The 111,096-nt window shown below is 49.8% G+C and carries 106 protein-coding genes and 3 pseudogenes; 97 read left to right on the top strand and 12 right to left on the bottom strand.

From position 1 onward, the window contains the following. Positions 1-22: 22 nt before the first annotated feature. The 4 genes from B5F87_RS10330 to B5F87_RS20685 are packed head-to-tail and all read right to left on the bottom strand — an operon-like array spanning position 23 to position 2,164. A complete protein-coding gene (locus B5F87_RS10330; RefSeq protein WP_242964391.1) occupies positions 23-604 on the bottom strand; it encodes a PLD nuclease N-terminal domain-containing protein in 582 nt (193 codons plus the stop codon). A 27-nt stretch (positions 605-631) separates the two neighbouring features. Then, a complete protein-coding gene (locus tag B5F87_RS10325; protein ID WP_002587440.1) occupies positions 632-1,612 on the bottom strand; it encodes an alpha/beta hydrolase in 981 nt (326 codons plus the stop codon). Between the two features lie 29 nt (positions 1,613-1,641). Then, positions 1,642-1,806, bottom strand: coding sequence for a hypothetical protein (locus tag B5F87_RS21185; RefSeq protein WP_002587441.1), 165 nt, complete (start codon positions 1,804-1,806; stop codon positions 1,642-1,644). A 1-nt stretch (position 1,807) separates the two neighbouring features. Continuing rightward, a complete protein-coding gene (locus tag B5F87_RS20685; RefSeq protein WP_002587442.1) occupies positions 1,808-2,164 on the bottom strand; it encodes a helix-turn-helix transcriptional regulator in 357 nt (118 codons plus the stop codon). A gap of 229 nt (positions 2,165-2,393) precedes the next feature. Between B5F87_RS20685 and B5F87_RS10310 the strand changes: the two genes are divergently transcribed. The 19 genes and pseudogenes from B5F87_RS10310 to B5F87_RS10220 all read left to right on the top strand — a co-directional run bounded on the left by B5F87_RS10310 (position 2,394) and on the right by B5F87_RS10220 (position 16,546). Next, positions 2,394-3,011, top strand: a complete 618-nt coding sequence (locus tag B5F87_RS10310; protein ID WP_087280691.1) for a TetR/AcrR family transcriptional regulator — start codon at positions 2,394-2,396, stop codon at positions 3,009-3,011. Further along, positions 3,008-3,895: an ABC transporter ATP-binding protein gene (locus B5F87_RS10305; RefSeq protein ID WP_002587444.1), complete on the top strand. Its 888-nt coding sequence runs from the start codon at positions 3,008-3,010 to the stop codon at positions 3,893-3,895. The genes B5F87_RS10310 and B5F87_RS10305 overlap by 4 nt, the downstream gene beginning before the upstream one ends. Before the next feature lie 13 nt (positions 3,896-3,908). Further along, positions 3,909-4,262 (top strand): ABC transporter permease, encoded by a 354-nt coding sequence (locus B5F87_RS21425; RefSeq protein ID WP_242964388.1) that lies wholly within the window; start codon positions 3,909-3,911, stop codon positions 4,260-4,262. Positions 4,263-4,298: 36 nt separating this feature from the next. After that, positions 4,299-4,703 carry a hypothetical protein gene (locus tag B5F87_RS21420; RefSeq protein WP_242964385.1) on the top strand — a complete coding sequence of 135 codons (405 nt, stop codon included), beginning with the start codon at positions 4,299-4,301 and terminating at the stop codon, positions 4,701-4,703. Between the two features lie 12 nt (positions 4,704-4,715). Continuing rightward, on the top strand, positions 4,716-5,501 hold the full coding sequence (locus tag B5F87_RS10295; protein ID WP_002587446.1) for an ABC transporter permease subunit: 786 nt from the start codon (positions 4,716-4,718) through the stop codon (positions 5,499-5,501). Positions 5,502-5,546: 45 nt separating this feature from the next. Next, the gene (locus B5F87_RS10290; RefSeq protein WP_073993866.1) at positions 5,547-5,720 is read left to right on the top strand and encodes a cysteine-rich KTR domain-containing protein; all 174 of its coding nucleotides are present in this window, start codon (positions 5,547-5,549) and stop codon (positions 5,718-5,720) included. Between the two features lie 81 nt (positions 5,721-5,801). Beyond that, positions 5,802-7,166: a radical SAM protein gene (locus tag B5F87_RS10285; protein ID WP_002587447.1), complete on the top strand. Its 1,365-nt coding sequence runs from the start codon at positions 5,802-5,804 to the stop codon at positions 7,164-7,166. Continuing rightward, complete coding sequence (locus B5F87_RS10280) at positions 7,166-8,038, top strand: DegV family protein (RefSeq protein ID WP_002587448.1); 873 nt, start codon at positions 7,166-7,168, stop codon at positions 8,036-8,038. Before B5F87_RS10285 ends, B5F87_RS10280 begins: the two co-directional genes overlap by 1 nt. Positions 8,039-8,165: 127 nt before the next feature. Further along, positions 8,166-8,852: a response regulator transcription factor gene (locus tag B5F87_RS10275; RefSeq protein WP_016147206.1), complete on the top strand. Its 687-nt coding sequence runs from the start codon at positions 8,166-8,168 to the stop codon at positions 8,850-8,852. Between the two features lie 464 nt (positions 8,853-9,316). Continuing rightward, positions 9,317-9,730 (top strand): sigma factor-like helix-turn-helix DNA-binding protein, encoded by a 414-nt coding sequence (locus tag B5F87_RS10265; RefSeq protein WP_016147205.1) that lies wholly within the window; start codon positions 9,317-9,319, stop codon positions 9,728-9,730. A gap of 573 nt (positions 9,731-10,303) precedes the next feature. Next, positions 10,304-10,534 carry a hypothetical protein gene (locus tag B5F87_RS10260; protein ID WP_016147204.1) on the top strand — a complete coding sequence of 77 codons (231 nt, stop codon included), beginning with the start codon at positions 10,304-10,306 and terminating at the stop codon, positions 10,532-10,534. 83 nt (positions 10,535-10,617) lie between these two features. Next, positions 10,618-11,832, top strand: a complete 1,215-nt coding sequence (locus B5F87_RS10255) for a site-specific integrase (RefSeq protein ID WP_016147203.1) — start codon at positions 10,618-10,620, stop codon at positions 11,830-11,832. 156 nt (positions 11,833-11,988) lie between these two features. Then, positions 11,989-13,200 (top strand): site-specific integrase, encoded by a 1,212-nt coding sequence (locus B5F87_RS10250; RefSeq protein WP_016147202.1) that lies wholly within the window; start codon positions 11,989-11,991, stop codon positions 13,198-13,200. A 598-nt stretch (positions 13,201-13,798) separates the two neighbouring features. Next, positions 13,799-14,176, top strand: a pseudogene (locus tag B5F87_RS10245) (AAA family ATPase); the annotation flags it as partial. Beyond that, positions 14,175-14,696, top strand: a pseudogene (locus B5F87_RS10240) (helicase); the annotation flags it as partial. The pseudogenes B5F87_RS10245 and B5F87_RS10240, both read left to right, overlap by 2 nt. Position 14,697: 1 nt before the next feature. Further along, positions 14,698-15,450: a DUF3848 domain-containing protein gene (locus B5F87_RS10235; protein ID WP_087280688.1), complete on the top strand. Its 753-nt coding sequence runs from the start codon at positions 14,698-14,700 to the stop codon at positions 15,448-15,450. Further along, positions 15,447-15,791, top strand: coding sequence for a plasmid mobilization relaxosome protein MobC (gene mobC, locus B5F87_RS10230; protein WP_087280685.1), 345 nt, complete (start codon positions 15,447-15,449; stop codon positions 15,789-15,791). Before B5F87_RS10235 ends, mobC begins: the two co-directional genes overlap by 4 nt. A gap of 141 nt (positions 15,792-15,932) precedes the next feature. Continuing rightward, a complete protein-coding gene (locus B5F87_RS10225) occupies positions 15,933-16,238 on the top strand; it encodes a hypothetical protein (protein WP_087280682.1) in 306 nt (101 codons plus the stop codon). Further along, positions 16,235-16,546 (top strand): CD1845 family protein, encoded by a 312-nt coding sequence (locus B5F87_RS10220; protein WP_087280679.1) that lies wholly within the window; start codon positions 16,235-16,237, stop codon positions 16,544-16,546. The genes B5F87_RS10225 and B5F87_RS10220 overlap by 4 nt, the downstream gene beginning before the upstream one ends. 165 nt (positions 16,547-16,711) lie before the next feature. Here the strand turns inward: B5F87_RS10220 and B5F87_RS10215 are convergent, their stop codons facing one another. After that, entirely contained in the window at positions 16,712-18,169 is a 1,458-nt protein-coding gene (locus tag B5F87_RS10215) for an RNA-binding domain-containing protein (RefSeq protein ID WP_087280676.1), read from the bottom strand. Between the two features lie 225 nt (positions 18,170-18,394). Between B5F87_RS10215 and B5F87_RS10210 the strand changes: the two genes are divergently transcribed. Further along, positions 18,395-19,807, top strand: coding sequence for a relaxase/mobilization nuclease domain-containing protein (locus tag B5F87_RS10210; RefSeq protein ID WP_087280672.1), 1,413 nt, complete (start codon positions 18,395-18,397; stop codon positions 19,805-19,807). Positions 19,808-20,057: 250 nt separating this feature from the next. Continuing rightward, entirely contained in the window at positions 20,058-20,354 is a 297-nt protein-coding gene (locus tag B5F87_RS10205; RefSeq protein ID WP_002576327.1) for a hypothetical protein, read from the top strand. A gap of 80 nt (positions 20,355-20,434) precedes the next feature. Here B5F87_RS10205 and B5F87_RS10200 read toward each other — a convergent pair whose 3' ends face one another. Beyond that, a complete protein-coding gene (locus B5F87_RS10200; RefSeq protein ID WP_002576326.1) occupies positions 20,435-20,788 on the bottom strand; it encodes a helix-turn-helix domain-containing protein in 354 nt (117 codons plus the stop codon). 165 nt (positions 20,789-20,953) lie between these two features. Between B5F87_RS10200 and B5F87_RS21720 the strand changes: the two genes are divergently transcribed. The 15 genes from B5F87_RS21720 (at position 20,954) to B5F87_RS10115 (ending at position 35,759) form a co-directional block, all read left to right on the top strand. Next, positions 20,954-21,151, top strand: a complete 198-nt coding sequence (locus B5F87_RS21720; RefSeq protein WP_009246557.1) for a helix-turn-helix domain-containing protein — start codon at positions 20,954-20,956, stop codon at positions 21,149-21,151. Then, positions 21,141-21,755 (top strand): bacitracin resistance transcriptional activator BcrR, encoded by a 615-nt coding sequence (gene bcrR, locus B5F87_RS10190; RefSeq protein ID WP_002576325.1) that lies wholly within the window; start codon positions 21,141-21,143, stop codon positions 21,753-21,755. Before B5F87_RS21720 ends, bcrR begins: the two co-directional genes overlap by 11 nt. A gap of 180 nt (positions 21,756-21,935) precedes the next feature. Then, complete coding sequence (gene bcrA / locus B5F87_RS10185) at positions 21,936-22,853, top strand: bacitracin ABC transporter ATP-binding protein BcrA (protein WP_002576324.1); 918 nt, start codon at positions 21,936-21,938, stop codon at positions 22,851-22,853. Continuing rightward, the gene (locus B5F87_RS10180) at positions 22,846-23,595 is read left to right on the top strand and encodes an ABC transporter permease (protein WP_002576323.1); all 750 of its coding nucleotides are present in this window, start codon (positions 22,846-22,848) and stop codon (positions 23,593-23,595) included. The genes bcrA and B5F87_RS10180 overlap by 8 nt, the downstream gene beginning before the upstream one ends. Next, the gene (gene bcrD, locus B5F87_RS10175) at positions 23,595-24,422 is read left to right on the top strand and encodes a bacitracin resistance undecaprenyl-diphosphatase BcrD (RefSeq protein ID WP_002576322.1); all 828 of its coding nucleotides are present in this window, start codon (positions 23,595-23,597) and stop codon (positions 24,420-24,422) included. Before B5F87_RS10180 ends, bcrD begins: the two co-directional genes overlap by 1 nt. Positions 24,423-24,589: 167 nt before the next feature. Next, a complete protein-coding gene (locus B5F87_RS10170; protein WP_002576321.1) occupies positions 24,590-25,060 on the top strand; it encodes an RNA polymerase subunit sigma-73 in 471 nt (156 codons plus the stop codon). Positions 25,061-25,536: 476 nt separating this feature from the next. Further along, entirely contained in the window at positions 25,537-25,767 is a 231-nt protein-coding gene (locus tag B5F87_RS10160) for a hypothetical protein (protein ID WP_002576320.1), read from the top strand. Between the two features lie 84 nt (positions 25,768-25,851). Beyond that, positions 25,852-27,063 carry a site-specific integrase gene (locus tag B5F87_RS10155; protein WP_002576319.1) on the top strand — a complete coding sequence of 404 codons (1,212 nt, stop codon included), beginning with the start codon at positions 25,852-25,854 and terminating at the stop codon, positions 27,061-27,063. Between the two features lie 145 nt (positions 27,064-27,208). Further along, the gene (locus B5F87_RS10150) at positions 27,209-28,420 is read left to right on the top strand and encodes a site-specific integrase (RefSeq protein ID WP_002576318.1); all 1,212 of its coding nucleotides are present in this window, start codon (positions 27,209-27,211) and stop codon (positions 28,418-28,420) included. Positions 28,421-28,904: 484 nt separating this feature from the next. Next, positions 28,905-29,378, top strand: coding sequence for a hypothetical protein (locus B5F87_RS10145; RefSeq protein WP_087280669.1), 474 nt, complete (start codon positions 28,905-28,907; stop codon positions 29,376-29,378). A 92-nt stretch (positions 29,379-29,470) separates the two neighbouring features. Then, positions 29,471-30,526: an inorganic phosphate transporter gene (locus B5F87_RS10140; protein ID WP_087280666.1), complete on the top strand. Its 1,056-nt coding sequence runs from the start codon at positions 29,471-29,473 to the stop codon at positions 30,524-30,526. A 114-nt stretch (positions 30,527-30,640) separates the two neighbouring features. Further along, positions 30,641-31,264 (top strand): DUF47 family protein, encoded by a 624-nt coding sequence (locus B5F87_RS10135; protein ID WP_087280664.1) that lies wholly within the window; start codon positions 30,641-30,643, stop codon positions 31,262-31,264. A 249-nt stretch (positions 31,265-31,513) separates the two neighbouring features. After that, entirely contained in the window at positions 31,514-31,906 is a 393-nt protein-coding gene (locus B5F87_RS10130) for a PRD domain-containing protein (protein WP_087280661.1), read from the top strand. 423 nt (positions 31,907-32,329) lie between these two features. After that, positions 32,330-34,270, top strand: coding sequence for a beta-glucoside-specific PTS transporter subunit IIABC (locus B5F87_RS10120; protein ID WP_087280655.1), 1,941 nt, complete (start codon positions 32,330-32,332; stop codon positions 34,268-34,270). A 40-nt stretch (positions 34,271-34,310) separates the two neighbouring features. Then, positions 34,311-35,759, top strand: coding sequence for a glycoside hydrolase family 1 protein (locus tag B5F87_RS10115; RefSeq protein ID WP_087280652.1), 1,449 nt, complete (start codon positions 34,311-34,313; stop codon positions 35,757-35,759). A 146-nt stretch (positions 35,760-35,905) separates the two neighbouring features. Here the strand turns inward: B5F87_RS10115 and B5F87_RS20980 are convergent, their stop codons facing one another. Further along, positions 35,906-36,079, bottom strand: a complete 174-nt coding sequence (locus B5F87_RS20980) for a hypothetical protein (RefSeq protein ID WP_158097019.1) — start codon at positions 36,077-36,079, stop codon at positions 35,906-35,908. 587 nt (positions 36,080-36,666) lie between these two features. On the opposite strand from B5F87_RS20980, the gene B5F87_RS10105 reads away from it, so the two are divergent. From B5F87_RS10105 to B5F87_RS10060, 10 genes are all read left to right on the top strand, one after another. Continuing rightward, entirely contained in the window at positions 36,667-37,518 is an 852-nt protein-coding gene (locus tag B5F87_RS10105; RefSeq protein ID WP_087280646.1) for a Cof-type HAD-IIB family hydrolase, read from the top strand. Positions 37,519-37,688: 170 nt separating this feature from the next. Further along, positions 37,689-37,940 (top strand): hypothetical protein, encoded by a 252-nt coding sequence (locus B5F87_RS10100; RefSeq protein WP_087280643.1) that lies wholly within the window; start codon positions 37,689-37,691, stop codon positions 37,938-37,940. A 10-nt stretch (positions 37,941-37,950) separates the two neighbouring features. Next, a complete protein-coding gene (locus B5F87_RS10095; protein WP_087280640.1) occupies positions 37,951-38,337 on the top strand; it encodes an SdpI family protein in 387 nt (128 codons plus the stop codon). Between the two features lie 3 nt (positions 38,338-38,340). Further along, entirely contained in the window at positions 38,341-38,640 is a 300-nt protein-coding gene (locus B5F87_RS10090; RefSeq protein WP_087280637.1) for a hypothetical protein, read from the top strand. Beyond that, entirely contained in the window at positions 38,637-39,122 is a 486-nt protein-coding gene (locus tag B5F87_RS10085; protein WP_087280634.1) for a dCMP deaminase family protein, read from the top strand. Before B5F87_RS10090 ends, B5F87_RS10085 begins: the two co-directional genes overlap by 4 nt. 97 nt (positions 39,123-39,219) lie before the next feature. Beyond that, on the top strand, positions 39,220-39,756 hold the full coding sequence (locus tag B5F87_RS10080) for a GrpB family protein (protein WP_087280632.1): 537 nt from the start codon (positions 39,220-39,222) through the stop codon (positions 39,754-39,756). Continuing rightward, complete coding sequence (locus tag B5F87_RS10075; protein ID WP_087280629.1) at positions 39,744-40,355, top strand: CatA-like O-acetyltransferase, family 2; 612 nt, start codon at positions 39,744-39,746, stop codon at positions 40,353-40,355. The genes B5F87_RS10080 and B5F87_RS10075 overlap by 13 nt, the downstream gene beginning before the upstream one ends. A gap of 85 nt (positions 40,356-40,440) precedes the next feature. Next, positions 40,441-40,950: a hypothetical protein gene (locus B5F87_RS10070; protein WP_087280625.1), complete on the top strand. Its 510-nt coding sequence runs from the start codon at positions 40,441-40,443 to the stop codon at positions 40,948-40,950. A gap of 106 nt (positions 40,951-41,056) precedes the next feature. Then, entirely contained in the window at positions 41,057-41,608 is a 552-nt protein-coding gene (locus B5F87_RS10065; protein WP_204246068.1) for a GNAT family N-acetyltransferase, read from the top strand. A gap of 158 nt (positions 41,609-41,766) precedes the next feature. Continuing rightward, positions 41,767-42,180, top strand: a complete 414-nt coding sequence (locus B5F87_RS10060; RefSeq protein WP_087280622.1) for a hypothetical protein — start codon at positions 41,767-41,769, stop codon at positions 42,178-42,180. A 164-nt stretch (positions 42,181-42,344) separates the two neighbouring features. On the opposite strand, the gene asnA is transcribed toward B5F87_RS10060, so the two are convergent. The 3 genes from asnA to B5F87_RS10045 all read right to left on the bottom strand — a co-directional run bounded on the left by asnA (position 42,345) and on the right by B5F87_RS10045 (position 45,637). Continuing rightward, positions 42,345-43,355 carry an aspartate--ammonia ligase gene (asnA, locus tag B5F87_RS10055; RefSeq protein ID WP_087280619.1) on the bottom strand — a complete coding sequence of 337 codons (1,011 nt, stop codon included), beginning with the start codon at positions 43,353-43,355 and terminating at the stop codon, positions 42,345-42,347. 19 nt (positions 43,356-43,374) lie between these two features. Further along, positions 43,375-44,766 (bottom strand): asparagine--tRNA ligase, encoded by a 1,392-nt coding sequence (gene asnS / locus B5F87_RS10050; protein ID WP_087280615.1) that lies wholly within the window; start codon positions 44,764-44,766, stop codon positions 43,375-43,377. 256 nt (positions 44,767-45,022) lie between these two features. Next, positions 45,023-45,637, bottom strand: coding sequence for a flavin reductase (locus B5F87_RS10045; RefSeq protein WP_087280612.1), 615 nt, complete (start codon positions 45,635-45,637; stop codon positions 45,023-45,025). A gap of 483 nt (positions 45,638-46,120) precedes the next feature. On the opposite strand from B5F87_RS10045, the gene B5F87_RS10040 reads away from it, so the two are divergent. From B5F87_RS10040 to B5F87_RS09940, 23 genes and pseudogenes are all read left to right on the top strand, one after another. Then, positions 46,121-46,876: a nitrogenase iron protein NifH gene (locus B5F87_RS10040; RefSeq protein ID WP_087280610.1), complete on the top strand. Its 756-nt coding sequence runs from the start codon at positions 46,121-46,123 to the stop codon at positions 46,874-46,876. Positions 46,877-46,948: 72 nt separating this feature from the next. Then, positions 46,949-47,104 (top strand): hypothetical protein, encoded by a 156-nt coding sequence (locus B5F87_RS20975; RefSeq protein WP_158097018.1) that lies wholly within the window; start codon positions 46,949-46,951, stop codon positions 47,102-47,104. Between the two features lie 24 nt (positions 47,105-47,128). Beyond that, positions 47,129-48,541 (top strand): nitrogenase component 1, encoded by a 1,413-nt coding sequence (locus B5F87_RS10035; RefSeq protein ID WP_343215756.1) that lies wholly within the window; start codon positions 47,129-47,131, stop codon positions 48,539-48,541. Positions 48,542-48,797: 256 nt separating this feature from the next. Then, on the top strand, positions 48,798-49,919 hold the full coding sequence (locus B5F87_RS10030) for a nitrogenase component 1 (RefSeq protein WP_087280607.1): 1,122 nt from the start codon (positions 48,798-48,800) through the stop codon (positions 49,917-49,919). A gap of 5 nt (positions 49,920-49,924) precedes the next feature. Further along, the gene (gene hypF, locus B5F87_RS10025; RefSeq protein ID WP_087280604.1) at positions 49,925-52,393 is read left to right on the top strand and encodes a carbamoyltransferase HypF; all 2,469 of its coding nucleotides are present in this window, start codon (positions 49,925-49,927) and stop codon (positions 52,391-52,393) included. A gap of 48 nt (positions 52,394-52,441) precedes the next feature. Next, positions 52,442-52,651 (top strand): HypC/HybG/HupF family hydrogenase formation chaperone, encoded by a 210-nt coding sequence (locus B5F87_RS10020; protein ID WP_087280601.1) that lies wholly within the window; start codon positions 52,442-52,444, stop codon positions 52,649-52,651. After that, positions 52,648-53,694: a hydrogenase formation protein HypD gene (gene hypD / locus B5F87_RS10015; protein WP_087280599.1), complete on the top strand. Its 1,047-nt coding sequence runs from the start codon at positions 52,648-52,650 to the stop codon at positions 53,692-53,694. Before B5F87_RS10020 ends, hypD begins: the two co-directional genes overlap by 4 nt. 416 nt (positions 53,695-54,110) lie before the next feature. Next, a complete protein-coding gene (gene hypE / locus B5F87_RS10010; protein ID WP_087280596.1) occupies positions 54,111-55,115 on the top strand; it encodes a hydrogenase expression/formation protein HypE in 1,005 nt (334 codons plus the stop codon). Between the two features lie 131 nt (positions 55,116-55,246). Beyond that, positions 55,247-55,498, top strand: a complete 252-nt coding sequence (locus B5F87_RS10005; RefSeq protein ID WP_087280593.1) for a TM1266 family iron-only hydrogenase system putative regulator — start codon at positions 55,247-55,249, stop codon at positions 55,496-55,498. A gap of 57 nt (positions 55,499-55,555) precedes the next feature. Further along, entirely contained in the window at positions 55,556-56,317 is a 762-nt protein-coding gene (locus B5F87_RS10000; protein ID WP_087280590.1) for a nitrogenase iron protein NifH, read from the top strand. 15 nt (positions 56,318-56,332) lie between these two features. Beyond that, entirely contained in the window at positions 56,333-57,685 is a 1,353-nt protein-coding gene (locus B5F87_RS09995) for a nitrogenase component 1 (protein ID WP_242964382.1), read from the top strand. Beyond that, positions 57,682-58,656 (top strand): annotated as a pseudogene (locus tag B5F87_RS09990) (nitrogenase component 1); the annotation flags it as partial. The gene B5F87_RS09995 and the pseudogene B5F87_RS09990, both read left to right, overlap by 4 nt. Positions 58,657-58,902: 246 nt before the next feature. Then, on the top strand, positions 58,903-59,688 hold the full coding sequence (locus B5F87_RS09985) for a tRNA threonylcarbamoyladenosine dehydratase (RefSeq protein ID WP_087280701.1): 786 nt from the start codon (positions 58,903-58,905) through the stop codon (positions 59,686-59,688). Between the two features lie 37 nt (positions 59,689-59,725). Beyond that, positions 59,726-60,763, top strand: a complete 1,038-nt coding sequence (gene hydE / locus B5F87_RS09980) for a [FeFe] hydrogenase H-cluster radical SAM maturase HydE (RefSeq protein ID WP_087280587.1) — start codon at positions 59,726-59,728, stop codon at positions 60,761-60,763. Positions 60,764-60,809: 46 nt separating this feature from the next. After that, positions 60,810-60,983, top strand: a complete 174-nt coding sequence (locus tag B5F87_RS20970; protein WP_158097017.1) for a hypothetical protein — start codon at positions 60,810-60,812, stop codon at positions 60,981-60,983. After that, on the top strand, positions 60,980-62,776 hold the full coding sequence (locus B5F87_RS09975) for an ATP-binding protein (RefSeq protein ID WP_087280584.1): 1,797 nt from the start codon (positions 60,980-60,982) through the stop codon (positions 62,774-62,776). The genes B5F87_RS20970 and B5F87_RS09975 overlap by 4 nt, the downstream gene beginning before the upstream one ends. Further along, a complete protein-coding gene (locus tag B5F87_RS09970; RefSeq protein WP_087280580.1) occupies positions 62,773-69,522 on the top strand; it encodes a leucine-rich repeat protein in 6,750 nt (2,249 codons plus the stop codon). Before B5F87_RS09975 ends, B5F87_RS09970 begins: the two co-directional genes overlap by 4 nt. After that, positions 69,516-70,451, top strand: coding sequence for a MoxR family ATPase (locus B5F87_RS09965; RefSeq protein WP_087280578.1), 936 nt, complete (start codon positions 69,516-69,518; stop codon positions 70,449-70,451). Before B5F87_RS09970 ends, B5F87_RS09965 begins: the two co-directional genes overlap by 7 nt. A 12-nt stretch (positions 70,452-70,463) precedes the next feature. Next, complete coding sequence (locus B5F87_RS09960) at positions 70,464-71,621, top strand: DUF58 domain-containing protein (protein ID WP_087280575.1); 1,158 nt, start codon at positions 70,464-70,466, stop codon at positions 71,619-71,621. A gap of 17 nt (positions 71,622-71,638) precedes the next feature. Continuing rightward, a complete protein-coding gene (locus B5F87_RS09955; protein ID WP_158097016.1) occupies positions 71,639-73,990 on the top strand; it encodes a transglutaminase-like domain-containing protein in 2,352 nt (783 codons plus the stop codon). 68 nt (positions 73,991-74,058) lie between these two features. Beyond that, positions 74,059-74,649, top strand: a complete 591-nt coding sequence (locus tag B5F87_RS09950) for a cytidylate kinase-like family protein (RefSeq protein ID WP_087280570.1) — start codon at positions 74,059-74,061, stop codon at positions 74,647-74,649. Positions 74,650-74,717: 68 nt separating this feature from the next. Further along, positions 74,718-75,743, top strand: a complete 1,026-nt coding sequence (galE, locus tag B5F87_RS09945) for a UDP-glucose 4-epimerase GalE (protein WP_087280567.1) — start codon at positions 74,718-74,720, stop codon at positions 75,741-75,743. After that, positions 75,743-77,539, top strand: coding sequence for an aminopeptidase P family protein (locus B5F87_RS09940; protein ID WP_204246067.1), 1,797 nt, complete (start codon positions 75,743-75,745; stop codon positions 77,537-77,539). The genes galE and B5F87_RS09940 overlap by 1 nt, the downstream gene beginning before the upstream one ends. Positions 77,540-77,661: 122 nt before the next feature. Here B5F87_RS09940 and B5F87_RS09935 read toward each other — a convergent pair whose 3' ends face one another. Then, on the bottom strand, positions 77,662-78,384 hold the full coding sequence (locus B5F87_RS09935; RefSeq protein ID WP_087280564.1) for an SDR family NAD(P)-dependent oxidoreductase: 723 nt from the start codon (positions 78,382-78,384) through the stop codon (positions 77,662-77,664). Positions 78,385-78,534: 150 nt separating this feature from the next. Here B5F87_RS09935 and B5F87_RS09930 point away from each other — a divergent pair, with 150 nt between their 5' ends. From B5F87_RS09930 to B5F87_RS09915, 4 genes are all read left to right on the top strand, one after another. Then, entirely contained in the window at positions 78,535-80,043 is a 1,509-nt protein-coding gene (locus B5F87_RS09930) for an LCP family protein (protein ID WP_204246066.1), read from the top strand. A 76-nt stretch (positions 80,044-80,119) separates the two neighbouring features. Continuing rightward, entirely contained in the window at positions 80,120-80,908 is a 789-nt protein-coding gene (locus tag B5F87_RS09925) for a WecB/TagA/CpsF family glycosyltransferase (protein WP_087280558.1), read from the top strand. 176 nt (positions 80,909-81,084) lie between these two features. Further along, positions 81,085-82,173: a helix-turn-helix domain-containing protein gene (locus tag B5F87_RS09920; protein ID WP_087280556.1), complete on the top strand. Its 1,089-nt coding sequence runs from the start codon at positions 81,085-81,087 to the stop codon at positions 82,171-82,173. After that, positions 82,173-83,618: a S41 family peptidase gene (locus tag B5F87_RS09915; RefSeq protein WP_087280554.1), complete on the top strand. Its 1,446-nt coding sequence runs from the start codon at positions 82,173-82,175 to the stop codon at positions 83,616-83,618. Before B5F87_RS09920 ends, B5F87_RS09915 begins: the two co-directional genes overlap by 1 nt. 117 nt (positions 83,619-83,735) lie before the next feature. On the opposite strand, the gene B5F87_RS09910 is transcribed toward B5F87_RS09915, so the two are convergent. Further along, the gene (locus tag B5F87_RS09910) at positions 83,736-84,320 is read right to left on the bottom strand and encodes a DUF5721 family protein (RefSeq protein ID WP_158097015.1); all 585 of its coding nucleotides are present in this window, start codon (positions 84,318-84,320) and stop codon (positions 83,736-83,738) included. A gap of 57 nt (positions 84,321-84,377) precedes the next feature. On the opposite strand from B5F87_RS09910, the gene B5F87_RS09905 reads away from it, so the two are divergent. The 24 genes from B5F87_RS09905 (at position 84,378) to B5F87_RS09790 (ending at position 110,843) form a co-directional block, all read left to right on the top strand. Next, on the top strand, positions 84,378-85,652 hold the full coding sequence (locus B5F87_RS09905) for a M18 family aminopeptidase (RefSeq protein ID WP_158097014.1): 1,275 nt from the start codon (positions 84,378-84,380) through the stop codon (positions 85,650-85,652). 199 nt (positions 85,653-85,851) lie between these two features. Continuing rightward, positions 85,852-87,321, top strand: a complete 1,470-nt coding sequence (gene spoIVA, locus B5F87_RS09900) for a stage IV sporulation protein A (RefSeq protein WP_087280546.1) — start codon at positions 85,852-85,854, stop codon at positions 87,319-87,321. Positions 87,322-87,546: 225 nt separating this feature from the next. Then, positions 87,547-88,026, top strand: coding sequence for a ribonuclease HI (rnhA, locus tag B5F87_RS09895; protein ID WP_087280543.1), 480 nt, complete (start codon positions 87,547-87,549; stop codon positions 88,024-88,026). A gap of 229 nt (positions 88,027-88,255) precedes the next feature. After that, positions 88,256-89,059, top strand: a complete 804-nt coding sequence (locus B5F87_RS09890) for a GTP pyrophosphokinase family protein (RefSeq protein ID WP_087280541.1) — start codon at positions 88,256-88,258, stop codon at positions 89,057-89,059. A gap of 13 nt (positions 89,060-89,072) precedes the next feature. Continuing rightward, on the top strand, positions 89,073-90,608 hold the full coding sequence (locus B5F87_RS09885; RefSeq protein ID WP_087280538.1) for an RsmB/NOP family class I SAM-dependent RNA methyltransferase: 1,536 nt from the start codon (positions 89,073-89,075) through the stop codon (positions 90,606-90,608). 60 nt (positions 90,609-90,668) lie between these two features. Beyond that, positions 90,669-91,463, top strand: a complete 795-nt coding sequence (locus B5F87_RS09880) for a pseudouridine synthase (RefSeq protein ID WP_087280535.1) — start codon at positions 90,669-90,671, stop codon at positions 91,461-91,463. A gap of 1 nt (position 91,464) precedes the next feature. Further along, entirely contained in the window at positions 91,465-93,462 is a 1,998-nt protein-coding gene (locus B5F87_RS09875; RefSeq protein WP_087280530.1) for a YgiQ family radical SAM protein, read from the top strand. After that, the gene (locus B5F87_RS09870; protein ID WP_087280527.1) at positions 93,459-94,223 is read left to right on the top strand and encodes an SDR family NAD(P)-dependent oxidoreductase; all 765 of its coding nucleotides are present in this window, start codon (positions 93,459-93,461) and stop codon (positions 94,221-94,223) included. Before B5F87_RS09875 ends, B5F87_RS09870 begins: the two co-directional genes overlap by 4 nt. Further along, complete coding sequence (locus tag B5F87_RS09865) at positions 94,220-95,269, top strand: RluA family pseudouridine synthase (protein WP_087280524.1); 1,050 nt, start codon at positions 94,220-94,222, stop codon at positions 95,267-95,269. Before B5F87_RS09870 ends, B5F87_RS09865 begins: the two co-directional genes overlap by 4 nt. 103 nt (positions 95,270-95,372) lie before the next feature. Continuing rightward, positions 95,373-95,909 (top strand): Holliday junction resolvase RecU, encoded by a 537-nt coding sequence (locus B5F87_RS09860; protein WP_087280696.1) that lies wholly within the window; start codon positions 95,373-95,375, stop codon positions 95,907-95,909. A gap of 65 nt (positions 95,910-95,974) precedes the next feature. After that, positions 95,975-96,862: a YicC/YloC family endoribonuclease gene (locus B5F87_RS09855; protein WP_343215755.1), complete on the top strand. Its 888-nt coding sequence runs from the start codon at positions 95,975-95,977 to the stop codon at positions 96,860-96,862. Positions 96,863-96,873: 11 nt separating this feature from the next. Further along, complete coding sequence (locus B5F87_RS09850; protein ID WP_087280519.1) at positions 96,874-97,149, top strand: DUF370 domain-containing protein; 276 nt, start codon at positions 96,874-96,876, stop codon at positions 97,147-97,149. Beyond that, positions 97,139-97,771 carry a guanylate kinase gene (gene gmk, locus B5F87_RS09845; RefSeq protein ID WP_343215754.1) on the top strand — a complete coding sequence of 211 codons (633 nt, stop codon included), beginning with the start codon at positions 97,139-97,141 and terminating at the stop codon, positions 97,769-97,771. Before B5F87_RS09850 ends, gmk begins: the two co-directional genes overlap by 11 nt. Positions 97,772-97,792: 21 nt before the next feature. Then, on the top strand, positions 97,793-98,200 hold the full coding sequence (gene rpoZ / locus B5F87_RS09840; RefSeq protein WP_087280513.1) for a DNA-directed RNA polymerase subunit omega: 408 nt from the start codon (positions 97,793-97,795) through the stop codon (positions 98,198-98,200). Beyond that, positions 98,166-100,283 (top strand): UDP-N-acetylmuramoyl-L-alanyl-D-glutamate--2,6-diaminopimelate ligase, encoded by a 2,118-nt coding sequence (locus tag B5F87_RS09835; RefSeq protein WP_158097013.1) that lies wholly within the window; start codon positions 98,166-98,168, stop codon positions 100,281-100,283. The genes rpoZ and B5F87_RS09835 overlap by 35 nt, the downstream gene beginning before the upstream one ends. Then, positions 100,270-102,540 (top strand): primosomal protein N', encoded by a 2,271-nt coding sequence (priA, locus tag B5F87_RS09830; protein ID WP_242964380.1) that lies wholly within the window; start codon positions 100,270-100,272, stop codon positions 102,538-102,540. The genes B5F87_RS09835 and priA overlap by 14 nt, the downstream gene beginning before the upstream one ends. A gap of 82 nt (positions 102,541-102,622) precedes the next feature. Beyond that, positions 102,623-103,108 carry a peptide deformylase gene (def, locus tag B5F87_RS09825; RefSeq protein ID WP_087280508.1) on the top strand — a complete coding sequence of 162 codons (486 nt, stop codon included), beginning with the start codon at positions 102,623-102,625 and terminating at the stop codon, positions 103,106-103,108. Beyond that, the gene (fmt, locus tag B5F87_RS09820; RefSeq protein ID WP_087280505.1) at positions 103,105-104,049 is read left to right on the top strand and encodes a methionyl-tRNA formyltransferase; all 945 of its coding nucleotides are present in this window, start codon (positions 103,105-103,107) and stop codon (positions 104,047-104,049) included. Before def ends, fmt begins: the two co-directional genes overlap by 4 nt. Then, a complete protein-coding gene (rsmB, locus tag B5F87_RS09815) occupies positions 104,033-105,382 on the top strand; it encodes a 16S rRNA (cytosine(967)-C(5))-methyltransferase RsmB (RefSeq protein WP_087280502.1) in 1,350 nt (449 codons plus the stop codon). The genes fmt and rsmB overlap by 17 nt, the downstream gene beginning before the upstream one ends. 14 nt (positions 105,383-105,396) lie before the next feature. After that, on the top strand, positions 105,397-106,446 hold the full coding sequence (gene rlmN, locus B5F87_RS09810) for a 23S rRNA (adenine(2503)-C(2))-methyltransferase RlmN (RefSeq protein WP_087280500.1): 1,050 nt from the start codon (positions 105,397-105,399) through the stop codon (positions 106,444-106,446). Beyond that, complete coding sequence (locus B5F87_RS09805; protein WP_087280498.1) at positions 106,443-107,174, top strand: Stp1/IreP family PP2C-type Ser/Thr phosphatase; 732 nt, start codon at positions 106,443-106,445, stop codon at positions 107,172-107,174. The genes rlmN and B5F87_RS09805 overlap by 4 nt, the downstream gene beginning before the upstream one ends. Before the next feature lie 5 nt (positions 107,175-107,179). Continuing rightward, positions 107,180-109,276 (top strand): Stk1 family PASTA domain-containing Ser/Thr kinase, encoded by a 2,097-nt coding sequence (gene pknB, locus B5F87_RS09800; protein WP_087280495.1) that lies wholly within the window; start codon positions 107,180-107,182, stop codon positions 109,274-109,276. 21 nt (positions 109,277-109,297) lie between these two features. Next, positions 109,298-110,176, top strand: a complete 879-nt coding sequence (gene rsgA / locus B5F87_RS09795; protein ID WP_087280491.1) for a ribosome small subunit-dependent GTPase A — start codon at positions 109,298-109,300, stop codon at positions 110,174-110,176. Positions 110,177-110,180: 4 nt separating this feature from the next. Beyond that, positions 110,181-110,843 carry a thiamine diphosphokinase gene (locus B5F87_RS09790; RefSeq protein WP_158097012.1) on the top strand — a complete coding sequence of 221 codons (663 nt, stop codon included), beginning with the start codon at positions 110,181-110,183 and terminating at the stop codon, positions 110,841-110,843. The last annotated feature ends 253 nt before the right edge of the window (positions 110,844-111,096 follow it).

The following is a 111,096-nucleotide window of genomic DNA, read 5'->3' as shown; positions in this document are numbered from 1 at the left end:
CAGATCAGTATGAAAAAGAATACTATGCAGCATTAGATGAAAGAGCTGAAGCTTTAGCAGGGTAACTCAACATTAAAAGGGCATATTTAATTTGTACTTTTTCTTGACATAGGACCAAAAGTGTTTCCAGCTTTCGTTCACCCGGTGTAAGGTAATGTGTTTCTGTATCTGCATATATTGGAAACCCCGTGTATTCCTGCAAGTAATGAATTTGAGGGTAATATTCAGGCAGTTGTTTTGTTGCGCTTTCATAGCAAATGCCGGGGAGTGCATAGAGTGGTTTTGCCTTTTGTTGTGTATGGAGGACACTTTTTGCAAAGCGCCATTTCGAGGATTGTGCATTAGACAAAAGATACATCAGTCCACCAAACAACGGGAAGGTTAGGATCAGGATCGCCCATGCAGTTTTGTAGGCGCCTTTGTCTTTCTGGGAAACGATATAAAGCACCGCAATGATACTGACGATTGTCAGTAGGCGACTGAAATTTCGGGAAAGCTGACTTCCCCCAAGTACAAGGCATATAAGAAAATATACCTGTAAAAGTAGCAGGAGTATCGTCAACATCCTTCTACGGAATAAGACACGGAGCCAACGCTGGCGCATAATGATTCCCCCCCTTCAAACTCAAATCTACGGATTCTTTTTCCGCTGTTCGCAAAATTCCCAAAACTCTTTTGCAATGCGCTCGTAGGTGCTTTTTCCTACGAGATAGCTCATACAGTGGTCAGCGCCCGGAACAATCAGCAGACGCTTTTCTGATGTACAGGCTTTATAGTTTTCGTATGTCATTTCAACTGGAACAAAGTGGTCATCTGTTCCGTGGACAAAAAGAACAGGAATTTGGCAGTGCTTCAACGCTTCTGTAGTTGAGGCAGCATCAGCATCCATTTGGATGCGCTTTTTGCACATCCTATCGGCACCTGTTTTATGCAGAGCATAAGGAATATGCAGATTGCTTTCGGAGACATGTTTCCAAATTGCATGGAGCGAAGTAAATGCACTGTCCGCTGCGATTCCAAATACATTATCCGGCAGTTCCAGTTCGGACGCCATTAGCACAGAGGTTGCACCCATGGATACCCCGGCAAGATAGATGGGAATGCTTTTTCCTGTTTTCTCGTTTATCCAATTTGTCCATGCCAGGCAATCGTAGCGTTCCAGCAAACCTAAACTCATATGGTCGCCGCCGCTATTATTTTGTCCCCGCTGCTCTGCGTAGAGTACAGAACAATGATTATTGCGCCAGAAATCTGCGATTAGACCAAAATCATGTGACCAGGAGGAACGCCACCCGTGCATGGCAACTATAGTTCTTTTCGGTTCTTCGCAGGGACACCAATGCCCAATCAATGAAATTCCGTCGTGAGCAGTGATTTCCACCACGTCACAGCCGCTTTTTTCGAGCTGACCAGCTGCCTTTTTTACAATTTCAGTGGTTTCTATCATTTCAGGTGAACCGGACACACGCATTTTTCCGTTGCTTCTGTCCTGCGGCGCAACCCGATCCATGGCGAGCTGCATCATCTTTTTGGTTAGAAGATGATGCCAAAGCACACAAATCGCACTACCGGCAGCACCTATTATCAATCCTTTTTTCAATGAATCCTTCATAGCACGTCCTTTCATAACGTGGGTATAACTTACTCTTTGTCATTGGCAGTTTTCTTACTTAATTTTCTGCGATATGCGTAATATAACAGAATCGACATTGAGGCTTTTTCATAACCAAACTTGCCGAAGCACTGGAACGCCGCATTGAGAATGGTCAATCTCTTTTCTTCGGTCAGGGCCAAAAATTTGTTCAATTCATTTCCTTCTTCTTACACAATAACCGTTTCGGTTATTCAGAGTATAGCACCAATAACCGAATCGGTCAAGTGTTAATGCAGCAAGTGTATTGATGCGCTTTTTGCAAGCGTCATCTGCGCTCATGTCTGGATAAAAGAACTGATCCACCGATATATCGAACATTGTCACCATCTGATAAAAAGTGTTCAAGCTCGGATGCTGACCGTCGTTTTCGTTATATATGATGGTGCGGGGATCACGGTCAATGATAAGGGCCAGTTGATCCTGTGTCATCCCGCTGGTTTCTCTTTTGCGCTTTATCTCGCACCCTATATCGTGGAAATCAAATTTGCGCTCATCGCGTTCAAATTTCATAGACATCACCCAATGTAATTTTATATTTCAGGTAGTAGTATTTGAACGAATTACATTTTCGTGCAACTGCTGACTTGAACACACCGGTACTTTCGAGACTAATCTTCGTTGGTCTAACAGTATAAAAAGAAAACTTTTGAATCATACTCCAAAATACTTGACCGTTTCGGTTATTGGTGCTATACTCTAAATAACCGAAACGGTTATTGTGTAAAAAGGAGGAAATGAATTGGACAAATTTTTGGCCCTGACCGAAGAAAAGAGATTGACCATTCTCAATGCGGCGCTCCAGTGCTTCGGCAAGTTTGGTTATGAAAAAGCCTCAATCAATGATATTGCGGTAGCCGCACACATTTCCAAAGCGTCTGTGTTTCAGTATTTCGGCAGTAAAAAGCAGCTCTACATTTACCTGCTGGAATACTGCAAGAAAATCATAGAGGGACTATTTGATAAGGAAGCCCTCGATTCCGAAACAGATTTGTTCGACAGGATTCTGGCATCCAGCCGCATGAAAATGGAGGGGCTCCAAAATCAGCCTTTTATCTTGCAGTTTATTACCAGTGCCTGGGAGGAAAATTCTCCCGAGGTGACGGATACGCTGGCGATCCTGACGGAGGGGACCGGCAGATTCCGAAACGATCTTGTTCTGCGGGAAGAGGATGCTTTGAAATTCAAAGACCCAGAGGATGCCCAGCCGGTCTTTCAGATGCTGCTTCTGATGGCCGAGGGCTATGCGGCCGGGTACCGGGGGGCGGCGGCTTTCGATTTTCAGGCTGTCATGGAGGATTTTGAGAAGAACATCGCAATTCTGCGGAAAAATTTTTATAAGGAGGAGTATTTGAAATGAGTGAACAAGCGATTGTCTTGAATGAATTGACCAAGCACTATGGGAAGCATCGAGGAATCAATAACCTCAGTTTCTCTGTCAACCAGGGAGAGTTTTTCGGCTTTATCGGCCCCAACGGTGCGGGTAAGTCCACCACGATCCGCACCCTAATGGGGCTGATCCGTCCCACCGGAGGCAGCGCATCTATCTTCGATTTGGACTGTCACTCCAAGGCCAGCGTCATCGCCAGGGATGTGGGCTATCTGCCCAGCGAGAACAGCTATTACGAAAACATGAAAGTCCGTGAACTTTTGCAGTACACCGCCGATCTGTACGGCATGGACTGCAAGACAAAGATGAAGGAGCTTGCCGACAGGCTCAATCTGGATTTGTCCCGCAAGATTGCAGACCTTTCTCTGGGCAACAAGAAAAAGGTGGGTATCGTGTCTGCCATTATGACTTCGCCCAAACTGATTATTATGGACGAGCCCACCAGCGGATTAGACCCACTGATCCAGCAGGCTTTCTATGATATTCTGAAGGAGGAAAACAGCCGGGGCGCTACCGTGTTTTTTTCCTCCCATGTGCTGAGTGAGGTGCAGAAACTGTGTGACCGGGTGGCCATTCTGAAAGAGGGACAGCTTATTGGCATACAGTCCATCAAAGAACTGCGTGAGAGCGGCTATAAGAAAGTCTCTCTGAGCGCAAAGGAGGCTATCCCTCGCGATTTCTTTGATTTGTCCGGCATTGCGAACTATGCGGAGACTGCGGATAAGACCTCTGTTTCCTTTATGTATAACGGAAATATCACGGCGATTATTGACAAGCTTCACCTGCTGCATTTGGACGATGTGCTTTTGGAAGAGCCCTCTTTGGAGGAAATCTTCATGCACTACTATGCGTAAGGAGGTGTCGGGCATGGTCATTTTGAAATATGAACTGAAAAGGCACCGCAAATATATTTTGGGTTGGGCCATCGCCTTGGCTCTGTGTGTTTTTGTGATGACGCCTACCTATTACAGCTTTATGGATGTTTCCACCGGAGACCTCTATGAAACGCTGGGTACGAGTGATTTTTACAAAGGCGTTGGTGTGTCCATGGAATATCTGACCTCACCGTTGGGCATTTATGCGTTTCTTACCAGCTTTTTTATGATTGCGTCCGGTATTTTCGGGATGCACTTCGGTATCGCCATTCACACCAAGGAGTGCTCGGAGCGAACCTCTGAATATCTGTTTACAAAACCCCATACCCGAAAAACGATTTACTAGGCAAAGGCGTTCACGGTTTTTTTCGGCGTAGTGGTCGTGAGCATGGTATATCTTCTCGCCTCTTTTTTGGCGCTGGCCCTGTTCCGCTCCGGCATTGACTGGGGAGAGTTCTTTCTGATTGCTCTTTCCCTCATGCTGGTCACGCTGTTCCTTGCAGCTATGGGGCTTTTGGTTGGAATTCTATTTTCACGCAATCGAAGCCCACTTTTGACTGCCGGGTTAATTGTCTTTGTCGAGTACTGCGTCACCAGCTTCTCCAACATTGTCAGCAACCGTGCCATTAGTTTTCTGTCCCCGTACTCGTTCTTTAGTGCGGCTGAGATTTCCAAATCTGGCTTTTATGAGTTGGATTACTTGGGATGGTGTGTACTGCTGTTTGCCCTGTTTTTGGTGCTGTCTTATCGTGTCTTTTTGAAAAAAGACATCCAGTTCCGCTCATGAGGGGGTGCAAAGATGAAAACATTGGTGAAAAACGAATTCCGCCAAACCAGAAAGACCCTGCTGATCTGGCTGGGGATCATGTTACTGCTGTGCGGATTCTGCTATTTTGAACTTTTATCCTTGAAGGACAGTCTGGATGAGATGGCCCGGACAGTCGGCCAATTTCCTCGCTTGATCATGATCATGTTCGGTGTGAAAGGGGATCTCACGACTGCCCTTGGTTGGTACGCGTGTATCTATTTTTGGGAGGGGCTGTTGGCCTTTGCCTATGCAATCTCTCTGGGCCTGTCCTGTGTGGCGAGGGAAAAGAAATTTGGAACATCCGAATACCTGTTCACAAAGCCTGTGGAGCGGAAAACCATTGTTCTGGCGAAGGTGATCGTTTCAGCAGTGAACCTGCTGGTGTTCGCCCTGTTCAGCGGCGTGTGCAATTATTTCACGATCGTTCTTCCTTTGGGCGGTCTGGATCAGCCGGGAGCGGTGCTTTCCACAACGATGGGAATGTTCTTTACCCAGCTTCTCTTTTTTGCCTTGGGTCTGCTGTTTGCCAGCCTTTTCAAATCTTATAAGGCCGCGGTACGCGCCGGTACGGTTTTCGTATTGGCCGCCTATGTGTTGGCCTTTACTGCCGAGTACACAGGGAATCGTTTCTTGGATTATCTGACCCCTCTGCGGTACTATGATGTGTATGAAGTAGCACTAAATGGCGTCTATCTTTCCTACATCGTCTTAACAGTACTCATTGTGGGCGCGTGTGTAATGGTTTCTACAAGGCGGTGGAAACTGCGTGAGTTGTAAATGTAATTGTCCATAGATATTCTATTATCTGATGAAAAACAAAGAATGAAAAAAAACGAATGGCTATTATGCCCCAACTGCAACAAGAAAACGAGAATTAAAATCTGTGATAATACAGTACTTGAAAATTTTCCGCTATACTGTCCGAAGTGCAAACGGGAAATAATAATCAGCGTAAAACAATTCAATACCACAGTTATCACAGAGCCAGACGCATAGACGCAGAGCCGATAACCCGTTAGCCTTGTGCTGCGGATTATCGGCTCTTTTTGCTTTTAAGATAGAAAAGGAGACAAAACCATGAGTAATTCTATTAAAGACAGCGCACAGGCTTTCGCCGTCAATCAAGTGCTGAAATATGTTGACAGCAATCCGCAGGAAGCATTCCCCAAGTTGTTAGATTGGGCGGATAAGTTCGATAAGGATAACCTCTATCTCACACAGCGCCAGCAAATCCGTAAGGTGATGGAGCAGCCTGACAGCAACTGGATGCGCCTGATCAACAGCCTTTGGACGGACATTGATTCTGAAGTCCGCAAAGTGTTCTTCCGCAATTTTATTGTCAATGCATCTCTCTTAGGCAGCCGCAAGCAGGTGGCTAATCGTGAAAAGTACGGCTGCAATATCCCCTGGGCAATCCTGATGGACCCCACTTCCGCCTGCAACCTTCATTGCACCGGCTGTTGGGCGGCAGAATACGGTAATAAGCTGAATCTGAGCTATGAGGAACTGGATGACATCATCAATCAGGCCAATGAACTGGGAACCTATATGTTCCTCTACACCGGCGGTGAACCTATGGTACGCAAGAACGATCTGCTCCGCCTGTGTGAAGCGCATCCTGACTGCGTATTCTCTGCCTTTACCAACGGTACCCTTATCGATGAGAAGTTTGCCGATGAGATGCTGCGGGTGAAGAACTTCTACCCGGCCATCAGCATTGAAGGCTTCGAGGAAGCTACTGATTTCCGCCGTGGCAAGGGTACTTATCAGGCTACTATGCGGGCGATGAAGATTCTGAAAGAAAAGAAGCTGCCTTTCGGCGTATCTGGGTGCTATACCAGCAAGAACATCGACTCCATCAGCTCGGATGAGTTCTTCGATCATCTGGTGGAGTGCGGTGCGAAGTTCGCATGGTTCTTCCACTATATGCCTGTGGGCAACGATTCCGCTGTGGAGCTGCTCCCGTCTCCTGACCAGCGTGAAAAGATGTATAACCGCATCTGCGAATACCGTAGCACAAAGCCTATTTTCACAATTGACTTTCAGAATGATGCGAAATTTGTAAACGGCTGTATTGCTGGTGGCCGCAACTATCTGCATATCAATGCCAATGGTGACATTGAGCCTTGCGCTTTTATCCATTACTCTGACTCCAACATCCGTGAAAAGACCCTGCTGGAAGCATATCAGTCTCCGCTGTTTATGGCCTATCACGACGGTCAGCCCTTTAATGATAATATGTTCCAGCCGTGTCCTATGCTGGAAAATCCTGAATGTCTGCGTAGCATGGTAAAGAAATCCGGTGCCCATTCTACCGAGTATCAGTCCCCGGAAAGTGTTGACCATCTGTGTGATAAGACTACACTTTATGCAGAAACCTGGAAGCCGAAGGCCGATGAGCTGTGGGCTGCTTGTCAGGGCTGTAGTGGGTGTAAGAAGTGATGGACGGCTATCAAATTTTCACAGATGCCACCTCAGATCTCGCACCGGAGTTAACCGCAGGTCTGCCATCTGTTGAAATGATTCCTATGAATGTTGAGATCGGCGGAACAGAATACTCATATGGTTCCCCGGAAGGAATCACAGCCAAGGAGTTCTACCGCTTGCAAAGAGCTGGGAATTTTGCAACGACCTCACAAATCAACCCAACGATTTATTTTAAGCATTTTGAACCCTGTCTGCGACAGGGAACCGATATTCTGTATCTCTGTTTTTCCTCTGGTCTGTCAGGTACATATCAGTCTGCGTTTTTAGCGGTTGAAGAACTACAGCAGGAATATCCGGAAAGAAGAATCATCTGCATTGATACGCTTGCTGCCGCAGTGGGTGAAGGGTTTTTAGTCAGAGAAGCTGCGAAAAAGCAGAGGGAAGGACTGTCTATTGATGAATTGGCTTCTTGGGTCATGGAACACCGATTAGAGGTATGTCATTGGTTTACGGTTGATACCTTTACCCATTTGAAACATGGCGGGCGGGTTTCAGGTGCCGCAGCCGCAATGGGAACGGCTTTGCAGATCAAACCGTTGCTTCATGTGGACAGCGAAGGAAAGCTGCAAGCAGTGGAAAAACCTCGTGGAAGAAAAAAGGCTGTTACCACTCAGATTGCCCGAATGGAACAGGGCTGGAAACCTGAACTTGGTAAATCGATTCTGATAGGTCATGCCGATGACCCTGAAGCAGCAGATATGCTGAAAGAAAGGTTGTTGGAACAATTCCCGGATTCTGAGATTTGTATTGCTTATATTGGCCCTATCATCGGAGCACACACCGGTCCCGGCGCACTGGCATTGATTTACTGGGGAAATAATCGATGACGGAGGATTTGTAGATACGCAAAAAAGCATTCTCCATCATAGAAAAATATAGTTTTGTTTAGAGCTGCCGGGTAACTTATGCTCGGCAGCTTTGAACTGTCTGCTAGAAGTAGTAGGAGGTGAACATATGGTTCCGCATGTATTGGGCGTAGGATACGCCTATAATGAATATGAGGTTACTGCTGGCCGATGGAAAGAATTTGAAATTGAATTTGACTATGCTGATAATATTAAACAAGCGGCCGCAATGCTGTCTTTTAAAGAATATATATGCGTAGCTATTTGCTCTGATGTGATTCCACAAGACGATTTGGATATCTTGAGACAAAAACGTGCGGTACCAATTATTGTTGTGCCACCTTCATATTCGGAGGAACAGCGGTATGCATGTGTCCATTTTGGTGCTGCTCAATATTTACATACCTATAATCATCCTATGGTAGAAATGTTTTCAGAGAAAAATAGTATGAGAAATTGTTTGAAAATACCAAAAGATAAAAGAAGACCGCTAACAATCATCACTGTGAAAGACTTGTCTTTCTGCTTAGAGTACAGGTCTGTAGAGATAGCTGGGGTATGCATTGATTTGACCGAAAAAGAGTTTGATATTCTTGCGCTGCTAATTATGAATCAACGGCAAGTCTATACTTATGAAATGATAATGGATTCTGTTTGGCATGATGATTTTTCGTTTTATTCACGCAATGCGATTTCAAGCCATATAAGTAATTTACGGAAAAAGTTAAAAAGTTCGGAAACTGCATCAGAACATATTAAAAGCATTCGAGGAATAGGCTACAAATTCGAAGTATAGGTATTTCTTGTGCAAATCTTGTATAAATCTAAAGTAAATCTTGCTTTCTGTTCTATACCATAGCTCTCAATAATGGCGAGCAGCTGTTAATTGAGTAATGGTTCAATGAAAACGCGGCTTGCTGAATAGCTGCCGCTTTATACTGCGTAGACAGAAAGGTTATTTACAGCGGCATATAGGAGGATGCCGCTTTGTTTGTTTTAACCTTTTACAGTTCTCATAATCTTCACTTGCTAAAAAAAGTGTAGCTTCCCCTCCGGGGCAGTTCGGCAACCTGTCGGTATTATCGTTCTGCGCAAACCGGAATAATAATGATCTTTTTTGTTGCGCCAGTTTCCTGGAATGGGAGACTGGCGCTTTTGCTTGTCGTTTTTTGCCGAATGTCCCCAAACGGCCTCGATGCCGTTCCCCGCCTCCATTCGATTCACCCGCTAATCACCCGTGAATCGAAATGGAGGTACATAATGAAGAAAGTCAATCTTCGGGATCTGTATCCCGATGTTTATAAAACCGATGCCTTTTTGGAAGTAACCGATGAAGTACAAGCGGTGTTTCAGTCTGACGAGCGAGCTGAAGCAGCCTATGAGCGAAAAATGTATCGCTATAAGGCGCAGTACTCCCTGGACTGTGAGAATGGAATTGAAAATGCGGTCCTGCGAAAGCTGGAGACGCCGGAGATGCTTCTGGAGGAAAAGCAGCTGCGCGAGCAGATTTACTCCGCCGTGATGGCTTTGCCGGAGAAACAGGCAAAAAGAATTTATGCTCGGTACTATCTGGGGATGAGCGTAAATGAGATTGCCGGAGCCGAAGGTGTAGATCCGAGCCGTGTCCGTGACAGCATCCGGCGTGGGCTGAAACAGTTGGCAAAAATTTTTTGATAAAGTTTCATTTGAAGCGCCTGTTTTTTGCCCCTTTTGTCAGTGTTAATAGAAGGACAAGTTTTCCCCTTCGATGGTACTTTGACAATTGAATAGACGGCATTTCTGGTACATAACCCATGTACGAGCGAATCAGGCGCGCCGCCAAGATGGACAGCCAAGGAGGTGATAAACAAGGCTGTTCCCAGCGATCAACGCCAGCCTGAGACCCGGAGGTGGCACTTCGAGCGCGAGGACTCCATGGGGGCTTAAAGATACTTGTTCACACCCGCCCACGGACTTGAGGCGGAACCCTGCGGCGCACGAGTAAAACGACGCTGCGGAGTTATGACATCCGCGCCAGCGGAGACCGGGAATGTCCCCATCGTCAGGGATGCGTGGCAAATGTGGCGAAAGCGAACTTCAAATTCAAGAGAGCTGCGTCCGGTTACCGTAAGCAACAACAGGTCATCATCCAGATGCAGTTTTCTTTTCAAAGTTAGATACCATGCACTGGCAGTTTCGGCTGCCAGTGCATTCATGTGATTTTGAAAGCACGATGACAACCTTGACGGAATGGAGGGAATATGATTTATGGAAAAACTGATTACACGAAAAGAAGCTGCCAGAATCCTGGGAATCAGCATTGCGACCTTGGATGCGGCCCGTAACAACGGCTTGATTTCTTATGTTCAGTATGTGCAGAACGGTTGTGTATATTTTACTGATATGGGCCTTCAGGAGTATATCGCAAAATGCACCCACCGGGCAAAACCGATGGAAAAGAATGCGACTTACCGCAAGACCCGGAACGCCGGAGCATGAGCCAATCCGTATCCTTGCTGGAACTGAAGATCTCTGATAAAACAAAGATACAGCGCTGGAGATTATTTTAGGAGGTGACGGAATTGGCAAAAAGGAAAATGATAATTCCTGAATATGGAACGGTTATAAAAAAAGGTGTCCTGTATTACAGAACAAGAATCAAAGATGCAGATGGAAAACTCGTTGCCCTTTATGCAAGAACGCCCGAAGAACTTTATAATAAGGAAACGATTGCGTTGGAGCAGATTGAGAACGCCACATTTCATCGAAAAACACCCACGGTTGCAGAGTATTGTGAGAAATGGCTGTTGATGCAGTCTGTTCATGTTCGTACCACGACTTTGACGGACTATACCTCAAAGGTACGGCGTCATATCATTGCGGAATTAGGTGATAAGCGGATGGGAGAGGTCAGCCTGGATGATATTCAGCTTGCACTTGTCTCTGTTTCAAAAAAATCTGCATCGGTATATAAGTCGGTCGTGATCCTGTATAAATCTATTTTCCGTGCAGCAAAGGAAAGCCGGATTATAGATAATAACCCGACGATCTATCTAACGACAAAGGGTGGCGGCGTTCCGCAGAAAGATAAAGCGGCGCTGACAGACGAGCAGGTCGAGCGCTTATTGGATGCGGTGGAAGGACTGCCAACCTATGTGTTTGTGATGCTTGGATTGTACGCAGGCTTGCGGCGGGAAGAAATCCTCGCCCTGAAATGGGATTCGGTCTATCTTGATGGAAACTTTCCTTATTTAACAGTGCGGAGAGCATGGCATACAGAAAACAACAGGCCGGTGATTCTGGAAGAATTAAAAACGAAGGCTGCCGAGCGAAATATTCCACTGCCGACCTGTTTGGCTGAGTGCCTGAAAGAGACAAAGGAAAATTCGACTTCGGAGTATGTGGTGCCGAACCGGGACGGCGATCCGCTGTCCTATACGCAGTTTAAGCGGCTGTGGCAGTATGTTGTCACCAGAACAGTCAAGGAACGGTCCTACTACCGATATGAGGATGGAAAGCGGGTAAAGCATACGGTCACACCTGTTCTTGGAGAAAAGGCGGCGCATAACGGTAATGTTGTTTACAGCCTGGACTTTGAAGTAACACCGCATCAGTTGCGACACACCTACATCACGAATCTGATTCATTCGTCGGTAGACCCCAAAACGGTGCAATACCTGGCAGGCCATGAAAGCAGCAAAATTACCATGGACATTTACGCAAAGGTCAAATACAACAGGCCGGATGAGCTGGTCAGAACGATGGGTAACGCATTTTCGCAATGGGATTCAGTGTGAGCATAAAATAACAAACGCGAAAACGAAGCAGGAGCGAGGCAAGGATGTCTCGCTCTTTGCTTTACATAGGCCGTATCTTTGATTAAGTCTGTACTTTCTGATAAAAAGAGAGTGTAGATACGGAAACTGCACGTTATCAGGAAAGGAAGGTCAAAGATGGCGAAAATGAAAACAGAGGTTCCGCAGTACGGAACCATTATGCAAAAAGGAATCCAGTATTACAGAACCCGGATCATGGACGCAGATGGCAAGCAGGTGAGTTTGTATGCTGCTACTTGCGAAGAATTATATGAGAAGCAATTAGAAGCGCGGCGACAGGTGGAGGAGATCATCTTTCGTCGGCAGCATCCGACAGTGGCCGAGTATTGTCAGAAGTGGCTGCTGATGCAGTCGGCAAAGGTATCTGCTTCTACATTGAGAGGATATACTGCTGACATGAAGAACTATATCATTAAGCCTTTGGGTGAGATGTATATGGAAGAAGTGACCGCAGATGATATTCGGCTGGCGCTTGTACCGCTGTCAAAAAAATCGGAGGGGTTATACAGCACAGTAAATATGCTTCTCAAGTGTATTTTCTACTCGGCAGAGCGCAGCCAGATACTTGAGCATAACCCCTGTGTAGGAATATCGGGAAAGGGCGGAAAGCCAGCGAAAAAGAGGGAGGCATTGACAGATCAGCAGGTAGAAGTGCTTCTGGATACGGTCAGGGAGCTTCCTCCCTACTTGTTCATTATGCTTGGGTTATATTCCGGTCTGCGCCGGGAAGAAATCCTTGCGCTGCAATGGGACTGTGTATTCCTGGACGAGTCTACTCCCTATATCTCGGTAAGGCGAGCATGGCGCACGGAACATAACAGACCCGTGATTTCCACTGTTCTAAAGACCAAGGCGGCTAAAAGGGATATTCCGATTCCCAAGTGCTTGGTGGACTGCCTGCGTGAAGCCAAAACAGCATCAAAGTCGGACTATGTGATTTCGGATAGCGAAGGACAGCCGTTAGCTGCATCGCAATTTCAAAGGGTATGGCAGTATGTAGTTGTTCGGTCTACCAAGCCGCGCAACTACTATAAGTATGTGAATGGGCAGAGCATCAAGTACACGGTTACACCAACGCTGGGCATGACACAGAGGAATCAACCCAAAATCAAATATACGCTGGATTTTGATGTGACCCCACACCAGCTCCGGCACACATACATCACGAACCTGCTTTATGCCGGAGTTGATCCCAAGACGGTTCAGTATCTTGCAGGACATGAAAACAGCAAAACAACTATGGACATCTATGCTAAGGTCAAGTATAATAAGCCAGAGGAGTTGTTCAGTGTAGTAAACGGTGCTTTTCATCAGAACGCTGCTGATTGAAAAACAGCCATTTTCCGTGGTTACCACATAGGATAACTGAACAGCGAAAAGTCCGGAAAAGCCCGAAATACCAAGGAAAAACGGCTCAAAAACGAGCGCAGTACGGTCTCAAGGCAGCCCGTCGCGCTCCGCAGTTCAGCAAGCGCTGATTTCAGTTCAAAACAGCTCAAAAAACCCCGAAACCATGCGGTTTTCGGGGTTTTTCCTTTTCAGATTGTTTGCCCTGTTTTGGCATAGTCTGACCTGTTTTAACCCGATTTTTATGGGTTAAATAAAGGACAACCACCCCTAAAATGAGGGCTAATGGGTTAAATAATAGGACAACTTTTTTGGCCTTTCCCTCTCCCCCAAGGTCGTTTTTTCCTTTTAAGCCCTCTGCATTTTTATGCAAAATCGGTTTGGCAGAGTTTGACCAAATATGAACAAATGAATATGATTTTATTGCGAAAGCGTTCAGTGTACCTGCTGGGCGCTTTTTGCATTTCCAGGGACTAATGTTCCGGGATCAGAAAAAGCCGTCACTCTTTTTATCGAAAGAAGTGGCGGCTTTTTCTATTTCCAGAACCGAACGCAATCAACAGAAACGAGGTGAAACATAATGAACACGCAAATCATCGCCGTCGCCAACCAGAAGGGCGGCGTCGGCAAAACGACCACCTGCGCCAACTTAGGGATAGGGCTGGCCCAGGCCGGAAAGAAAGTGCTGCTGGTGGATGCTGACCCCCAGGCCAGCCTGACCATCAGCCTGGGCAACCCGCAGCCGGACAAGCTGCCCTTCACCCTCTCGGACGCGATGGGCCGCATCCTGATGGACGAGCCGCTCCGCCCCAGTGAGGGCATCCTACACCACCCGGAGGGCGTGGACCTGATGCCCGCCGACATCCAGCTCTCCGGCATGGAGGTCAGCTTGGTGAACGCCATGAGCCGGGAGACCATCCTGCGGCAGTATCTGGACACGCTCAAAGGACAGTACTCTGACCGACAAGGAGAACGCCGGTGCTGCCCTGCTGGACGCTTGCAAGGAGGTCAAAGGGTCCGACCCGGTGCTGGTGGGCAGCTATCGAGGGTTTGCCATGTCAGTGGAATTTAACTTTTTTTCAAAGGAGTATACGCTCCTGCTGAAAGGCCAGATGACCCACCGGGCGGCCCTGGGCACCGACCCGCGCGGCAACCTGACCCGCATCGACAATGCCCTGGCGCAGATGCCCCAGCGGCTGAAGGCGGTGAAGGACCAGCTGGACAATCTCTACCAGCAGCAGGCCGCCGCCAAAGCCGAAGTGGGCAAGCCCTTTCCCCAGGAACAGGAGCTGCGGGACAAGTCCGCCCGGCTGGCCGAGCTGGATGTATTGCTGAACATGGACGGCCGGGGCCGACCTGCGCCGGAAGCGGTGCTTGCCAAGAGCAACCGCCCCTCGGTGCTGGAAGGGCTGAAACGCCCGGTACCGCCGCGCAGCCCGGACAAGAAACCCAAACACCACGGACAGGAGGTGCGATAACATGAATACCGACAAAAACACGGCCCTCTATGAGAAGATGACCGCCGAACAAGACAAGTTCCGGGACTGGCTGAAAAACCAGCCCCCGGAGGAAATTCTAAAGCATACCTACGAGTACACGGTCCGAGAGGACATTTTGATGGCAATGGAGGAACTGGATCTGCCCCAAAGCCGAGCCGCCGCACTGCTGGCGTCCCCGTCCCCGCTGGCGGATGTCTACAAGGAGTTTGCCGACCGGGAGACTTCCTACATGGATATGGTGCGGGACAGCATCGAGCAGCGGGCCGAGGCGGCGCTGGATGCTCAGCGGGAACGGCCGCTCTACCGGCACGACGCCGCCTATGCCCGCGAACAGGGTGATGCGCGGCAGGACTATCTGCGGTTCCAGCCGCTGACGCCGGAGGAAATCCACGCCGAGGCCGCCCGGCTCTTGCAGGAGCTTCGTGCGCCGGATACCCCCAACAGCCCCCACGGCACCCACTACATGGCCCGCGTGTCGCCGGACTTTCTGGCCCGCGCAGGCACCCAGGCCCACGACCAGCTGATGGCACTGTTGCCGTTCCGCAGCCTGGTAATCACCGGGATGGTGGACCGGCCCGGCACCTATGTCACGATCCTGGCCAAAGAGGACCGCAGCAAGGAGCTGCGCCAGCGCCGCCCCTCGGTCCGCCGCCAGCTGAAACAGGAGCCTCGCCCCGCTGAAAAGCCGGAGAAAAAATCCCCTGCGCATAAGAAAAAGGAGCCGGAGCGGTGAGCGGCCCCAAGCGCAAACGGGAGGTGCAGCTGAACTTCCGGGTCTCGCCGGAAGAACTGGCGCTGATTGAGCAGAAGATGGCCCAGCTAGGGACAAAGAACAGGGAAGCCTATCTGCGCAAGATGGCCCTGGACGGGTATGTGGTGCGCCTGGAACTGCCGGAGCTGAAAGAGCTGGTCTCCCTGATGCGCTATTCCAGCAACAACCTCAATCAGCTGACCCGCCGCGTGCATGAGACCGGGCGTATTTATGACACCGACTTGGAGGATATATCCCGGCGGCAGGAGGCTTTGTGGGATGGGGTGCATCAGGTATTGACCCAACTGGCAAAGCTGGCGTGACAGGGGCATACGCCCCTGCTGAGAGGGAGGTCCGGCGCGTGCAGGCTTGCTGCGCTGGGCCTCCCTCTTTTTTCTTTGCCCGTATCGTTGCAGTTTTGTATGACATCGAGGATAATGGAGACAGAAACGAGGTGATGGCTGATGCTGACGTTTGAAAATGTTTTGACGGTGTTCCGGGATTACCTGCGGCAAGACCTGGAGGAAGAAGTCCTCCCATGTAGGCGCGGCTATGTACGATTGACCTGGAACAAGGATTCCCGCTACTGCGTGGACGGCATCCTCTGCCGGACCCCGGAGGAACTGTTTGATCTGCTGCTCACGGATTACCAGGACTTTGAATTGCTCCGCCGGACGAAAGGCCGACGGGAAGTTACAGAGGCCGATGAAAAAGCCGTGGAAGAACTGTGCCAGTCATACCTGGACTGGCGGAAGGAGGCGCTGAAATGAGAGCTATATGGTTTATCTTGAAACTGGGGTTGAAAATCCTTGCTGCGCCGGTGGTGCTGGCGCTGGCCCTGTTCACCTGGGTGTGCTTCGGGCTGCTGTATGTATCCAGCTTTATTTTTGGCCTGGCCTCCACGGTGGTGGCGCTGCTGGGGATCGCGGTGCTGGTGACCTACTCGCCGCAGAATGGCATCATCCTGCTGGTGATCGCCTTCCTGGTCAGCCCGGTGGGCCTGCCGATGGCCGCCGCCTGGTTACTTGGCAAGGTGCAGGATCTGCGGTACATGATCCAGGATGCAGTATATGGCTAAATAGAAAACACAGAATTGCCGGGAGTGAGTGCCCGGCAATTTTCGACTTTACTTTTATGCTAATTTCATAGATAAGATTAGCACGAAAGTAAAGTTTACTTCCGTCAAAAGCGCAAAAAAATCAGGGTGTCGGAGTGTGTGATTTCTCCGGCACCCTGATTGAGTTTAATTGCCCGGTGTAGCTTTTTTTATGGCCACATACTTTTGATGTTGGCTTCGAGGCTTATCCGGGATGGTCATTTGCAACTGCCCCTGATCCAGTAGTGGCCGCAAGTAGCGTTTTGTAAATCCTTTTGTATTTTTATATCCACAATGTTCTGCAATTTCCGCTTTGGAGCGTGGTGCTGCGCAAAAGGCTAAAATCTGATTCGCAAGCGTCACTTGGGTCTCCACTTGGGTCCTCACTTGGGTCTCCACTTGGGTCCCGTCCTTCGGCCCAACCTTTTCCACCGCAACCGGGGCCAGCGGAACCACCGTGCGGAACACATCGCCCTCGATAAATTCCGGCGTCCCGCCGGAGTAGAGCTTCGTGTATTTGTAAGTATTTCGCATCCCGGACCCTAGCTCGTCCGCCAGTCCGATCTCTCGGAACACTTTGGAGATGGGCGGATTCTTGGCATACGGCTCAAAGGAGGATAGATGCAGGGCACCATGCCCGTGAGAACGGTTGGCATTTTCGGTATAGAGCCGGTCGCGCTCGATCACAAACTTTGCCACATAGCCGCTGGAGTAATCCCGGTGAGCCAGGCTGTTGGAACAGATTTCGCGCAGGATACGGTCTCTGGCGCTGACGCTCTGGACGCCCTCCTGCACAAAAGGGTCGCTGAGGTGCTTTTGGCCGAAAGCAATCAGCCGGTCATAGGTTTCCAGCAGATTGGTGATGATAACGTCCCGGTCATCGTAACGGTCCACGTTTTCTACCCGGAAGATGGCGTCCGTCTTGTGCTGCGGCAGCACGGACAGGATCGTGGAGTCCTTGCCAAACAGGAGAATCGCCGCCAGGGTGATGCCTTCTATCTGCCGTTCGGGGTCTTTCAAAATCAGCCCGGCGCTGCGCAGCAGTTCTTCATCCGATAGGGACTTCCACGGATGGTTGGCCGTGCGGCTGGCGGTCATGGCTCTGGCGCGCTCAATCAGGTCGGGACGCAGGTCCTCCATTTGGAAACGCGTCACTTTGTTGACAAAATAGCTGCCGCTTTTCCGGGCGTACAACTGGTACACCAGGTCAGAATTGTCGGTTATATCAATATCCGCTTCGTGGTTGCGGTCAAAAATGCGTCCGTGGTGGCGGCAGACCTGGCTGCCGGACGGCACCTGAATGACCAGCAAGGTACGACCATTCACCGCACAGGTTTCCGGCTGCAAGTAAAGAGGCGGATTGATTTTCTGCCCGTTGTTGATGGAAGTCACAAAGTCCTTTTTCATGCGGTCCACTGCGTCCGGGGCGACGCCCAAAATTTCCCCACTGTCTTTGACGCCCAGGAGGATGGTGCCACCGTCCCGGTTGGAAAACGAGCAGACGGTATCGTAAACATCCTTTGTGATCTCGGTAGTGGATTTCTTAAACTCCACCTGGATGTTTTCGCCGCCTTGAATCAGTTTCAGAAGTTCGGTTTCTGTCATAGGAGCAACAGCCCCCTTTCGATGTGGATTTATACGTTCTTATTATACGGGATTTTTCACGCATTATCAAACCCATTCTGCGTGGGTATATAATTCTGAAATGGTTCTCTGTGATTCTAGAAAATGCAGACAGTGTCAGGCGAATTAAGCTGCGATTCGGCACCGCCTTTGATCAGTCAAATCAATTCGACAGATAGTGTCTGTCAAAAAGGAGGGAAAATCATTATGGCCACAACCCGCATTATGCCCCTGCACGCCGGCAAGGGCCGCACGGTCGGCAAGGCGATCAGCGACATCATCGACTATGTAAAAAATCCCGATAAGACCGACCACGGCAGGCTCATTACCAGCTACCAATGCGACAGCCGCGTGGCCGACGCCCAGTTCCTTCTTGATAAGCAGACCTACGCTGCCCGCACCGGCCGTGTGCGCGGCAAGGATGACGTGATCGCCTACCACCTGCGGCAGTCCTTTGTGCCGGGCGAGATCACGCCGGAAGAAGCCAACCGGCTGGGCGTGGAGCTGGCCCGGCGTTTTACCAAAGGCAAGCACGCTTTCATCGTCTGTACCCACATCGACAAGGCTCACGTCCACAACCATATTATATGGAACTCCACCACGCTGGAGTGTGACCGCAAGTTCCGCAACTTTTGGGGCAGCACCCGCGCCGTCCACCGTCTGAGCGATACCATCTGCGTTGAGAACGGTTACTCCATTGTGGAGGCTCCCAAGCGGCGCGGCCAGAGCTACAACAAGTGGCTGGGTGACGCGGCGAAGCCCTCCCACAAGGAGCAGCTGCGTCAGGCCATTGACCGGGCACTGGCGCAGAAACCGGCCAGCCTGGAGGAGCTGCTGCGCCTGTTGGAACAGGACGGCTTCACCGTTCACCGGCGCGGAAAAAACATCTCCATCGGCGCGGAGGGCTGGGGCAACAATGTCCGCTTTGACCGGCTGGGGGACGGCTACACGCTGGACGATCTGTTGGCGGTCCTCTCCGGCCAGAAAGAACATATGCCCCGCAAGCAAGCCGTCCCGCAGGCCGCTCCGCCGAAGGTCAATCTGCTGGTGGACATCCAGGCAAAACTCCAGGCCGGAAAAGGTGCCGGGTACGCCCGCTGGGCCAAGGTGTTCAACCTCAAGCAGATGGCACAGACCCTCAACTACCTGTCCGAACATGGGCTGCTGGATTATGCCGATTTGGAAACCAAAACAGCAGAGGCGACGGCCCGCTATAATGCGCTGTCCGATCAGATCAAGGCCGCTGAGAAGCGCATGGCCGAGATTGCCGTGCTGCGCACCCACATCGTCAACTACGCCAAGACCCGCGAGACCTATGTGGCCTACCGCAAGGCCGGGTATTCAAAGAAATTCCGGCAGGAGCATGAGGAGGAAATCTTGCTGCACCAGGCCGCCAAGGAAGCCTTCAACGAGCTGAATGTGAAGAAGCTGCCCACCATCAAGGAGCTTCAGACCGAGTACGCCCAGCTACTGGCGGACAAGAAAAAGGCTTACGGTGAGTACCGGCAGGCCCGCGCCACCATGCGGGAGCTGCTGACGGTCAAGAATAACGTGGATCGGGTCCTGGCGATGGAGCAGACCGAGCCGCAACAGAAAGAAAAAGACCACGGCCAGCGGTGAGCTGGTCGCAGTCAAAAGCGTTCACAAGAACGCGCAGCCACAGATTGAAAATCTGTGTTCCAAGGGGGCTTGGGGGACTTCCCTCAACAAGCGCGTGGGGCTATCTGGATAGCCACAGGCATCGCTTGCCACTTTTGTTCGCAAACAATATCCGTATCCTTTACACGATGATTTACTTTTATTATCATAGTCGTAATAAGTATATAAACTACTTACATATAAGCACCTAAAATATGAAAGGGCTGATAAAATGATGACCTTTGAAAAGGTTTTAGAAGTATTCAACGATTACCTAAATAAAGATAGTGTTTTGGAGGTGGTGAACACTAAGCGAGGATACACCGTTATGATTTGGGATGAAAAAGATGAGCAATGGTTTGGTGTGGAACATTGCAAAGCCCCCGAGCTTTTACGGGATGCCTTACTTGATGGCTATCGTGATTTTTTAGAGCAACAACTTACTCATAACCGCAGGAGTTTAACCGAAACAGAAATCTTAGATATTCAAAACCGATGTGAACAGCTTTATGATTTGTGTGGAGAATAAAAAAATAACCTAAAAAGTGCGATAGCCTGTGTAGGTGTCGCACTTTTTTCAGTTGGCTTGGCTTACGAAAACAGCGTTAATTATTCCGCAGTTTCTCTTGCCTTTTTCAAGCCTTGAGCCGTAGCTTCCATCACGATAAGCTCCTTTTCTTCCATATCATTCAACAGTACATCAACTTGTTTGCGGCGATTGTTGTCGCCATCTTCATTGCATGGAAAAAAGAACTGGTCTACAGAGATGTCAAGCAAGGTAGTAATGAGATAAAATTTGTTAAGCCTTGGGTGCTGCCCCCTGTTCTCTATATACATAATAGAGCGTGGCGTAAGGTCTACCAGTTGGGCAAGATATTCCTGTGTCCACCCTTTTGCTTCCCGAGCTTTTTTTATCGCTATACCTAACGGCTTAAAATCAAGTTTTCTTTCATCTTGGTACATTTTAATATCATCCTATATCATTGTACATTTCGGGTGATGATATTTGAACGAAGTATGATTTTATGTTTAGTAGTGTATAATTTCGTATTAGTGGAGAGAAACTTGCTATTATTCGTCATTCCGTATATAATAATTATATACTCTTTGCGAAAGGAAGTTGATATTATGAATTACATTTCTGTGAAAGCCGCTTCTGAAAAATGGGGCATATCGGAAAGACGGATACAAAAATTATGTGAGGAAAATCGCATTGACGGAACTGAAAAATTTGGTCGTGCATGGATGATACCAAAAGATGCAGAAAAACCCGTTGATGGACGTATGAAAACAAGGAACAAACAGGAGGAGAATCATGGAATTTAATGAAAAGCTACAACAGCTTAGGACTGGAAAGAACTTAACGCAGGAACAACTTGCGGAGCAATTATATGTATCAAGAACAGCCATTTCAAAATGGGAAAGCGGCAAGGGTTACCCTAACATTGAGTCGCTCAAGTGTATTTCTAAATTCTTTTCTGTGACCATAGATGAACTGCTATCGGGCGAAGAACTGATTACACTTGCCGAAACTGAAAATCGTTCCAACTTGAAAAAAATTTACAGTTTCATTTATGGAATATTAGATATGATGGCGGTTACTTTTATACTTTTGCCGTTGTATGGTAACCTTGTTGACGGATATATTTATTCTGTCAATCTACTTTCATTTACAGACACTACCCCAATATATCTTGCAATCTATTGGATTGTTTTTATTGTTTTGATTGCACTTGGGATAGCGAAACTGATGTGTGTTTGTTTTGAAAAGGAATCATGGAGCAACATAATCACAAAATGCTCTCTCGTGCTGAGTACGCTTTTTATCTGCTTCTTCGCTGCGGCAAGACAACCCTATGTAACCGCCCTTATGTTTCTGCTATTTGTTGCTAAAATATTTGTCTGGATAAAGCAAACCCAAACAAAGTAAAATGCCATAAACCCTTTAAAATAGGCTCTGACACGATAAGTGTCGGAGCTTTTTTCGTGCTGACATCTATTGTGTCGGCATTGTGACGGTAGATTTCTTGGCTTCTATGCAATACTCGTGGATAATAAGATTGTGGTCAGCGAAAACAAGAACAGCAACCCACGGAAAGGAGAATCAAATATGGATTATATCATTGAAACAGAAAATCTTACGAAGCGATACGGAACAGCCACCGTTGTCGATAAGGTAAATCTTCATGTGCCAAAGGGCAAAATTTATGGTTTGCTCGGCAGAAACGGAGCAGGCAAAACCACAGCAATGAAAATGATGTTGCAGCTTGCTTTCCCAACGGAGGGAACGGTACGCTTGTTTGGCACAAACTATAAGGAAAATATCCATACCCTTTATAGCAAAGTAGGCTCTATTATCGAAACACCGGGATTTTACAGTAATTTAACAGGGTATGAGAATTTGCAAATTCTCGCTAAACTGCGAGGGGGAGTATCTAAAAGTGGAGTAGAAAAAGCTCTTGAAGTTGTGGGGCTGCATAAGGAGAAAAGAAAAGTCTTTTCCGATTATTCCCTCGGAATGAAGCAACGGCTTGGTATTGCCGCCGCCATTATGCACGAGCCGGAGCTTTTAATACTTGACGAACCGATTAACGGACTTGACCCCATTGGAATAGTTGAAATACGCTCATTTTTATCTGAACTTAGTCACAATCATGGCATTACCATTTTTATCTCAAGCCATGTTTTAAGCGAGATTGAACAGATAGCAGATATTATCGGCGTTATGCACGAGGGGCATTTAGTAGAGGAAGTGAATATATCCGAGCTTCACAAAAGGAATCGAAAATACATTCAATTTGATTTATCTGACAGTGAGATAGCCGGAAAGATTTTAGAAAACCACTACCACATGACGGATTTTACAGTGCAGGACGGTACGGTGAGAATTTATGACTTTAGCCAAAGTGTTGGAGAAATCAATCGAGAATTTGCACGAAATGGACTGCTCGTGACAAGGATAAATGATAGTGAGGAAAACTTAGAGGACTACTTTTCTAAACTGATTGGAGGTGGCGGTATTGCTTAATCTTATTTCTTGTGAATTATTAAAACTAAAGCGTTCAAAAATGGTGCTAATTAGTGTGGCAGGGGTATTATCTACCCCACTTTTGATGTTAATAGAAGCCTTGCAAACACATTTTGATAAGCCGGAGATTATCTTTACCTTGTCTGACATATACAGCGACAGTGTACTGTATATCATGCTGCTGGTAAACATTATGATATATGTGGCAATTGCAGCTTACTTGTTTAGCAGAGAGTACACAGAAAGCACCCTCAAAACCATATTGCCCATACCCATTTCAAGGACAAAACTATTAATTGGAAAATTTTGCACCCTGCTTCTTTGGATTGTTATGCTAACCCTTGTAACATGGGCAGGTATATTTATCGTTTGTGGGCTATATGACGCTGTCTTTACATTGGAGGGATATAGCTTACTAGTGGCAATAGTATGGCTCCCCAAGTTTTTGTTTGGCAGTATCCTGATGTTTTTAACAGTTTCTCCTTTTGTGTTTGTTGCTATGAAAACAAAAGGATTTGTCGCCCCGATGATTGGCTCTGCCGTGATTGTCATGGGAAGTGCCGCACTTTCAAATCAAGAATGGGGAGCGTTGTATCCGTGGACAGCCACCTATTTCTTGGTGCAGGGTAAACTTCAGAGTACCGGCTATCCTACACTGCTGTCTGTATCTATTATTATTCTTGTATCAGCAGTTGGTTTTCTTATGACCTTTCATCATTTTAAAAAGGAGGATTTGAAATAATGGTACTTGATTTTATAGAAATTTTAAAAGTTATTTTTCTTGGAATTGTTGAGGGTATTACTGAGTGGCTACCTATCAGCAGCACAGGACATATGATTCTTGTGGACGAATTTATCACACTTAATATGAGCGAAGCATTTAAAGAAATGTTTTTTGTTGTTATTCAACTTGGAGCTATACTCGCAGTGGTTGTAATGTTTTGGAACAAGATGTTTCCCTTTCAATTTAAGAACAAAGCACAGTCAATTGTTAAAAAGGATACTTTCTCGTTGTGGTTCAAGGTTGCGGTAGCTTGTGTACCGTCAGCTATTATGGGGATTCTATTTGATGATTATTTGGATGCTTACCTCCAAACCCCCATTGTGATTTCAATCATGTTAATCTTTTATGGTTTGTTATTCATTCTCATAGAAAATTGGAATAAAAAGCGTACTCCTACTACTATGGCACTTTCTGACATCAGCTATAAAACAGCAATCTTGATAGGGGCATTTCAAGTGTTATCACTTATACCCGGCACATCACGGTCGGGAGCAACGATTATAGGTGCTTTACTCATAGGAGTTTCACGAGTGGCAGCAGCAGAGTTTACTTTTTTCCTCGCAGTACCTACTATGCTTGGAGCAAGTGCTTTTAAGCTGTTAAAATTCGGGTTTGAATTTACAAGTGCAGAACTGCTCGCTCTTGTTCTCGGTATGGCTGTGGCATTTGCGGTATCTGTCTTAGTAATTAAATTCCTAATGAACTTTATCAAAAAACATGATTTTAAGGTGTTTGGTTGGTATCGAATTGTGCTTGGTATACTTGTTGTACTTATAAAATCTTAATAATGCGTTTTCTTTGTGCGCGAATAAAAATGCCAGTTGGTCCTTAAGATCAGCTGGCATTTTTGTTTCTGGGGATGGAAAACAACCCAGAGATTCTCGTTGTCGATCTCCTCCTGATTTTAGTTTGCATGGTGAATTTTGCAAATTGAATCTACAGGAGGTTAATAATGGGATTTAATTATGGATATGAGAAAAAGAAGTTTGATAGTAGATGGAAGCGTTTAGAAGTTGAGTATTGTGATGCAGGGATGAGCGAAGAACAGATTGCTGCCATGAAAGAATATGACTGGGCATGGTTTTGCAGTCAAAGGGTTTTTCAAAACCATACGCAACCAATACCTTGTGAACAATATGATGAAGTATGTGGTCAATCACAGCTGTTCCGAAAGTTTGCATCGTTATCTTATCAATGGGATGTTGATAAGATTGATCAAACGCGATATGGATGGTTGGCTTCGGTGGAAAACGAACAACTACTGTTGAGATTGAAGAAGCTGTCGAAGAAAGATTTGGAGCTATTGACATTACTTTTTGTGGATGGTTATCGTCAAATTGATGTAGCACGTCTTTGGCATTGTTCCAGAAGTGCTGTTGCACAAAGATTTAAAAAAATAAAAAAATTTTTGAATAACACTTAACAAATGAAGCGTATCAGTGCCTACCCATTGAGGGAAGAACATTCTCCCAATGTGGAGCTTGACAATTTCATAGACGGCATTTCCGGTACATAACCTATGTACGAGCGAATCAGGCACGCCGCGAAGATGGACAGCCCCAGGAGGTGATGAATAGGACTGTTCCGAGCGATCCACGTCAGCCTGATACCCGAAAGTGGCATTTCAGGGCGCGATGACTGCATAGGGGTTAAAGATACTTCCTCACGGCCTCCTAAAGACTTGGGGGGAACTCTGCGGCGCACGAGTAAAACGACGCTGTGGAGTTATGACAGCCGCGCCAGCGGAGACCGGAATGTCCCCATCGCCAGGGGTGCGTGGCAAATGTGGCGAGTAAATTTTTCAAAGTCAGATACCATGCGCTGGCAGCTTCGGTTGCCAGCGCATTCATGTGATTTTGAAAGCAACAACCACATCTTTGACAGAAAGGGGGACCACCTATGGAAAAATTGATTTCGCGGAAAGAGGCTGCCAAATTACTGGGGATTAGCATTGCCACTTTGGATGCAGCTCGAAACAGTGGGCTAATTTCCTATGTTCAGTATGTGCAAAATGGTTGCGTGTACTTTACAGATGCTGGCCTTCAGGAGTATATCGCAAAATGCACCCATCGTGCAAAGCCAGTGGAAAAAAGCGCTACATACCGCAAGCTGCGAAGTGTCCGAGCTTGAGCTGTTCCGTATCCTTGCTGGAACCTAATATGTCTGATAAAACAAAGGTACAGCGCTGGACATTATTCTTAGGAGGTGACGGAATTGGCAAAAAGAAAAAGGGCAATTCCTCAATATGGTACGGTCGTGCTTAACGGCATTGAATATTATAGAACCAGAGTCGAAGATTCGGATGGAAACAGAGTGGCGCTTTATGCAAAGACGCCCGAAAAGCTTTATGACAAGGAACTGGAGGCGTTAGAGCAGATTGACAGTACTACGTTTCGTCGAAGATCGCCTACGGTTGCTGAGTACTGTGAGAAGTGGCTGCTGATGCAGTCCGTCCATGTTCGGGCCACCACCTTGACAGATTATACCTCTAAGGTGCGGCGGCACATTATTGGAGGGCTGGGAGACAAGAGAATGGCTGATGTATCCCTGGATGACATCCAACTTGCCCTCGTACCTGTTTCCAAGAAGTCGGCTTCGGTTTATAAGTCTGTGGTGATTCTCTGCAAGTCCATTTTCCGGGCGGCCAAGGAGAGCCATGTGATTGACGAGGACCCGACCATATACCTGGATGCAAAGGGAGGAGTTCCCCAGGAAGAAAGACAGGCATTGACGGATGAACAGGTTGAGCGGCTTTTGGACACGATCCGGGATTTGCCGCCCTATGTATTTGTGATGATCGGTTTATATGCCGGTCTGCGCCGGGAAGAAATCCTGGCGCTGCAATGGGATTCTGTGTATCTGGATGCAGAGGCTCCGTACTTAACGGTACGGCGGGCATGGCACACAGAACATAACAGGCCGGTCATTCTTACCGAGCTAAAGACCAAAGCGGCACAAAGAAACATTCCTCTCCCGGTCTGTCTGGTTGAATGTCTGAAAGATGCAAAGAAAAAATCCACTTCGGATTATGTGATTGCCAATCGGGACGGTGATCCGCTATCCTATACACAGTTTAAGCGGCTGTGGCAGTATATTGTGACGCGGACTGCAAAGCCGAGAATGGCCAGAAAACTTGTGGACGGAAAGTATGTAAAATATATGCTTTACCCGAAACTTGGAGAAAAAGCCAGGAATAACGGCCATGTGGTATATAGCCTGGATTTTGAAGTGACACCGCATCAGCTGCGGCACACCTACATCACCAATCTGATTCATTCTTCGGTGGACCCCAAAACGGTACAATATTTGGCGGGCCATGAAAGCAGCAAAATCACGATGGACATTTACGCAAAGGTCAAATACAACAGGCCGGATGATCTTGTCAAAGCAATGGGCTGTGCCTTTGACTTATGGGACGCTGTGTAAGTTCCGAACAATTCAGAAAATGAAGTAAGAGCGAGACAAGGATGTCTCGCTCTTAGTTTTTCCTTGGCCGTATCTTTGATTCAATTTGAAATCTCTGATAAAAAGGAGGTGTAGATACATCACCACGCGAGAAAGGAAATTAATTATGGCAAAGAAGAAAAAAAACATACCTCAATATGGAACCGTCACACGAAAGGGTGTCCTGTATTACAGAACCCGGATTCTGGACGCAGACGGCAAGCAGGTGAGCTTGTATGGGACTACCTGCGAGGAACTGTACGATAAAGAGCAGGAGGCGAGACGCCAGGTAGCGGAGATCATCTTCCACCGGGAGCATCCTACTGTGGCCGAGTATTGTGAGAAGTGGCTGTTGATGCAATCCGCAAAAGTGTCGCCGGCTACACTGAAGGGCTACGCCTCCAATATGAAGAACTACATTATCAAGCCTTTGGGAGATATGTATATGGAGGAAGTAACAGCGGATGATATTCGTCTGGCGCTGATCCCATTGTCCAATAAGTCCGAGAGCCTGCACAATACGGTGAATATGCTCCTCAAGTGCATTTTTTACTCGGCAGAGCGGAGCCAGTTGCTGGAATACAATCCGTGTGAGGGGATTTCGGCAAAAGGAGGGAAACCGACCCAAAAGAAAGATTCGCTGACAGACCAGCAGGTGGAAGTGCTGCTGGAAACCGTCAAAGGACTTCCGCCGTATCTGTTTACCATGATCGGCTTATATGCCGGTCTGCGCCGAGAAGAAGCTCTCGCCTTGCAATGGGATTGTGTGTTCCTCGATGCACCCACTCCATATATCTCTGTGCGGCGCGCATGGCGATCAGAGCATAACAGACCGGTTATCTCTACAACGCTTAAGACGAAAGCAGCAAGAAGGGATATTCCCATTCCCAAATGCCTTGTGAATTGTCTGCGGGAAGCCAAGGCTGCCTCCAAATCGGAATATGTGATTGCCGATAGTGAGGGACAGCCCTTGTCATATTCGCAGTTCAAACGTGTCTGGCAGTACATCGTTGTTCGGTCTACCAAGGAGCGTACCTATTATAAGTATGTGAACGGACAGAGCATCAAGTACACTGTTCAGCCGAGTCTGGGAGGACATCAGAAAAACAATCCCAACATTGTGTATAGCCTGGACTTCGATGTGACACCGCACCTGCTGCGGCATACCTACATCACCAATCTTCTGTATGCAGGTGTTGACCCCAAGACGGTCCAGTACCTTGCCGGACATGAGAACAGCAAGACAACTATGGACATCTATGCAAGAGTAAAGTATAATAAACCAGAACAGCTATTCGATGTAGTAAATTCTGCATTTCATCAAGCTGTCCCCTCGTAAAAGTGGCCTGTTTTTTGGTTAAGGAATAGGACAACCGAGGGGCCGAGGCTCAAAAAAGCCCGGAATATCAAGGAAAATCATCGCTCAGACGATTGAAATACGGTCTCAAGAAAGCTCGTAGAGCACCACAGTTCTCCAAACGTTAATTGCGATTTATTTCGATATTCGTCGGATATCTTTTCGACATCGAAGCAAACAGCAAAGAATCTGTGTACAAGTACAGAAGATTTCACATCCCGGAAGTTTCGGCTTCCGGGATTTTTTCAAATCTAAAATCATTTCTTATATTTACCACCAGAAAAATACGCTTGAAGGCAGAGAAAGATGATGTTTCTGCGCCTCCCCCTTCCGGGGGCTTTTTTTCTGTCACACTTTCTAAAATTTTTTCGATTTTTTTACGTTTTTTTTACCCATTCTACATATTGACACCTAAAATGATTCTATGGTATCGTTGAAGAGATTTTGCGGAAAAGGGGGAAAGGCAATGGGATATGAATATGTGGTGTCATCGCCGGTCAGGGCGGCTGCCAGGACGGTTGCAGCGGCAGTTTTTGTGCTGCTGCTGGGAATTGCTATACCTGTTGTCTTTCCTCTGGTAGAAAGTGAAAGTTTCAGCTTCTGCGGCATAGAAATAGCCGCCGCTATACCTGAAGCGCAGAGGCAGAGTACGGTGGTGTATACAGGAAAAGGAGTGGATGTACCTCGTATTCAGAGGATAGATAATTTGCCATTGGAAAGTGATATCTATGGGGAGTACGATATAAGCGTTATACACTCTTCTTCTACAGGTCAGATGAAGAATATGCAGGGGACATGGATGATGGTCTGGATGATGGCGGCGCTAATGTCTCTGCATCTATACAAAATATTTTTTCAAAGAGCACGTCTGTATGTTTCCGGATTATCAGGTTTCTCTTGTGAGCTTTTGATTCTTCAGGAAAAAGACGGAAAGAAATGACGACGCCCTGCGGCCGTAGATTTATGAGACAGATCATTTAATAATTCAGATAAAAAATATAAAATACATTTCAATGATTGAAAGGAGCTTTTATGGACACATCGTTTCTGTATTTTTGGGAAGGAATCTTTCAAAATCCGATGTTGTTAATTTCGGCTTTATTTACACTGGGAGTTATTTTTGTCAACGGATGGACAGATGCGCCGAACGCCATTGCCACTTGTGTGACGACCAGGTGTCTGAGACCGCGGCAGGCCATAATGATGAGCGCTGTATTTAATTTCCTCGGTGTTTTTGTTATGACGCAGATCAACAGTTCCGTTGCATCCACCATCAGTAATATGGTGGATTTTGGAAGTGATACGCACAATGCGCTGATTGCCCTTTGTGCAGCGCTGTTTTCTATAGTGGTTTACAGCGTGGCTGCTTCTTTTTTCGGGATTCCGACCAGTGAGAGCCACAGTCTGATCGCCGGGCTGACCGGAGCGGCCATCGCCATTCAGGGCGGCGTTGGCGGTGTCAATGGCGCCGAGTGGGTGAAGGTGCTTTACGGTCTTGTGCTGAGCCTTGTGCTTGGATTTCTGACAGGCTGGGTAGTGTGCAAGCTGATTACAATTTTATTCCAGAATATGGAGAGAAGAAAAGCTGATGTTTTCTTCCGTTATGCGCAGATTGTCGGAGCAGCGGCCATGAGTTTTATGCATGGGGCACAGGATGGACAGAAGTTTATCGGTGTTCTTTTTCTGGGGATTGCTTTCGCAGGCGGACAGAGTTCTGTGGCCGGTATGGTGATTCCGGTCTGGCTGATGCTGATGTGCAGTATCGTCATGGGTCTTGGAACCAGTGTGGGCGGTGAAAAGATTATCAAATCTGTAGGTATGGATATGGTAAAGCTGGAGAGATATCAGGGATTTTCCGCCGATGTGGCGGGCGCGCTCTGCCTGCTGTATTCCAGCTTATTTGGTATTCCGGTATCAACTACGCACACAAAAACAAGCGCTATTATGGGAGTGGGGGCAGTCAAGAGACTTTCTGCCATTAATTTTGGCGTGGTAAAAGATATGATGCTCACCTGGATTTTTACATTCCCGGGATGCGGGCTGATCAGTTTCGTGATCGCAAAGTTATTTATGTTCATTTTTGGATAATGAAAGAAATTTTGATAGATTGGTATAGAGAGAATAAATATGCTATAGTTCTGCCGGATATATGGCAGATTCACATGGATACCATGTATTTAGGATAAAATGGAGGAAAACGAGATGTCAAAGAAACAGGATGCTTTTTATTATAATAATTTTATCAGCTGCGCGGAATATTCCTGCAAAGCAGTACATTTGCTGAAAGATATTCTGACTGATTTTAATCCGGGAGAAATATCGGTCAAGATGGACGAGATGCATGATATTGAGCATCAGGCAGACGATACTAAACATGAAATGACAGATAAACTGGCGAAGGCGTTTATCACTCCGATAGAGCGGGAGGATATCATTGAGCTCAGTCATCACATTGATGACGTGACTGACAAGGTAGAAGAGGTTCTGATTCGAGTGTACATTAACAATGTACAGGAAATCCCAAAAGAAGTTATGCAGCTTCTTGATATCGTCAGCAAATGTTGTGAGGAAGTGTGGAATCTGTTAAAAGAGTTTGCTGACTTCAAACACTCCAAAAATTTACGTGATAAGATCATTGCCATCAATACTCTGGAGGAAGAGGCGGACGCCCTTTACATTGCCAATATGAGAAAGCTTCACACGGAAGATCATGATATGCTTCATATTATCGCGTGGTCTGAAGTATATACTTATCTGGAGAAATGTGCCGATGCCTGTGAGCATGTGGCGGATACAGTGGGCAGTGTGGTTATGAAAAATTCATAATTAACAGTGGACTTTTATTCAACGGCAGTTTTCGCGGGAGACATCAGTTCTTCCGAGAAAACTGTTTCGTTGCAATATGAAAATAATTTTTGACAAGAATAGAGACAGGATGTATAGTATATTCAGTTGAAAACAGTGGCTTGTTACCGATATTCGGGCAATACCAATAATAATTTACAGAAGGACGAGTGTCTGTATCTTATTATTTGTATTGCCTTTTTTATTTGCCGCAAAATAAGGGGAGAAGGAATGAAAAATATGAGGATTAAAAAGGTATTGAATAATAATGTGGTGATTGCAGAAGATGTGATTACATATGCCAGCAAAGAAAAGGGACTGGAGCTCAAAGAACTGATTCACATCACTCTGACAGACCACATTGACGGTGTGCTGACCCGTTTGAAAAAAGGAATTTCGCTGAGTAATCAGCTGACCATGGAAATCAGCCGTGTGTATGATACGGAGTTCCAGATTGGACTGTACGCAGTGAATCTGCTGAGGGAGAAGATAGGAAGTGAGGTGCTGCGGGATGAGGCTGCGTTTGTGGCAATGCATTTTCTCAATAACCGGATGGATCTGATCTGGCCAGCACAGAACAGGAAGTACGGACTGTACTCAAATTCCTGTATGATACGGTGGTGAGTGCGTATCCGGAACCTGCCCGGTGTACGGAGAAGGTAGTAAAAGTGTTTGCACTTAAATATAAAAAAGAACTTTCCACAGAGGAAAAAGCGTATTTAACTCTTTACATAGAGAAACTCAACAGAGAATGAGATATGTCAATCCAGCCGGATGAAAAAACGCCTGAAAATGCGAAAGGGTTCTTTACCTGGATCAGGAAAGAGAGCGCAGGAATTTAGGCTACGTCAAGAAGAACAAAAGAAGATAGCAGAAAGAAATTTGGGGACGCCCATTTGATATAGAAAAAGTTGATGACCGATGTTCTGGGTGAGCGGACGGCGCCTTTGCACGGTTTCCATAAAAAATTATAATTGCCGATTCGTATCCGGGGGATGGCTCAGCCACAGCCCGGCGGCGGACGAAGCATGAGAAAGGAAAAGAAAAATGGATTATTCAATTACAGCAAAAGAGCTTCTGGAGAAGCTCGGCGGAGAAAAAAATATTCAGTCGCTAACCCATTGCATGACGAGACTGCGTTTTGTCTTAAAGAACGACAGCGGGATCGACGACAACGTTGTGGGAAAGATTCCGGGAGTAATAGGCGTCAACCGACAAGGAGGCCAGTATCAGGTTATTATCGGAAATAATGTGGTCAAATGTTTTAAAGAAATCAATCAGATTGCCAGCTTCGGAGAGGCGGCTGAAACCGCACCGAAAGAGAAGCGCAACCCGGTCAACGTGGCAATCGAATTTATTTCCGGATGCATGGCGCAGATTTTCCCGGCGATTATCGCTGGTGGTCTGATCAAGGTGCTGCTTATCATTTTCGGACCGACCCTTCTTGGCGTTATGGAATCTATTGGAGATACCTACATTATATTAAATGCGTTGGGGGACGCGCCGTTTTATTTCCTGCCGGTGATGATCGCTTACACCGCTTCCAGGAAATTAAACTGTAACTCATTTTTGGCGGTGACGGTGGCAGCCATGCTCATTTACCCGGATTTGATCACATTGCTTGGCTCAGATACCCCTACGTATCTGTTTGGCGTGATCCCGGTCACCCACGCCAGCTATTCTTCATCGATCATTCCGGCTATGCTGGCAACGATTCTTCTCAAATATGTAGAAATTGGTGTGGATAAGATTACACCGGACTGGGCGAAGAATTTCTTAAAACCTCTGATTATCGTCTTTGTGACAGGAATTGTCACTCTTGTAGTGCTGGCGCCGCTGGGCTCCATCATCGGTAATGGTTTACAGGTAATCATCAACACGGTTTATGAATTTGCTCCGTGGCTTGCAATGCTTATCTTTGCAGCGGCAATGCCGTTCATCGTCATGACAGGTATGCATTGGGCATTTACGCCTACGGCACTGATGGCGCTCACCAACCCAGGATTTGAGCTGATGCTTCTTCCGGCCATGCTTTGCTCCAATACTGCGCAGGCAGGGGCAACCTTTGGTGTGGCTTGCAAGACAAAAGATAAAAATATGAGAGAGATGGCTATCCCGGCAGGTATTTCTGCCCTGCTGGCAGGCGTTACAGAGCCGGCCATGTACGGTGTAACTTTAAAATTAAAGAAACCGATGGTGGCTGCTTGCATTGCCAGCGGAATTGCCGGTCTGATTGCCGGACTGGTTAATCTGAAAGCGTATGCGTTTGCGACCCCTTGTCTGACAGCCATCGTACAGTTTGTGGCACCGGACGGCGGAAGAAATATCATTTTTGCGGTGATTATTTTTGCAGTATCTTTTATTCTCTCCTTTGTGTTGGCCTTTATCATGACCGATAAGGGAGGAAATGTACAGGCTGCCGAAGGCAGTGCCGATGGAAATGTACAGACGACCGGCAAACTGCAGGACGGTCAGCATGACAATGCGGCAACCGCAGCCGGGAATGGCGAAAAGAACAGCGTAGCAGCGGGCAAACCTCTGACCGTCTATAATCCTCTGAAGGGAGAGGTGATTCCACTGGCCGATGTGGATGACGCCGCATTTTCTTCCGAGGTACTGGGAAAAGGTTATGCGGTAAAACCGTCGGTGGGCATGGTGAAAGCGCCTTTCTCCGGAACTGTGGAGACCATTATGGATACCAGCCATGCGCTGGGACTTATCTCCGATGACGGTATGGTGCTGCTCATTCACGTGGGTCTGGATACCGTGCAGCTTAATGGAAAACATTTCACCCCGAAGGTAAAAGCCGGCGACCGGATCAGCATTGGCGATGTGCTGCTGGAATTTGATAAGGAAGCCATTGAGGCGGAAGGCTATCAGACAGTAACGCCGGTTGTACTGACCAATGTGGATGATTACAGCAAAATGGAAATCGGCGAGCCGGGTGTGAAAGACTTTGGTGAGGAAATGATTTCCCTGGAAAAATAAAGCAAAAAAAGAAGTATAATACGAGAAAAAGGAGAATGATATGGCAGAATCAGTATTGAGAAAAGACTTTTTGTGGGGCGGCGCCGTGGCCGCCAACCAGTGCGAGGGCGCGTGGAATGTGGATGGAAAAGGCATTTCCGTCTCTGACATCTGTACCGGCGGAAAATATGGGCAGAGTAAGATGATCACGCCAGTGCTTGACGAGAATAATTTCTATCCGAGCCGGGAAGGCGTCCAGCATTATTATCGTTTCAAAGAAGATATCCGCCTCTTTGCGGAGATGGGATTTAAAGTGTTCCGTTTCTCCATCAACTGGACCCGCATCTTCCCGAACGGTGACGAGACGGAGCCGAATGAAGAAGGGCTGAAACATTATGATGAGGTCATCGATGAGTGTCTGAAATACGGCATCGAGCCGCTGATCACCATTTGTCACTATGAGATTCCGTTTGGTCTTACAAAGAAATGTAATTCCTGGGTGAGCCGCGATATGATTCAGTATTTCCTGAACTACTGCCGCGCGATCTTTACCAGATACAAAGGTAAAGTAAAATACTGGCTGACTTTCAATGAAATCAACAGCTCCATTGCACCGATGGGAGCGCTCCTGAATCAGGGTATTTTAAATGACCTGGAGAATCCGACGGTATTCATGGAACAGCCTGATATCCCGCAGCAGAGATACCAGGGACTCCATCACATGTTTGTGGCCAGCGCTCTGGCGGTAAAGATGGCAAAGGAGATCGACCCGAATTATAAAGTGGGAAATATGATGATTTACTCCGCCAGCTATCCGCTGACCTGCAATCCGGATGATATTCTCGCCAACCAGGATTACAACCGCATTTACAACTATTTCTGTACCGACGTGCAGGCCAAAGGAAGATATCCATATTATATGAAGAAATTCTTCGCGGACAACAATATCACCATTGTCAAAGAACCGGGCGACGATGAGATTTTAAAGGAAGGCACAGTGGACTTCGTAACATTTTCCTATTATATGTCCTGCTGCCAGACCGCGGATCCAAACGCCAAAAGCGGAGAGGGAAATATTCTCGGCGGTGTATCCAATCCATATCTGGAAGCCAGCGACTGGGGATGGCAGATTGACCCGAAGGGTCTCCGTTACGCCCTGAAAGACCTCTACGACCGCTATGAGCTTCCGCTGATGGTGGTGGAAAATGGTCTCGGGGCAAAAGACGAAATTGAAGAAGACGGCAGCCTCAACGATGATTACCGCATCGACTACCTGTGTAAACACATCATTGAGATGAAAGAGGCGGTCAAAGACGGCGTGGACCTGATGGGCTACACTCCTTGGGGATGTATCGACCTGGTTTCCGCTTCCACCGGCGAGTACGCGAAACGCTACGGATTCATCTATGTGCGCCGCTACGACGACGGCACCGGAGACTTTGCCAGACTGAAAAAGAAATCCTTCAACTGGTACAAAGAAGTGATTGCGTCCAACGGCGAGAACCTGTAAATAAGGTGCGGAGGCGGCAAGCCCGCCATCCGTCAAAAAAAGATAATACTAAATTTTATATAAGCAGAAAAAGCGTCAAATGAGAGAAAATTTGGCGCTTTTTCTCAAAATGGGGATTTGTAGATTTGAATCCACGGGTTTTGAAATTATCCGGATGAAAATGAACAGACGGGATTTGCGGCTTTGTATGTACCATAGAAAAACGCAGTCAGGGAAGCCGCTTCCTCTACTTCGGCAGGCTGGTAACCGGATTTCTTTTTGTAATCAATAACAACGCCTGCGCTCACAGTCGTCGTCGATCTTCCCTGATACGTTATCATGATTCCACCATGCCGCAAATCCCTGCCTTCTGCATCACCCGGATTATAACGAAGTCACCGGATTCAAATCAACGAAATCTGTACCAGAGTGGTTGGCTCGCCAGGATTGTCGGTGTCCCTCTTGACTTTTAATGATATGTGCAAAAATTGCAGCCATTTATTGGAGATCAGAGAATAGTCGACATCATAAGAAACAGAAATTACGGTTAAAATCGCCATAGTTTATAAAATAACCGTTATATTCTGGCTGAAATCACGGTTAAAAATGCAAGAGTTCATGATGCAACCGTTTTTTATGGTACAATCACGGTTAAAATTACAATAGTCTGTAATATAACCGTTCTACCAGGCTTAAAATCACGGTTGAAATTACAATAGTTTATGATATAACCGTTTTACCAGGCGAAAAGTACCGCTGAATTTTTATTTTCTACGACAGAACCGTTCAACAGTCAAAAATTGCCACAACCCTCTACTTTGCCACAAAGGTACAGGATTCTTGTAAATCTCCTATGCACGTAGACTGCCGCGTATTGCAAAGAGATTTACAAATCCCATTATAAAAAAGAATAAGGAGGACTCATCATATGAGAAAAATCATTTTTTTGGACGTGGACGGCACATTGGTGACCTATGAAAACCGTATCCCGGCTTCTGCCGTTACTGCTATCCGTGAAGCGAGAAAACAAGGGCATCGCGTGTACATTTGCACGGGGAGGAGCCGCGCTGAGGTCAGCGAAGAATTGTGGGATATCGGTTTTGACGGCATGATCGGCGGTAACGGAAGCTATGTGGAAGACCATGGGGAGGTGGTGATGCACCAGCGGATTACGCCGGAGCAATGCCGCCACATCGTAGACTGGCTCCATGAAAGAAAGCTGGAATTTTATCTGGAATGTAATTCCGGATTATATGCCAGCGAGCATTTTGAGACGGAGGCTGTGCCGGCGGTGCATGCTTATATGAAAGGAAAGGGGCAGGACTCGGCAGATCTGCAGGTGAGGGATGTTTTTGAGGGCATCCGGTTTGGGGAGAACCTGTACCGGGATGATGTGAACAAGGTCAGCTATATTTTGAGCAGTTATCAGGATTATCTGGATTCCATCGAGGAATTTCCGAATCTGAAGCCGGGGACCTGGGGCGGAAAAGGGGAGACAGCTCTCTTCGGAGACCTGGGTGTGAAGGGAATTGACAAGGCCTATTCCGTTGAGCGGCTCCTCGAACATATCGGCGCGGACAGGGAAGATACCATCGCTTTCGGGGACGCCAAAGTGGATATTCCGATGCTTTCCTACTGCCAGACCGGCGTTGCCATGGGAAATGGCGGTGAGGAGATCAGAGCCATGGCGGATTTTGTCACCGATGATGTGGAGAAGGACGGGTTGTATAAAGCGTTTCAGAAGCTGAGGCTGCTGGGAGAAAATGGAAATCCTGATTGATCAAGGTAGAAAAGGACGATATACTTTCGCCTCGGCACAACGACAACGTGTATGGACATCTGTTCTTTCCCACAAAACTTCCTAAAGCCCAACTTTATATTGGCTAAGCACTGGTAAGATGGTATAATAAGACAACTAGAGAGAAAACGGGCCGTAAGAGGAGGGATTTTATGTTTACAGTATTTAATTCAGAAAGCTTATGGATTGGAACAGATTTGAAACTCTTCAACCGGATTCGGGACGCCTTGAAGGATGCAGATATTCCGTACAAATACAAGACGAAGAATCATCTGTCTGACTGGGGTGGTCATGGCACAGTGCGGGGAAGAACGGGAAGTATCGGTAATCCAACAGATCAGATGTATCAGTATGAGATTTTTGTGTACAGTAAGGACTATGAGCGGGCAAGGAGACTGATATGAGGAGAAGACTATGGGATTTTGGATATTTATGCTGTTTTGCGATCTGTTGATTCCGGCTGTTATGATTGGCTTCGGAGGAGTCTGGAAGAAGAAACCGCCGAAGGAGATTAACGGATTCTATGGCTATCGGACGGCCATGGCCATGAAAAACCGGGATACGTGGACTTTTGCCCACAAATACTGCGGAAAAATATGGTACATTTGCGGATGGATTCTTTTGGTAGTAACCATTCCTGCGATGCTGCCGGTAATGAAAGCAGACGAGGATACGGTGGGAAGCGTCGGGACGGTTTTGTGTCTGCTGCAGATAATTCCGCTGATTTTGTCCATTGTTCCAACGGAACTCGCCCTTCGGAAGAATTTTGATAAAGATGGAAGACGTCGGAGGAGGTCCTGAGAGATGACTGTTTTATTATGGATACTGGCAATCTGCCTGCTCGTAGCGCTCATTATACACATCAGGCGTTCAGGAGAGAAAGAAAAGATAGACAAAGGCTTTTCTTTCAGTTACTGGCGGCTGAGCTACCGGAGAAAGTTTATAAGAACGCTGTGGTTTATTCCGCTGGCTGTACTCGACATTATCCTGGTGCATGCGGCGTATCGCTCTTATGTGATCACCCTCGTGTCCGGAGTCTTCATTTTGGCGGTTATTCTGGCACAGGCAATCTACAATTATAAGAAATGGAAAGAGGAATCATGATTAAACCGGACGGAGAACACCGGGTATCCAAAACAGATACCTATCTGAACGTGGCGGAGGCATTTGCTTACCGGAGCACCTGCATTAAAAGAAAATACGGAGCGGTCATCGTAAAAAATGACGTTGTGGTATCCACCGGATACAACGGCTCGCCCCGGGGATATGACAACTGCTGCGATATTGGAGTCTGCCCGCGGATGGAAAGGAATATGCATCAGGGAGAGGGCTATGATATCTGCCGCGCTATCCATGCAGAACAAAATGCATTGCTGAACTGTTCCAGAGAGCAGACCATGGGGGCGGATCTGTATTTGACGGGAGTCAACCCATCCGATAATTCCATTCATCGGGCGAAGCCCTGTCCGCTCTGCGCCAGGATGATCATCCAGGCGGGAATCCGCAATGTGATCATGCGAACCGGCGACGCTCCCGGAGCGTATGTGATCGTTCCGGCGGGAAAGCTGACATGGCATCATGACTGAGACCGTGGGGCAGAGATGCACATGGTGTCACGGCTGAGACTGTGGAAGTTGCAGGAAAGATGAAAGATATCATGAACTGAGCAGATATGGAGGAAAAATGGCACAGCATATCATTGTGGAGGACTATAATCCCGCATGGCCGGAAATGTACAGGCAGGAGGCCATGTGGATGAAAAGCATTTTAAAAGAAAACTGTGTGGAGATCCATCATATCGGAAGTACCGCTGTTCCCGGGCTTGCCGCCAAACCGATCATAGATATCATGGCGGCGGTGCGGGAACTTTCCGATGTGGATAAAAAATGCAGTTTGTTTGAGGAGGCCGGCTATGAATATCTGGGAGAGTTCGGCATCAGGGGACGGAGGTATCTTCGGAAGGGCGGCGATGAGCGAACCCATCAGGTTCACATTTTTTCAGAAAATGATAAGGAGAATCTCATCAGGCATCTGGCCTTCCGGGATTACATGCGGAGTCACGCGGAGGAGCGTGAGCAATACGCCGCGCTGAAGAAAGAGCTGGCACAGAAGTATCCGTATGATATCGATGGCTACTGCGACGGAAAAGATGCATTTGTAAAAAAGATAGAAAAACAGGCTCTGGCAGAGTATGGAAAGGAGAAACTATGCGGGAAGTAAATCCGATGGATACCGACCGGGCGGTGAGCTGGCAGCTGTATATTGACGCGCCCATGCCCATGGTTACCATATTTAAGACATTGAATATCACGAATCTCATGAAGCGCAGAGCAGAGGGCTATAAGCTGAATATGCTGCTGTGCTTCTGTATCATGCAGGCTGCTCAGGACACGAAGGAGTTCCGTTTGCTGCCGGTGGGAAAGAAAATGATGGAATACGACAGGATCGGCGTCAATGTGATTGTCAAAAACCAGGGCGGCGGCATAAATTCCTGTGATCTTCCGTTTACACAGACACTGGAAGAATTTAACCGCAGCTATCTGGAACTCACAGAGCAGGTGCGCCGTACCTGCGCCGATTACGAAATAACAGACCATATGATAATAGGAACGTCCAGTCTGGTAAAATACGATATCGACGGCGCGGTGAACATGTACAGCGGAATTTTCAATAATCCTTTTCTGATCTGGGGCAAATACCGGGAAGAATCCGGCGAGGTAAAACTGCCGCTGTCATTCCAGTTCCACCATGTGCAGATGGACGGCATGGAAGCCTGTGAATTTCTGGAGAGAGTGCAGAGAGTAATCGATTCTTTATAAATGAAAGAAAACAGGAGAAGCATTTGATGGAGAGAGCGGAAATATTTGCAGCGGAGGATGTTTCGCTGCTGAAAGAGGTGTAGATATGATCGTGAACTTTTATCCGTGGGAGATTGACGTTGACATCGAGGCAACAAAGCGTTTTTATGAAGAAAATGATTGTTCGGAAGATAAGATGGTCAATCAGTGGTTTTATGCCGCCATGACGCAGAAACAAAAAGATTTTTTTGCTTCTCTGGGAGTAGAGATTGATAAAGTAAAGGCAGCAGAAAGGGTACACGAGATTCCGGATGAAGAGGAATTGCCGGGTGGGAAAATATTTATAAGAACTCTGGACTTTCTGCTTTGCGGTGATTTTTTAGCAATTCCGGATTACCAGGCACACATTTACGGTGAAGAAGATCTCATCGGTATGAAACTTCCGGATGCACTAAAGATTATTACAATGCCCGAAGGAGAAAAATTGCCTACGTATAATATCGACGGATGGAACTGTGTTTTCAAACATCCGATTTTTCATATGGATGAATCGAAATTTGAAAAGTGGGATTGTGGATTTGTGATGGGGTCGATATTGATGATGGGGGATATGTGAAAAACTGCCGTGCTGACAGATTCGAGCCATGAAAGTCGCTGAATTATGGACTCGTCAGAACACAAAACTGCGCAATAAAATTGAGGGAAAAGAGGAACAATAAAATATGATTCGACAATTCGTACCGGAAGATCTGGATGAAGTGATGCAGATCTGGCTGAAAACCAACCAGGAGGCTCATAACTTTATCTCGACGGACTACTGGAGCAGCCATTATGACATGGTGAAGGAAATGCTGCCTCAGGCAGAAATATACGTATATGAAAAAGATGAAAAAAATGCCGGCACAGCCGGGGAGGGGAATGAAAGAGATGCTGCGGATATCTGCGAATCTGATACCTGCGGGGCTGATACCTGTGAATCTGATACCTGTGAATCTGATACCTGTGGGGCTGATATCCGCAGACTGGCAGGATTTATCGGGCTTACCGGCGATTATATTGCAGGCATCTTTGTGGAAGCGGAAGAACAGTCCCGAGGCGTGGGAAAGCAGCTACTTGTCCGCGCAAAGCAAGACAGAAAAAGACTCACACTGCAGGCCTATGAGAAAAATGAACGCGCGGTACATTTCTATCAGAGAGAAGGCTTCCGTGTGGTGTACCGGGATGTGGATGAGGGTACGGGAGAAGCGGAATATGTGATGGAATGGAAGAGATAAAATTTAAAATTGGAAAAAAATTCCAGAAACATGCCTCTGAAAGATTGACTTCTTTATACATTTATTATATTATTAGTATAAAATAAGTGTATTTGGAGGGGATAGATAAGTGGGATATCGGAGAAGAGATGCGGTGCTGAAAGAGTTCTGGCGGGTCAATGAACGATGTGCAGGCTGTATTTGAGATACTGCGCGCCGCCTATGAGGACAGGGAAGATGAAGTTCGGGAAAAATATAGTGATGTGAAACTATCTGCTGAGGTGATGGCGGTGGTGGGAGAGATTGTGCATTGTGAGGCATTGATAAAGATAAATGAAACGAAAGAGGTGAGTGGAATGTATACATTTTTCCACAGATTAGTGGATGAGGGCCGCAAAGAGGGCCGCAGTGAGGGACGCAGTGAAGAAAAGAATGATATTATCATCCGGATGCTGCAGAATTCTGTTCCGGAACGGGACATTATCCTATACACAGGCGCCACAGAAGATGAGATTGGAAAGGCACGTAAGGAGATAGAGGGTAAAGAGATAAAAGGTGAGAGGATAAAAGAGAATGTACCGGCAAAGATATAGAGATAGCGATACAAAAGATGCCCGAAACCATATTCATGTCATGAATCCAGACATGGAAAATGGTACCGGGCACTTTTTCTATTCTTTATGAATTCTTATGTAGTTAAAAGCTCTACGGGCAGGATGTACACTTGCGTGACATAGAAGTCGGCCATAATCCGTTTTTACAGAATCGTAATTCCCCGTGCAGCAGCTTCATCGTAGATCTCATCCGGCCATACGGAGACCTGAATCTCTCCGATATGCGCTTTCCGGAGGAAGAACATACAGATTCGGGACTGGCCGATTCCGCCGCCGATGGTCTGCGGCAGTCTGCCTTCCAGAAGGTCTTTCTGGAATGGAAGCTCGGCGCGTTCTTCGCAGCCGGCTTTCTTTAACTGCTCGGCCAGCACTTCGGCGTTGACGCGGATACCCATGGAGGAGAGTTCCAGGGCGATATCGAGAACCGGATAGTATACGAGAATATCGCCGTTTAACTTCCAGTCATCGTAGTCCGGCGCGCGGCCATCGTGTTTTTCTCCGTTGGAGAGGATGTCGCCAATCTGCATCAGGAAAACGGCGCCGTGTTTTTTGACGATCTCGTACTCACGCTCTTTGGCGCTCATGCCCGGATACAGGTCCACCAGCTCCTGGGTGGTGATGAAGGTGATCTCTTCCGGCAGGAAGCACTCCACATAATCATATTTGTTAGCCACATATTTTTCTGTGACGCGGAGTGCCTCGTAGACAGCCTTCACCGTATCGCGGAGAGTCTTTTCATTTCTTGCGTCCGCAGGAATGATTTTCTCCCAGTCCCACTGATCCACAAAGATGGAATGAATGTTGTCGGTATCCTCGTCACGGCGGATGGCGTTCATGTCTGTGTAAAGTCCTTCGCCCACGTTGAAGTTATACCGTTTTAAGGCGAGACGTTTCCACTTGGCGAGAGAGTGAACAATCTCAAAAGGTTTGTCGTCCTGCTCCTTGACGCCGAAACTTACCGGACGCTCCACACCGTTTAAGTTATCGTTGAGGCCGGAGTCCGGGGAGACGAAAAGCGGAGCGGAAACCCGTTTCAGGTTCAGCTCAGCGGCCAGCTCCCGCTGAAAGAAGTCCTTGACCTGTTTGATGGCAATCTGTGTTTCTTTTAAATTCAGGAGAGGCTTATACCCCTCCGGAATGACAATCTGACTCATAAATAAATGATTCCCCTTCCTATAATTCGCAGTTGTTGACGGTTCTTGGGAATGGAATGACGTCGCGGATGTTGCCCATGCCTGTCAGATACATGACGCAGCGCTCAAAACCGAGGCCGAAGCCGGAATGTCTCGCGGAGCCGTATTTGCGCAGATCCAGATAGAATTCATAATCTTCTCTGTTGAGGCCCAGCTCATCCATACGGGCAACCAGCTTGTCGTAATCGTCTTCACGCTGGCTTCCGCCGATGATTTCTCCGATGCCAGGAACCAGACAGTCCATGGCGGCAACCGTCTTGTTGTCCTCGTTCATCTTCATATAGAAGGCTTTGATCTCCTTCGGGTAATCGGTAACAAATACCGGACGTTTGAATTCCTTTTCTGTCAGGTAACGCTCATGTTCGGTCTGCAGATCGCAGCCCCAGCTTACCTTATATTCAAATTCATCGTTGTGTTTCTCCAGGATGGCGATGGCGTCCGTGTAAGTCACATGGGCAAAATCAGACTCAGCCACGTGGCGGAGACGCTCGATGAGCCCCTTATCCACAAACTTGTTGAAGAACTCCATTTCCTCCGGTGCATTTTCCAGTACGTAATTAATGATGTACTTTAACATGCTTTCGGCGAGGATCATGTTGTCGTTAAGGTCTGCAAATGCCATCTCCGGCTCGATCATCCAGAACTCTGCCGCATGTCTTGTGGTGTTGGAGTTCTCCGCCCGGAAAGTCGGGCCAAATGTATAGATGTTCTTGAATGCCATGGCGTAGGTTTCGCCGTTTAACTGGCCGCTTACGGTCAGGTTGGTCGGCTTATTGAAGAAATCCTTGGTGAAATCCACAGTTCCGTCCGGATTCTTCGGGATATTCTGCAGATCCATGGTGGTCACCTGGAACATTTCTCCGGCACCCTCGCAGTCGCTTCCCGTGATCAGTGGAGTGTGTACATAGACGAAATCTCTCTCCTGGAAGAACTTATGGATGGCATAAGCGATCAGAGAGCGCACACGGAACACTGCCTGGAAGGTGTTGGTCCGAGGGCGGAGATGGGAGATCGTCCGCAGATACTCAAAGCTGTGACGTTTCTTCTGCAGCGGGTAATCCGGAGCGGAAGCGCCCTCGATCAGTACCTCAGACGCCTGCACCTCAAACGGCTGTTTCGCCTGCGGTGTCGGAACCAGTGTTCCTTTCACGATCAGCGCCGCGCCCACATTCAGTTTGGTGATGTCGGCAAAATTGTCCAGTGTATCTGAATAAACCACCTGCAGCGGTTCAAAAAATGTACCGTCATTTACCACCAGGAAGCCGAAAGTTTTGGAATCCCTTTTGCTTCTCAGCCATCCTCCGATGGTAATCTCCTGATTCAGATATTGTTCCCGATTCCTGTATAAATCTTTAATTGATGTCAGTTCCATTCTCAAAGCTCCTTTGCTTCTTATTAAATTTTTATAGGTGTCTCCACGCCTGCCGCGCAGGAAACACGGTGCGTACTCGAACTATAGTCTACTATATTCTAAAAAATAGTGCAAGAATGAGGTGGGAAAAATTCGAGAATTGATGGCGTCAGCCGCCGTTCCGGAGTCTGTACTATATACGAAATGATAAGAAATGTGAGTATAGTACGAAGAAAACGGGGAAGACGCCGCCGGTTCTTCCCCGCATTTGAATGATTTATGAAATGACCTTTTTGAAATCCGCAGCTCCGTGCTTGCAAAGCGGGCAGATGAAATCAGCCGGCAGTTCCTCGCCTTCATACACATATCCGCATACCTGACAGACCCAGGTTACCTTTCCGGTCTTCGGTGCGGCCGGAGCAGGCTTGATATTTTTCTGGTAATAAGTGTATGTGGTGGACGGATCATCGGAAAGTTTCTCTCCACCGATCACATCGGCGATGAACATGGTGTGAGTGCCAAGGTCAACGCTCTGCACAACCTTTGCGGAAATGTACGCATTGGTGCCTTCGGTGATGTAATAAATGCCGTTGTCGGCTCTTTTGGCTGTGGTGTAGCCGTCGAACTTGTCCACGTCCCGTCCGCTCTGGAAACCGAAGTGCTTGAAGGTATCAAAGCTTGCCTTTTCGGACAGAATGGAAACATTAAATTCGCCGGTACGTTCGATCATACCGTGGGTATAATTGGCTTTGTTCACGGTGAGAGAAATCCGGAGAGGAGTGTCTGTGACCTGAGCGGCGGTGTTGGTGATACATCCGTTATCCTTATCCCCTTCTCTGGCAGTTACGACAAATAATCCATAAGTCAGTGAAAACATTACGCTGGTATCCATAAATGATCTCCTTTCTGGGGCAGCATGCTGGCCGTCCCATATGTGCAGACAGGAAATGTGCCGACAGGCGGGAAGCACAGCATAATCCCTTCGTGAAAATGAACGTTTCCCGCACAGAGCGGCAATATCACTCTGCAACATTGATAGTTATTATTTTTAGATAATTATACCAGACTCAAATGTAATGTTCAACAATAAAAACAGTAATTATTATTGATTTTGTTGCTTGGAAGCAAAGAATTTCTCTTGTCTCACTCAGGGGTTTATGATATGCTGTATGCAGAATATCAGCTCTGACGGCAAGGATTACCGAGCGGGAATAGTTGAGAGAAATAAAGTGTGGATATCCGCACAGGACAGGACGGGAAATGTGAAGAGATGCATGTCGAATACTGCAGAAAGACGTTTCCTGCTATTTCTTTTGCAATGACCACTCCTTTCTTTCCATTGCCGGCAGGGCGGTGGAGATGAAGGAGTTTTTTTATGTTAAAAATCGCGATATACGGAAAAGGCGGCATCGGCAAGTCCACCATCACCAGTAACCTGGCGGCAGCCTTTGCCACCCTTGGAAAAAAGGTGATCCAGATCGGCTGCGATCCAAAGGCGGATTCCACCATCAATCTGCTGGGCGGCACCACGCCGATCCCGGTCATGAATTATATGAGAGAATACGATGAAGACCCGGAAACCATCGAAGACATTTCCAAAGAAGGTTTCGGCGGCGTCCTCTGCATCGAGACCGGTGGCCCGACGCCGGGCCTCGGCTGTGCCGGAAGAGGCATCATCGCCACCTTCCAGCTGCTGGAAGACCTGGAGCTTTTTGAAAAACAGCAGCCCGACGTGGTGCTCTACGACGTGTTGGGCGACGTGGTCTGCGGCGGCTTCGCCGCGCCAATCCGGGAAGGCTACGCCAGCAAGGTGCTCATCGTCACCTCCGGCGAGAAAATGGCGCTCTACGCCGCAAACAACATCAACACAGCCGTCCAGAACTTTGAGGACAGAAGCTACGCAAAAGTATACGGCATCGTGCTCAACCACCGCAACGTGGAAAACGAGAAAGAAAAGGTACAGGCCTTCGCCGACGCCGCAGGTCTCCCGATCGTCGGAGAGATCGCCCGCAGCCCGGAGATCACCTATTACGAAGACCGCGGCAAAACCGTGGTGGAAGGAGACCCGGACTGCGAAGTCAGCCGGTCGTTCCTGAAACTGGCGGAGGAGCTGCTGGCAGCGGAAGAGTGAGGCGAAAAGGGATGATGCACCGTTTTCGTTTCTCAAAGACTAATAAAAAGGCAAGCTTTCGGTTGTGGCGGCATGCATTTACTAATCGGAAAAAAGACTTCAATTTTTGACGACCTGTTTTTGTATCGTGGACTGGATGAAAATGATTTGAATAATTTTGTTATGGTCGGTCAATTTCTGGAGCTTGCAGAAGAAAACGATAGTATCGATATATTTATAAAAGAGTAAAAGAAAAGAGGGAGGAAGTGAAGAATGAACAATACAGCAGTGGAAACAGACAATAATGCATCAGGTATGCAGAATCCGGCGGAGTCGTGTGTATCCTGTGCCAAAGAAAATGATGCTTCCCGCCGGGCGTTCTGTCTGACTGCCGAGGAGCTGGTAAAGGCAGGAAAGGATGCGCTGGCTGACGAGATGATTATCAACAGGAATCTGATCTACAGTTCTCCGGCTACGCTGGCTTTTAACTCGCCGGGAGCCCAGGGCTTCGGTGTAAAGCGGGCGGGGCTTGCGATTCCGGGTTCGGTGATGCTTCTGGTGGCGCCGGGATGCTGCGGAAGAAATACGACGATTTTAAGTGAGCTGGGCGGTTACAGCGACCGGTTTTATTATCTGATGATGGACGAGACTGACATCGTTACAGGAAGACATTTGAAGAAAATCCCGCAGGCTGTGCAGGAGATTTATGACGGCCGGGAGGAAAAGCCGTCGGTGGTGATGATCTGCATCACCTGCGTGGATGCTTTGCTGGGCACCGACATGGACCGCGTCTGTAAAAAGGCGCAGGACGCCGTGGGTATTCCGGTGCTGCCGTGCTACATGTATGCGCTGACGAGAGAGGGACGGAAGCCGCCGATGGTTCACGTGCGCCAGTCCATTTACTCGCTGCTTGAACCCCGGAAGAAAAAAAGCACCTCGGTGAACCTGCTGGGACATTTTGCACCGCTCATCGATGACTGCGAGCTTTATGAGCTTCTGCGGCAGGCGGGCGTGAAAACTATCCGGGAGATCTCCCGCTGTGAAAGTTACGAGGAATACCTGTCCATGGCGGAAGCGAATTTCAATCTGGTGCTGGACGCGGAAGCCAGATATGCGGCGGAAGATATCCGCAAACGACTGAATATCCCGTGGATCGAGCTGACGAGACTGTATCAGATGGATAAAATCGCCCGTCAGTACGAGCTGTTCGCCGCAGCCATCGGCGTGAAGATGGACGACAGCGTTTACCGGGCGCAGGCGGAAGCCGCAGTGGAAGAATTCCAGAAGAAATACCCGAAACTGACGTTCTCCGTGGGTGAAGGCTGCAACGGCAACGCCTTCGAGCTGTCCCTGGCGCTGCTTCGGTATGGGTTCTCCGTGGCAGAGATTTTTTCCAGCATCGGAGAAAATGATTTCCTCTACCTGGAAAAAATTGCGAAGCTAAGCCCGCAAACCCGCGTCTACTCCAACCTGGAGCCGACCATGATCTATTACGACTGCTCGGAAGCATCGGCGGATATCACCATCGGTAAAGACGCCGCATACTACCACCCCGAGGCAGCGCATCTGGAATGGAGCGACGACATCCAGCCATTTGGCTACGCAGGCGTGCGGCATTTCTTTACGGCATGTGAGGAAGTGCTGGAAATTCACAAATATACAACGTGGCAAAATAGAAGATTCTGACAAAACAGATGATGTTTTGATCGACTAATTCGTCTGACTTGATTCTCAGCCGGAGAGTCAGTCATAATAATACAGATGCAGTCGAGATGGAACAGGAGTTTTGCCATAATCTCAGCGATGTAGTCAGACAGAGATTTGCGTTTTTCTATAGTGTATACAGCGTCGCAAATCTCGTTTGTTCCTACATCCTCAGATTCTATCAAAAACTGCAGTTTCATCGCGACAAATCTTAATATAAAGTGAAAAAGGAGACAACATGAAAGGACTTAGAAAATACATCGCCCCGTTTGCTCCGGATCAGTCCGGTGCCACCGCTGTATTCTGTGAGCTGGGCGGGCTGGTGATCATACTGGATGCCGGCGGCTGCGCGGGAAATGTCTGCGGTTTTGACGAGCCGCGGTGGTTTGACAGCAAAAGCGCCATATTCAGCGCGGGGCTGCGTGATATGGACGCTATCCTGGGACGGGACGACAAGCTGGTGGAGAAGATCGCCAAGGCATGCAAAAAAATAGACGGAAACTTTGTGGCGGTCATCGGGACGCCGGTGCCGGCGGTTATCGGAACCGATTATTCCGCTCTTAAACGGATGATTGAGAAGAAAACGGGATTTCCGACGGTGACGGTGGACACCAACGGCATGGAATTATATGACGACGGCGTAAAAAAAGCTTTTCTGGAGCTGTTCCGTACATTTACTGGAAAGAACATCTTTACAAGAAAAGATGCAAGCGGACGGCAGGCAGAAGCTCAGTCTGACAGCGATGGCAGCACGGAAGTCCTGCCGGGAACTCTGGGAATCATCGGCGCCACGCCGATGGACATGGTGGAGACGGTGGAGTCGGACGCGCTGGCGCGATATTATAAGGGAAAAGGCTGGCAGCAGGTGTTCAGCTACGGCATGGGAACAGGACTTGCTGATGTGGAGCAGGCGCACCGGGCAGAGAAGAATCTGGTCATCGCTCCGGCGGGGCTGGCAGCGGCCAAATATCTCGAAAAGAAATACGGCACGCCTTACGAGGCGGCGTATCCGTTGGAGACCATCCCGGGCTTTGAGACGCTGATGGAAGAAGTCGAAAAAAAAGAGCGGAAGAAGATTCTTATTGTTCATCAGCAGGTGCTGGCCAATTCTCTGCGGGAGGCCATCCGGGAGAGCAGCGAGGCAGAGATTACTGTCGCTTCGTGGTTTATGCTGGAAAAGGAACTGAGAGAAGAAGGGGACGTACATTTGAAAGAGGAAGATCAGTGGATGTCTCTGGTAAGAGACGGCGGCTATGATCTGATTATCGGGGAAAGCCTGTTTATGCGGGCGGTGCCGGAGTACGCCGGAGACTTCCTGCCGCTTTCGCATTTTGCGGTTTCCGGAAAGAGGCATGTATAATAGAAATGGAAGATCAAAAAACAATCAAAAGACAAGTTGAGAAAACGCTTCGGATCTGCGTGTTCGGCATCGTGCAGGGCGTGGGATTTCGCCCGACGGTGAGCCGCCATGCGGCGGCGCGCGGGGTGCGGGGCAGTGTCTGCAATATGGGCCCTTACGTGGAGATCTGGGCACAGGGCCAGGAGGAAAGCCTGCGGGATTTCTGCGAGGATATCCGGGAGCGGCCGCCGGAACGGGCGGTGATTCTCCGGATGGACGTGGAAGAAAAGGAATGCGGGGAAACGCCGGAGTTTTCTGATTTCGCAATCATCGAGAGCGGCAAAATCAGGGGAGATATTTTTGTGTCTCCGGACATTGCTATCTGTGAGAAATGTAAGGAGGAAATGTACGATCCTTCTGACCGGCGATATCTGCATCCTTTTATCAATTGTACGTGCTGTGGGCCGCGGCTGACGATTCTTGACGCCATGCCTTATGACAGAGAACGGACCAGCATGGCGGAGTTTCCAATGTGCGAAACCTGCGAGTGGGAGTATACCCATCCGGAGACGAGGCGGTACGACGCCCAGCCGGTCTGCTGCAATGACTGCGGGCCGCAGGTGTACCTGCTGGATGAAAGTACCGGTTCCGAAAAGGGCTCAGAAACTGTCCGCGGCGCCGAAGCCATCCGCCGGGTGCGTAAGGTAATCAGTGAGGGAGGCATCGCCGCCATCAAGGGAATCGGAGGATTTCACCTGTGCTGTGACGCCTCCAACGAGGAGGCTGTAGCGCTTCTGCGGCGGCGGAAAAAACGGCCGGCAAAGCCGTTTGCCGTGATGATGAAAAACATGGAGACGGTGGAGAGGGAATGTCGGTTTGATCAGGCGCAGGCAGAGGTTTTAGACGGACATCAAAAGCCGATCTTGCTGCTGCCGCGGAAAAAAGGCGGGCGGCTCTGTCCGTCGGTGGCTCCGGGCAATCCGAAAGTGGGCGTGATGCTTCCATATGCGCCCATACAGCTTTTGCTCTTTGACTACGACGATGATACAGAAGTGTCGGATTGCCTGGTGATGACCAGCGCCAATACGTCCGGTGCTCCCATCTGCAGGGACGATGCGGACGCCCGCCGGGAGCTTCTGGGACTTTGCGATATCATTTTGTCTCATGACAGGCTCATAAGAATCCGTGCCGATGATACGGTCATGGACTTTTTCCGTGGGGAGCCGTACATGGTGCGCCGCTCCAGAGGGTATGCGCCTTTGCCGGTGATGATGAACGCCGACTGGCAGGGAGAAGTGCTGGCGGTGGGCGGCGAGCTGAAAAATACGTTCTGCGTCGGGAAAAATGCATTGCTTTATCCGTCTCCTTACATTGGCGACATGGGAGACGTGCGCACCGTGCGGGCGCTGACAGAATCCGTGGAGCGGATGTGCCGTCTGCTGGAGGCGAAGCCGTCGCTGGTGGCGTGCGATCTGCATCCTGCCTACAATACCACGGCGGCCGCGGAACAAATGGGACTGCCGGTGCTGAAGATTCAGCATCATTACGCCCACATTTTGTCCTGCATGGCGGAAAACGACTGGATGGAGCCGGTCATCGGCGTATCCTTTGACGGTACTGGTTACGGCACCGATGGAACCATCTGGGGCGGAGAGATTCTTGCCGCCGATTACGAAGGATTTACCCGGCTGGCGTCGGTGGAGCCTTTCCTGCAGGTGGGCGGAGACCTGTCCGCCAAAGAAGGCTGGCGCATTGCCGTTTCCTTATTAAGAGATATTTACGGACAGGAAGAAGCCTGTCGGAAGGCAGAAGAATGGGGACTCTGCACCCGGCAGGAGGCATCGCTTCTTGGCAAGATGGCAGAGAAAAACATCAACACGGTGGTTTCCACCAGCGCGGGCCGTCTGTTTGATGCGGTGAGCGCCCTGCTTGGTATCTGCCGCAGCTCCACCTTTGAGGGAGAAGCGTCAACTTCCCTGCAGTTTGCGGCGGAGGCCTATCTTGAAAGCAGGGAGCAGACCGAAGGGGCCGGGGGACTTGAACCCGCGGCCGGGGAAGATCTGGCGCCGATTGCATTGCAGGTGGAAGACAGCGCTGAGGGCGACGGGAACTGTTCCGGGCCAACGATTCCGGCTAAGGAAAGCTGCGCCGAAGAACGACAGTATCTCCTGCCCACAAAACGTTTGATCCGCCGGATGGCGGAGGGCAGGGCGGCCGGAGAGGACGCCGGTTACCTGGCCTGGCTCTTTCACAGAAGTCTGGCGGAGATGATCGTGGATGCCTGCGTCAAGCTCCGGCAGACAACGGGAAGAAATACCGTGGCGCTGAGCGGAGGCGTTTACCAGAATCTGCTGCTGCTTCGGTACAGCGTGGAGAGACTGGAAGAAGAAGGTTTCCGCGTGCTGACCCATCATCTGATCCCGCCCAACGACGGCGGTATCTGTCTCGGTCAGGCAGCGGCGGCCATGGCGCATCTGCAGCGGAATAAAACATAAATAAATCAGAAATGGATGAATCATAGATAGAAAAGAGGAGGAACAGCCATGTGTGTAGGCTTACCAGCAAAAATTGTGACAATGAAGGATGGAATGGCAGTGGTGGACGCGTCCGGAGCTAAAAGGGAGATCTCCACAGAACTTCTTGAAAATGTGGAGCCGGGCGATTACGTGATGGTTCACGCGGGCATCGCCATCGCAAAGATTCAGGAGGAAGAAGACGAGGAAGCCGATGAGATTCTGGAGGAACTGTTATGAAAGACACCGTAAAGACAGCCAGAGAGATTATTGAGCATTATGACGGGCCGCCGGTGCGGATCATGGAAGTCTGCGGCACACACACCCACGAGATATTCCGGCTGGGTATCCGGAAGCTGCTGCCGGAGCAGGTGAATCTTATTTCCGGACCGGGCTGTCCGGTCTGTGTGACGCCGGCAGATTTTATTGACGAGGCGATCTGGCTGGCTCTGGAAAAAAATGTGACCATCTGTACATTTGGTGATCTGGTGCGGGTGCCGGGCAGCAAAAAAAGCCTGGCGGCGGCCAGAGCCGAGGGTGGAAAAATACAGGTGGTGTACTCGCCGACAGACGCTTTCCAGTACGCAAAAGAACACAGGGACGAGCAGGTGGTATTCCTGTCCGTGGGATTTGAGACCACCACGCCGGCTGCCTGCCTGTCTGTAAAGATGGCGGCGGAGGCAGGGCTTGAGAATTATTCTCTTTTGACAGCCAACAAGACCATGCCGCAGGCTTATAAAGCATTAAAAGGAAGTGCCGATGTATTCCTGTATCCGGGACACGTGAACGCCATCATGGGAACGAAGCTCTGTGAAGAGCTGGCAGCAGAGGGTACCAGCGGTGTTGTGGCAGGCTTTGGAGCCAAAGAGATCCTGGCGGCTTTTGCTGTGATCCTTGCAAAGTTTCCAAAAGGAGAGCCATTTTTTGCCAACGCATATAAACGCGTGGTGACACCGCAGGGAAGCGTTCCGGCGCAGAAGCTGATGGAAGAATGGATGGAAGCCTGCGACTCTGAATGGCGGGGACTGGGTATGATTCCGCAGTCAGGTATGAAGCTGCGGGAAGAGCACCGGCAGTTTGATGCGAGAGTGAAGTACGATATTCCGAAGATGGAAGGACGGAGCAACCCGGCCTGCCGCTGCGGAGAAGTACTGCAGGGCAAATGTACACCGACAGAATGTCCGTTATTTGGAAAGGGATGCACGCCGCTTCATCCGGTGGGAGCCTGCATGGTTTCCGGCGAAGGAGCCTGCTCCGCATTTTATCAGTACGGAGAGAATTAGGATTTGTCGATTGGAATTGCAGGTTTTGTGAAAATCAGAGGATGTAGGAGCAGACGAGATTTGCGACACCGCATATATTATAGAAAAACGCAGGCGGGAAGCTCTTCTCCTCCACCTCGGCAGGCTGGTTATGAGAACATCCATTATAACATCCCTATAACGCCTGCGCTCACAGTCGTCGCCGACCTTTCCCGATGTGTTTTTCCATTGAGATACCATGCCGCAAATCTCTGTCTGACTACATCACTAAGATTACAAAAAATGCCCGTTCCAAATCGACGGCATCTGTACCATTGTGGCGTGCTCTTCAGTTTGCATGTTTCTTAGCACAAATTCAAGATGTTATGGCATCTTTTTTGCCAGGAACTTCTGGTTTGCCACGTTGTATATATAACCACAATACAAGGAGAAAGATTATGAATGAAACAGTAACCCTTGCCCATGGGGCCGGCGGAAAACAGACCGCCGAGCTGATAGATAAAGTATTTAAAGAACATTTTGCCAATCCGGATCTGACCAGCGACGATGCGGCGGTGCTTCCAGTGGAAGCGGGAAAGCTTGCCTTTACCACCGACGGCTTCATCGTATCTCCGGCGGAGTTTCCGGGAGGAAACATCGGAAAGCTCAGTATCTGCGGCACGGTCAACGACCTGGCCTGCATGGGAGCGAAACCGCTGTACCTTTCCTGTGCATTTGTCATTGAGGAAGGATTCCCGATGGAGAAGCTGGAAAAGATCGCCGCTGCCATGGAGGCGACGGCGAAGGAGGCCGGCGTGAAGATTGTGGCGGGCGACACGAAGGTGGCCGGAAAAGGTCAGGTGGACGGCGTGTTTATCACGACTACCGGCATCGGACTGGTGCAGGAGGATGTGGAGACTTCAGGCAAGAAGGCGCAGCCGGGTGACGCGGTCATCGTAAGCGGCGACGTGGGACGTCATGGCTGCACGATTTTGCTGGAACGGGAAGATTTCGGCATTGAGGCGGACGTGACCAGCGACTGCGCGCCGCTCTGGGGAGCCGTGGAGGACATGCTTTCTGTGACGAAGGATATTCATGTGATCCGTGACGCCACCCGCGGCGGCGTTGGAACTGTCCTCTATGAGATTGCGGGACAGAGCCAGGTGGGCATCCGCCTCCATGCGGAAGACATACCGGTGCAGGACGGAGTGAAGGGCGTCTGCGGCATGCTGGGTCTCGAACCACTGTATCTTGCCTGCGAGGGACGTCTGGTGATTTTTGCGCCGAAGGAGCAGGCGGAGGCCATCGTGGAGAAGCTGCGCCAGGGCAAATATACCAAAGACGCCGCCATCATTGGCGAGGTGACCGAAGAGATGCCGGGCCGGGTTGTGATGACCACGGAGATCGGCGCAGAGACACTGCTGCCGGAGCCGCGGGGCGAGCTGCTGCCTAGAATTTGCTAGTGTACCGTATCACATTTCACAGAGCGCAGGTCTGCGCCGCAGCGAAGAAAGAAACTGCGGTGAGCAAAGAAGCAAGAAACAAGTATGGGCCAAAACCGGCTGTGCGGCAGCCAGAAAGGATGTGACCGGTCGTGGAGACAGAAACGAGAATCGCCGTCCTGTCCATCATTGTGGAAAATACGGACACGACGGCAGAGCTTAATGATATCATACATGAATACGCCGAGTACATGGTGGGGCGGATGGGGATTCCCTACCGGGCGCGGGGCATCAACATCATCAGTCTGGTGGTGGATGCGCCGCAGAATGTCATCAGCACTTTGTCCGGCCGCATCGGACGGCTGGAGGGCGTGACGTCCAAAGTGGCGTACGCAAAGGTGTGACGTATGCGAAAGTATGATATACGTTAAGATGTGGCATTAAAAGGAATGGAGAAAATTATGATAAAGATTGCAGTATACGGAAAGGGCGGCATCGGCAAATCCACCACCATCTCTAACGTGGCTGCGGCCATGGCGGAGCAGGGACTTAAGGTGATGCAGATCGGATGCGATCCGAAGGCGGATTCTACGGTGCTTCTGCGTCATGGAAAGCCTGTGGAGACGGTGCTTGATCTGGTGCGTGACCGGAAGAATGATTTTACTCTGGACGACATGGTCATGGAGGGATACCGGGGCGTCCTCTGCGTGGAAGCCGGCGGACCTGCGCCGGGAATGGGATGCGCCGGACGGGGTATCATCGCCGCTCTGGAGAAGCTCAAAGAAAAAGGTGCTTATGAGACGTATAAGCCGGATGTGGTCATTTATGATGTCCTTGGCGACGTGGTCTGCGGCGGCTTTTCCATGCCTATGCGAGGCGGCTACGCCGACCGGGTCTTTGTGCTTACTTCCGGGGAGAATATGGCTATTCACGCGGCAGCAAACATCGCCATGGCGGTGGAGAATTTCAAAAACCGCGGCTATGCGAAGCTGGGCGGCATCATTCTCAACCGAAGAAATGTAAAGCATGAGGAAGAGAAAGTACAGGAACTCTGCGAAGATATTCACAGCAGGGTCATAGGAAGGCTTTCACGCAGCGAGACCGTGACCGACGCCGAGGAGCTTGCCATGACGGTGCTGGAAACGCAGCCGGACAGCGAGATGGCGGCGGAGTACCGCAGGCTGGCAGAGCAGATCCTCGCGGTCTGCCGGGAAGAAATGTAAACGAGGAGAATCAAGATGCTTGAAATGATACATGGAAATCGGGAGACCATGCTGAAATACAGCCCTCCCGTTACGGAAAAAGAGAGTATCTTCATGAAAGACGCCGCATGGCCGACGCCGTTTCTGCCGGGGCTGGAGTACAATAGTCCGGCCCACGGGACCTGGAATATCGTACACACGGGGATGCTCATTCCGGGTTCTCATCAGATCTATGTGTGCGCGGCCAACTGTAACCGGGGCGTGGTGCTGACGGCGGCGGAAATGAATGCTGCGGACCGCTTTTCCACCATTGCTGTCAAAGAAGATGACATCACTAACGGGCAGATGGAAGAACTGGTCATTGACGGCGTGTCGGAGATTTTGCATAAATTAAAACGAAAACCAACGGTTGTTTTACTATTTACAGTCTGTATCCACCATTTTATGGGATGTGACCTGGAATACATTTACAGAACGCTGCGGGAACGTTTTCCGGAGCAGCGGTTTGTGGACTGCTATATGGACCCGATCATGCAGAAAGGCGGCATGACGCCGGATCAGAAGCTGCGTATCGCGATGTATGATTGTTTGGAAAAGCGGCCGAAAAATCTGAAGCAGGTGAGTATCGTGGGCAACGATTTGACCCTGCAGCCGGACTGTGAGATTCTGTCTATGCTGAGGGAAGGCGGCTATGCGGTGAAGGATATTACCACCTGCGAGACATTTGAGGAATACCTTTCCATGTCGGAAAGCGTGCTGAACATCGCCACCTACCCGTCGGCAAAGGCGGGCGGGGAGAAGCTGTCCGACCGGCTGGAGATGGATTTTCTCTACCTGCCGCAGACCTTTGATTATGAAGAGATAGACGGGGAGATCTCTTTACTGGCGGATACGCTGGGCCTTTCGATGCCGGATACCGCTTCGCTTCGGAAGAAATGTGAAGAGAAGCTGAATGAGACGAGGGAGCTCCTTGACGGTATGCCGGTGGCCATCGATGCGGCGGCGGCGCCGAGGGTGCTGGGACTGGCCCGTCTGCTTTTGGAACATGGTTTTTCGGTGACGCATGTTTATGCGGACAGTTTTTCGCCGGAAGAAGAAGATGCGTACCGCTGGCTTCGAAGCTATGCACCGGAGCTTACGGTCTGCGCCACCATCCACACCGGCATGCGGGTTATTGCGCGGCGGCCGGAGAGGGTGCTTGCCATCGGACAGAAAGCGGCCTACTTCCACCAGACCGGACATTTTGTCAACATGGTGGAGGGCGGCGGACTTCACGGCTACGCCGGCATCTGCGGGCTTTGTGAAAAGATACAGGAAGCGTTTTATCATACGAAGGACACGAAGGATTTGATCGTGCGAAAAGGATTGGGGTGTGTCAGCTGCATATGAAACAGGTATCCGTAATCATATCAACGTATACGGCGGACGTCTCGGGCGTCTGCTCCGCCCTCTATGAGCTGGGCGGTATGGTGGTCATCCACGATCCTTCCGGATGCAATTCCACCTACAATACCCACGATGAACCCCGCTGGTACGACCAGGACAGTCTGGTGTTCATCTCCGGTCTGTCAGAGATTGACGCCATCATGGGAAATGACGAGAAGTTTATTGATGATATCGTGCGGGCGGCGAAAGACCTGTCCCCACGGTTCATCGCCCTAGTCCGCACTCCGGTGCCGATGATGATTGGGACGGACTTTGAGGCCATCCGGGATATCATCGCTCAGGAGACCGGACTGCCGGTCTTCTACTTTGCCACCAACGGTATGCATTCCTACGTGCAGGGCGCGGGGATGGCGCTGGAGGCAGTGGCGCGGTCCATGGTTGCGGAGCCGCCGGAGAGGGAGGCTGAGTTGGCAGACGCCTCGCTTTCCAGGCCGCCCCGCCGGAAAATTAACCTGCTGGGCGTGACGCCGCTGGACTTTTCCATCAACGGAACCCTGTCCTCCATGCGCGCCTTTTTTGAAGCCCATGACTGCGAGATCATAAGTACCTTCGCCATGGGCAGCAGCCCGGAGGAGATTGCCCGGGCAGGAGAGGCTGAGGTCAATGTGGTGGTATCTTCCGTGGGACTGCCGGCGGCAAAGACGCTGCGGGAGCGGTTTGACACGCCGTATGTGGTCGGCATGCCGACGGAACCTTTCGCAGATGAGCTGCTAGCCTGTCTGGAAGAAGCGAGACGGGACGGAGTATGCCAGGCAGCTTACCATCAGGAGGATGCTGGCCAGGATAACCCTTCCGCCGCCCGGCAATCTGTCCGTACGGAAGCTTCCGCCGCCGCGCCGGTGTATCTCATCGGTGAAGCTGTCATCAGTCAGTCACTGGCGAGAGCCGTCAGCGAAAGCTACGGCTGCCGGACTAAAGTGCTCTGTCCACTGGAGACAGAGAAAGAGCTTCTGGAAGAGGGACTTTGTCTTTCTGTGGACAGTGAAGAGGAGATTGCAGAGATTCTTGCCGACGCGGCGGGAATCATTGCTGATCCCATGTATGAACCAATCTGCCCGGAAGGGGTGCCGTTTTATCCACTGCCCCACGAGGCATTTTCCGGCAGAATCTACCGGAAGCAGATTCCGGATCTGACGGATGTTCGGTTCCTCGCCCGCTGGATGGAGGAAAATGGATTGTCAGAAGGACGGTTTTCCAGAACGGAGATGCTGGTGGGCGAAGAAGGAATACAGCGGCTCCGGAAAGCCCGGGTGGCCGTGTTCGGCGTTGGGGGTGTCGGAGGCTACGTGGTGGAGGCTCTGGCAAGAAGCGGGGTCGGCGCCTTTGATTTGATTGACAACGACCGGGTGAACCGTTCCAACCTGAACCGGCAGATTATCGCCACCGAGGCGACCATAGGGCGGAAAAAAGTAGAGGTGATGAGGGAGCGGATTCTCTCCATCAACCCGGATGCCAGTGTAACGATGCATCCTTGCTTTTATCTGCCGGAGAAGGCGGACGAATTTGACTTTTCTTCGTATTCCTACGTGGTGGACGCCATAGATACCGTGACGGCCAAGATCGACATTATCATGCAGGCGCAGAAGGCAGGCGTTCCGGTCATCAGCTGCATGGGCGCCGGCAATAAGCTGGACCCTTCCCGGTTTGAGGTGACGGACATTTATAAAACGTCCGTCTGCCCGCTGGCCAAGGTCATGCGCCGGGAGCTGAAAAAACGGGGCGTTAAGAAACTGAAGGTGGTCTATTCCAGAGAAGAAGCCATCAAGACCGGCTCCCGCACGCCGGGAAGTATCGCTTTTGTGCCGTCGGTGGCAGGATTGACCGCCGCCGGGGAGGTGGTAAAAGATCTTCTCACCGGCGTTGGAGAGGGCGTCGGTTCTAAAGGTGCGAACCGCCCGGAAGAGCTGCGTTGTCAAGAGGGAGCGAACCGCCCCCAGGAACCATAAAAACAGTCACAAAACCAGAAGAAACGAGGGGAAATCTATGGAAATCGCCAGGCGGTTCATAAAAGAAAGAATTTTGTCCCGGGATGAATTTGTTCTGCTCTTACAGCAATCCGGGGATGCAGATGTCCGGGAAATGCTTCGTCAGGAGGCGTTTGCACTCTGCAGAAAATATTACGGAAACAAGGTGTATATCCGTGGACTGATCGAGTTTACCAATTACTGTAAGAATAACTGCTATTACTGCGGCATCCGACGGGATAATCGCAATGTCCGGCGTTACCGCCTGATGGAAGAGGAGATTCTGTCCTGCTGCCGGGAAGGCTATGCTCTCGGATACCGCACCTTTGTACTACAGGGCGGAGATGATCCGTATTTTACCGATGAGCGGATGACAGAGCTGATCCGGCGGATCAAAGAGAATCATCCCGACTGCGCCATCACCCTGTCCATCGGGGAGAGGGAGAAGGAGAGCTACCGGAAGTTCAGGGAAGCGGGAGCGGACCGATATCTGCTTCGTCATGAGACGGCGGACGAAGCCCATTACCGCAGTCTGCACCCGCAGGAAATGAGTCTTTCCCACCGGATGAAGTGCCTGTACGATCTGAAAGAGCTTGGCTATCAGGTGGGTGCGGGATTTATGGTGGGGTCGCCGGGACAGACTCTTGTAAATATTGCGGATGATCTGTTGTTTTTGCATCGTCTTCAGCCGGAGATGGTGGGAATCGGTCCCTTCATTCCGCACCATGATACCAGGTATGCAGGCGAGAAGGCGGGAAGTGTGGATATGACCATCTTTCTTCTTTCGGTCATAAGAATTCTGCTGCCGAAAGTCCTGCTTCCGGCGACGACAGCCCTCGGCACCATGGATCCCTTCGGGCGGGAGAAAGGACTTCTGGCGGGAGCCAACGTGGTTATGCCAAATCTTTCTCCGGAGAAAAACAGAAAAGATTACAGTCTTTACGATAATAAAATCTGTACCGGAGAGGAAGCGGCGCAGAGTATCGCCGCTCTCAGAAAAAAAGTGGAATCCGTGGGGTGTCAGGTTGTGACGGACCGGGGAGATGCCCTGAGATAGACGGGATCAGACCGAAGAAAGCGACCAACGGCGAAAAGAGCGTCCGATGAAAGGAAAACTGCCGGAAAAAAGAAATATAGACAGCGTAAAATGCCAGATGAACAAAAAATATGTTATCTGGCATATTTTAGGTGGTCAAACATTACGGATTGCGTTGACACCATTCTCCGGCAGGTTGTATAATTTAAGAAATATAATGGTTTTCGGAGAGAGTATATGAAAGAATTTACAAACAGGCTGGCCGATAACGCAGGTACTCTGCTGGCATTTTTTGTGCTGCTGGCGGCAGTATTGGCGTCGGTCTGTCTGATAAAATATATATTTCGGAAAAGAACGGAGAAAAATGGACAGGTCAGGGAGGCGCGACGTCTGTATTCCTTCCTGTCAGATAATCCTTTTCAGGTGTATATTCTGGTCAGAGGCGCGGATGCTTTTCCTCTTTTTGTGTCTGATAATGTGGAGAAAATATTTGGTCTGGAGAAAAATGATATCTGTACCGATGTTTTTGCATTTGTCAGGTGTATGGAAGAAGAAGAGATTGGAAATCTTAAAGAACTTTTCAGAGGCTGGGACAGAAAGCAGCCGCTGGAGGCGGATTTTTCTTATGTAAACAGAAGGACAGAGAGCCGGGGAGATGCATTTCTGAGGGTTGGTTACGCGGAAGATGAGGATATTTATACTATTGTCATGGAGGATATTTCCAGGCGAAAGGCAACGGAGAACAGACTGCGGGAGGAGCTTTCCCGTGCCAGAGCGGAGAATGACGCCAAGACGGAGTTTCTCTCAGAGATGTCTCATGAGATTCGTACTCCGATGAACGGGATTCTGGGGCTTCTGGAACTTGCGAAAATGGAAATATCCAATACTGAGGCAGTGCAGGAATACCTGGACAAGACACAGAATCTGGCCCGGTTTCTGCTGCATTTAATCCATGACATTCTGGATCTGACACGCATTGAGAGCGGTAAAATTGAGCTGCAGCAGGAGAGCTTTGATCTGATTGCCGTGGCGCAGAAAATGCGGACTATGTTTCAGAAAACAATTGAGGAAAAGGAACTTCATTTCGAACTGAGGGTGGAGGACTTCGATGTCCGCCGGGTCATCGGTGACGAAATGCGCCTGAGTCAGGTCGTTATCAATTTTCTGTCCAATGCGGTGAAGTTTACAGATCCGGGAGGCAGCGTCATTCTTACTTTCCGACAGATGGAAAAGATTGATAATCACCTCCGCCTGATGATTCAGGTGAGGGATACAGGAAAGGGGATTGAGCCAGAGTTTTTGAGTCACATTTTCCGCCCGTTTGAGCAGGAAAGCAGCATGATTGCTAAAAAATACGGCGGCAGTGGCCTGGGAATGTCTATCGCGGATAATCTGATTCGTCAGATGGGCGGACAGATTGTCATTGACAGCGAGGTGGGAAAAGGCAGTGATTTCACGGTGTTTCTTTCTTTGCCTGTGGCAGAGACGGAACAGACCGGCACCGCCGGAGAAGGCAGCCATGAGCTGCGGCAGGATGCCGGAACAACGAACGAGGAAGAAGAACTGCGGTATCTGAAGAACGCTCATGTTTTATTGGCGGAAGATAACGATATCAATGCACGTATTACCATGGCGATTCTGGAGAAAGCAGGCGTTCGCACGGATCGCGTTCTTAACGGAAGGCAGGCAGTGGAGATTTTTAAGGACAGCGAAGAAGGTTTTTATGATGTGATACTGATGGATATCCAGATGCCGGAGATGGACGGCTGGGAAGCTACCAGACAGATACGGGAGCTGGACCGGAAGGATGCCCGGCTTATACCGGTTTATGCGCTCTCGGCCAATTCCTATGTGGAAGACCAGAGACGTTCTCTGGCGGCAGGAATGGATGATCATATTGCCAAGCCGATTGACTTTAATGTACTGAAGAAAAAAATGGGTGCTGCAATTCGAAATGCGCGCAACGCATGGAATGCTGTCCGGACCAATGATATGGGAGTGACAGCGGAGAAACAAGGGGAGTATGGGGAATGAAAAAATTAAAAGAGTATTTACAGAAGAAAAAGGGAGCCTTGCCGATGCTCACGCCAGTGACAGCGGTTGTGATTTTATGCCTTGTCATTGCCATGCAGGCGGAAAAGCTTCAGAATATGTTTGATCCGGATTCCTTTGTATCAAAAGAAGAGCAGAAAGAAACATTTGATCCCACCGGCTATGGGCTGAAAGAAGATGGAGAAAAACAGGGGGAGGAAGACAGCACCGAAGATTCCTTTGAACAGGAGGATCAGGAGCAGAGAAAAATGCAGAATCCTGCTGCAGATTATTTTGGAAACCGGGCCGGAGGGAAGAACACAGAAGATCAGGAGAAACCGGCGGAGAAAATCGTTTATGTGGATCATAAAGCCGGGGAAGGTATGGAGCGGCAGACTGGAACCGGGGACGCCGGGGGTTCGGCAGACGGCCAGATTCCGGGTGGAACCGGAAATGGCGGCAGGAAAGAGAACACGGACGATACGCAGGAAGGAAGTAACAGTACTCCTGGAGATGCCACATCTCCGGAGACCGGAGACGATGAAAATGAACCGGGTGAATCCGGAGACGGCGGAGAAGAGGAGCCGGATGACAGTGAAGATGAAGATACGGCCTGGACAGCGGACTCTCTCTCTGTGTCTTATTACAGAAATCAGGATGCGGTATCTTTCTATAAAGAACAGGTGCCGTCGGAATCTTATGTCCGCGGCAATATTACAGTCACTTCTCACTGGGTGGATAAGAACAATCCGTCCAATACAAGGACGAAAGAAGAGACGGAATTTGTGCTGGAATCTATTCCGGAAAAATATGACCACAGACTCACAGATGAGGATGTCAATCAGAGCTTCACGCTGAAGATCACCTGCCAGGGGCTGACAGATACCGTCACCTGTGTCATAAAAAATGATTACATACGATTTACGGGAATGCGTGTGCATTATGATTCATCCCCGGTATATGTGACCGGAGAGACTTTGTTTCAGGGGGAAGAAGTTAATGACGCACCCATAAGAAATGCCATAACACTGGATGTGTATGGAAGAACAGTGCAGGGAGGACAGGATGTTTATCTGCCTGATGAGAGTAATTATCAGGTGTCATTCAAGGAAGAAACCGGCGGTGTGGCGTCCAAGAAGGAGGACGGGAGTCAGTGGGAAGCGAGTATCTTATACTGCGGCGCCGGGGAAGGTTCCACAGTGGTGCTGCGGGGGACAGACGCCGTCCGTTACAGCGTCAGAGACTACAAACTTACAGTCATGTATGATGAACATACGGTACTTGACACCATATACACCGATGACAAAACCGTGGTGCTGAACGGAACTTACGACGGCCGTTGCCCATATAACGAAATGGTGCGTAAGCTGCAGGAAAATGGGAAATATACAACGAATGAAGAAGGGTATCTGACGGAGCTGTTCTATGGATGGTCATCGCAGTATCCGGCTTCGGTGGAAACAAGGGAGATTTCCTATACATTTAAAGACGGACAGCATACGCAGGTGATGTATGCGATTCCTCTCGCCCCGATGCTGGAAAAAGGATATCTGGTGAAGACGAGGGGAGACGATCAGATTCTCACCGGATACGTGCCGGAAGAGAAAACAAGCCGGCTGGATATTCCTTACGGGATTACAAGTGTTGATTTAAACGATTCGTTCAAAATATCAAAAGAAGCGGAAAATGTCGAGACACTTGCTTTGTCCGCCACAGTCAACAGTGTGGATTTGTCTGCTGCCGGGCAGAAGTTTCCGAAACTTTCGGAATATTCTGTGCAGCCGCTGACAGATGGCGAGACGGAGAGCACAGAAAAAAATCACATTTTCAGCGCAGAAAACGGCCTGCTGTACTCAGCAGATAAAAGTACGCTCTGGAAAGTACCGGCGGCTTGTCAGAGTTTTACAGTGAATGAAAAAGTGGAGACGGTTACCGAGGGAGCGCTGGCTGACGCAGCCGCAGGAGTGGGAAAAGAGACTCTGCGCATAAAAATGCTTGCCGAAAATCCGCCGGAGCTTCAGCGGACGGAGAAGACTCCTGTGTTTGGCGGCGCCTCCTGCCAGGTGCAGGTGGAAGTCCCAAAGACCGCAGAGAGCGTCATTGAGGATTTAGTTTATAAACGCTATGTATCCGCCTGGGGAGAAATTTTCGACGATGAGTTCGGAAAAACTGGCACTGCGGCAGAAAGTATAGAGGCTGAAGGCGGAACAGAGGGCCGGTATGAAAATAATGGCGGCGACGTCTATCTGATTTCCGGTGACTGCCGAAGTCTGGCGTTCATCACCAGAGCCGAAAAAGCTATTTATGATGTGCCGGAAGATGCGCAGGCGATTGCGCCGTATGCCTTTGCGGAAGCAGAGGGAGTCCGGTTTGTCAATGTCGGAGAAAATATAGAAAAGCTGGAGAGCTGCAGTTTCGCAGGTGTCAAAACATCTTCTCTGCAGGGAGTGCAGATCAACAGTGAAAGTACCATGGAACTTGGAGAAAATCTGGCAGGAGAGCAGGCGCCGCGGGAGATAAGGTTCTATATTTCGCTGGCGCAGAATGAAGCTTCCGGATGGATAAAGAGACTGACAAAAGATTACGGGGCAGAAACGGCGGAACGCATGCTGACACTGGCAGAGGGAACATTATGTATCGATGAACAGGGGTGTGCGTATCTGGAGCAGGACGATCACAGCCTTATGCTGTGCAGCGCGCCGGAGGAACTGTCAGAATATGAAGTCCCGGAGGGATATACGGTGACGGAGATTGCTGCCGGCGCTTTTGCATGGTGCGGTAATCTTTCCTATCTGGAACTGCCCGATGTGAACAAAGTAGGAAAAAATGCTTTTAAAAATTGTACAGACCTTGAAATTCTCGTGCTGAGCAATCCGGCTTTGTCAGAATGTACCGATGCTTTTGCCGGCTGTGACTCGCTGGAAACCGTTCTTCTGGGAAATGAGGAACTGAAGCCGGAGCTGCCGGAGAAAACAGAGCTTCTGGCGGGAAGCAGGTACTTTGCCGGAGACCGGGCAGTTTATGAAAAACAGACAGAGAAAACCTGTACAATTTTGAACGTGACCACAGATGTGGAAGGAACATTTCGGTTGGAAGACGGCGTCACTGCAATTGGAGACCGGGCTTTTGCCGGCTGCCGGAATCTGACAGATTTTGATACGGAACAGATGAATCAGATAGAATCCATCGGTGCATATGCTTTTTACGAGTGCACAAATCTGAAAGAGGCACTGATCGGAAGAAGCTGCCGACGTATCGGTGAATGTGCTTATGCGGGCTGCAGCGGTCTTGAAACGGTGACCTGGCTGGGAGATACAGAGACGGTGGGCAATTCCGTATTCAGCGCGAATAAGAAACTTTCGGCCGTCTACTTTGGAAACGATACCGGGCAGAGTATCACGGACATCGGCTCCCGTACATTTGAAGACTGTACGGCGCTGCAGACTGTATATTTTCAGGCGGGGGTAAAAGAAATCGGAGATTTCTGCTTCCGGGGCTGCTCCGGAATGTGGACAAGCATTACCCGGGAGTATGCCGCTGCCTGTGAAAAGATCGGTGCGTACGCTTTCGCGGACTGCTCGCGGTATGCCCAGACGTTGGCTTTTTATACCGGGCTTAAAGAACTGGGAGAGGGGGCTTTTCTGAATTGTACTTATCTGCGTTCCATGTGGATTCCTTCTCAGTTAAGAAAGATTCCTGAGAAATGTTTTGCCGGCTGCACTTCGATGAGAAGTCTGGTGGTGCTGGCGGACGCGAATCTGAGGTCGATCGGCGCCAACGCTTTTTCAGGCTGCGTTGCGCTGGAAGAACTGACGAACTTTAATTTACTGACTCATTTTTACGTGCTGGGTGAGAGCGCTTTTTCCGGCGGAACAGTGGGAGAAAATACATACGGAGCGTGTACGGCGTTGAAAAGTATATCGCTGCCGTCCTCTGTCCGACAGATCGCACGGTATGCATTTTCCGGATGCACAGCCCTGGAAACGGCTGCTATAGAGGATGCGTGGAACCTGACAAGTCTGGGCGAAGGAGTGTTCCTGAACTGTACATCGCTAAAAAACGGCGGCTTGTCTGAAACAGCGATCCCAGAACTGCCGGCAGACTCCTTCTCCGGGTGCAGTGCCATGGAAACATTGATGCTGCCGGAGACGGTTACGTCCATAGAAAGCCGCGCGGTGGCAGATTGTGATGCTTTGTATGATATGACAATCAGACGCCGGGACGGCGTTGTGTCAGTGGCGTCCAATGCCCTGACCGGGACAAAAAACAACGGCAGGATTTCCATTTATGTACCGTATACGGACAAACATACACTCCGGAACGCGTATCGCCTGTCCTTTGACTGGTGGACAGCGCTTCTTAATATTTTTACCGGACAGTCTCCTGTCACGATCATCCAGGACCGTGAAATGGGCGAAGAGACCTTTGTGGAAAACGGCGGTCTGTACGAGCGGAAAGACGACGGGACTTTCCGGCTGCTGCAGGCAATTTCGCTGGCAGACGGAGGATTTACAGTAAAAGAAAATACCACGGAAATTTCTTCAGGAGCGTTTGGTTCCAGAGAAGACATGTCGGCGCTGATGCTGCCGGAGTCTCTTCAGGATCTGCCGGCGGGTGTATTTGAAAGCTGTGCAAATCTGGAAATCCTTCTGGTACCGGATGATCTTCGGATGAAATTTACGGATGAAATGTTTGGAGAGGGAGAAAGAAATGTGAATTTCACTCTCTGGGTATCAGACGATGACGCCGATTATTATGAAAACCAGACGGAACTGCCGGTGCGTGCATACGGAAGGCAGGGAGAGATACTGGGGGGCGTTCTCTATGGCGCAGAGGAAGAAGAGGGAAGAAACCGGATTCTTCTTCAATACGTGCCGAAAAATTTCAAAGGAGAACTGACAGTGATGCTTGGCACGCAGGAAGTGGCTGAGGAAGCTGCCATGGGCTGTCAGAATCTGACGGCGGTAAACAGCGCATATACCGTAGAAAAAATAGGAGCGTATGCTTTTGCGGATTGTTCTTCGCTGCAAACCGTTGACCTTACCAGCCTTTCGGCCACAGCACTGACGGAAATCGGAGATTATGCCTTTGCCGGATGTACGAACCTGATCGGTGAAAATACAGGAAAGGGAGAGGAGGAAGAACTCCTGATCCCGTCAACAGTGAAAGTTCTCGGCAAAGGAATGCTGAAAGATTGCAGTTCCTTGACAAATCTGTCTCTGCAGGGAAATTCAGATGAGCTGCCGGATGAATTTTGCAGCGGTTGTGAGAATCTGCAGTCTCTGTCTCTCGCGAGAACATTGCTGAATTCTGTAACAAGAATTGGAAAGAAAGCTTTTTATGGCTGTGAGAGTATTACATCTGTGAGCTGGTCCAACATGCCGAATCTGAAGATAGTGGATGACGGCGCTTATGAGAACTGTTCCTCATTGGTACAGGTGACTTTCGCGAATCAGGTAGAATATATCGGCGACGCGGCTTTTCTTGGTACGGCTTTGGAAATGCTTTCCTTTAACGGGGAGAATCCGCCGGCTCTTGGAGAAAATATTTTAAATGAGGAAGAACAGAGCAGGGTGCATGTGTACATTCCTGCCGGTGAAAACGGAGAAATTTATCTGAAATATTATGAGGCATGGGAAAACAATTATCCGGTTCTGGTTTCCCGGCTTGTTGCTCAGGATGGAAGTGAGTATCGTGCAGTAAATAATATTCTCTATCTGCTGGATCCGGAACAGGAAAGCAGGATGACAGCTATACGTGTGCCGACCAATGCGGCGTCCGTACAGATATATAATTCCAGCGCTCTTTATTGTGTGCGTCTGGAAGACGGAAGCTTTAAAAACTGTCGGCAGATCACATCTCTGGTAATTCCAAACCGGGTGGAAAGTATTGGTGACGGCGTCTTTGAAAATTGCGTATCTTTGAAAGATGTGTCTATGGAAGGAGAGGCTCTGCGGATCATAGGCGAGGAAGCATTCCAAAATTGTACTTCTCTCACGGAGCTGGAGATTCCGCAGACAGTTTATTCGCTGGGAGACGGTATGCTTGAAGGCTGTGGCTCTTTCCACACTCTTACTGTGAATAGTTATACGCCAGTCGCTCTGGGCAAAAAAATCTTTGGCGAAACGGCCGGTGAAGACATTCGGATCAAGATCCCATTATCAGCTTACAGCGCGTATCTGAATCAGTGGGGCAGTCAGCTCGACAGCGAGTATGGGGAAGGTGCAGGACAGCGCATTCTCATGGCTGTGAATGAGGACGGCACGGAAAAGATTGAAAATGGCGTTCATTACGTCTGGGCCGGCGGCCGTTGGGAAGAAAAATCCGATACGGATAAAGCAGAAGAAAATACAGGTGCAGAGCGCAGCGAGACAGATAAAGACCAGCCGGAAACCGGAGAAGAAGGTGACTGGCAGACCGGAAGCAGCGAGACCGGCGGCAGTGAGACCGGCGAGGGCCAGCCGGAAGCCGGAGAAGAAGGTGACCGGCAGACCGGAAGCAGCGAGACCGGCGGCAGTGAGACCGGCGAGGGCCAGCCGGAAACCGGAGAAGAAGATGACCGGCAGACCGGAAGCAGCGAGACCGGCGGCAGTGAGACCGGCGAGGGCCAGCCGGAAGCCGGAGCTGAGGATGGCAGTCAGACCGGAACGGAAGAGGACAGCACGGCAGAATCAAAAATGACCGGGCTGAAGGAAATGCCGGACGTGGAATTGAAAGAATCAGAGCAGGGAAGGGTTAAATCATGGTAGTGGAAAAATCAGGACAGATTATCAGAGAGATTGGAAAGGTACTGGTAGGGAAGGAAGCTGTGGTGGAGAAAGTCTTAATGACCATCTATGCCGGCGGGCATATCCTTCTGGAGGATGCGCCGGGCGTCGGAAAGACGACGATGGCACTGGCGTTTTCAAAGGCATTGGGGCTTGAGTATAAGCGTGTGCAGTTTACGCCGGATACCCTTCCGTCGGACATTATCGGATTCAGTACCTATGACCGGGAAACGGGGAGTCTCGTTTACCGGTCCGGAGCGGTGATGTGTCATCTGTTTCTGGGGGACGAGATCAACCGTACTTCAGCCAAGACGCAGTCGGCGCTGCTGGAAGCCATGGAAGAGCGAAATGTGACAGTAGATGGTGTGACTCACAAGCTGCCTTATCCGTTCATCTGCATAGCGACACAGAATCCGCTGGGGTTTGCCGGAACACAGAGACTTCCGGAGTCGCAGCTTGACCGGTTTATGGTTCGCCTGAGTATTGGTTATCCCAATACGGAAGAACAGATACAGATTCTGCAGAGAAAAATGTATCAGGATCCCCTGGAGAATATGCAAAAGATCATTGACAGGGACGATTTGCTGGAAATACAGAATTATCTGACTTCCATCACAGTCACAAAGGAAATCCTGCGTTATATGACGATGCTGTGTGAGGCGACAAGATCGGACAGCAGAATAGAGCTGGGAGTAAGTCCGCGGGGAGTCATTGCGCTTCTGAAAATGGCAAGGGCGTGCGCGATCCTCAGAAGAAGAGATTTTGTGATTCCTGAAGATGTACAGGAAGTATTTACCGATGTCTGTGCCCACCGTATCGTGCTGAAACCTCAGGCAAAAATAGAAGGGATCAAAGAGGAGGCGCTTCTGAAAAATCTTTTGCAGGAAGTGGAGCCGCCGGCCCTTGGATAAGGCGGTGGAAAGATGAGAAAGTACAGAATTTATTATAGTATCGTCCTGTTCATCATGCTGTGTCTTTTTTTGTGGACCAACACAGCCCAGGTTTTACTGGCGCTTCTTATGCTGTGTATATTTCCGCTTTTTTCCGGGATCTTGACGATGATCTGGGTTTATACGCTGCAGTTTGAGGTATCCCTGCCTTCGGTCTGTGTGACGGGACAAAATGTGGCCGTATATTTTCATATTACAAAAAAAGCGGGGTGGATCGCCAGACAACTGGTGGTGCCGGTCATGATATATAATCATATGTTTGACCGGCAGGAGAAAAAATGGCTGTCCATTTTCCCGGGGCATAAAAGAGAGGAAAAATTTACTCTTCCGGTGCAGACAGAGCTTTGCGGAGAAGTTACGATTCATCTGGAAGAAATATGCTGTTATGATATTTTCCGTCTGTTTTGTGTGAAAAAATCCTGTCGTCAGGAACAAACTATGATGATTTATCCGTCAGTGATTCCGATGAATCTTATGCTGAAACAGAGACCGAAGTCCAGAGAGACCGGAGATATTTATGACGAGGATATCCGGGGAAATGACGCGACGGAAATCTTTGATCTGCGAGGTTATCAGGAGGGAGACAGCATCCGTTCTGTTCACTGGAAACTGTCCACTAAACTGGAAAAACTTCTGGTTCGTGAATTCAGCCGTCCTGCCAGCTTTGATACGGCGCTGCTGTTTTCTTTGTCGGGAAAGGGACGGGTGACGGATCAGAGGATTACCCGGGTGGCAGTACTGGCTCTTTCGGTGATGGAGGCTCTTTTGAAACTGGATATGGAGCATCAGGTAGGCTGTATGGTCAATGGAAAATTGCTGGAGATGCCTGTCTGCTCCAGAAATGATTGTATGCAGGTGAGGGACAGCATGATGGGAATGCGCTCTTCCGGAGAGCCGGCATCCGTTCTCCAGAGTTTCATGAAAATGGGGAGACATTTTCAATATACAAAAGTGATATTTGTTACGGCGGAGCTTGATGACGATCTTTTGAGAACTCTGGGCAGTCAGGTTAATCTTTCAGTGATTCTGCCGGTGGAAGGAAAAGAAGATTATATTGACAGCAGCAGCGGCTATGAGGTGCTGGCGCTCTCGGACAAAGACCCGGGAAATGGACGGTATATTTATATTTAATGATCAGGAGCAGTCATATGGAAAAAGAAATAACCTTTCTGAAGGAGGGAAAAGAAAATAAGAAAGATCGTACATTTTATGATGTGGCAGTGTCCGTTTTGTACAGCAGTCTGCTGATGGCCGGCGTTTCAGAACTTCTGGGAGACCTGATTCCGTTTCAGGGAAATCAGGTGCTTTTTGCCGTGAGCACTGCGGCGGCCGTGCTGGTGATTTTTTCCCAGCAGCAAAAAATGCTGGAAGTGGTGCTGCCGCTTCTTTTGCTGTTTGGGGCATTTGCCCTGCTGTTTTTCCGGATGGAAGCAGTGATACGGGGAATGCTGGCGCTTGCAAATATGGTCATGGAAAAATGGAATACTATTTTTAATACATATCTGCCGCTTTACGGGCTTGCATCTCCCGGTAAAGGAGACATTTTTTCGGCGCTGATAATCCTCGGTATTCTTCTTGGAATATTTTCCGGATACAGTATATGGAGACAGTGGCTGGGCTTTCTCACCGCTGAAGTATTTCTTCTAGTGATGACAGGATGTCTGCTTAGGGGAAATGTGTCCTGCCGTCCTGTAATTCTTCTGATGGCAGGATGGCTGGGAATATGGAGCGGCAGCCGGACAGGAAGCCGGCGCAGCCGCAGGATCAGCCTGTGTGTCTGTGCGTTTACTCTGGTCTTTGGATGGGGAACTTCCGCACTTTTGTCGGGATATCATCCGGCCAGAACGGTGGATAATATCCGGACACAGATAGAAGATGCCGTTGAGTATATACGTTTTGGAACAGATTCACTGCCCCAGGGAGACCTGCGCAGGGCAGGAACCCTTCTTGGAGAAAAGCCGGAGGCAGAGGAAGAGGAAAAGAGAACGCTGGAGCTATCTTTTGACACCCCTCAGGAAATGTATTTGCGGGGATTTGTTGGAGCGCAGTATGACGGACAAAGCTGGCGGCAGCTGTCCGTGGAAGCATATGCGGGAAGACAGGAAGGTATGCTCGACTGGCTTGGCAGTCATGGATATAATCCAGTTTTTGCCCGCGCGTCTTCTCAGGAAGCGGACGCCGGCGGGCAGGACGACGCTTCCGGACAGACATTTCAGAATGTGGAGGTCGTCAACCGGGGCGCGGACAGACGTTACGTGTATGTGCCTGAGACCGTTGAAGCAGTGGAAGGCGCGGATTATAAAATCAATCAGGACTGGCAGCTGGTATCCGGAGGGATTTTCGGAGAAAAAGAATATCAATTTCAAAATCTGCAGATACAGCCGGCGCAGGAGTTTCCCAAAGCGCCTTCCTGGCTGAAGCGGGGAGGCAGCACAGCAAAGGAGTCGTATATTGAGGCAGAGGAAGTTTATCGATCTTTTGTGTACGATTATTATCTGACCGTGGATGAAGATGTGAAACAGGAGATTGACCGGCTGTTTTTTTCCGGGGAGAAATGGAAGGAGGAGCAGGAAGATGCGGTGGATCTTTATGAGGCAACTGCGAGAATCCGTGTAATGCTGGCAGCTCTCGCCGAATATTCACCGGAGACAGCCGAGGTCCCTGAAGGAAAGGATTTCGTCACCTGGTTTCTCGGAGAGCATAAGGAAGGAAATGCGGTTCATTTTGCCACGGCGGCGGTGATTGCGTACCGGACTCTTGGAATTCCCGCCCGGTACGCGGAAGGATATTATCTGAACGGGAAGCTGGCGGAACAGCTGATGGAACAGGGAGCGGACAGCTGCCAGCTCACACAGGAGAACGGACATGCCTGGGCGGAAGTTTATGTGGATGGCGTGGGCTGGAGTCCTGTGGAGGTGACGCCGGGATTTTACAGCGAGGTATATGCGCCGGATTATCTGATAAATATCCGGCAGGAAGAGATGGAAAAAGGAAATAGCGGCGCCAGGACAGAGGTGGATGAGGTTGTGTCAGGAAACAGAGAGGAGAAACGGACGCAGATATTGCCGTATATACCGTGGAATATGCTGGGGATCGCGCTGCTGGTTCTTCTGCTCATCGTGGGGATTATCGTTCTTCTTGAGATGCAGAGAATCGTGAGAGTATTCCTTCGCAGCAGAAAGCGGAAAAACAATCCGGATAAACTGGCGGAGCTTTCCTATGGGCAGATGTGCCGTATGTTCCGCTGTGCCGGCGTTCCTGAGAATTACAGGCACCCTTATGAACTGACGGAATGCGTCTGCACACGATTTTCAAGTATTAAGGAAGAAGAATATATCCGTGTTATTCAGATTATCCAGAGGAACATTTTCGGACAAAAGGCACTTTTGCCCAATGAATGCAGAATATTAGAGGTTCTTTGTGGAAAGATACGGACAGAATTATATGCGGATGCATCTCTGTGGAAAAAACTGCTGTACAGGTATCTTTACTGTCATTGACTTTTGGAAAATGAGATGATATCCTGAGACTGAAAATTATGTCTGAAATTCTATAATGAGGTGATGCGATGAAGAAGAGAGTGATTACAATCGGAAGAGAGTTTGGCAGCGGCGGAAGAACCATCGGAAGACAGGTGGCAGAGAAGCTGGGAATTGCATTTTATGACAGAGACATCATAAAAAATATCGTCAAGGAAACCGGACTGAAGGAGAAGTACGTGGAACATTATGGAGAGTTCGCTCCATCTTCGGACCATCGTTTTGCCTATTCTTTTGTGGATCTGGAAGATGAGGAATCCTCGCCGCTCAAGCGGATGTGGCATGCCCGCACAAAGATCATCCGCAAGTTTGCGGAGGAGACGCCCTGCGTCATTGTCGGAAGCTGTGCGGATTATATTCTGAGAGACAGAGAAGATTGTCTGCGGGTTTTCCTCTATGCGGATGAAGCGACAAAAGAAGAGAGGATTCGGGAAATGTACGGGGAGGTTCAGCTGAAAGAGCGAAACAGAGTGCATGACATGGATGTGCGCAGAGGTCTGAATTATCAGTATTTTACCGGTCAGGAATGGGGAAAGGCGCAGAATTATGACCTGGCGCTGAACCGGGGAAGTCTCGGCATCGAAAAATGCGTGGAGCTGATCGTGGAGGCTGCGCGGTAAGTGCGCCTGCAGGAAGTCTCAGAAAAAGGCTGTTTTTAATGAAGATATCAGAATAAAGGAGAAATATCATGAAGATTTTAGTTACCGGCGGAGCAGGATATATTGGAAGCCACACTTGTGTGGAATTGCTGAACAACGATTATGAAGTTGTCGTTGTGGATAACCTGTATAATTCCTGCGAGGAAGCATTGAACCGTGTGGAGAAGATTACGGGAAAAACTCTGACCTTTTATGAAGGAGATCTGCTGGATCAGGATCTGCTGGAGGAGATTTTTGACAACGAAAGACCAGAGGCAGTCATTCATTTTGCCGGATACAAGGCAGTGGGAGAGTCCGTGGAAAAACCGATTGAATATTATCATAACAACATCACCGGTACCCTTCTGCTCTGTGATGTGATGCGCAGATACGACTGCAAAAAGATCGTGTTCAGCTCTTCTGCAACAGTTTACGGAGATCCGGCCTTTGTGCCGATAACAGAAGACTGCCCAAAGGGCGTTATCACCAATCCGTACGGACAGACCAAGTCAATGATCGAACAGATCCTCATAGATATTCAGGTGAGCGATCCGGAATGGAATGTGACGCTTCTTCGGTACTTTAATCCGATCGGAGCGCATAGTTCAGGACTGATCGGCGAGGACCCGAAAGGAATTCCGAATAATCTGGTTCCGTACATTGCAAGAGTAGCTGTCGGCAAACTGGAGAAACTTGGTGTGTTCGGTAATGATTATGATACCCCGGATGGAACGGGTGTCCGTGATTACATCCATGTGGTGGATTTGGCGGCAGGGCATGTACAGGCCCTTCGTCATATGAAGCAGGGCGTCAGCATCTACAATCTTGGAACCGGACAGGGTTACAGCGTGCTTGATGTGGTGAAAGCATACAGTAAGGCATGCGGCAAAGAGATTCCATACGAGATTAAACCGCGAAGAGCGGGAGATATCGCCGCCTGCTATTCTGACCCGACCAAGGCAAAAGAAGAGCTTGGATGGAAAGCAAAGTACGGTATTGAGGAAATGTGCCGAGATTCTTATCATTGGCAGTCCATGAATCCGGACGGTTATCAGACGAAGCAGGAGCAGGCATAATGCGGCAGCAGCTTGAAGCACTGCGCCGGCGGATGCTGGAAGAGAAGATCGGCGCCTATCTCATCATGACCGATGATTTCCATGGTTCGGAGTATGTGGGAGACTATTTTAAATGCCGGGAATATATTTCCGGCTTTACCGGATCCGCGGGGACGCTGCTGGTTATGAAGGAACAGGCGGGACTTTGGACAGACGGAAGATATTTTCTTCAGGCAGAAGCACAGCTGGCGGGCAGCGGCATCACATTGTATCGTTCCGGACAGCCGGGAGTGCCTTCGGTGGAAGAGTTTCTTGAGAGGGAGCTTCAGCCGGGGGAGACTCTGGGCTTTGACGGACGGTGCGTGATGGCGAGCTATGCCCGGAAGATAAGGGCGGCTCTTGCCGGCAGGCAGATTACCGTCCGTGGTGATCTTGATCTGGCGGGAGACGTCTGGGCGGAGAGGCCGCAGCTTTCCCGGGAGCCCGCGTGGATTCTCGGGGAGCGCTACGCCGGTGCGGGCATTAGAGAAAAGATTGCGGAAGTCCGCCGGGTCATGAAACAAAGAGGCGCGGACTGGTTTCTTCTGGCATCCCTTGAAGACATTTGCTGGCTGTTAAATGTGAGAGGAAACGATGTGGCGTGTACGCCGGTCGTCCTCTCCTATCTGATGATGAGCCGGGATGAAGTGCGCTGGTATGTACAGGAGGAAGCGCTCACAGATAAAGTGCGGGCGTATCTGAATGACGCGGCGGTTGCTGTAAGAGATTACAGACAGATTTACGGGGACGTGAGCCGGCTTCCCGCCGGTGCACGCCTTCTTTATGATGAGAATCATGTCAATGAAGCGCTGGTCAGCCGGATTCCGGATGGGGCGCAGCCCCTTGACGGGGAGAATCCGACCCTGCTTTTAAAGGCCGTGAAGAACCCGGTGGAGGTGGAAAACGAGAGAACTGCCCATATCAGGGACGGCGTGGCTGTGACAAAGTTTATATACTGGTTGAAACATCAGACCGGACGGGAGGCTATCACGGAAAGAAGCGCAGCGCTTCGCCTTGAAGAGCTGCGGAAGGAACAAAAAGATTATATCGGTCCGAGTTTTTATCCGATTCTTGCTTACGGCGAACATGGCGCCATCGTTCACTATTGTGCCGATGAACAGTCCGATATCCCGTTGAAGCCGGAGGGATTTCTGCTGGCGGATACCGGAGGTCACTATAAGGAAGGAACGACGGATATTACCAGAACCATTGCTCTCGGCGCAATCACCGAAGAGCAGAAAGAAATGTACACTATGGTGCTGAGAGGGAATATCCGTCTGGCGGATGCGGTATTCCTGCGGGGAGCGACGGGTATGAGCCTGGATGTGCTGGCAAGAATGCCGCTCTGGGAAAAGGGACTTGATTATAACCACGGTACCGGCCACGGCGTGGGTTATCTGCTGAGCGTCCATGAGGGGCCAAACAGTTTTCGCTATCGTCCGGCTTCTGTCCGTGGCAGCGACTGCGTTATGGAAGAGGGCATGATCACTTCCGATGAGCCGGGTATTTATCTGGAAGGCAGATTTGGCGTCCGTCTGGAGAATCTGCTGGTCTGCACCAGAAAAAGAGAGAACAGCTATGGTATTTTCCTTGGATTTGAACCGCTCACCATGGTACCTTTCGAACAGGAAGCGATTATATGGGAGAAACTTTCTGAGCAGGAAATCCGCTGGCTGAATGCTTACCATGCAAAGGTATATGAGTCCATTTCTCCATATCTTGATAAAGAGGAGAGGGAGTGGCTGCGGAAGGAGACGGAAGCATACGGCGGGAGATAATACCCGGCGAGCTGCCGGAAAGGCAGACGGCTGCGTAGGTTCAGCCGGCGCCCGGCAGCGGAGTATGCCGTCGGCAAAGATGAAATACTGCCGCACCGGCAGCAGGTGTGCGCCGGCAATGTTCAGATCCAGCCGCCGTCAAAACGCAGAATCTGTCCGGTCAGGTATTCCGGAGATTCGGCGATCTGGCAGCAGAAGGCCGCTGCTTCCCCGGGGGAGGCAAAACGTCCGAAAGGGATTTCCTCTGCCAGCGCCTGTCTCTCCTCCTCGTTGAAGCATTGGTTCATGGCAGTGTCAATGACGCCGAGGCTTATGGCGTTGACAGAAATATGCGAGGGGCCAAGTTCTTTGGCAAGCGCCCGGGTGAGAGAATTGACCGCGCCTTTGGAAGCGGAGTAGGCCGCCTCACAGGAAGCGCCGACCTCTCCCCATACGGAGGAAATGTTCAGGATTCTTCCTTTTTGCCGGCGGACCATATGGGGGATCGCCGCCCGGCAGGTAAAAAATACGGCGTCCAGATTGGTCTGCATGACCTGTCGCCACTGTGCGGTGCTCATATCGGATAAAAGGCCGATATGGGAAATTCCGGCGTTGTTGATAAGCAGGTCGATCTGACCATAAGTATCTATGGCTCGGTTGATAATCCCGCAGGCATACTCTTCAAGGGAGACGTCGCCGTAGAAAGCGTCGGTTCTGGTGATTTGCGACAGCTCTTCTGCTGCCTGACGGAGCGCCTCCTGGTCATGGCCTCCGTTTATGACGAGATTCCAGCCCCTGTCGGCTAACAGTCTTGCCGTGGCAAAACCGATTCCTCTGGATGAACCTGTGATGACTGCTGTTTTCATAAAATAACTCCTTTCCGGATGGGATAAATTACATTGATTATAATAGAATCCATAACAATTTTCCATTTCCATTTCAATTTTATGACAAAACTTGAAATGGAAATGGAAGTTTGCTATACTTAACAGATAAAATCGAATAGGAGGGCTATGATGGAAAAGCCAAACTTGATTGTGAGATTCTTTTCCTTTCTGCTGAAGGTGCTTGTGGTTCTGGTACTGATGGTTGTCATTGCCATTGCTTCTTTTGAGGGTGTGACTTACTATCTTACCGGCAGCCTGTATGATCTCAGAGAGCTGGCAGGCGGCGGTAATGATATAACCAATATCGGCAGCAGCAGCGAGGAACAGGAAACAGAGATTGATGAAACCAATATGGAGAGTACGCTCTTTTTTGTTGACAGTGCAGACAGCGGCAAAGAATATATTGCCCTCAATATGCTGAATACAAAGACCAATGTTCTGGATGTTCTTCTGATTCCGACCAACGCGCAGGTGACGGTAGGACAGGAACTGCTGGATGATATTCAGAAGGAAATGCCGGAAGCGAAGAATACGGTGAACATCGGCGATGTGGCCCGGGCTTTTGGAGACGACAAGTATAAGATGATTTCTGATATTATGGAAAATGTTACTGGTCTCACTTTAAGTGGATACGATGTGATGACGCAGAAGAATTTCCAGAGCTTCCTCGATATGGTAGATACCGTGGAATATCAGGTGGATAATAATTTCTCCTATCGTGATGAGAACGGTGTCTTAAATGTGATCGAGGGAGGGCAGACGGAACTTGACAGTGAAGAAGCGGTGGCTCTGCTTACTTATCTGGATGGAACGGAGTCGGAAGAGTCTGCCCGCCTGGAGAGAACCAACGTATATCTTCAGTCATTTTTCAACACACTGTTTGCAGAGAACAGCAATAGTGCGATTTATAAAAAATATACTAATCTGGCAGAGTCCGGCGACGGAAGAAACCTTGCTGACATGGAATCTGTTTTCGAAGCTCTGGATCCGGAGAATATTACCATACGAATCTTGCAGGGTTCCGAGGCGGACGGAGTGTTCACCGTGGATTCTCAGATGGTGCAGCTTCAGGTATCCACTCTGGCACAGCAGGCGGAAAATGCATCTTCTTCCGGCAGTCAGAACAGTGATTCCGAAGAGAGCAGCGAAAGCGATACGCAGAGCAGCAGCTCTTCCGGTCAGGACTCAAAGGATTATTCCATTGAGCTTTATAACTCTGCTTATGTGGCAGGTCTTGCCGGAGAGTGGGAAGCTTATCTGGAGGAAGAAGGTTACACGATCAGTCTGGTAGATTCCTATCAGGATGAGGGACCGCTTTCCACCACAAGAATTGTCGTTACAGAGGAAGGAATGGGAGAGGATCTTCTCACTTACTTCCCGGATGCTGAGATTGAAGTGGATGAGATAGATACCGGCGGAGACATTCAGATATATATTGGTACAGACAGTACTGATGTGGGCGGTGAGGACGGAACCTCCTCCGGCATCAGTGACAGTGAGGAGGATACCTACAGCTCTGACGAAGAAGAGACTTCAGACGAGGAGAGCTCTTACGGCTATGAAGACGAGGAGAGTACCACGGAAGAAGAGAGCAGTTACGGTGGTTCCTATAACTTTGATACGGACTCTGCAGAGTAGCAGACCGTAGTATCCTGCCGCTGTACGTGATTGGTGAAGAAAAGAGAGAAGAGAACGCCTGGAAAGGACCATAGGGATGAAAGAACATTCTTCTAGAAAAGTAAATGTGCTTGGTACGGACGTATCGGTAATGCGTCCGGAAAAAGCAGTGAATCTGACCCTGGATTATATGAGGAGGAAGGGGCTGGAGGTTGTCTTCTTCCACTCGGCGGAAAGCTCTCTGTACTGTCAGAATCAGTCGTGGGCGGCAGAAACTGTTCAGGACTGCCAGCTCGTTCTGCCTGGCGACAGCCATATGGAGATGGCTGTGAGACATCAGAGAAGTGACAACGAGGATCAGAAGGGAATCGGTGAATTTGCTGACGAATACTTAAAAAGACTCTTTGCGAAGCTGAACAGGGAGAGCAGAGAGATATTTGCAGTTATGGAGAAGCAGGAGCACCTGGATTCTCTGCAGGATTATATCGGCACGTCTTACCCGGACATCTTCCAGAGTGGAATCGTCTATGACGGCGACACGCCGGGAAAGATTGTCAACGAGATTAATGCAAATATCCCCGATATCGTATTTTTCTGCCTGCCCGTGGAACAGCAGCTGATGTTTGTGAAAGAATATGCCGCCATGATGAATACAAGGCTCTGTATCTGTATTGAGTCCGTGCAGCCGTTGATCCGGAAAGAAACAGAAAATGCTCCGGCTTTCCTGCAAATGCTTCATCTTGACGGTATCTGGTTCCGTCTGAAAAGAGAGTCTATCATTCGTAAGACGGTAGTTGGATCTATTTTCAAGCAGAAGGTGCTGGAAGATACCGGAGGAGGGGTTCCTTCGGAAACAGAGAAGTCCCGGGAAAATGAAGAAAAATAATCTAAAATTTGGGGAATATATAATTTGTCATCATTTTGGTATAAAAAAGAGGGAGAGATTGTACATTTTTATGTATTTCCCTCTTTTTTTTTTCGATAATTTGTATTAGAATAACAAATAAGTCTTACTTTTTTATACAAAAGCACTAGAACAGAGTTCGGAGAGGAAGGAACACTATGATTTCAAATCAGATTTTACAGGATACGATTGATGGGATTAAAGCGATTACAAGAATTGATTTATGTGTGATGGACACCGAGGGCAAGCCTCTGGCATCCACGCTGGATGCGGTGGAAGAGTATAAAGAGGCGGTGCTCGTGTTCGCCGAGTCTCTGGCGGAGAGCCAGATGCTGCAGGGTTATCAGTTTTTCAAGGTATTTGACGAGAACCAGCTGGAATATATTATACTGGTGAAGGGCGAGACCGATGACGTCTATATGATCGGCAAGATGGCCGCTTTCCAGATCCAGAATCTGCTGGTGGCATACAAGGAGAGATTCGACAAGGATAACTTTATCAAGAACCTCCTTCTGGATAATCTTCTTCTGGTGGACATTTACAATCGTGCGAAGAAGCTCCACATCGAGACCGATGTACGGCGCTGCGTCTTCATCATCGAGACGAAGAACGACAAAGACAACAACGTCTTTGAGACCGTGCGGAGCATCTTCTCCACCAAAGCGAGAGATTTCATCACAGCTGTGGATGAGAAGAACATCATTCTCGTAAAGGAAGTGAAGGCCGGCGAGGGCTACAATGAGCTGCACAAGACCGCAGAGGTTATCGTGGATATGCTCAATACAGAGGCCATGACGAGAGTGCATGTGGCATACGGCACCATCGTGAACGAGATTAAAGAAGTTTCCCGTTCCTACAAAGAAGCGAAGATGGCCATGGATGTGGGCAAGATCTTTTATCCGGAGAACAGTGTGGTTGCCTACAACCGCCTGGGCATCGGCCGTCTGATCTACCAGCTGCCGCTGCCGCTGTGCAAAATGTTTATCAAGGAGATCTTCGAGGGACGTTCCCCGGATGAATTTGACGATGAGACACTCATGACAATCAACAAGTTCTTCGAGAACAGTCTCAACGTTTCCGAGACATCCAGACAGCTTTACATTCACAGAAACACCCTTGTTTACCGTCTGGATAAGCTGCAGAAGAGCACCAATCTGGACCTTCGTGTCTTTGAAGACGCCATCACATTTAAGATTGCCCTCATGGTTGTGAAATATATGAAATATATGGAGCGAGTTGAGTATTAATGATGGAAAAAAACAATAACACAATGGAACCTGATAACAATACAGTGGGCCGCGATGCCGCGGAGGAGATGGAGACAGAGGACATCCCGGCAGACGCCGGATGGACGGATGAGGAAGAAAGCGATCCGGAAACGTATGGTAATCCCGACGGGGAAGATGACGATTCAGAAGTCAGGGCTCCCCGGTACGTCTACCCGGGCAGAGCGGAAGACTACGATGAAGAGACTTTTGACGACGATCTTCCTGCGACAAAGGAAGGGAAGCCTAGGAAATGGACGTCCCGCCTGAGGAAGCTTGTGCTGCTGCTCATCGTGGCAGTGGCAGGATTTCTGGTCGGGCAGGTCGGCCTGCTGTTCTTCGGCTCGGGAAGCGGCGTCAATAACTTCCGGGTCATCTCGAAGCTTTCCATGCTGGAGGCCTACGTGGATCATTTCTTTCTGAATGAGACCGACAGCGACCGGCTGGAGGATTACATTTACAAGGGATATATCGCCGGGCTTGACGATCCTTATGCCGCTTACTATAACGCAGAGGAGTACGCGCAGCTCATGGAAGAAGACTCCGGCGAATACAGAGGTATCGGCGTGACTGTCCGCCAGGATACGGATACCGGCTACGTGGTCGTGGAAGAGGTCAACAAAAACGGCCCGGCCTATAACGCCGGCGTGCAGGTTGATGATATCATCATGCAGGTAGATGGTCAGGATACCGCGGAGCTTGGTCTGCAGGAGACCGTTTCCGCCATCAAAAAGAATGACGATCCGGTGGTGCTTACCATCCTGAGGGACAGCGAGACCATGGAGCTCACCGTGGACAAATCACAGATTGTCATGGAAACCGTCACCTGGGAGATGAAGGAAAATAAAATCGGTTACATTGCCGTTTCTCAGTTTGTGGAGAATACATCCGAACAGTTTAACGAGGCTCTGACCTCTCTTTCTGAGGAAGGAATGACGGGCCTTATCATTGACCTTCGGGATAACGGAGGCGGGCTCCTCACCAGCTGTCTGGATATGATGTCCCGGTTTGTTCCCGACGAGAAGCTGATCGTGTACACAGAGGATAAGAACGGGAACCGGACGGAGTACAACAGCGACTCTGTGGATGTGCTGAATATTCCGGTGGTTCTCCTGGTCAACGAGAACTCCGCCAGCGCGTCCGAGATTATGACAGGGTGCCTGAAAGATTACGGTATCGCCACCGTTGTGGGCGAGACCACCTACGGAAAAGGCATCGTGCAGAACATTATGCCGCTTCCGGACGGCTCCGCCGTGAAGATGACTGTTTCTCAATATTATACGCCAAATGGCAACGATATCCACGAGGTGGGCATCGCTCCGGATGTCACAGTGGAGATGAGTGAAGAAGAATGGGCGGCAGCGCAGGATGATGTGCAGAAAGACACGCAGCTGCAGAAAGCCCTGGAGATTCTCAATGGAAACTAGGGTTCCGTTTTGCTGAACTCTTTCGTTGTGTGCGATTGCTTTAGCGGCAAAGTTCTATATAAGATAAAAAATCTCCCGCCGTGTCGGGCGGGAGAATATATCAGGCGGGATGGCGCGTCAGCAGATTCCTTTCTTCTGGAGAAAGCGTTTCATATGGTCGTCAACATCCTGCTCCAGTGATTTATCCAGAGAAAATGTACGGTAGGAGATACCGGTAGTGATAAGAAGATTTTCCGGCTCATAGAGGATATTCAGGTATATACCTTCGATATCCTCTTCCCGGAAGGAACAGCGGCTCTCTTTAATAAGAAAGGAAACCGTTGCTTTTGGCAGTGCCAGTACAACTTTACATCCGAGAGGGAGACGCTTTCCCTTGATAATAGAAAAAGCGAAAGGGCGCACCTCTTTCCAGAGACAATATTCCCGTTCCGGACGTTCGGAATCGGAATCGAAGAAATCCTCGTTCAGATGACCGTCGATATGATAGGATATTTCTTTTTTAAAAGACGCTTCCACCAGATAAAACAGGTCGAAGGTCTCTCTGGAAAGCAGGTGCGCCATAAAATTTTTTACGTCGGTGATGGAAACGGAAAGCATGAAAGTTCCTCCTGTATCAGTATAGAAAGCCGGCACATTTTCTTCCCGGCCAATGGCCTGACTGAAAATGTATATGCCGGCACGATAGCTTTTGTCAAGCAACATTTTATCACAGAGAAAACACTTTGGAAACAGATTTCTTTTTATATGGAGGGAGAAAAAATGGATACATTATTTGACTGCTTAAAAAGGGGAACGGCTCCGGAAAGAGTGGTGGCTTTTGCCAGAGAGTATCTGACCGGCGAGGGCTTTGAAGAATTATATTATGACCGCCTCTTCGCACCGAAATTGGGCGGACGCTATTTTATCACGCCGTTTCCGGATGTGCTCTTTGCATTTACCATGGGACGCAAGAGGGCGTACATCCAGTCGGTGCGCATGGCCTTTGCCCATGTGGACCAGCCGTGTTTTAAAGTAAAGGCAAGGCCGGAATTTCGCAGCATGGAAAGCGACATGCTCAACGTGGAAGTGTACGGCGGGATGATGGACCATACCTGGTTTGACAGGCCGCTGGGACTGGCGGGAACCGTCGCTCTCAAAGGAGAGGACGTGTTTAAACCGAATCTTGTGATCTACGACAGCGAGCGGCCGGTGGCGATCATTCCGGGCATCGCCATCCATATGCAGAGGGATGCCAACAGCGGCTGGAAGATTGACCGGCAAAAAGAACTCATGCCCGTCACCGGCCTGTCCGGCGCCGCCTGGACCGAGGGGGCCTTCGCGCAGTTTCTGGCCGGAGAGCTTGACGTGGACGAGTCGGAGATTCTGAGCTACGACTTAAACCTCTATAACTTTGACGAACCACAGCTGGTCGGTATCACGGAAGAACTGGTGTCAAGCCCACGCCTTGACAACCTGGCGTCTGTCAGCGCCCTGCTGGAAGCTCTGGTGGAAGGAGAGCGCAGCAACGGCATTAATCTGATCGGCCTCTTCAACCACGAGGAAGTAGGCAGCTTTACCCGCTCCGGCGCGGATTCCGAACTCCTTGGCGGCGTGCTGGAAGGAATCTTCCGCACCCTCGGCTGCGATAAAGAAATGTACCGCGCATCCATGGCGGGCAGCGTTTATCTCTCCGTGGACGGCGCCCACGGCGCTCACCCGAACTATCCGGATCGCTGCGACACCACCACCCGCGCCTATGTGGGCAAAGGCGTCGCCATCAAGGCAAGCGGTACCTTCAAATACGCCACCGACGCGGCCGTTCAGGCCATTCTTCTGGGTCTGTCCGAAAAATATGACGTCCCGCTCCAGATTATCAACGACCGGAACAACATCCGCGGCGGCAGCACACTGGGGCCGATGGTTGGCTCCCACATCCCGATGCGGGGCTGCGACATCGGCGTCCCGATGTGGGCTATGCATTCCGCCCGGGAGACCATGGCGCTATCCGACTACGAAGCCCTCTGCCAGCTAGTGACGGCATTTTTTGTAGACTGAGTGATACAGTCAGACAGGGAATGGAGGCGTTGTACTTCATGGTTTCATAGCGCAGACGGCTCCTGCGGACATAAAATTCGAGCTGTCCGTCCTGCCGTCGTCTGTGTATCATTCCTTATCACCTTGATAAATTCCAAAAATCCGGTCTATTTCTTTTTCCCTCCGCATATACTGCATTAGTATTGGGGAGGGATTTTTCATGGAAAAAAATAATATATATCAGGACATTTCAGCAAGAACCGGCGGTGAGATCTATCTGGGCGTGGTGGGTCCGGTGCGGAGCGGCAAATCCACATTTATCAAACGGTTTATGGAGCTGATGGTTCTCCCGGAAATCGCCGACGAGCATGAGCGGCAGAGGACCATGGATGAGATGCCGCAGAGCGGCACCGGAAAGACCATCATGACCACGGAGCCGAAGTTCATCCCGAAGGAGGCCGTGGAGCTGCCCATGGAAGACATGAAGGTGAAGGTGCGGCTCATTGACTGTGTGGGATTTATGGTCATGGGAGCCGGCGGCCATCTGGAAAACGGTCAGGAGCGGCTGGTGAAGACGCCGTGGTTCGACTATGAGGTGCCGTTTACCAAGGCGGCGGAATATGGCACCAGGAAAGTAATCCGTGATCATTCCACCATCGGGATCCTGGTGACCACTGACGGTTCCTTCGGAGAGATTCCGCGGGATTCCTATGTGGAAGCGGAGAAGCGGACGGTGGAGGAGCTGCAGGCTATCGGAAAACCGTTTCTGGTGCTTCTGAACAGCGACCGCCCGTATTCCAAGGCGACGCAGAATCTGGCGGAAAACCTCACGAAGGAATACCGCACCACAGTGATGCCGGTCAATTGCGACCAGCTTCGTCAGGAGGATATTCTGGAGATCATGAAAAATGTACTGCTGGAATTTCCATTGTCCTCGGTTGGCTTTTATCTGCCGAAATGGGTGGAGACTCTGCGGGATGACCACTGGATGAAGAAGTCCATTCTGGATTTGATGAAAGAGTATCTGGTGGATAAGGAAAAGATGAAAGATATTTATCAGAAATCCATTCCGCAAAATGAATATATGGAGTCCGGAAAAGTGGAGAAAATCCACATGGATACCGGGGAGGTAGAGGTACGAATCCAGATACGGGATTCCTACTATTATGAAATTCTCTCGGATCTGACAGGAATATCTATTAAAAATGAATATCATCTCATTCGGCTCATGAAAGAGCTTGCCGGGAAAAAGAAAGAATTCGAGGAGGTTTCTCAGGCGCTTACGGACGCCAGGGAGAGAGGCTACGGCGTGATGAAACCGGTGCTCTCGGAGATCACGCTTTCCGAGCCGGAGGTCGTGAAGCACGGCAGCAAGTTTGGGGTGAAGATTCGCGCGGAGGCGCCGTCCATTCATTTGATCCGCGCCAACCTGACCACGGAAATCGCTCCGATTGTGGGGACACAGCTACAGGCAGAAGATCTCATTACATATATCCGGGAGCAGGCCGGCGAGGACCCGAAAGAAATCTGGAATGTCAACATTTTCGGCAAGACGCTGGAGCAGCTGGTGGACGACGGCATCTCAGGAAAGGTGACGAAGATCAATGAAGACAGTCAGGAGAAACTGCAGGGAGCCATGGAAAAAATCGTCAACGAAAGCAGCGGCGGACTGATCTGTATTATTATCTGAGCAGTGAGGGAAAATTCTTCGGAGGCAGAAAATGTGCCTTCGGGGGATTTTTCTTTGCGTTTCCCAGCGGAAATCCTACGGTAAACTCTATTCTTGCTTTTTCCGCTGAAAATGCTATAATGGTGAAAAAACGTCAGTGTGCTGCCTCATTTGCGTTCAGTGTAATGATGCAGGATGCATGTTTACTCTGCAGGACGGCAGTACACGAGGAAAAGGAGAGAGATTTTGAGAGTAACTATTTATACTGACGGATCGGCCAGAGGCAATCCGGGACCGGGCGGCTATGGGACGGTACTTCTTTATACAGATGCGAAAGGAATCTGTCACCGGAGAGAACTGTCCGGAGGATTCAGACAGACTACCAACAACCGCATGGAGATCCTGGCGGCTATCGTAGGACTGGAGGCGTTGATCAGACCCTGTCAGGTGGATATTTATTCTGACTCTCAGTACCTGGTAAAGGCCTTCAATGAACACTGGATAGACGGCTGGAAGAAAAAGGACTGGAAGAGGAACCGGAAGGATCCGGTAAAGAACGTGGATCTGTGGAAAAGGCTGCTGGCTGCCATGGAACCCCATGAGGTGAGTTTCCACTGGGTAAAGGGACATGCGGGACATCCGGAAAATGAACGGTGCGACGCCATGGCTGTGGATGCGGCGCTCGGCGATGATCTGCCAGAGGATGAAGGAATGTATCTCGGATAGCATAGACGGCGATATTTTTTGCCGGATGACATACAGTAAAGAAGAGACATATACTTACTGTACATAGGAAAAACAACAAAAAAGTTTCAGAGAAAAGATAAAGAAGACGACTGCCGAAGACGCTTTAGATACATTTCACAAAAAATTACGAAAGAAGTGCTTTTTTTTCTATTATATGTTATACTTATATGAGATATGACAGAGAGCTATTTCAGTGGGAGGTGATGATATGGAGATACAGCTATGGCGGGAATTGCTTGACCCTTACCAGCTTGCCGTGGATGAGATGGTGGTGAAGTTCAATCATGTTATTACAGAACACAGAACCCGGGGATTGTATTCTCCAATTGAATCGGTAGAGGGACGATTAAAGAGCATTGTCAGCATTCTGGATAAGATGAAACGGAAAGAAATATCCATGAATGATATTGAAGAGAAGATAGAAGACATAGCCGGGATCCGGCTGAATTGTCAGTTTGTGGAAGACATTGACAGGGTCGTACAGATGATCAAGGAACGTACAGATATGGTGGTGAAATGTGAGAAGGACTATATCAATCACATGAAGGCCAGCGGGTATCGCAGCTATCACATCATTGTGGACTACACAGTTAATACCATCAAGGGACCCAAGACATTGAGTGCGGAGATACAGATACGGACGATGGCGATGAATTTCTGGGCGACCATTGAGCATTCTCTGCAGTACAAATATAAAGAACATATTCCGGATTACGTACAACAGAAGCTGATTGATGCTTCCCGGGCTATCATTGATATCGATCAGGCCATGTCGGATGTCCGGGATGAGATTATGGACGCACAGAATTCTCATCAGAAGAAGGAGAATCTGGTGAAGGATATTCTCAATAACATTCAGAATCTGTATAAGGTGGCTAACAAGAGGGAGGTCACCAAGATTCAGGATGAGTTTTACAAGGTTTATGTGACAGACGATATGATGCAGCTGCAGCACTTTGCCAGTCAGCTTGATATTATATCCGAAGGATACCAGACGCAGAGCCTGACATAACGGAGGATAAAATATGTATTTGCCGAAAGAGTTTGAACAGAAAATGCGAAGACTTCTCGGAGAAGATTACGACAATTATTCAGGCAGCTTTGCAAAAGGGTATGGTCAGACATTCAGAGCGAATCAGTTAAAAATACAACCGGCGGAGCTTCTCCGCCGGTTTGCTGCGAAGCCGGTTCCGTGGTGCGGATATGGATATTATTATGAGGGAGAAGAACGTCTCTCTGCGCATCCATACTATTTCGGGGGAGCCTATTATATACAGGAACCATGTGCCATGGCTCCTGCTTCTTTTTTGCCGGTAAAACCGGGAGACAAGGTTCTCGATCTGTGCGCTGCTCCCGGAGGCAAGACTACGGCACTGGCAGCCAAAATGCAGGGACAGGGTATTCTTGTGGCGAATGATATCAGTATTTCCAGATGCAAGGCGCTTCTTAAAAACATGGAGCTTGCCGGCGTGCGCAACGCTGTGATAACATGCGAGAGCCCGGAGCGGCTCGCCGGCAGGTTTGCCGGATATTTTGATTGTGTACTGGTGGATGCACCCTGCTCCGGCGAGGGAATGTTTCGCAAAGAACCATCCATGGCCAGAGAGTGGTCTCAGGAAGAGGTGGAGAGATATAGCGCTCTCCAGAAAGAAATCGTACGACAGGCGGCACAGATGGTCCGTCCCGGCGGCTGTCTCCTCTATTCTACCTGCACCTACTCCCCGGAAGAGAACGAACAGGTGGTGGAGACACTGCTGGCACAGGAAGGAGACCGGGGAGAGACGGGGCAGCAGGAAGACTCCCGGAAAAGAACCGCAGCCCGGCAAAATGAACAGAGAATGTTCCGGATGGAGCCGCTCCCTCTGTATCCCGGCGTGGATCAGGGACATCCGGAATGGAGCGAAACCAAAGACGAAAGTCTTCTTCATTGCCGGCGGTTCTGGAACCACCGGGTGGACGGCGAAGGACAGTTTGCGGCTCTGTTAAGAAAAGAAGGATGCCGTGCGGGCGCAGCGGAAGAAAATAAGAGCGGCGCGGCGGCCTTTCAGGCAGCTTTGCCTCCGGAAATATCTTTCCCAAAGAAGAAAAACAATAAGAAATCCCGGAGGGGAAAAGGCGGCGCTTCTCTTTCTGATGCGGCACAGTCCGGTGCAGAAAACCGGGAGGAGCTGCGGCAGTTTTTGTCCCGGTGTTCTCTTTCCGTTCCGGAGGAACGGCTGCGGTTTATTGACGAAAGGGTGTTTCTTCTTCCGGAAGGCTGTCCGGATATGAACGGATTCCGGGTGGTTCGTTCGGGACTGTATCTTGGAGATTGTAAAAAGAAACGTTTTGAACCAAGTCAGGCGCTCGCCATGGCTCTGTATCCGGGAGAGTACGAGAATACAGTGAAGCTTCTCCCGGATGATCCCAGGGTGGAAAAATATCTGCGGGGAGAGACCGTAGAGGCGGAAAGCGCGGACGGGTGGACGCTCATATGTGTGGATCATCTGTCTCTGGGATGGGGAAAGAGCAGCCGCGGCAGCATCAAAAATAAGATCGCGCCGGGGTGGCGGAAACAATAACGATTCTGACTGACAGATTTTTTGGCAAAATGAAAAAATCATAGAATGAAGGAGAAAACCATGGAACGCATGCGGCTGGACAAATATCTGGCACAGACGGCGGGGCTGACCCGCAGCGAGGCAAAACAATATCTGAAAAAAGGAAGAGTCTGTGTGGACGGTGCGGTCATAAAAAAACCGGAGACGAAGATCGATGCCTGTAAAGCGGCAGTGACAGTGGACGGCAGGCTCTGGCAGTATGAAAAATACACCTATCTCATGCTCCACAAGCCTCAAGGCGTTGTTTCTGCCACGGAAGACAAACAGGAGCAAACCGTGCTTGATCTCATAAAAGAACCGGCGCGGGGACTGTTTCCCGTGGGGAGACTTGACAAGGACACGGAAGGGCTGCTGCTCCTGACCAACGACGGCGCGCTGGCTCACGAACTGCTCTCCCCGAAAAAGCACGTGGATAAATGTTACTATGCGGTCCTGGACGGCCCGGTGGGTGAGAAAGAGCAGGAAGCCTTCGCAGAAGGTCTTGATATCGGAGATGAAAAGCAGACGCTCCCGGCAAAGCTGGTGCCAGCGGGCAGAGCAGATGCGCCGGCGCATGCACCATCGGCAGAAGGAACGGTTCGTTCCGTGCAGCCAGAATCGGTAAAGACGGCTTGCCCGGCGAATCCTTACGGCGTCTTCATCACCATCCAGGAAGGCCGTTTTCACCAGATAAAACGCATGGCGAAGGCTGTGGGAAGAGAGGTGCTTTATCTGAAACGCATCTCCATGGGAAGTCTGCGGCTGGACGACCGGCTCTCGCCGGGAGAATACCGTCCGCTGACGGAAGAAGAGATCGCGGTGCTAAAGGGAGAATAACATGGACAGACGAAACAACTTTTTGCCTACAAATAAAAAAGAGATGAGAGAGCGTGGCTGGGAACAGGTGGATTTTGTGTACATTTCCGGCGACGCTTATGTGGATCACCCGTCTTTCGGGATGGCAATCATCACGAGACTGCTGGAACATGCAGGTTATAAAGTGGCGGTCATCGCGCAGCCGGACTGGAAAGAGGACGAGAGCATCACTGTCTGCGGGGAGCCGAGACTGGCGTTTCTTGTGTCGGCGGGCAATATGGATTCCATGGTCAATCATTATACCTCTGCTAAGAAGAGGAGACATCAGGATGCCTACACGCCGGGCGGCGGTTTTTCCAGAAGACCGGACCGGGCGGTGACCGTTTACAGCAATCTTATACGGAAGACCTATAAGAAGACGCCGATTCTGCTGGGCGGTATTGAAGCGTCCCTGCGGCGGCTGGCCCACTACGATTACTGGAGCGACACGGTAAAGCGTTCGGTGCTGCTGGACGCCGGTGCGGATCTTCTGATGTACGGCATGGGAGAGCATTCTGTTCTGGAGATCGCCGAAGCGCTGCAGGCAGGAATCCCGGTGAACGAGATCACTTATGTGCGCGGCACGGTATTTCGCTGCCGCAGCCTGTCGGAGCTTTCCGGAGATTATGAATTACTTCCGTCTTATCCGTCCATACTTCAGTCAAAGGAAGAATATGCCAGAAGCTACTACCGGCAGTACCAGAACACTGACGCCATAACGGCAAAGCGGCTGGTGGAGCCTTATAAAGAAACAGAGTACGTGGTGCAGAATCCGCCGGCGCTGCCTCTTACAACAGAGGAGATGGACGCCGTCTATGATCTGCCGTATCAGCGGACATGGCATCCTTCCTGCGACGCCGAGGGAGGCGTTCCTGCCATTCAGGAAGTGAAGTTTTCCCTGGTCAGCAACCGGGGCTGCTTTGGCGGCTGCAGCTTCTGCGCGCTTACTTTTCATCAGGGCAGACGCGTGCAGGTGCGGAGCCATGCGTCCATTCTCAAGGAAGCGGAGCAGATGACTAAAGACCCGGACTTTAAAGGATATATTCACGATGTGGGCGGACCGACGGCGGATTTCCGTCACCCTGCCTGCAGAAAACAGATAGAAAAAGGCGTGTGCAGTCACCGGCAGTGCCTGTTTCCAAAACCATGCCCGAATCTGGACAGCAGCCACAGGGATTACATTTCCTTATTAAAAAAGCTGCGCCGGCTGCCGGGAGTGAAGAAGGTATTTATCCGCTCCGGTATCCGCTTTGATTATGTGCTGGCAGAAGACGACAAAGACTTTCTGCGGGAGCTGTGCGAATACCATGTAAGCGGACAGCTCAAGGTGGCGCCGGAACATATCAGCGATTCGGTGCTTTCCATGATGGGCAAACCGTCCAACGATGTGTACGAGCGTTTTGTCCGAAGCTATCACGAAATGAACCGGAGACTGGGAAAGAAGCAGTATCTTGTTCCGTATCTGATGTCTTCCCATCCGGGCTCCGGTCTGAAAGAGGCGGTGGAGCTGGCGGAGTATGTCAGGGATCTGGGTTATATGCCGGAGCAGGTGCAGGACTATTACCCGACGCCGGGAACCATTTCCACCTGCATGTATTATACGGGACTTGACCCGCGCACCATGAAGCCAGTGTATGTTCCGAGAACAGCCAGAGAGAAAAAGATGCAGCGTGCGCTCATACAGTACCAAAATCCCGAAAATTATGCTATTGTAAAGGAAGCATTGCTGGCGGCAGGGCGGGAAGACCTGATCGGCTACGGTGAAAAATGTCTGATTCCGCCCCGGCAGGGACACGGCGGCAGACAAACTGCCGGTACCGGCAGAACATTTTCAGTCAGGGAGCGGCAGTCTGTCCCGGGTAACAAAACGGTTAAGGGGAAAGACCGTCACGCAGCTGCTGCCGGTAAATCGGCAAAGAAGAAGAAAACAATCCGTAACGTGCACAAAAAGAAGAAACACGGACAGGGAGGGCGATCATGAAGATTGGGATAATAACCGGGGCTTCTTCCGGTATGGGGAAGGAATTTGTAAAACTGACCATGAGTGAACAGCTGAATCTGGATGAAATCTGGGTGATAGCCAGAAGAAAAGAACGGCTGGAGGCATGGCAGAAACATTATGCGGAGCAGACATTCCGGGTGCTGGCGCTTGATCTGCAGAAAGAGGAGGATATGGAGAGGCTCAGGAAAGAACTGGAAGAGACACAGCCGGAAATCTCTCTCATGATTCACTGTGCCGGTTTTGGAATCATGGGGAGAATTGATGAGATTCCTGCCGAGGAGCAGATGGAGATGGTGGATGTCAACTGCCGCAGTGTGGTGGAGCTTACGACCATGTTTCTGCCGTATATGGAAAAAGGCGGCCGGATGATCTATATGGCGTCCTCGGCGGCATTTCTGCCACAGCCGGGTTTTGCGGTATATTCGGCGACCAAAGCTTTTGTGCTGAGTTTTGTCCGAAGTCTGCGGGCAGAATGCCGGGAAAGCAATCTTGGTATCACTGTTGTCTGCCCGGGCGCGGTGAAAACCGAATTTTTCAAACGGGCGGCGGAACAAAAACATCTGCCGGCTTATAAGAAAATGGTGATGTCAGACCCGAAAAAAGTTGTGAGAAAGGCGTGGAGGGATAATATTGCAGGAAAAGAAATCTCGGTTTATGGAAAACCGATGAAACTGTTCCATACGGCGTCCAAAGTTCTGCCGCATAAAGTATTCCTTCATTTTATGGGAAGACAGAAATGAAAGAAATTATTGTGACTAAAGCGGAGGCCGGGCAGCGATTTGACCGTTATCTGAAAAAATATATGCCGGAAGCAGCTTCCGGTTTTCTCCATAAAATGCTCCGTAAAAAGAATATTAAGCTGAATGGAAACAAGGCGGAGGGAAACGAGAAAATCAGGGAGGGTGATTCCATCCAGATTTATTTTTCGGAAGAGACTCTTGCGAAGTTTACCGGTCGGACCGGAAGAAATGTATCGTCTGTTTCGAAAGATGAGCGGCCTGTCGGGAAAAAGAAGCCGTCCACAGGAAAAAGAGAAGAATCCCTGCGGCGGCAGGTTCATTTGCTGTATGCCACAGAAGATATCCTGATTTTTCATAAGCCGGCGGGGATGCTCACGCAGAAAGCCAGGCCGGAGGACGATTCCCTCAATGATTATCTTCTGGATTACTGCCGGAAGAATGACATTATTAAAGAAGGAACGACTGCTTTTCGTCCATCTGTGGCAAACAGGCTGGACCGGAATACCAGCGGAATTGTTCTCTGCGGCATCACAACGGCGGGTCTTCAGACCATAAGCCGGATGCTCAGGAAGAGGGAACTTGAGAAATATTATCTGTGCATCGTGCAGGGAACCATGCGGGAAGACCGGAAAATCAAAGGCTGGCTCATAAAAGACGAAAAGAAGAATACCGTTACGCTTTCCCGGCGTCCCGCCGAGGGAGCTTCGCCGGTGGAGACCTGGTATCAGGTTCTTGACACTTCGCCGGAAGCAACGCTTTTAAAGGTCAGGCTCATCACAGGAAAGAGCCACCAGATCCGCGCCCATCTGGCGTCGGAAGGACATCCGGTGCTCGGTGATTACAAGTACGGCAGCCGTGCGGAAAATGACCGTCTGAAACGGAAAACCGGCATCAACTATCAGCTGCTTCACAGTTATGAGCTGAAGATGACGGGCAGCGACGCTCATGCAGCTTCCCGTATGCTCCATGTGATCGATCCGCCGCCGGCGCCGTTCCGGCAGGCCATGGAGTTTTACGGATTGTCGTTGAACGAACGGCGGCGATAGAACGCAGGATAAAACCGATGAATCAGCGATGGAGATAGAAAGCCGGATGAAACCCAATGAATCAGCGAGAGCAAGAAATAAAAAATCAGAGGCAGGAATAAGAATGGCAACATGGACATCCAGAGGACTGAGAGGATCGGTTCTGGAGGAAATGATCAATTATACCAACCAGAAATACAGAGACAAAAAGCTGGCGCTTATCCAGAAGGTGCCGACGCCCATCACGCCGGTCCGCTTTGATAAAAACAGCCGGCATATCACCCTTGCGTATTTTGAAAAAAAGAGTACGGTGGATTATATCGGCGTGGTGCAGGGGGTGCCGGTCTGCTTTGACGCCAAGGAATGTCATACGGACACCTTTCCCATGCAGAATGTTCACCGGCATCAGATGGAATTTATGGAGGGATATGAGACACAGGGGGGCGTAAGTTTTCTCCTTATCTATTTTTCTCACCGGCAGGAATGTTATTACCTGCGTTTTACCGAACTGAAAAAGTACTGGGACCGGATGGAGTCAGGCGGACCGAAGCATTTTAAATATGAGGAACTCCGGAAAGACTTTTTTATACCCCATGGGAGCGGAGCCGCCATCCACTATCTGGTACCTTTGCAAAAGGATTTAACAGAGCGCCAATCGTGAATTGACGAACAGTTTTTTTTCATATATAATACCTTTGAAATTGCAGTAAGACATTTGGAGATGAGGTGGAGAGATTGATAAAAAGCATGACCGGATTTGGCCGCAGTGAGATTGTGACCGAACAATGCAAAATTACTGTGGAGATAAAAGCGGTCAACCACAGATACTGCGACCTGAATATTAAGATGCCGAAGAAGTTAAACAGCCTGGAAAACGCGGTGCGCGGCACCATAAAGAAGGCAGTGAACCGGGGAAAGCTGGACGTTTATATCGGCTATGAAGATTTGTCGGAACATGCGGCATGTGTGCAGTTGAATAAAGAACTTGGCATGGAGTATTACCGTGCCCTTTCGGAGCTTTCTGAGTCACTGGGCGTTGAGAAAGACACCAGTGCGTACCGGATTGCAAGGATGCCGGAGGTTCTGATGCTCTCGGAGGCGCAGCTGAATCCTGAGGAGGTGGAGGAGACGCTTCTTCTGGCTGTGGAACAGGCCCTGCAGCAGTTTATGGAGAGCAGGCAGCGGGAAGGAGAGCAGTTAAAAGAAGATATTCTTCAGAAGCTTGCCGGGATGACCGGCAACATCGGCGGAATCGAGGAACGGTATCCGCAGATGGTGGGCGACTATCGTAAGAAGCTGGAAGACAAGGTCAGAGAGCTGCTGGCCGATACTAATGTGGACGAGAGCCGTATCGCCACTGAAGTGGTCATTTATGCGGATAAGATCTGTGTGGATGAAGAGACGGTCCGTCTGAGAAGTCATATACAGAATATGGAGGAAGAGCTGCTCCGCGGCGGCAATGTGGGAAGAAAGCTCGACTTTATCGCCCAGGAGATGAACCGGGAGGCCAACACCATTTTGTCAAAGGCCAACGACATCACAGTTTCCAACATGGCCATCGATCTGAAGACAGAGATTGAGAAGATCAGAGAACAGGTGCAGAACATAGAATAAACGGAGAAAATATGGCGCAGTTGATTAACATCGGATTTGGAAATATGGTAAACGGAGATAAGATTATTTCCATGGTGAGTACGGACGCGGCTCCCATCAAGCGGATGATCCAGAACGCCCGGGACGAGGGTCTGGCGGTGGACGCCACCTGCGGGAGGAGGACACGGACGGCGCTTATCATGGAGAGCGGACATCTGGTGCTGTCGGCGCTCACCACAGAGACCATAGCCATCCGGTGCAGGAGCGGTTTTAAAAACGAAGAGAAAGAGGAAGAAAATGATGGATAACAGAGGAACGCTGGTTGTGATTTCCGGCTTTTCCGGAGCGGGCAAGGGAACTGTTTCCCGCGCGCTGGTGGAAAAATACGGATATCGTTTATCCATCTCGGCCACCACAAGGCAGCCGAGAGAGGGAGAGCAGGACGGGAAAGATTATTTTTTCAAGACAGAAAATGAATTCCTGAGTCTTGTGGATTACAATGGATATATCGAGTATGCCCAGTATGTGGGACATTATTACGGAACGCCGAGAAAGTTTGTGGAGGACAGTCTGGACGAAGGTCAGGTGGTCATCCTGGAGATTGAAGTGCAGGGAGCCATGAAGATCAAGGAGCAGTATCCGGATGCGATTCTGCTGTTTATCACGGCGCCTTCCATCGAGATCCTGAAAAACAGACTGGTGGGACGCGGCACCGAGGCGCCGGAAGTCATTGAAAAGCGGATGCGCCGGGCTGTCGAGGAGGCCGAAAGCATTCCGGTTTACGACTACATTGTCAATAACGAAGAAGGTAAGCTGGAAGAATGTATGGCGCAGATTCATTCCATCATAGAGAGCGAAGCCTGCCGCGTGAGCCGCAGAAAGAACTTTATCGCAAGCCTTAAAGAAGGACTGAAAGAGTATCAGGGATAATTGCAGAAAGGAGATTATTATATGTTACATCCATCTTATACAGAACTTATGGAGAAGATCAACAGTGAAGAATTCCGCGGGGAGGAACCGGGTATCAACAGCCGTTACTCCATCGTTATCGCCACATCCAAGCGCGCGAGGGAGATCATCGGCGGAGCAAAGCCGCTGGTTGACGGCGTGGAGGGAGACAAACCGTTATCCATCGCGGTGAAAGAGCTTTACAACGGCAAGATCAAGATTCTTCAGGATGACGAAGAAGTGGATTTTGACGATTCATTTGATGATGATAATGTATTGGATGACATCGATGCGCTGGAGGCTGCCGGACAGACAGAGGCTGCCCGTCAGGCAGACACAGAGGAAGCCGATGCCATTGACTTTGAGGGAGAGCCGGATGAGGCAGGTTTCAGCAGTGAGACAGAAGAATAATTTATGGGGCAGACACCGGAGACTGGGTGTCTGCCTTTTGCTTACAGGATTTCTTGTCCTTTTGATGATGATTCTCATATTTTCGTTTTCCGCGCAGGACGCCACTCGGTCTTCGGGATTAAGCGGAGGAATCTGCGGGCAGATTGTCCGGGCGGTGCAGAAACTGTTTGGTCTGGATCTGAGCCGGGCAGAGATAGAGCAGTGGAGCCAGTGGCTGGAGGCGCCGGTGCGCAAACTGGCGCATTTTACAGAATACGCCGTCTTTTCTTTTGTGACCTGCATCCACGGGCTGATGCTGCGGCTGGCCTTCGGCCGCCAGGGCATGCCGTGTCAGAGCGCGGACAGCAGTGAAGCTCCGCATCGAAAGTTTGGCGCGGGTTTTGCCACACTGCTTTTTAAGACGATTCCCTTTTGTATTCTGTATGCGGTGACCGACGAGATTCATCAGTATTTTGTGCCGGGCAGGAGCTGCCGCCTTTTTGACGTGGGCGTGGACTCCCTGGGAATCCTCTTCGGGGCGGCGCTGTTTTTATTGACGGTACAGACACAAAAGGTTAAAATATGGATAAAATGGATAAAAGCGCCGGAAGCCATTGCCGGCGTCTCAGAAAGGATGAACACCATGAAATGTATTCAGTTATTAGAAGGACTTTCCTATAAATGCCTGCAGGGTGATGTCAATACGGAGGTTTCCGCGGTAGTCAACGATTCGAGAAAGCTGGCGGAAGGCTGCATGTTTATCTGTATCAAAGGCGCATCCTTTGACGGTCATACATTTGCAGAAGAAGCGGCGAAGAAGGGAGCGGCCGTGCTTCTGGTGGAGGACCCGGTAGATGTTCCGGAGACTGTGACCGTGATCCAGGTGGAGAGCACCCGCTACGCCATGGCGCTTGTATCCGCCGCATGGTTCGGACATCCGGCGAAGGAACTGACCACCATCGCCGTGACAGGCACCAAGGGAAAGACCACCACCACCTATATGATTCAGGCGCTTCTGGAGAAGGCCGGACACAAGACCGGCGTCATCGGAACCATCGAGGTGGTCATCGGTGATAAACATATCGCTGTCAATAATACGACGCCGGAATCCTACGATATCCACCGGTATTTCCGGGAGATGGTGGACGCCGGCTGCGACGCGGTGGTCATGGAGGCCTCCTCCCAGGGATTTAAGCTGGACCGTACAGCCGGTATCGAGTTTGACTACGGGTTATTTACCAATCTGTCTCCGGATCATATCGGGCCAAATGAGCACAAAGATTTTGCGGAATACCTTTCCTGCAAGGCGATGCTCTTTACCCAGTGCAAAAAAGGATTTGCCAATCTGGATGATGAACATTTTGAGGAGATTACCGCTAAGGCGGTGTGTCCGGTACAGACCTTTGGTCTGGCGGAGGGCGCCGATCTTCGAGCGCAGAATATTACCCTCACCAGAGACACCGACTTCCTCGGCGTGGACTTTGACGTGAGCGGCCTTTTAAATGGAAGAGTTTCCTGCGGCGTGCCGGGAACCTTTAACGTACACAATGCCCTGGGCGCCATCTGCGTGGCTCTGGAAATGGGTGCGGATCTTTCCATGATCAATGAAGTTTTAAAAACATTTACCGTGAAGGGACGGGTACAGATCATCCCGACCGGCTATGACTACACGCTCATTGTGGATTACGCGCACAATGCAGTGGCTCTGGAAAGTATCTTAAAGACTCTTCGGGAGTATCATCCGGCAAGGCTCATCAGCCTCTTTGGCTGCGGCGGCAACCGCTCGAAGCTGCGCCGCTTTGAGATGGGCGAGGTATCCGGACGGCTGGCGGATCTGACGATTATCACCTCAGATAATCCGAGGTTCGAGGAGCCGCAGGCAATCATAGACGACATCCTCACCGGCATCAAAAAGACCGACGGAGAGTACATTTCCATCATTGACCGCCGGGAGGCCATCTCTTATGTGATGCACCATGCGCAGCCGGGAGATATTGTGATTCTCGCCGGAAAGGGTCACGAGACGTATCAGGAGATCAAGGGCCAGAAGTATCACATGAGCGAAGAAGAGATCGTTCAGGATGTTCTTGATGGAAAATATTAAAGGAAATGAAATGGGAGAAGAAATCTTTGCGGATATTATCATAGATATTTCTCATGAGGCACTCGATAAAGTATTTCAATACAGGGTGCCTCTTTCCCTGCGCGACGCGGTGACGCCGGGAGTCCGGGTCTGCGTGCCGTTTGGCGCGGGAAACCGGGAGAAAGAGGGCTATGTCATCGCCCTTAAGAAAGAGCCGGACTATGACGTAAATAAGATCAAGGAGATCACCCGGGTGGCGGAGGGAAGCCTCACGGTGGAGTCCCAGCTGATCCAGGTGGCCGCATTCTTAAAGAGGCGGTATGGGTCTTCCATGATTCAGGCGTTAAAGACCGTGATGCCGGTCAAGAGCCGCGTCCGGCACCGTCAGGAAACAAACATTTATCTGGCAATCACAAAAGAAGAGGCGGAGACGCTGCTGGCAGAGTGGGAGAGAAAACACCGCACGGCGCGGGCGCGTTTTCTGGGCAGACTCCTTGTGACGGGACAAATGTCCAAAGATGAGGCGGTAAAAGAATGCCGTTTTCCGTTAAAGGAACTGAGGAAGCTTGCCGAAGACGGCGTCATCCGCATGGAGACGAAGGTGACGTACCGGGCCCCGTTTCCGCAGTTTGAGAAAAAAGAGACCTTTGTGCAGTTAAATGAGGAGCAGCAGGCGGCGGCGGAAAGATTCCGCCGGGATTTTCAGGAGGGCGTTTATCCCACCTATCTGCTGTTCGGAGTCACCGGAAGCGGCAAGACGGAAGTATACCTCCATATGATCGGGACGGTGCTTGCGCAGGGAAAGCAGGCTATCGTTCTCATACCGGAGATTTCCCTGACTTATCAGACGGTGCGACGGTTCTATGAGCGTTTCGGCGGACGGATCGCGGTGCTTCATTCCCGCATGTCGGCGGGGGAGCGGTCCGACGCCTGCGAGAGAATCGCAGCGGGGGAGGCGGATGTGATCATCGGCGCCCGCTCCGCTCTTTTTGCCCCGGCGAAGCGGCTGGGGATGATCATCATAGACGAGGAGCATGACGGCGCTTACAAGAGCGACAGCACGCCCAAGTATCATGCCAGAGAGACCGCCGTTTACCGGGCGCAGCTGGCTGGCGCCAGCGTGGTGCTGGGATCGGCCACCCCTTCGGTGGAGAGCTTTTACCGGGCGCAGCAGGGAGAGTACGTTTTGCTGACTCTTAAAAACCGGGCCGGAAATGCGGCGCTACCCGCTGTGGAGACGGTGGACTTAAGAGAAGAGTTCCGGCAGGGCAACCGATCGGTATTCAGTGAATCCCTGAAAGAGAAGATGCGGGAGCGGCTGGCAAGGGGAGAACAGATGATGCTGTTTTTAAACCGCCGGGGCTTTGCGGGCTTTGTGTCCTGCCGAAGCTGCGGCACAGTGATGAAATGTCCCCACTGCGACGTGTCCATGACCTATCACAGAAGCGGACGGCTGAGCTGCCATTATTGCGGATATGAGACTGCATTTTCCAGGCAGTGTCCTGTGTGCGGACAGCCCCATGTGGCGGCCTTCGGTCTTGGAACAGAGAAGGTGGAAGCGGCTCTTTATCAGGAGTTTCCGGGTATCCGGGTGCTGCGGATGGACATGGATACCACCCGGCGCAAAAACGCTCACCAGGAGATTTTACAGACCTTTGCCCGGGGAGATGCCGACGTGCTGCTGGGAACCCAGATGATCGTCAAAGGACACGACTACGCCAACGTGACGCTGGTGGGAATTCTGGCGGCGGATCTTTCCCTGTTCGGACAGGACTTCCGGAGCGGAGAGCGGACCTTTCAGCTGCTGTGTCAGGCGGCAGGCCGTGCCGGACGGGGCGACAAACCGGGGGAGGTCGTCATCCAGACCTACTCGCCGGATCATTACGCCATCACCGCTTCCGTCCATCACTCCTATGAGGAGTTCTACGGGCAGGAGATCGTCTACCGGAATCTTATGGCGTATCCGCCCTGCGCCCATCTGCTGGTGATTCTGGTGCAGTGCGGCGATGAATCTTCCGCCCACCTGGCGGCGGTGCGGATTCAGAAAATGATCGAAAAAAGCCAGGAAGGCGAGGCGGAGCCGGTGCAGCTTCTGAATCCCGGCCACGCGGCCATTGCGAAGCTGCGGGACCTGTACCGTCAGGTGATCTACATCAAGCACAGGGACGCGGACCGGCTGGAGGAGCTCAAAAGCCGCCTGGAGCCGGTACTGGAGAAGCACCCGCTTTTTGCAGGCGTGCAGATCCAGTTTGACTTTGATCCCGTGGGAATTTACTGAGCCTTTACGGAAGTGTCCGGGTATGGTATGATGAAGCTTGATAATACATATAGATGATAAAATATAGATGAAGGAGAACAAAATGGCTATTCGCAAAATTCGCTATATTGGCGATGAGATTTTAAAGAAAAAATGTAAACCGGTGAAAAATATGACTCCGTCCATCGAGACATTGATCGAGGACATGTTCGACACCATGTATGAGGCCAACGGCGTTGGTCTGGCGGCTCCGCAGGTGGGAATCCTGCGCCGTGTCTGCGTGGTGGATGTAAGAGATGAGGAGCCGATCGTGCTGATCAATCCGGAGATTCTTGAGACCTCCGGAGAGCAGACTGATGACGAGGGATGCCTGAGCGTGCCGGGCAAGGTGGCGGAGGTCACAAGACCGAATTACGTGAAGGTATCTTCTCTTGACATGGATATGAATCCGGTGATTTATGAAGGAGAAGGGCTCCGGGCGAGAGCCATCCTTCATGAGATGGACCATCTGGACGGTATTCTTTACGGCGAGCGGGCCAGCGAACCTTACAGAGATTTGGAAGAAGAGGAAGAGTGGGAAGAAGAATGAGAGTAATATTTATGGGAACGCCGGAGTTTTCCGTCCCGACTCTGGAAGCGTTGATCGCTCATCATGACGTGATCGGCGTGGTGACACAGCCGGACAAGCGAAAAGGACGTGGAAAGGCTATGGCCTGCCCTCCGGTGAAGGAAACAGCGCTGAAACACAATATTTCTGTGTATCAGCCTGTAAAAGTGCGTGAGGAAGCGTTTGTGGAGACGCTTAAAGAACTGGAGCCTGACGTGATTGTCGTGGTGGCGTTCGGACAGATTCTGCCGGAAAGCATCCTGAATATTCCGAAGTATGGCTGTATCAATGTGCATGCCTCTCTGCTTCCGAAATACCGGGGAGCCGCCCCGATACAGTGGGCGGTCATCAACGGAGAGAAAGAAACAGGTATTACAACCATGTATATGGCAAAGGGATTGGATACAGGAGATATGATTGACAAGATTGTCATTCCGGTCGAGCCGAAGGAGACGGGCGAGACACTCCATGACAAACTGTCTGCCGCAGGCGGAAAGCTTATTCTTGAGACCCTGGCGAAGCTGGAAGCCGGCACGGCGGTGCGGATTCCGCAGAACGATGCCGAGAGCAGCTATGCAGGTATGCTCACCAAAGAGCTGGGAGAGATTGACTGGACAAAAAGCGCGGCGGCTATTGAGAGGCTCATACGCGGGCTGAACTCCTGGCCGAGCGCCTATACTCATATGAATGGCAAGACATTAAAGATCTGGGATGCCGATGTGGAAGCTGACCCGGCAAATGGGCAGACGGCCGTACCGGGTACTGTCACCGATGTGAAAAAGGATTGTTTCTATGTACAGACCGGCGACGGACAGCTGAAGGTCAACGAGGTACAGCTCCAGGGTAAGAAGCGGATGCCGGTGCAGGCATTCCTTCTGGGGTATCCGGTGAAAAAGGGAATGGTTTATGGCGGACAGAATTAACATGCGGGAGGAAGCGCTGAACGTCCTCATGAATATGGAAAAGACAGGAAGACTGTCTCATCTGGTCATGGGCGAAGCGCTCATGCGGCTTCAGTTTGCGCCGAAGAATGAGCGGGCGTTTTTTACTATGCTCTGCGAAGGAGTAACAGAACAGAGAATTTACCTTGATTATGTTCTGGACGCTTTCTCCAAAACCAAAATGAAGAAATGCAAACCGCTGATCCGGAATCTGCTGCGTCTGTCGGCGTATCAGATTCTGTTTATGAATGTGAGAGACGCCGCCGCCTGCAGCGAGGCGGTGAATCTTGCGAAAAAAAGGGGCTTTCGCAGTCTGTCCGGTTTTGTCAACGGAGTGCTGCGAACGCTGATTCGGGAAAAAGAGCATTTGCAGCTGCCGGACAGAGACAGCCAGCTGCCTGAATATTTGTCGATCCGTTACTCCATGCCGCAGTGGCTGGTACATTTGCTGGCAGATCAGTATGGAGAAGAAAAGACAGAAGCTATGCTGTCCTCTTTTCTCACGGCAAAGCCGACCACCATCCGTGCCTGTCAGGACAGAATTACGCCGGATGCGCTTAAAAAATCGCTGGCAGAAAGCGGAGTGATCGTGCATAATGGTCGTTATCTTCCGTATGCTCTGCAGATTTCCGGGTATAATTATCTGAATAAAATCCCGGCATTCCGAGAGGGTCTTTTCGTGGTACAGGATGAGAGCTCCATGTTTCCGGTGGAAGTTTCCGGAATCAAAGAAGGAGACAGAGTGCTTGATCTCTGTGCGGCGCCGGGAGGAAAGACATTTCACGCGGCTGCGCGCGCAGGAGTCAAAGGACAGGTAATCGCAAGAGATCTGACAGAATATAAGACAGAAATACTACAGGAAAATAATGACAGATTGAAATATTCCCAGATTATAATCGAGCAGTGGGACGCCACAGAGTACGATGCATCTCTGGAGAAGACCATGGATGTGGTGCTGGCGGATCTTCCTTGCAGCGGGCTGGGAATCATGGGACGTAAAAATGATATCAAATATCATCTGACTGCAGATCAGCTTGATGAGCTTGTGAAACTGCAGAGAAAGATTCTCGCCACAGCATGGAGGTATGTGAAACCGGGCGGAACTCTCATATTTTCCACCTGCACGCTGAACCAACAGGAAAACGTGGAAAATGTGCGGTGGATTGAGGAAAATACGCCCCTTCAGCCGGTGTCCGTTGAGGAATGTCTGCCAAAAGATCTCCGGGGACGGACTGGAAAAGAAGGATACCTGCAGCTGCTGCCGGGCATCGACGGCTGCGATGGATTTTTTGTGGCAAAGTTCACGAGGAAATAAATTGGAGGAAGAGAATGGAGAGTTGGACAGATATCCGCTCAATGAATATGGAGGAACTCACTGCCGCCGTGGAAGCGGCGGGGGAGAAGAAGTTCCGGGCAAAACAGATTTACGGCTGGCTTCACCAGAAACTGATCCGTTCCGGGGACGAGATGAAGAACGTTCCAGCAGCGTGCAGGGAGAAGATTCTCCGGGAGCATCCGCTGTACGGTGTGACGGAGGTGGAACGGTACGTATCCAAAATTGACGGAACTTCCAAGTTTCTTTTTGAGCTTTATGACGGCAATATTATAGAAAGCGTTCTGATGAAATATAAGCACGGCAATTCTGTGTGTATTTCTTCACAGGCCGGCTGCCGGATGGGCTGCCGATTCTGCGCGTCCACGCTGCTGGGGCTTTCCAGAAATCTGTATCCGTCGGAGATGCTTGACCAGATTTACGCCATACAGAGGGCGACGGGAGAGCGGGTTTCCCATATTGTAGTAATGGGAACCGGGGAGCCTTTTGATAATTTTGAGGCATTGTGCCGGATGATCGAGATGCTCACAGATGAGCAGGGACTGCATATCAGCCGCAGAAATATTACGGTGTCTACCTGCGGTCTGGTACCGAAAATATATGAATTTGCCGACAGATATCCACAGGTGACTCTGGCCATTTCTCTTCACGCGCCAAATGACGTCATGCGCCGGGAGCTGATGCCGGTGGCAAACCGGTACGCCATGAAGGAGCTCATGGAAGCTGCCGCTTATTATGTGGAAAAGACCGGCCGGCGGATTACATTCGAATACAGTCTGGTCAAAGACGTCAATGACCAGAAGGAACACGCCGAGATGCTTTCGGCTCTTGTGAAAGGCTTAAACTGCCATATTAATCTGATTCCGGTGAACCCTGTCAAGGAGAGAGAGTACAGACAGTCGGAGCAGAATCATATTCAGGCGTTTCAGCATATATTAGAAAAACATCATATTCAGGTGACAGTCCGCAGAGAGATGGGAAGAGATATCTCTGCTGCCTGCGGACAACTCAGAAAAGGATATAAAGAAAGGAGTGGGAATGGATGAAGTCCTTTGGAATCACGGATATAGGAAAGAAAAGAAAAGTAAATCAGGATTATCTTTTCTTTTCCGATGAGCCGGTGGGCTGTTTTCCAAATCTTTATATCGTTGCGGATGGAATGGGAGGACATAAGGCCGGAGATAAGGCGTCGTCTTATTCCGTGACAAGATTTGTGGAATTGGCAAAAAAGACGGAGAAGGAGCTTCCGTTTCTGTCCATGGAGAAAATATTGCAGCAGGTCAACGCCGAAGTCTTTGAGATGTCCCGGCGGGAAGAAGAGTACGCCGGAATGGGAACCACATTTGTGGCGGCCACAGTGGTGGATCATGTTGTTTACGTCATGAATGTGGGGGATAGCCGTCTGTACTATTATGACGGTACGCTCCGGCAGGTGACTATGGATCATTCTCTGGTGGAGGAACTGGTGCGCGCGGGAGAGCTTGACCGGGCGGAGAGCAGGAATCATCCACAGAAAAATATCATCACCAAAGCAGTAGGCGTATCGGATACGGTTTCGCCGGATTTCTTCATGCTGGATATTGCGGACGGCCAGAAAATTCTGCTGTGTTCGGACGGACTTTCCAACATGGTGGACGATGATAAGCTGGAAGAGATCATGGCAGAGCAGGGAGAGATGAACGAGCTGGCCCGGGAATGTGTCGATGAAGCATTGTTTTACGGCGGACTTGACAACATAGCGGTCGTTATCGCCCAGTGTGGAAACGGGAGGTGACGTTTTTGGTTCAGACAGGAATGATTTTAGGAGGAAGATATGAGATCCTTGAACATATCGGCTCCGGTGGGATGGCTGATGTGTATAAGGCAAGATGCCGCAAAACAAACCGCTATGTCGCTGTCAAAGTACTCCGGAAAGAATACAGCGAGGATGAGACTCTGGTTCGGAGATTCAACTCTGAAGCCCGCTCCACGGCGGATCTGCATCATCCCAATGTAGTGAGCATCCTGGACGAGGGCAATGATCAGGGGATTCACTACATTGTCATGGAGCTGGCCGAAGGAATGACGCTGAAGCGTTATATCCGCCGGTATGGGAGACTTTCTGTCCGGGAAACCGTGGATTTTGCCATACAGATTGCCAGCGGCATTCAGGCTGCCCACGAACATAATATTGTACACAGGGATATCAAGCCGCAGAATATCATCGTTTCCGACAGCGGCAAGATTAAAGTGACAGACTTCGGCATTGCCAAAGCGGCCACTGGCGATACCATTGCCTCCAGCACTATGGGTTCTGTGCGGTATCTGTCGCCGGAACAGGCGAGAGGCGGTTATTCCGACGCAAGAAGCGATATTTACTCTCTTGGTATCACCATGTATGAGATGGCTACAGGAAAGGTTCCTTTTGATGGAGAGAATACAGTGGCCATTGCGCTGATGCATCTGGAGGGGGAGATTGTTCCTCCGAGAAACTATTTTCCGGATATACCGGTCAGCCTGGAAAATATCATTTTAAAATGTACGAAAAAGAAGCCGGAAGCAAGATACCAGACTGCGGCGGAGCTCATTGCGGATCTGCAGCAGGTGTTTACTTCACCGGACGGCAATTACGTATATATGAGCCCGCAGGTGGATGACAGTCCGACGAAGGCACGCTCAGAAGAAGAGATTGCACAGATCAAGAAAACGCTGATGGGAGACCATGCGCCGGAAAGCGATGGAAATCCGGGAGAAGTGACCGGACAATCCACAGAGAAGGATGACGAAGATTATGACGATGACGCTTCGGTACATCCGAAGCTGGAAAAAATGATCATGGTCATCACGATAGTATTTGGCGTTTTTCTGGCATGTCTTGTCTTTTATTTTATAGGAACGTCCACGAACCTTCTGCGTTTTTCCGGCGGCAGTACGGCGGAAAGCACCACGGAGGCGATGGAAGATACCGAAGATACCGCCGATGAGACTACCACAGAAGGAACCACGGAAGCAAAAAAATACGTCACATTGCCAAGCTTTATCGGAATGACGCGGACCCGGGCGGAAAGCCAGGCGGAGGAATTAAATCTGACCGCAAAATTCGAATACGAGGACGGTGTGGATGAAGAGAGCGATTCACTCATTGTTGTGGCGCAGGGAACCGATGAAGGCCGGGACGTTCTGGAAGGCTCCACCATCACCCTGACGCTTGGAACCGATGAAGAAGAGAACACTCAGGTGGAAGTGCCGCCTCTGGTCAATTACGAGGAAGAAGAGGCAATCAGCGAGCTGGAATCTCTGGGGCTGAAAGCGGAAGTTGTCTATGCCAACAGTGATACCGTGGAGGAAGGATATGTGATCCGCCAGACGCCAAAAGGAGGCAGTATGGTGGATGAGGGATTCACTGTGACGATCACAGTCAGCCGCGGCGTTTCCCAGGTGGAGGTGCCGGACTTATACGGCGTCAGTCAGGCAGCTGCAGAGCGTGAACTGAATCGTCTGGGACTTGTCCTTGGCACGGTATCCAGTGATTACAGCGGTTCTGTCGGCGTCGGTGACGTCTTTGAACAGAGCATCGAATCGGGTACCATGGTAGATAAAGGAACGGAGGTTTCCATCACGGTCAGCCTTGGCGAACAGGAGAGCTATCATTACGCGGGAATTGTTCAGGTGTATGACTCACCTTTTGAGGAGGGAGAGACCGGAGATATTGAGCTGGTGCTGGAACAGGGTAATTCAACCCAGACCATCTATTCGGAAGAGGACGCCGATTCCGATTCCTTCCCGGTGGATGTGAGCTTTGAGAGCGACAGCGGCCGTGACGCTACGGTAATCTTTTATGTGAACGGACAGGAATACAACAGTTATCCGGTAACCTGGGAACGGGTGGCCGATTAGAGAAAGGAAAGGACGGAAAATATGACGGGGAGAATCATGAAGGGAATCGGCGGTTTTTATTATGTGGAAGTGGAAGGCGCCGGACTTTATGAATGCAGGGCAAAAGGAATCTTCCGGAATAAGAAAATGAAACCGAATGTGGGAGATATCGTAGATATTGATGTGATTTCCGAGGAAGAGAAAACAGGAAATCTCACAGTGATCCACAAGCGGAAGAACCAGCTTATCCGGCCTATGGTCGCCAATGTAGATCAGGCTCTCGTCATTTTTGCCGTTCATGAGCCGGAACCAAATTTCCAGCTTTTGAATCGTTTTCTCATCATGATGGAGAAACAGCAGATTCCCGTGATCATCTGCTTTAATAAAATGGATCTGGCGTCGGAGGAGGAGAAGGAACAACTGCAGCAGGATTATGAAAACAGCGGCTGCCGCGTTCTCTTTTCCTCTGCCAGAGAGGGCGAGGGAATCCCGGAGATCAGAGAACTGCTGCGGGGAAAGACCACGGTGATGGCAGGCCCGTCCGGCGTCGGTAAATCTTCCACATTGAATACGATCAGTCCAAAGACCCAGATGGAGACCGGCGCTGTCAGCGAGAAGATCAAGAGGGGAAGACACACAACCCGTCATTCTGAGCTCATTTATTTGGGAGAGGAAACTTTTCTCATGGATACGCCGGGCTTCAGTTCCCTCTATCTGGAGGATATCGACAAGGAAGAGCTCCGTTTTTATTTTCCGGAGTTTGCCGATTATGAGAATCAATGTCGTTTTAACGGCTGTTCCCACATCCACGAGCCGGGCTGCGCCGTAAAGCAGGCCCTCGAGGAAGGGGCTATCAGCCGGATGCGTTATGATGATTATTGTTATTTGTATGAGGAACTGGCAAATGCAAAGAAATGGTGAAAAAATGAAAGAAAAAAACTGCATATTAATTCTCACCGGCGGCAGGATCGACACAGATTTTGCCGCCGCTTATCTGAGGGACAAAAAATTTGACCGCATTATAGCGGCGGACTCCGGTCTTGCCTCATGCCGTCGGCTTCATCTGACGCCCACTGACATTCTGGGAGACTTTGACAGTCTGCGGGATGAGGGGCTGCTGGCATATTATAGAGAACAAGGGGTTCCTGTGCGGGAATTTCCGGCAAGAAAAGATTTTACGGACACGGAGCTGGCGGTGGAATACGCCATAGATTTGTCACCGGAGAAGGTCACTCTGCTGGGCGCCACAGGAACCCGGTATGACCACGCTCTGGCCAATATCGGAATGCTTGAAAAGTTGACAACATTGGGTATCTCCGGAAAAATTGTGGATAAAAACAACGAAATCGAGATGCTTTGTGGAAAAAATGAGAAAATGTACAGGAAAATACCGGAAAGGAAATTCTTCTCTCTGGTTGCCTGGGGTGGAGATGTAACGGGCATCGATCTGATAGGTTTTTCTTATCCACTGAACGATGCGACCCTTCGTCCGTCCCAGAGCCTTGGCATCAGCAATGAACTGGCAGACGAAACCGGAATCCTCCGCATGAAGACCGGGAAACTGCTGGTGATCCGGTCGGCGGATTAAAATGGGGATTTGTCGAGGTGGAACTGCGGGTTTTGATAGAATCTGAGGATGCAGGAGCAAACGAGATTTGCGACGCCGTATACACTATAGAAAAACGCAGGCGGAAAACTCTTCTCCTCCACCTCGGCAGGCTGATTATGGGAACATAAACGATACTATCCCCATGACGCCTGCGCTCACAGTCGTCGCCGACCTTTCCCGCTGTGTTTTTCTATTGAGATATGATGCCGCAAATCTCTGTCTTATTGCATCA

The organism is Eubacterium sp. An3, from assembly GCF_002159465.1.
Classification (GTDB): Bacteria; Bacillota; Clostridia; order Lachnospirales; family Lachnospiraceae; genus Anaerobutyricum; species Anaerobutyricum stercoris.
This window is presented reverse-complemented; position numbering and strand designations above follow the sequence as displayed.

What these genes read in the sequence shown, in the direction of transcription:
- B5F87_RS09880 (WP_087280535.1), top strand. Translation starts at nt 90,669, where the DNA reads ATGGAACGCATGCGGCTGGACAAATATCTGGCACAGACGGCGGGGCTG.
- B5F87_RS10160 (WP_002576320.1), top strand. Translation starts at nt 25,537, where the DNA reads ATGGAAAAATTGATTTCGCGGAAAGAGGCTGCCAAATTACTGGGGATT.
- hypE (WP_087280596.1), top strand. Translation starts at nt 54,111, where the DNA reads ATGAATGAAACAGTAACCCTTGCCCATGGGGCCGGCGGAAAACAGACC.
- B5F87_RS10295 (WP_002587446.1), top strand. Translation starts at nt 4,716, where the DNA reads ATGAAAACATTGGTGAAAAACGAATTCCGCCAAACCAGAAAGACCCTG.
- B5F87_RS20685 (WP_002587442.1), bottom strand. Translation starts at nt 2,164, where the DNA reads ATGAAATTTGAACGCGATGAGCGCAAATTTGATTTCCACGATATAGGG.
- B5F87_RS09875 (WP_087280530.1), top strand. Translation starts at nt 91,465, where the DNA reads ATGGACAGACGAAACAACTTTTTGCCTACAAATAAAAAAGAGATGAGA.
- B5F87_RS09985 (WP_087280701.1), top strand. Translation starts at nt 58,903, where the DNA reads ATGGAGGAAAATGGATTGTCAGAAGGACGGTTTTCCAGAACGGAGATG.
- B5F87_RS10090 (WP_087280637.1), top strand. Translation starts at nt 38,341, where the DNA reads ATGACTGTTTTATTATGGATACTGGCAATCTGCCTGCTCGTAGCGCTC.
- gmk (WP_343215754.1), top strand. Translation starts at nt 97,139, where the DNA reads ATGATGGATAACAGAGGAACGCTGGTTGTGATTTCCGGCTTTTCCGGA.
- B5F87_RS10150 (WP_002576318.1), top strand. Translation starts at nt 27,209, where the DNA reads ATGGCAAAGAAGAAAAAAAACATACCTCAATATGGAACCGTCACACGA.
- galE (WP_087280567.1), top strand. Translation starts at nt 74,718, where the DNA reads ATGAAGATTTTAGTTACCGGCGGAGCAGGATATATTGGAAGCCACACT.
- hypF (WP_087280604.1), top strand. Translation starts at nt 49,925, where the DNA reads ATGGAAGATCAAAAAACAATCAAAAGACAAGTTGAGAAAACGCTTCGG.
- bcrA (WP_002576324.1), top strand. Translation starts at nt 21,936, where the DNA reads ATGGATTATATCATTGAAACAGAAAATCTTACGAAGCGATACGGAACA.
- B5F87_RS09920 (WP_087280556.1), top strand. Translation starts at nt 81,085, where the DNA reads ATGATTTCAAATCAGATTTTACAGGATACGATTGATGGGATTAAAGCG.
- rsmB (WP_087280502.1), top strand. Translation starts at nt 104,033, where the DNA reads ATGGCGGACAGAATTAACATGCGGGAGGAAGCGCTGAACGTCCTCATG.
- B5F87_RS10260 (WP_016147204.1), top strand. Translation starts at nt 10,304, where the DNA reads ATGGAAAAACTGATTACACGAAAAGAAGCTGCCAGAATCCTGGGAATC.
- B5F87_RS10235 (WP_087280688.1), top strand. Translation starts at nt 14,698, where the DNA reads ATGAATACCGACAAAAACACGGCCCTCTATGAGAAGATGACCGCCGAA.
- B5F87_RS09805 (WP_087280498.1), top strand. Translation starts at nt 106,443, where the DNA reads ATGAAGTCCTTTGGAATCACGGATATAGGAAAGAAAAGAAAAGTAAAT.
- rpoZ (WP_087280513.1), top strand. Translation starts at nt 97,793, where the DNA reads ATGTTACATCCATCTTATACAGAACTTATGGAGAAGATCAACAGTGAA.
- B5F87_RS09865 (WP_087280524.1), top strand. Translation starts at nt 94,220, where the DNA reads ATGAAAGAAATTATTGTGACTAAAGCGGAGGCCGGGCAGCGATTTGAC.
- B5F87_RS10225 (WP_087280682.1), top strand. Translation starts at nt 15,933, where the DNA reads ATGCTGACGTTTGAAAATGTTTTGACGGTGTTCCGGGATTACCTGCGG.
- B5F87_RS10280 (WP_002587448.1), top strand. Translation starts at nt 7,166, where the DNA reads ATGGACGGCTATCAAATTTTCACAGATGCCACCTCAGATCTCGCACCG.
- B5F87_RS10105 (WP_087280646.1), top strand. Translation starts at nt 36,667, where the DNA reads ATGAGAAAAATCATTTTTTTGGACGTGGACGGCACATTGGTGACCTAT.
- B5F87_RS10065 (WP_204246068.1), top strand. Translation starts at nt 41,057, where the DNA reads ATGATTCGACAATTCGTACCGGAAGATCTGGATGAAGTGATGCAGATC.
- def (WP_087280508.1), top strand. Translation starts at nt 102,623, where the DNA reads ATGGCTATTCGCAAAATTCGCTATATTGGCGATGAGATTTTAAAGAAA.
- B5F87_RS10290 (WP_073993866.1), top strand. Translation starts at nt 5,547, where the DNA reads ATGAAAAAAAACGAATGGCTATTATGCCCCAACTGCAACAAGAAAACG.
- B5F87_RS09940 (WP_204246067.1), top strand. Translation starts at nt 75,743, where the DNA reads ATGCGGCAGCAGCTTGAAGCACTGCGCCGGCGGATGCTGGAAGAGAAG.
- B5F87_RS10210 (WP_087280672.1), top strand. Translation starts at nt 18,395, where the DNA reads ATGGCCACAACCCGCATTATGCCCCTGCACGCCGGCAAGGGCCGCACG.
- B5F87_RS09890 (WP_087280541.1), top strand. Translation starts at nt 88,256, where the DNA reads ATGGAGATACAGCTATGGCGGGAATTGCTTGACCCTTACCAGCTTGCC.
- B5F87_RS20980 (WP_158097019.1), bottom strand. Translation starts at nt 36,079, where the DNA reads ATGATAACGTATCAGGGAAGATCGACGACGACTGTGAGCGCAGGCGTT.
- B5F87_RS10285 (WP_002587447.1), top strand. Translation starts at nt 5,802, where the DNA reads ATGAGTAATTCTATTAAAGACAGCGCACAGGCTTTCGCCGTCAATCAA.
- B5F87_RS09835 (WP_158097013.1), top strand. Translation starts at nt 98,166, where the DNA reads ATGAGGCAGGTTTCAGCAGTGAGACAGAAGAATAATTTATGGGGCAGA.
- B5F87_RS10085 (WP_087280634.1), top strand. Translation starts at nt 38,637, where the DNA reads ATGATTAAACCGGACGGAGAACACCGGGTATCCAAAACAGATACCTAT.
- B5F87_RS10095 (WP_087280640.1), top strand. Translation starts at nt 37,951, where the DNA reads ATGGGATTTTGGATATTTATGCTGTTTTGCGATCTGTTGATTCCGGCT.
- B5F87_RS09965 (WP_087280578.1), top strand. Translation starts at nt 69,516, where the DNA reads ATGGTAGTGGAAAAATCAGGACAGATTATCAGAGAGATTGGAAAGGTA.
- rlmN (WP_087280500.1), top strand. Translation starts at nt 105,397, where the DNA reads ATGGAGAGTTGGACAGATATCCGCTCAATGAATATGGAGGAACTCACT.
- B5F87_RS21425 (WP_242964388.1), top strand. Translation starts at nt 3,909, where the DNA reads ATGGTCATTTTGAAATATGAACTGAAAAGGCACCGCAAATATATTTTG.
- B5F87_RS20970 (WP_158097017.1), top strand. Translation starts at nt 60,810, where the DNA reads ATGAAAGGAAAACTGCCGGAAAAAAGAAATATAGACAGCGTAAAATGC.
- asnA (WP_087280619.1), bottom strand. Translation starts at nt 43,355, where the DNA reads ATGAGTCAGATTGTCATTCCGGAGGGGTATAAGCCTCTCCTGAATTTA.
- B5F87_RS10275 (WP_016147206.1), top strand. Translation starts at nt 8,166, where the DNA reads ATGGTTCCGCATGTATTGGGCGTAGGATACGCCTATAATGAATATGAG.
- spoIVA (WP_087280546.1), top strand. Translation starts at nt 85,852, where the DNA reads ATGGAAAAAAATAATATATATCAGGACATTTCAGCAAGAACCGGCGGT.
- B5F87_RS09935 (WP_087280564.1), bottom strand. Translation starts at nt 78,384, where the DNA reads ATGAAAACAGCAGTCATCACAGGTTCATCCAGAGGAATCGGTTTTGCC.
- B5F87_RS10075 (WP_087280629.1), top strand. Translation starts at nt 39,744, where the DNA reads ATGCGGGAAGTAAATCCGATGGATACCGACCGGGCGGTGAGCTGGCAG.
- B5F87_RS09870 (WP_087280527.1), top strand. Translation starts at nt 93,459, where the DNA reads ATGAAGATTGGGATAATAACCGGGGCTTCTTCCGGTATGGGGAAGGAA.
- B5F87_RS10250 (WP_016147202.1), top strand. Translation starts at nt 11,989, where the DNA reads ATGGCGAAAATGAAAACAGAGGTTCCGCAGTACGGAACCATTATGCAA.
- B5F87_RS10205 (WP_002576327.1), top strand. Translation starts at nt 20,058, where the DNA reads ATGATGACCTTTGAAAAGGTTTTAGAAGTATTCAACGATTACCTAAAT.
- B5F87_RS09790 (WP_158097012.1), top strand. Translation starts at nt 110,181, where the DNA reads ATGAAAGAAAAAAACTGCATATTAATTCTCACCGGCGGCAGGATCGAC.
- B5F87_RS10040 (WP_087280610.1), top strand. Translation starts at nt 46,121, where the DNA reads ATGTTAAAAATCGCGATATACGGAAAAGGCGGCATCGGCAAGTCCACC.
- B5F87_RS09930 (WP_204246066.1), top strand. Translation starts at nt 78,535, where the DNA reads ATGGAAAAGCCAAACTTGATTGTGAGATTCTTTTCCTTTCTGCTGAAG.
- bcrR (WP_002576325.1), top strand. Translation starts at nt 21,141, where the DNA reads ATGGAATTTAATGAAAAGCTACAACAGCTTAGGACTGGAAAGAACTTA.
- B5F87_RS10000 (WP_087280590.1), top strand. Translation starts at nt 55,556, where the DNA reads ATGATAAAGATTGCAGTATACGGAAAGGGCGGCATCGGCAAATCCACC.
- B5F87_RS09960 (WP_087280575.1), top strand. Translation starts at nt 70,464, where the DNA reads ATGAGAAAGTACAGAATTTATTATAGTATCGTCCTGTTCATCATGCTG.
- B5F87_RS10325 (WP_002587440.1), bottom strand. Translation starts at nt 1,612, where the DNA reads ATGAAGGATTCATTGAAAAAAGGATTGATAATAGGTGCTGCCGGTAGT.
- B5F87_RS09850 (WP_087280519.1), top strand. Translation starts at nt 96,874, where the DNA reads ATGGCGCAGTTGATTAACATCGGATTTGGAAATATGGTAAACGGAGAT.
- B5F87_RS10115 (WP_087280652.1), top strand. Translation starts at nt 34,311, where the DNA reads ATGGCAGAATCAGTATTGAGAAAAGACTTTTTGTGGGGCGGCGCCGTG.
- B5F87_RS10030 (WP_087280607.1), top strand. Translation starts at nt 48,798, where the DNA reads ATGAAAGGACTTAGAAAATACATCGCCCCGTTTGCTCCGGATCAGTCC.
- B5F87_RS09905 (WP_158097014.1), top strand. Translation starts at nt 84,378, where the DNA reads ATGGATACATTATTTGACTGCTTAAAAAGGGGAACGGCTCCGGAAAGA.
- B5F87_RS10145 (WP_087280669.1), top strand. Translation starts at nt 28,905, where the DNA reads ATGGGATATGAATATGTGGTGTCATCGCCGGTCAGGGCGGCTGCCAGG.
- B5F87_RS10305 (WP_002587444.1), top strand. Translation starts at nt 3,008, where the DNA reads ATGAGTGAACAAGCGATTGTCTTGAATGAATTGACCAAGCACTATGGG.
- B5F87_RS10220 (WP_087280679.1), top strand. Translation starts at nt 16,235, where the DNA reads ATGAGAGCTATATGGTTTATCTTGAAACTGGGGTTGAAAATCCTTGCT.
- B5F87_RS10135 (WP_087280664.1), top strand. Translation starts at nt 30,641, where the DNA reads ATGTCAAAGAAACAGGATGCTTTTTATTATAATAATTTTATCAGCTGC.
- B5F87_RS09885 (WP_087280538.1), top strand. Translation starts at nt 89,073, where the DNA reads ATGTATTTGCCGAAAGAGTTTGAACAGAAAATGCGAAGACTTCTCGGA.
- hypD (WP_087280599.1), top strand. Translation starts at nt 52,648, where the DNA reads ATGAAAGACACCGTAAAGACAGCCAGAGAGATTATTGAGCATTATGAC.
- B5F87_RS10020 (WP_087280601.1), top strand. Translation starts at nt 52,442, where the DNA reads ATGTGTGTAGGCTTACCAGCAAAAATTGTGACAATGAAGGATGGAATG.
- B5F87_RS10100 (WP_087280643.1), top strand. Translation starts at nt 37,689, where the DNA reads ATGTTTACAGTATTTAATTCAGAAAGCTTATGGATTGGAACAGATTTG.
- B5F87_RS09995 (WP_242964382.1), top strand. Translation starts at nt 56,333, where the DNA reads ATGCTTGAAATGATACATGGAAATCGGGAGACCATGCTGAAATACAGC.
- B5F87_RS10265 (WP_016147205.1), top strand. Translation starts at nt 9,317, where the DNA reads ATGAAGAAAGTCAATCTTCGGGATCTGTATCCCGATGTTTATAAAACC.
- B5F87_RS09955 (WP_158097016.1), top strand. Translation starts at nt 71,639, where the DNA reads ATGGAAAAAGAAATAACCTTTCTGAAGGAGGGAAAAGAAAATAAGAAA.
- B5F87_RS10170 (WP_002576321.1), top strand. Translation starts at nt 24,590, where the DNA reads ATGGGATTTAATTATGGATATGAGAAAAAGAAGTTTGATAGTAGATGG.
- B5F87_RS10070 (WP_087280625.1), top strand. Translation starts at nt 40,441, where the DNA reads ATGATCGTGAACTTTTATCCGTGGGAGATTGACGTTGACATCGAGGCA.
- B5F87_RS09910 (WP_158097015.1), bottom strand. Translation starts at nt 84,320, where the DNA reads ATGTTGCTTGACAAAAGCTATCGTGCCGGCATATACATTTTCAGTCAG.
- B5F87_RS10080 (WP_087280632.1), top strand. Translation starts at nt 39,220, where the DNA reads ATGGCACAGCATATCATTGTGGAGGACTATAATCCCGCATGGCCGGAA.
- B5F87_RS10140 (WP_087280666.1), top strand. Translation starts at nt 29,471, where the DNA reads ATGGACACATCGTTTCTGTATTTTTGGGAAGGAATCTTTCAAAATCCG.
- B5F87_RS09925 (WP_087280558.1), top strand. Translation starts at nt 80,120, where the DNA reads ATGAAAGAACATTCTTCTAGAAAAGTAAATGTGCTTGGTACGGACGTA.
- bcrD (WP_002576322.1), top strand. Translation starts at nt 23,595, where the DNA reads ATGGTACTTGATTTTATAGAAATTTTAAAAGTTATTTTTCTTGGAATT.
- B5F87_RS10120 (WP_087280655.1), top strand. Translation starts at nt 32,330, where the DNA reads ATGGATTATTCAATTACAGCAAAAGAGCTTCTGGAGAAGCTCGGCGGA.
- B5F87_RS21720 (WP_009246557.1), top strand. Translation starts at nt 20,954, where the DNA reads ATGAATTACATTTCTGTGAAAGCCGCTTCTGAAAAATGGGGCATATCG.
- priA (WP_242964380.1), top strand. Translation starts at nt 100,270, where the DNA reads ATGGAAAATATTAAAGGAAATGAAATGGGAGAAGAAATCTTTGCGGAT.
- asnS (WP_087280615.1), bottom strand. Translation starts at nt 44,766, where the DNA reads ATGGAACTGACATCAATTAAAGATTTATACAGGAATCGGGAACAATAT.
- B5F87_RS10330 (WP_242964391.1), bottom strand. Translation starts at nt 604, where the DNA reads ATGCGCCAGCGTTGGCTCCGTGTCTTATTCCGTAGAAGGATGTTGACG.
- B5F87_RS09970 (WP_087280580.1), top strand. Translation starts at nt 62,773, where the DNA reads ATGAAAAAATTAAAAGAGTATTTACAGAAGAAAAAGGGAGCCTTGCCG.
- rsgA (WP_087280491.1), top strand. Translation starts at nt 109,298, where the DNA reads ATGACGGGGAGAATCATGAAGGGAATCGGCGGTTTTTATTATGTGGAA.
- B5F87_RS10035 (WP_343215756.1), top strand. Translation starts at nt 47,129, where the DNA reads ATGAACAATACAGCAGTGGAAACAGACAATAATGCATCAGGTATGCAG.
- B5F87_RS10215 (WP_087280676.1), bottom strand. Translation starts at nt 18,169, where the DNA reads ATGACAGAAACCGAACTTCTGAAACTGATTCAAGGCGGCGAAAACATC.
- fmt (WP_087280505.1), top strand. Translation starts at nt 103,105, where the DNA reads ATGAGAGTAATATTTATGGGAACGCCGGAGTTTTCCGTCCCGACTCTG.
- B5F87_RS10060 (WP_087280622.1), top strand. Translation starts at nt 41,767, where the DNA reads ATGAACGATGTGCAGGCTGTATTTGAGATACTGCGCGCCGCCTATGAG.
- B5F87_RS10045 (WP_087280612.1), bottom strand. Translation starts at nt 45,637, where the DNA reads ATGGATACCAGCGTAATGTTTTCACTGACTTATGGATTATTTGTCGTA.
- hydE (WP_087280587.1), top strand. Translation starts at nt 59,726, where the DNA reads ATGGAAATCGCCAGGCGGTTCATAAAAGAAAGAATTTTGTCCCGGGAT.
- B5F87_RS10200 (WP_002576326.1), bottom strand. Translation starts at nt 20,788, where the DNA reads ATGTACCAAGATGAAAGAAAACTTGATTTTAAGCCGTTAGGTATAGCG.
- B5F87_RS09915 (WP_087280554.1), top strand. Translation starts at nt 82,173, where the DNA reads ATGATGGAAAAAAACAATAACACAATGGAACCTGATAACAATACAGTG.
- B5F87_RS09950 (WP_087280570.1), top strand. Translation starts at nt 74,059, where the DNA reads ATGAAGAAGAGAGTGATTACAATCGGAAGAGAGTTTGGCAGCGGCGGA.
- B5F87_RS09860 (WP_087280696.1), top strand. Translation starts at nt 95,373, where the DNA reads ATGGCAACATGGACATCCAGAGGACTGAGAGGATCGGTTCTGGAGGAA.
- B5F87_RS09975 (WP_087280584.1), top strand. Translation starts at nt 60,980, where the DNA reads ATGAAAGAATTTACAAACAGGCTGGCCGATAACGCAGGTACTCTGCTG.
- B5F87_RS20975 (WP_158097018.1), top strand. Translation starts at nt 46,949, where the DNA reads ATGCATTTACTAATCGGAAAAAAGACTTCAATTTTTGACGACCTGTTT.
- B5F87_RS10130 (WP_087280661.1), top strand. Translation starts at nt 31,514, where the DNA reads ATGAAAAATATGAGGATTAAAAAGGTATTGAATAATAATGTGGTGATT.